Consider the following 115,343-nt stretch of genomic DNA (forward strand, 5'->3'; position numbering starts at 1 on the left):
AACTTATCCAGGTTTTCGGCAGCACTTTGCCCGGTTGCTCAAAGTTTAGGATGCCGGACCGGAACTGCACGGTGTACTTTGTTCCCGCGGAGGCCTTCTCGATTTCCGGAATGCGGAAATGACCCTCCTCATCGGCTCTGGCCCGGTACACATCGCCGCCTATCCTCAGATTCACAGAAGCGCCGGCGCCCGTAAGCCCTACTGCGGTATTTGTTCCCTCCCGCAGCTCCGCCACCGACGCCGCCTTAAACAAGGCCAGCTCTCCGGAGGACCGCCGATGGTCGAGATGCGACCGCAGCCCCAGCAGACCTGTGAAGAGCGCCAGACATAAAACCACTATAATAACGGCACGTTTTCGGATGCCATTCTGTTTCATTCACTTTCTCCATTCATTTCTGTTTTCTGCAATACGTTAGATTATATCACAAAGAGCAGTTCACCGAAAGACACCCGTGCGCACAAAATTATGTAAAATCGGCCGCGAAGCCTGCGCAGAAGCGGAGTTTCAGTCTGCGCAAAAGGCGCTGCAAAATGTTCCGCGAAATCATGCATAAATTGTAAAAAAACCTTGAAATGTGTGCGCTGCTAATGTATACTAGTTGTTGCGAATTTACGTAAACGATTGCTGAATTAGATAGTGGGGTGAAAATTATGGCAAATATCAAATCCGCAAAAAAAAGAATCAAGGTTATTGACAAGAAGACAGCTCAGAACAGACGAATCAAAGAGAACCTGAAGAAAATTCTCAAGGATTACAACCAGACGCTGGCTTCAGGCGACTTAGAGGCAGCAGCAGAGAAAAGGACGCTTGCAGAAAAGGCTCTGAAAAAGGCCGCTTCCAGGCATACCATTTCCAAGCAGTCCGCCAACAGAAAGGTCTCCCAGATAACCCGGAAACTGAACGCAGCGAAGGCTGCAGAATAAGTCTCACCCGTCCCCACCAGTGTATAAGCTAAATACACATGAATGAGCAAAACCAAGGAAGTGTCTCCCTTGGTTTTTTTATTTCATTCATGGCCTCTGCTTTTCTCACGCTTTCCTCTCCGGCTCCGGTCTTCCGGCGGTGTTTTTGGAAATTAACGACAAAATAGGTTTTGTAGGTTAATCATTAACCCACAAAACCTACAAACTCGCCGCGTCACAAAAAAGGTTCCGGAAAAGGGAGGGGCGCCCGGGCGGACCGTCTGCGCGCCCCGTCTGAGCGGACCGTCTGAGCGGACCGTCTGCGCGCCCCGTCTGAGCACCCCGTCTGCGCTACTTCCTAAGCGCTTCGGCGATTCCGATGTCCGCAACGATTACATCGCCGAGAAAATTGGACAGGCGTCTGTGATCATGAACAGGTTTTTTCGCATGGAAGGTAATCGTATAATCCGCCATAACGCTTTTCTCCGGTTCCTTCCAGTCGTCATAATCTCCCGGCAGTCCGCTGGGAATGTCCAGAGAGAACACATCCGCCTTCTGATAGCCGAACTTGTTGATCAGCTCCACGGCGTTCAGCCCCTCATCTTTCAGATTTCCGTGGAATCCAGTTCCGTAGATTGCGTCCACAACGACATCATATCCCCCTGTGGCGGCCGCTGCCCGGCGGTTCATGACCTCAATTCTGTCGCGAATCAGCAGGTAGTTCTTCTTCGCGTCCTCTGTCGCCGGTTCCCCCTCTACCAAAACAGCGACAACGCTCCAGCCTGCCTCGCTCAGCCTGCGGGCGACCACAAAACCGTCTCCGCCGTTATTGCCTTTGCCGCAGAAAACCGCAGCCCTCGGCTTTTCGATGGATTTCGGAATGTTTTCTCTTATAATTTCGGCGGCACGGGTCCCCGCATTCTCCATCATCCGGCTGTACGACAATCCGGCTGCATCCGCCGCCCTCTCCAGTTTCTTCATTTCTTCGCAGGTCACGGTTTCCTTTTCATATAATTCCATAAGTATCCCTCCAAATCATCGAAAATTCTGTGATTAATACCTACATCATACACCTTTTTGCGGATTCCGTAAACAGCGTCTGCTCGTTAAGTCCCCGTCGGACTTAACGGGCGCTGGCAGCAGCCTGTCAACAGCGCCGCGGCGCACCATCTAATGTCAGTGTGCGCCGGCAGACACTGTTTGATGCTTATGCTAAGGGATTCGGCCGTTTCCGAATCCCGCTGCCGCAGGATTTTCGGATGATACGCCTTAAAATCCTTGCGGCAGGCCACCGAATATGCTCTTTGTATTATTGATCTTTCAAGCATATTCGATGGCTGAGCATGCATTAAACAGCGTCTGCTCATTAAGCCCCCGTCGGCATCATCAGAACACATTTGAACAGGTCGCCGTCGATTGACACGCGGAACCGGCCTCCCATTACGGCCGCCAGATCTCTGGCGATAGCAAGTCCGAGTCCGCTGCCCTCCGTATTCCGCGCATCGTCGCCTCTGGTAAACCGGTTCATCAGCTCATCCGTATCGATATTGAGCGGCGCATCCGAAATATTTTTGACCGTCATGATACGCATGTCCGGTTCCCCCGCTTTGTGCTCCTCATCAATGTTGATGTAGACGCGGCTGCCTTCCAGCGCATATTTCCCGACATTTGTCAGCATATTTTCCATAATCCGGTAGAGCAGCCTTCCGTCTCCGAGGATCATTGCCGGCTCCTCCGGAGGAGTAAACACCACGGAGAGCTTCCTTTCCTTCAGCTGGTCCGAAAATTCTCCCAGCGCCTGTTCCGTCAGCGCTCTCAGATCAAGCGTTTCCAGAGAAACCGGGATGTCCCCGCTGGATGCTTTTGCCGCCTCGAACAGATCCTCCGTCAGCTTGTACAGACTTTTTGTCTTCTCATCGATCACCTGCAGATACTCCTCCGCATTGGGGCTGTCCAGCCCCTCATTTTCAAGAAGATCCACATAGGTAATCATCGAGGTCAGCGGCGTCCGCAGGTCGTGGGACACATTTGTGATCAGTTCCGTTTTCATCCGCTCATTCTTCAGCTCGTTTGACACCGCAATCTGCTGCGCGCCCGCAATCGAGTTGACCTTTTCCGCCAGGCGCTCGAACTCTCCGTCCCCGGGCAGATTTATTTTGTACTCCAGATTCCCCGAGGCCACCTCGGTGATCCCCTGCTTCACCGCGTCATATCTGGCAAAATATTTCGGGACGACAACAAAGATAAGTATCAGGACCGCGATCGCGCCCACCATGGTTGCCGACACCAGCGTCAGCAGAACCAGCACGATCATCAGGTTACGATAGGTTTTCTCACTCTGAGCCAGTCCGTGATAAATTCCGACTGCCAGCCAGCCGATGAAGGTACCCTTCCAGAAGCCGCGGTTTTTCAGTTTCTTTGCAAAGGCGTGAATGATCAGCAGCTCAAACAGAGCGATCAGCGCCAGGAGAATCACCGCAAGCGCAATCTCCATTGACGCGGAAAACAGCAGCTCCTCATCAGAAATCTCGGCATGGGTCTTAATCAGCTCCGAGTAACTGACGTTGCCGGCGCCGGTCAGAAGGCCGAGCCATCTGATGTGACGGTATGCATTCTGCAAAAGCCATCCGGCGGGGGCGCAGATACAGGCAGCGCATATTCCAAGCAGCAGATGCGCCTCCGCGAAGATCCGATCAAACCAGGTCATGCACACACCTCCCCCTTCTTTCAGGCGCCCGCATTTCATTACGGATACTACGAGGCTGACAAAGAATACCGCAATCCCGGCAAACAGAACCGCCCAGAACGGAGTCATCGCGTGATTCACCCGGCTCGTCGTCACTCCGAAGTCGTAAAACTGATTCTCGTTCCGAAATCTGATCATAATATCCAGGAAGACCCCGTCCGCGAAAACCGCCACAAAGGACAGAATCGCCAGCACTGATGCGACGCCGCAGACCCTCTTTCTCTCATATCCTTCCAAATTGTTTTCCATTCGTCATTTCCCCTTTCGTCAATTTTCTCTTCATTCTTTTCCCCCTTCAAACCTCCCGTTTCCTCCTTCAGCCTGACGTTTACCCCCTTTCAGCCTCAGGTTTCCCCCTTCAAACCTCACGCTGATATTTCTCCACCTTGTAGCCGGTTCCCCAGACCACCTTCAGATACTGCGGGTTTCCCGGGTCGATCTCAATCTTCTCCCGGATATGACGGATATGCACCGCCACAGTATTTTCCGGGTTGTACGCCGGCTCGTCCCAGACCTTCTCGTAAATCTGTTCGATGGAGAAAACGCGCCCCGCGTTTTTCACCAGAAACAGGAGGATCCGGTATTCCGTAGGCGTCAGTGAAACCGGTCTGCCGTCCACTTCCACGCTTTTCTTCGCATCGTCCAGAGTCAGACCGCCGCTGCGCCAGACATCGCCGGACTCTTCTTTGTGCAGGCTCCCCAGATCCGTGTACCGCCTCAGCTGCGACTTCACCCTGGCCACCAGCTCCATGGGATTGAACGGCTTTGTCACATAGTCGTCCGCACCGACATTCAGCCCGTTGATTTTGTCATAATCCTCCGCCTTCGCCGACAGCATGATAATCGGAATGTTCTTCTCCTGCCGGATCTGCATAGTCGCCTGAATCCCATCCATGTGCGGCATCATGACATCCATCAGGATCAGGTGGATATCGTTTTTCTTTACCGCATCCAGCGCCTCAAGTCCGTCCCGGGCCTGTATCACATGATAGCCCTCATTCCTCAGATAAATCTCAATCGCCCGGGAAATCTCCCGGTCGTCGTCACAGATCAGAATGTTCATTTCCGCTTCCTTTCCTGTTTCTGACAACAGTATAATAAAGAGACTTTAAGAAATTGCTGTGAAAATTCTTAGGAATTTCTTAACGTCCCATCGTGTACCTTCTGCGTCTAGCGTCCGCAGCCTCCGCCGTGCCCGTGATCGTGATGGCTGCAGACGGTTTCCGGATTGTAGTCCAGAGTTCCCGCTGCCAGCGCCCGTGCAGCTTCATCCGCCGGTCCGCTTACTCCGGGGTACAAAGCGATACCCGCCTCGGCCAGGGCCGTTCTGGCTCCGCCTCCGATTCCTCCGCAGATCAGCGCGTCCACCTCCGCTTCCTTCAGGAATCCGGCCAGCGCCCCGTGTCCCGCTCCGCGGACAGGCACCACCGTCTCTCTCCGGACAGCTCCATCCTCAATATCATAAATTTTAAACTGCTCTGTATGTCCGAAATGCTGAAATATCATTCCGTCCTCATATGCTGCCGCAAGTCTCATCGTATTACTTCCTTTCTCCGAAAAATCTGCAGGGAGATCCGGACGGCTTCCAGAAAGCCGGTAGTCGCCGCCCGAGATCCGGAGAGTTTTTCCATTCACCAGCGTATCCGCCAGCTTTCCGCGGGCGCTGTCGTAAATCGCGGTAACCGTCGTCCTCGCAACCTCCATCTGCTCCGCGCACTGCTGCTGCGTCAGCTTCTCATGGTCGATCAGACGAACAGCCTCGTATTCCTCCAGTGTCATCACAACGGTTTCCGCGATGTCGCCCGGAATTCTGTTCCCGTCTTCGTCCGTCGCCGGTGAAAACTCCCAGTAGTCCGGGAAACAGCATATTCTTCTGCATCTCTTGGGTCTCGGCATATTTCCTCCCTGTAAACTGCAAAAACTTTTTTCGACATATGTCAATAATTATACTACTCCTATTTACGACATATGTCAATAACAATTCTCCGTCATCCTGTGATATAACCCGACTTTGCCACTTGAAGAGGTAAAAACAAACTAAAAATACATAAAAAAACATTGAAAATCCAGTATTTCTGCTGGATTTTTTCTTGCGTTTGTGATATAATTATATATAGAGTTATAGGTATGTAACGGAGGTGACTATGTTCGTTGAATGCTACAATAATAACGGAATTCCTTATCTCAGACTTGTTCGAAGTGTTCGCAGACCTTCAAAAAAAGATCCTTCCAAAATCACTTCCTACAAGCATACCGAACTATCGATCGGTCCTTTATCTCGTTTTGATGATGGTAAGCCGGACTATGTCAGACGACTGAAGCAGTCTTTTAAAGACGGGAAACCTTTAATTGATTCGCTGCTTCCTTACTGCAATGAGCCTTTGGTGCCTTCTAAACATGGGCTGTCAGATTCAACTGAACTCTTTCTACGAGAGTATGCACATCCGCGTATGTGTGCGCAGATCCTTCTGGATCCGATTTTTCATGACCTCGGACTGGCTTCCCTCATGGCAACGATCAAGCATAACTCCAGAATCACCTACGATCTTGCAAATTACATGCGGCTTCTGGTCTACGGAAGAATCTGCCGTCCGGCTTCGAAATTTGCTACTGCCCGCGAGAATGATGACTACTATGTACCATTGGTCAAGGATGACTCTTATGTCTATCATGTCTATGACACATTAGATGTCGTCTATGAAAATCGCTTTAAAATCATGCAGAGAATTAATTCGTCCATCATGAAAGGTATGGGCAGAGATACTTCTCTTCTGTTCTACGATGTAACGAATTTTTACTTTGAGATTGGTGATCCTGATCCTGAGGAAGAAGATGAAGCCGGCAACATCATTGGCAAAGGCATACGGCAGAACGGTGTTTGCAAGGAGCAGAGGAAGCAACCGATTGTCCAGATGGCGATGTTCCTTGATCGCAACGGCATTCCCATTTCCATCAATCTGTTTCCCGGAAATACCCTGGACCATCAGACGGCTGTTCCGACATATGATGAAACCGTTACGAAACTGGGGTTTTCCGGAAGATCCATATTTATCGCAGACAAAGGGATCTGCACAGGACCGATTATGTGCCGCCTTCTGGATGACGGCAACGGTTACATCATCAGCAAGAGCCTGAAAAAATCAACGAAAAATGACGTAGAATGGACACTGGATCAGGATGGATATACCGTTGTGGATGACAATTTCAAATTCAAATCCCGTATCATTACAAGGAAAGTCCGGGATGCGGAGGGGAATATCCGGACAATTCAGCAGAAATCCGTCGTTTACTGGAGCAGAAAATTCTATGCCCGCGATGTTGCCGAACACAGGAAGTTCCTTGACTTTATCAGGAAACTGAAGGACAGTCCGTCATCTTTTCGTGTCACCCATGCACAGGCCAGAAGTCTGAGGAGATTCCTGTCAAAAGACGTCGTGAACAAGGATACCGGAGAGATTCTGGATTCCGATAAACTGCTTGCAATGATCGATGAAACAAAACTGGAACAGTACACCTCACTCATGGGATATTACCAGCTTAGAACAAGTGAACTGGGCATGGACCCGCAGGAAGTCATTGATAAATATCACGGTCTTTCCAGAATTGAGGATCAGTTCCATGAAATGAAAGGCACTCTGGAAACACGTCCGATGTTTGTAAAAACCAAAGAACACATTCATGCGCATCTTCTGATCTGCATGATCGCATTGATCATGGTTCGACTGATTCAGAGGAAATATTTACTGAAAAATCCCAGATCCAAGAATGATGGCCGCAACTGGACCTATGGAATTTCCGGAAGACGTGTGCAGGAGGCTCTTCAGAAGTGGGGCGTGGTTCCTATGGGAGATGACAGTTATTGGTTTGCGAATGCAGATACAGAAGATGTATTGAAGATCCTGGATGCTTTTGACCTGAAGATTCCAAAGAAACTGTACTCCGATGGGGAGATCCGGAAATTGAAGAAGCAGATTAAAACGTTCTAGGATGAAATATTAAGTACGTCACATAATTCTAGAGAAGAAACTCCCAAAAGCGTGCAACTACACGCCTGTGGGAGTTTTTACTTCAAACAAGTGGCAAAGTCGGGACGACATATGTCAATAACAATTCTCCGTCATCCTGTGATATAATTCTGGGTGTACATAAAAAAAGACAAATGCTGCGAACAGAACAGCAAGGAGGTAAGCATCATGTCATTACATATCGCCGTTGACCATCGGGCGCCGGTGGCAGAATCGGTGCTGATGCCTGGAGATCCTCTCCGGGCTCAGTTTATCGCGGAGAATTTTCTGGACAATCCGGTCCGGTACTCTGAAATCCGCAATATGTACGGTTACACCGGAACATACAAAGGCGTTCCCGTTTCCGTACAGGGAAGCGGAATGGGAATGCCCTCCATGGGGATCTATTCCTGGGAACTGTACAACGAGCACGGGGTGGAGAACATCATCCGGATCGGCACAGCGGGCTCCTTCCGGGAGGACATCAATGTCGGAGAGATTGTGGTCGGGCTGGCCGCGTCCACCGATTCCAACTTTCAGCACGCGTTCGACGTGCCGGGACAATACTCGCCCTGCTGCAGCTACTCGCTTCTGACCAGGCTGCAGGAAGCCGGCAGGGAAACCGGAATTCCCTTCACTGCGGGCAACATCGTTTCCTGTGATGTATTCTATGAAACCACCGACGACTGGTGGAAGCGCTGGGCCCGCATGGGCGTCATGGCTGTGGAGATGGAAGCCGCGGCCCTCTATATGAACGCCGCGTACTGCAGAAAAAACGCGCTGGCCATCATGACCATCAGCGACAGCTTTGTGACCGGAGAAAAAGCCACCGCAGAGGAGCGGCAGACCACCTTCACCGATATGATGAAGCTCGCTCTGGAGGCCGCCGTGAAATAGCCGGTTCCTCCTGTCAGACCGGGGAGCCGGCACCCGGCTCATGCGGCCGGCCGTGAAACCTCCACTCATCTGATAAGGTCATACGGGGAGCCGTCATCCGGCTCCCTGTTTTCATGTCAGCGGGGCGTCTGTTCCGTTCATCCGTTTCTGCTGTCTGATGTGAGCAGACTCCAGCACATCCATGCCGTGAGCGATACTGAAGTCCTGATTCTGTCGATGGGTCTCAAAATATTCCCGAACCTTGTCCGTAAAGTCCAGTGCGGTTTCCTCGGAAACATCGATCAGAAGTACCGCGTACTGTGTCGGTCCCGAGCGGGTGAACACCGTCTTATAGTGAAGCATGAAGGCGAGAGCGTTTTCCAGGATCCTCAGGTGGGCCTGCTTTTCTTCCTCCGCCGCCTTCGCGCCTTCCCGAAGTTTCAGGGAATACACAGAAAGACGGGCGACCCCGATCGCCTGACCCAGCTGACGCGCCACCATACGGTAAATCTGCCGGAAATCATTGTATTCCACGAAAAATCCGGACACGTAATCGAGTTTTTCCTCCAGATCCGAGGTCAGTTCCCCCGGCGACAGGTCACGTTCCGGCATTCCACTCTGTGAAAGACGCGCCGCCGGCAGGAGCACGTCCTCCGCGGGACTCCTGTCTTCCCCGTGAATCGACTCGCCGCGGGACAGAGCCCTGACCCGGCTGTACATCCCGGAGGCGGCGCTGTAATTCCCCATGGCCACATAGGCGGAAATCAGGTAATAGAAATATGCCTCCTCGTCGGGCTGACGCATCAGCGCATCATTACAGACGCTCACCACCTTCTGGTATTCGCCCCGCCCGGTCAGAATCGTCCGCAGCTTTGTCACCGCATCGCGGTACAGAGTCCCGAACCGGGTTCGCAGCGCAGTCACCCACGGGTGTCCCTCTGCCATCTCAGGCACGTCTCCCTTATACAGAGACAGTGACCTGTACAGGAGCTCCATCCGTTCATCCTCACTCCGTGCTCCGTCCGAAGCCTTCTCAACCAGCTTCTCAAATTCCAGCGCATCGATTTCATGAGGAATCCCGTTATTGAAGAAGTATGTTCCGTGGGCGCTCCGGATAATCTCGCCGCCCGGCCGGAAGCCCAGAGAATCCAGTTCCCGGCGCAGCTTGAACACCAGCACCTTCAGCGAGTTCGTCGGATTCACAACCTCTGTTCCGTACCACAGAACGTCAATCAGCTCCTTCTGTCCCACTGCCCTGTCATAATTCATCAGAAGATATCCGAACAGCAGCCACATCTTCCTGGCGTTGCCTCTGGCCATCCCGGTTCCGATCACCTTGTCACCGCAGCTGACCCGGAATCCGCCCAGGATCTGGATCTTAAGCACGTCATTCAATTTCATCCCCCCTGCCGTTGCTCCGCAGTTTTCTCAGCGCCCCCCGCGCCGCTTCATTGTCCCCGATCCAGGGAACCCTTCCGTCTCCATAGTACATATAGGACTCGTCGCCCTTGCCGAGGATGAGCACCAGATCGCCGGGCTTAGCCATGCGTATCGCCTTCTCTATGGCGGTTTTCCGGTCTTCCACAAAGACCCCGCTGCCGCCGCTTTCCTTCACGCCGGACAAGATGACCTCGCCGATATCTGCGGCCTTCTCGTTTCTGGGGTCCTCTTCTGTAACCACCACCTGCGCGCAGTGCCGTCCGGCGATGGCTCCCAGCACCTTCCGCTTGACTTTGTCCCTCTTTCCGGCGCTGCCGAAGACCGCGATGATGTCCCCGCCGTCCTTTGTAATCGCATCCCCGTACTCAAAGACCTTGTCGAAGCCGTCCGGCGTATGGGCGTAGTCGACGATCACGCCGAAGTCCTGCCCCTCGTCGATAATTTCCATCCGGCCGTCTACCTGCGGGATATCTTCCAGCAGAGGAAGCATTTTATCCAGCGGCATCCCGCATTCGTGCATGGCCGCAATGGCCGCCAGCAGATTGTAAATGTTATAGAGCGCGATTAAATTGGTGCGCACAGGACGGACGCCTTCCTTTGTAACAAGAGTAAAAGCCGTTCCCTCCGTGGTCAGTCTCACGTCCTCCGCCATATAGTCCGCCGATCCCAGAACGCCCGTGCCGTAGGTCACGTAACGGCAGGCACAGCACTCCTTCAGCCCCTCGATGCTCGCCTCGTCGTCTGCGTTCAGAACGGCGACGCCGTCCTTTTTCATGTGACGGAACAAAAGCTTCTTGGCCTCAAAGTAGTTCTCCATCGTCTTGTGATAATCGAGGTGGTCATAGGTAAGATTGGTGAAAATCGCACAGTCGAAGTCCACCGAATCCACCCGCCCCATGGAAAGGCCGTGGGAGCTCACCTCCATGGCGGCCGCCTTCATTCCGTGCTCCGCCATTTCCGCGAGATCGCCGTGGACCTCAATCTGGTCGGGTGTCGTCAGCGTCGGCACCCGGCTGTAATTTCCGTAGCGCACCGCGATGGTTCCCATATATCCGCAGGGAGTCTCCGCAGAGAAAATATCGCTGATAATGCTGGCAGTCGTGGATTTCCCGTTCGTTCCCGTAACGCCGAACATGGTCAGTCTGCGGCTCGGGCTTCCGTAAAACAGGTCGCAGACCCGGTTCAGTTCCCGCATGACGTTCTCTCTGTGAAGATAGCAGACGCCGTCGCGCTTCTCCACAGGCTCGCTGTGAACAATCGCCGCCGCACCCGCATCGGCAGCCTTTCCCGCAAAATCGTGGCCGTCCGCCTCCAGCCCCTTCAGGCAGAAAAAGATGCTGCCCGGCTTAACCTTGCGGGAATCCATGGCAAGTCCGGTAATCTCGATTTCCGGCGCACCCTCAAACAGTAATGACAGTTTCATCAGAACCTCCTACGCCCGGATCGGGCCGTCATGCTCATAGGCCGGCATCAGCTTCAGCTTGAAGAGGTTCTGCGCATGCTTCCGGTCAATCTTTTCCTTTGTTTCCGGATCCTCGCAGACGCCGGTCCGGATGTAGCGGTCCAGAGCGTCATAGGTGAAGCCCAGGTGTTCTTCGTCCGTCAGCGGCGTCAGACCATCGATGGGGACCTTGAACACGAGCTCCTCCGGCAGCCCCAGCTCCATGCCGACCGCGCGAACCTCCTCCACAGTCAGCTGCGACAGCGGAGAAAAATCTCCGGCACCGTCGCCGTATCTGGTGGCGTACCCCACCCAGTCCTCGGACAGGTTGCAGGTATTCGCCACGCGTCCGTTCATTGACTGCGCCACTGCATAGACGGTCGCCATCCGGAGGCGCGCCGGCAGGTTAGTCACGGTCTGAGCTGAAATCTCACAGTCGAGTTGCTCCTTCAGCTCGTTCATCAGCCCGCTGTATCCGTCGCGGATATTGATGACCGCATGGGGAATGCCGAGGTGCGCCACCAGCTTTTTCGACGCATCGATGTCCGCCTGCTCCCCGTTGGGCAGAAGCACGCCGAAGACCCGGTCTTTTCCCAGTGCCCGGACACAGAGTGCTGCGACGACAGAACTGTCCTTCCCGCCGCTGACGGCTACCACTGCCCGGCAGTCCTTTCCGTTCTCCTCAAAAAAATCGCGGATCCACGCCGTAATGCTTTCAGTTACCTTTGCGGCGTCAAAATCAGGATCGTATAATTTCATAACTGACCTCCTCGTATCAATTTCTGCCGCGGCTCCGCACGTCCGCCGCCGCAGGATATCGTAATATTATAGCACACTATTGCAAGGAGGTACAGATTCCGATATAATTAGTGCAAGTCAGTGCAGGTCTTTTATCCCGTCGGACTCAGCGTGCGGGGACAAAGGATTTCCGCGGCGGCGCGGCGCGCAGAACAGCTGTGGCGTACGCAGGCACGCACTGATTAACGTATATTGGGAGAAGCTTAATTTGGAAGCTTAATCGGAGAAACTTAATTCCTGCAGTAGAGGAAGGAGACACAGATGCAGTACAGAATCGAAGGAACGCCGCTTCCGGTGGTCATTTGCAACGTAGAGCCGGGAGAAACACTGATCACAGAAAAGGGCGCCATGAGCTGGATGAGCCCGAACATGAAAATGGAAACCAACGCGGGAGGCTTCGGAAAAGCCCTCGGACGGATGTTTTCCGGAGAAAGCATATTCCTGAACCGGTACAGCGCCCAGGGCGGCCCCGGAGAAATCGCATTCGCTACCTCCTTCCCCGGAAGCATCAAGGCTTACGACATCGCGCCGGGACGGGAAATCGTCGCACAGAAATCCTCATTTCTGGCCAGTGAGGCGGGCGTGGAGCTTTCTGTATTTTTCCAGAAAAAAATCGGATCCGGGCTGTTCGGCGGAGAGGGCTTCATCATGCAGAAGCTCTCGGGACACGGAACAGCTTTCCTGGAAATCGACGGGTCTGTGGTGGAATATGAGCTGGGGCCGGGACAGAGCATCATCGTGGACACCGGATATCTCGCGGCGATGGACGCCACCTGCTCCATGGAGATCGTCACCGTGCCCGGTCTGAAGAACATGGTCTTCGGAGGCGAAGGCGTCTTTAATACGGTAATCCACGGTCCGGGAAAAATTCTTCTTCAGACCATGCCGATTAACTCCGTGGCAGGCGCTCTGATTCCCTATCTCCCCACAGGAAACTGAACCTCTTAAACGATCCGGTCGGAATCCGTCCGAAGCCCGGATGAAGTCCGGCGGAAGTCCCGGATGAAGCCCGGCGAAAATCCCGGCCGGACTCAGGCGGACATGCGATGAACATGTGGCGAACATCCGCGGATATCCGGCGGACATCTGCTGACATCCGACCGGCAAAGGATTGACACAACACAATGAACAGCATTATCAAAAATAGCAGACGTATTGTAATCAAAGTAGGAACCAGCACGCTGACCTACCCCGGCGGGAAAATCAATTTCCGTCATATGGGCGATCTCTGCCGGGTCATCACAGACCTGCAGAACTCAGGGCGCGAGGTGACGCTGGTCACCTCCGGCGCAATCGGCGTGGGAATGGGAAAGCTGGGCGTCGAAAAGCGTCCGCAGGACACCAGCCGGAAACAGGCTCTGGCTGCCGTCGGGCAGTGCGAGCTGATGTTTCTGTACGACAAGCTGTTTGGCGAATACAACCAGACCGTCGCTCAGATCCTGCTGACCGCTGACGTCGTGGACAGCGAGGTCACTCGAAACAACGTCGTCAACACCTTCACCCGGCTGCTGGAGCTGGGCATCATCCCCATCGTCAACGAGAACGACACCGTGGCCACCGCAGAGCTGGAGGGCCGCAGAATCGGAGACAACGACACGCTCTCCGCTATCGTCGCGAAGCTCATCGGCGCGGAAACTCTGGTGCTGATGACCGACATCGACGGACTGTATACCGCCAATCCGGCGGAGGTTCCGGACGCCACTCTGATTCCCGTCGTGCCTGAAATCACGCCGCAGATCGTAAAGCTCGCCGGAAAACCCGGTTCGCGGCTGGGAACCGGCGGGATGGCCACCAAGATCAGCGCCGCCCGGATTGCCACAGCTGCCGGCATTCCCTGCTGCGTAATCCAGGGCGCCGACCCGGAAAATCTGTACCGTCTGTTTGACGGAGAAAGCATCGGCACACTGTTTCTGCCGGTGCGAGAGGATACAAAATGACTGATCTGGAAAAGATGGGAGCCCGGGCGAAGGACGCCGCCAGAATCCTGCGCACCGTTTCCCCGGAAGACAAAGAACTGGCCCTTAAGGATGTCGCCGGCGCACTGATTTGCCGGCAGGCCGAGATTCTGGAGGCGAACCGGCAGGATCTCACTGCCGCAGAAGCCGGCGGAATGCCACGGTCTATGCTGGATCGTCTGGCTCTCTCCAAAGAACGTGTCCACGGCATGGCTGACGGCGTGACTGCCGTCTCGGAATGGCCGGATCCCGTGGGCCGCGTTCTGGAGGAATACGATCTGCCCAACGGACTTCATGTTCGCAGAGTCAGCGTCCCCCTCGGCGTCATCGGAATCATCTTCGAGGCGCGCCCCAATGTGACAAGCGACTGCGCCGCCCTCTGCATCCGGGCCGGCAACGCCTGTATCCTGCGTGGCGGAAAAGAAGCGTTCCGGACGAATCTGGCGGTGACCCGCATCATGCGCGAGGCCCTCTCCGACAGCCCTCTGCCCGCAGACTGCGTTCAGCTCGTAACCGACACCGACCGGCGCTCCGCAACGGAAATGATGAATCTGACAGAATATCTGGACGTACTGATTCCCCGCGGCGGCGCGGGACTGATCCGCAGCGTCGTGGACAACGCCCGCGTTCCGGTCATTGAAACCGGAGCCGGAAACTGCCACATCTATGTGGACAAAGCCGCCAGCGTGGAGATGGCTGCCGCCATCGCGGTCAACGCCAAGACCTCCCGCCCCTCTGTGTGCAACGCGGCGGAAAAGCTTCTGATTCACCGGGAAATCGCGGACAGGGCTCTGCCGGTTATCGGAAAGCGGCTTCGCGAAAAGGAAGTCGAGCTCAGGGGTGACGACGCCTCACGGGAGATTTTCCGCGATATGCGCCCGGCGACGGATGAGGACTGGGGAAAAGAATATGTCGATTTAATCATGGGTGTGCGGATTGTGGATTCCATCGAGGAGGCCATCCGGCACATCGAACGCTGGTCCACACATCACAGTGACTGCATCGTCACGGAGGACCCCGCCGCCGCGGCAAAGTTCCAGGCAGAGGTGGATTCCGCAGCGGTGTATCACAACGCTTCGACCCGATTTACGGACGGCGGCGAACTGGGCCTGGGCGCAGAAATCGGCATCTCCACCCAGAAACTCCACGCCAGAGGCCCCATGGGCGTAAACCAGCTGGTCACCTACAAGTACGTCATCGACGGGAATGGGCAGATTCGATAAAAATTCTTTGATTTTTTTGTTGACAAAACCAAATCCGGGTAGTATGATAGAGAAAAATCAATATTGAAAACCGTTGAAGGAGAAGAGTACATGCGGAAACCGCCTTTGGAGAGAGCAGCCGATGGTGAGATGGCGCAGGCACGGGCCGTATGGAATGGACTCCCGAGGGCAAACCGAACAGGCAACTCAGTAGGGGCGACGGAGAAGCAGCTCCGTGAACAAAGGCAGCATATGATTGTATGCGCAGAGCGGGCGCGCAAGCGTCAAGCCGGGTGGCACCGCAAGAGAGGATTACGGCTCTTGTCCCAGCATTTTCAGGTTGGGACGGGAGTCTTTTTTGTGCGGAGCGCAGACCGGCACTGCCGTCCCCCAGCAGAATACAAGGAGGAGACATTACCATGACTGACAAAGAAAAGAAAATCCCTTACAAAATCTATCTCTCTGAGAACGAAATGCCGACGCAGTACTATAACGTCAGAGCCGATATGAAAAAGAAACCGGCTCCGCTGCTGAACCCCGGCACGCTGAAGCCCATGACCGCCGAAGAGCTGGGGCATGTCTTCTGCGACGAGCTTGTACAGCAGGAGTTGAACGAGACGGATCCCTACATCGATATTCCGGAGGAAATCCGTAACTTCTACAAAATGTACCGTCCCTCTCCGCTGGTCCGGGCTTACTGCCTGGAGGAGAAGCTTCAGACGCCGGCGAAGATCTACTACAAATTTGAAGGGAACAACACCAGCGGCTCCCATAAGCTGAACTCCGCCATCGCTCAGGCCTATTACGCCAAGAAGCAGGGACTGAAAGGCGTCACCACCGAGACCGGCGCCGGCCAGTGGGGGACAGCCCTTTCCATGGCCTGCTCCTACTTCGGACTGGACTGCAAGGTCTTCATGGTCAAGGTCTCCTATGAGCAGAAGCCCTTCCGCCGGGAGGTTATGAGAACTTACGGCGCCTCCGTCACGCCGTCGCCTTCTATGGAGACGGAAGTCGGAAAGAAGATTAACGCGGAATTCCCGGGAACCACCGGTTCTCTGGGCTGCGCCATCTCCGAAGCGGTGGAGGTCGCCACCTCTACTGAGGGATACCGTTATGTTCTGGGCAGCGTACTGAGCCAGGTTCTGCTCCATCAGAGTGTGATCGGTCTGGAAACAAAGATCGCGCTGGACAAATATGATATCCGGCCGGACATCATCATCGGCTGCGCCGGCGGCGGCTCCAACCTGGGCGGCCTGATCTCACCGTTCGCGGGCGAAATGCTCCGGGGCGAAGCGGATTACCGCATCATCGCGGTGGAGCCGAAGTCCTGTCCGTCACTGACCAGAGGCAAGTATGTATACGACTTCTGCGACACCGGCGAGGTCTGCCCGCTGGCCAAGATGTACACCCTCGGAAGCCAGTTCATCCCATCCCCGAATCATGCGGGCGGGCTCCGTTTCCACGGCATGAGCTCCATCGTTTCCGAGCTTTACGATCAGGGATACATTGAAGCGAGAGCCTACGAGCAGACGGAAGTCTTCGCCGCGGCTGAGGAATTCGCGCGCTGCGAGGGTATTCTACCGGCGCCGGAAAGCAGCCACGCGATTAAGGGGGCGATGGATGAGGCGCTGAAATGCAAGGAAACCGGAGAGGAAAAGACAATCGTCTTCGGCCTCACCGGCACAGGCTATTTCGACCTGACGGCCTACCAGCAGTTCAACGACGGAACCATGACCGATTCCATTCCCACCGATGAAGACATCGCCGCCAGCCTTGCCAAGGTACCGCAGTTCCCCGGCAACGAAACGAAATAGAAATAAAGTAAATACCCATAATATAAAATCCGAAGCTGCCCGTATTCTCGCGGCTTCGGATTTTATTCTGCCGATATCACCGGTTTTCGTTATTTTTCCGGTTCGAGTAATATTTTTCCAGTTCCTCCAGATACTCGTCGGTATACCTGACTTTGTGCCTGCTGAATTTTTTTATCTGGTGCGAAATCTCCTTCTCTTCTTTGTCGAGCTTTTTCGTTCCACTGTTTTCATATTCTATTTGAACATTCCAGACATAGGTTCCAATGTTCTTTGTCAGCGCCGCCACCTTACTTTTCCGCAGAGCTTCCTGCTCCTCTTCTTCTGCATAATATGTGGTAAGCTTCTGAAAAAATCCCGCTCCGTATTCTGCTTTCATTATCGCGGTTTCGCTCTGCCTCACTTTCAGACAATTATCCAGCATCACATCCAGGTTCTTCCTGACCCTCTTTTTCATTTCACTGCTGAGTTGTCCCTCTCTCTGAATCGAAACCACAATCAGCTCGGCTTCTTTATATGCTTTTTCCCATTGCTCCATGATTTTCTTCTGCCGAATGCTTTCTTCAGTTTCTGTCCGGGTTTCATTTTCTGCACATCCCGTCAGAATAAGTACGAGCATCAGCAATATCATGGAGAATTCAGCCATTCTCTTCATCGCACCCCTCCTGCAGCATCAGTTTTCCTGAATCCATCAGGAGCACCTCGTCGCACATATTTCTCAAATCATTGTCATGGTGTGTGGCAATCACGATAAGCGCCCCACGTTTCTTTTCCTGTTGAATCACATCATAAATCTGCTGCACGCCTTTATGATCAACAGCATTTGTCGGTTCGTCCAGTAATATTATTTTCTGTTTCTCAAAGAATGCCTGTGCGATATTCAGTCTCTGTTTCATCCCCAGAGAGAATTTCCGGACTTTTAATTCTGATTCCGGGTCAAGCCCTACCCTTTCCAATGCAAGCCTGATGTCATCCTGCGACGCCACGTTTTTAATCTTTGAAAGACGGATAAGATTCTCATATGCCGTATAGTATGGCAGAAGTTCCATATTCTCAATTACAACGCCTACATCCGGCAGCATGGGAATCTCCTCATGCAGTATTTTTCCTTCATAGATAACCTTTCCTTCTGTAGGACGAATCAGGCCGGAAAGCATTCTCAAAAGCATTGTTTTCCCTGATCCGTTAACGCCAAACAGCCCGTATACCACGCCGCTCTCAAATGTATAGGAAATATCATCCAGCACAGTTTTCTTTTTCAATCTCTTTGTCACATGAACTAATTCTAACATTTCCCCCTCCTAAATTATATCTGACCTGATGTAAATCCGACAAAAAACTATTGATACTAAAAAAGCCAATCCAATTACATACAGTATATCACTCATCGGGAAATCAGAGACCGCATAAAAATTGGATTTGCCCGCGTCATTTGAAAATGCATAATACGCCGGAAACAGCAGCCCGATAAATCTGTTTTTTCCGTCGCTGTTCAACAATATCGGCAACACGACGGAAAGGATGAAATACAGATTGGCAATTATAAATGAGACTGTCATATCTGTGAACAACTCAAGAAAATACATGATTATAGTTACAAAAAACAGCCCTGAATAATATCTGAATATCTCCTGTAACCACACTTCTGTTTTCAATTCGCCGGCCGCCTGATGAAATATCAGAAAGAAAATCAATACCTCCGCAGTTACTATCATCGCTAATTGCGCAGCGGCGCCCGAAAACGCATTTCCGATAATATGATATCTGCTCTTATTTCGTACGATTTCAAGCACTGCATAGCCGGAAATCAGATTTCCGGCACCGCCCCAGAAAATCAGCAGAATAAACGGAACCACAAAGTACACCTTCATAAGCGACAGCACGATCCCGGATGCGCCGGAAATGTGCGGTTCGAGTTCACAGAACATCAGCGGACTTTCATAACCGATAAGATATTTTCCGGCTAATGCCTGAAACAACACGGCACAAAGCAAAACGACATATGTTCCCTGTTTGTTCAGATTATTGCATAACATCCCTTTTCTCCTCAACCGCTCCGGCGATAATACACAGCGCTACAGCTTTTGTTACACACAATATCATTGTAAATACAACCTCCGGCAAGCCGCAGGATCCTTTAAAATACGCCCCCGGTGCCGAGAGGCTCCGAGGGAAGAGGAATTCCTGAAAATGGACGAATACGGCAGGATAAAGCTGATATTCCACCACGTTTATTAAAACCACAATAACTACGGAAATCACAATTCTGTGCAATATCTTCCTCAGAATTATAAATATCAAAGACATACACAGGAAATACAGACCTCCTATTCCGAAATCGATGGCGAGGCTCCACGCCAGCTTAATATATGCTTCTTCCGTCAGCCTGAACACATTGCAGATAAACAAGACAGACGCCGTCTGATGTATCGCCATAAATGTAATCGAATATAACAGGATATGTCTGATTTCCCTATTGACATAATCCTGCCTCGATGAACATCTGCATATGATCACACTCTCGCTGCGCGGCAGTGCAATCTGAACAGCAATCAGAAAAAAGCAGCAATAAATTTTCATATATGCATTCGCGCCAAAATATCCATGCTTACTTAACATTTCGCCGACAAGATACTCATCGTCAAAACCGAAATCCCTCAATGTAACCAATGGAGATGTCGATAAAATGCAATCCGCCGCCAGAAACCCGATATATGCCGTTACAATTAAAATCACTCCAACGCGCTCACTCTTATTTTCCAGAAACATAATACCCTTATCAATATCAAATACCCTGCAGTAACAATCAGAAATATCGGCAGCAATGTTTCAAAATCATATTCTGTAAAAGGCTGCATCACCAGTAATAGTGACGAATTGGTTGACGTAGGAACAAACCACAGAAAAAAGGTCACCGTATAAACTATTTTTCTATCTGCCGTCACTAGCGCAAGGGCCGTTCCCACTGTCGATATCAGCCCTGCCAAAAAGGCTGTAACAAAAATAAATCCCAGATTGGCCAGAAACGGATGTGCATTGCTTAAATTATACAACAGGTTTTCAGGGGAATCATCCATCTCTATTGGAATATATTTCCCTCCATGACACAGTATTGACACCAGTCCTAAATTTATCAGCAAGGCAATGCTGACCAGGAAAAAAACAAATACAAATGAACACTTTATGTTCTCTGTGTAATATGCATTTCTTCCCATTCTCCCCATGAGCGCCCGGTGATAACCTCTATGCCGGTCCTCCAGAGGTCCCTCCCCCGTTATAACCAATGTATAAAGCGGAAGAAACCACAGCAGTATAATCTGAACCAGATGATCTGTCGTATTGCTGGCTAAAAATGTCCCATATGCGGGGGCAATTGTGCTGCCCCCGCTTCTAATCAGATTACAGCAATATATTACAATATCCAAAACAGGTAACAGAAGAACGATGAGTGTAACACAACATCTGATTTTGTTTCCATAAATTCTGGCAACAAAGTCTTTCATAAACATAATCTGCCCTCAACCCACATCAGATTTTCATTCCCTGAGTACATTTCCTCTCAATCAGGTCTTGTCGTATTACCGTTGCTGCTATCTCCTCGCAAGGCTTCAAGTATCTTATACAAAAGCTCCTCGATATTGGATTTTTTGCGACAAAGCCTGACGATGGCATAGATTATTGCTCCATAGATCGCTAAATTTACAATCAAAACAATCTCATTTAAAAATGGCATATCTTCCTCCTCCCATAACCACTGTATTAATATTCCCATGCAGATTTAAATAATTATTCACATATTTCTCACTTCTATGCTCTTATATTAACATTTCAACAATTTCCCGTCAACCGAAACTCAAAAACGGGCAGCTGCCGCTGCCCGGAAAACAATTCATTTTAATTTAATGCGCGCTCACACCGAATCTCTCTCCTTTGCGGTTCCGTTCTGGAATCGATCCACCAGAAAGGCAAACAGCAGCGCCTCGATTCCGATGCAGAGCCATTTCAGGAAAACCGAGGGAATCTTTGTCAACGCCTCCATGGCAAACACCTGCGCCACAATCAGAACGACTGTTTTGTCGTCAAGACCGCTCCCCGCCCTGCTCCTACCTTTCTGCTTTTCCTTTTTCACGGACACTCCGATAAACAGCATCATTACCGCAAGCACCGCCGCGATCAGAATCAGATGAAGGATGCCGGCGGTAAACATTTCTATTGCGGCAACAGACATCACACATACAAGAGTAATAATTACAATACGAATATTCATTTTCTGTTTCGTCCTCTCCATACTACAGGCAATATCGGTTTTTTTGTCGACACATCACTCCCTCCGTTCCCCTTCTATTAGTATATATATATATATATACGATAAAGCAACGTAAACGGGGACACAAAAAAGAAATTTTCTTCATTTTCCGGAGGGAAAATCTGATTTAAAAGGATTCTTCGGATTTCTGCGTGGTTTCCAAATACGGATATCACCGCGACCTGACCGCCGCCTTCACCGCTTCCGCTCCAGTGAGAGCACCGTGCCGATGGCACAGAGGACAACGAATACCAGGAAGCACCAGTGCATGGTTTTTACCAGCTGAGAAGGTGCAGCCTCCGTCAGAGCCGCGTTTCCGAGGCCCATTCCGACAACGATGGTCACGATGGCCATGCTGGCGGAATGTCCGAAGGTCCGCATGGTCGCCAGAATGGAGTTGGCCACGCTGTACTCATCTTTGTTCACGCAGCTCATAACAGCGTTGGTGTTCGGCGAAGAAAACAGCGCGAAACCGAAGCCCTCCACGACAAACGCGGCGATAATCCACGCGAAGGGAGTATAGAGACCGAGAAGGGAAAACATCACCAGCCCCGCCACACAGAGCCCCATCCCCAGGCTGGCCAGCTTGTAGGGCGGCACCCGGTCCGACAGCCTCCCCATCAGCGGCGAAAAGAGCGCCTGCACCGCCGGCATGCAGATCAGAATGACGCCGGCCGTCTGGGAGGAATAACCCATAACCACCTGCAGATAGATGCTGACCAGATAACTGATGGCGAATGTCGCGCCGTAATTCAGGAGAGCCGCCAGGTTCGAGAACGCGAACACTCTGTCACGGGTGAACATCGTGAGCCTGATAACCGGATCCTCCGCTCTCTGCTCCACCAGGATAAACGCCGCCGCGAGAGCCAGACCGCAGATCAGAATGAGCCATCCGTAACGGGAAATCGTCAGATTCGTCAGTCCGTAGAGAATCAGAGAAATCATCGCGATGAAAAGCAGGTTCCCCGCCGCGTCAGTCCGGCACTGCGGAGGGTCGGGCTTTGTTTTCGGCGCGCCCGCCCATGCCAGAACAAAGGAAAGTACCGTGCAGAAGAAGGTCACCGCAAAGATGGACTGCCATCCCATACGATGGTTCAGGATTCCGCCGATCACCGGTCCCATGGACAGTCCGACATACGTTGCCGCAGTGGAGATTCCCAGGACTCTTCCCCTTTCCGATCCCGGAAACACGCTGATCAGCAGGGCGTTGTTCGTCGCATAGATCATAGACGCCGCCACTCCCTGCAATCCGCGGAACAGTATCATCATCCAGATATTCACGGAAAAAATACAGAGCACCGACAGCACGCCAAAAGAGGCGATGCCGATCAGCAGCACACGTCGCCTTCCGGTGGCGTCCGCCAGCTTCCCCATAGGTACACTGAATGCGGCGACCGTGAGCGTGAAGGCAGTGACCACCCATCCCACCAGCGCTGCACTGACCTGAAACTGCTCCTCAAGCGCCGGCACCGACAGATTAAGCGCACTTCCCATAAACGTCGTGATAAAGGCGGTGACCACCGTCATCCGCAGGGTGTTCTTCTGTTGTCTGATCGTTATCTCCGTCACGGCTTTCCTGTCCTGTCTTCCTTTCCGTTTTTACTTCTTGATGAACTCTGTGTAAATCGCCTGGACTCCGTTTCTGTAATCACCTTCGTCGATTCCCACCAGCGTACTGATGCCCTCTACGCCGTAGTCGATCATCCGCACGTTGATCCGGCGGGAGGCCAGCGCGGTCAGAACCTTGGCGCCGATCGCCGGCGAGCTGCTCATGAACCGGCTCACCACCGCGATCATGGCGATTCCCGTTGCAGCCGTTACTTTGTCGGCGCTGACCGCAGACCGTATCTGCGCTGTCAGCTCACGGACATGCCCGCGGATGTCTTTTTCGTTCACAAAGATATTCAGGCTGTCCACGCCGGTCAGGATATTCAGAATCGGAATTCTCTGTTCCCCGAAGATACGCATCACCGTCGTCCGCAGAGCTTCATCCTCGTTTAGACGCTCTTTTTCCACTACAATACTCGCATACCCCGTGCCGCCGGAAATTCCGGAAATTTTCAGCACCGACGGATAGTAGTCGGCGTTCTTCACGATCAGTGTGCCGGGATCCTGCGGCCGGTCCGTATTACGGATATTGATGGGAATTCCCATTTTCCGCACAGGGAACACCACATCCTCATGCATGACCTCAGCGCCCATGAACGCCAGCTCCCGCAGTTCTTTGTACGTGATCACCGGTACCGGAAGCGGATTTTTCACCACCTTCGGATCCGCCATCAGAAGGCCGCTGACATCCGTCCAGTTCTCGTAGATATCCGCAGTCACTCCGGCGGCAACCGCCGCCCCCGTGATATCCGAGCCTCCCCGCGGAAAGGTCACGATGCGTCCGTCCGTCCCAGATCCGTAGAAGCCCGGAATCACAGCACGTTCATGGCCGGAAAGGACCTCGGCGATCCGGCGGCGGCTCTCCCTCTCAAGAAAGTTACCCTGTCCGTCGAAGAGAATCAGTTCTGCCGCGTCCACAAAATCCGCCCCGATATATTCCGCCATGATCCGCGCACAGAGATATTCCCCCGACTGATCAGAAAGGCGTCCGAACCGTTCTGTTCATAGTCCCGCCGTATCTTCTCCAGCTCTGCGTCCAGGTCGAAGGAGAGCTTCAGGCCCCGAACAATTTCGCGGAACCGGCTCGTGATGTCGATGAACCGCTGATCCATAAGCTCCGGGTTTCCGGCGCACTCGATGAGCATGTCCGTAATCTTGACATCGTCCTTTCTCCGCTTTCCCGGCGCAGACACAACAATATACCTCCTGGCCGGATCCTCCCGGAGAATGCCGGCGACCTTCTGGAACTGCACCGCCGTCGCCAGAGATGTCCCTCCGAACTTCGCCACCTTCAGATCAGCCCGTTCCTGCAGCGCCGGAGCCAGATCCTCCCTGCTGATGGTGCTGATATCATATGGCGTGGACTGATAAACGAAATAGTTCAGCCAGTTGGAGTACAGCAGATTGGCGCAGGATCGCCAGCGCACCACCGGCGGCTGCGTGTCGTCATCCTCCGGAAAATAGTGGTCGGGGACAGCCGGATCCAGTCCCGCTTTTTTGTCCCTGAGATACTCGTTCAGCAATGTGTCCCAGTCATATTCAGAATGTCCCATCACAAAGATCTGGCGGTCGTTTTCCGACTTCACGGCGAAGACTCCCGCCTCCGGGGAGCTGGCGATCACCTTCAGTTCGCTCACCGCCTCGATGTCCTCCCGGTTCACCGTAGTATTTCTGGAGTGCGGCACATAAAACACGTCGTCGAAGCCCCGGAACAGCATCCCGTTTTTGTAGTCCAGGTGATGCTCATAGACGCCGGACAGTTTCTTCTGCAGGACGTGCTTGGGAATCCCGTAATGGTAATACAGCGCCGCCTGCGCTCCCCAGCAGATATGGAATGTGCTGTGAACGTGACTCTTGCTCCACTCCATGATTTCACAAAGCTCGTCCCAGTATTCTACCTCCTCGAATTCCATGAGTTCAACCGGCGCGCCGGTGATAATCATCCCGTCATAATAATTGTTTCTGATCTCGTGAAAGGTCTTATAAAAGGCCAGCATATGCTCCTGCGAAACATTGCGCGCTTTATGTGTGCCGGTCTGCAGAAGCTCCAGCTCGATCTGCAGCGGCGTGTTTCCCAGAAGCCGCGTCAGCTGTGTTTCCGTCTCTATCTTGGTAGGCATCAGGTTCAGCAGCAGAATATGCAAAGGACGGATATCCTGCGTCATCGCCCTGGCATCCGTCATCACAAATACATTTTCCTTTGTTAAGGTATCCACCGCCGGCAGATTATTTGGTACTTTAATAGGCATACCGACCACCCCCTGATCTGTCATCCGTTACAAAATAATACAAACTGAATTTTATCACAAGACGCCGCATATTGCAAAGGAAACACGCGGTCCGCGTTCCTGTGAAACGCCTGTGAACGGCTCCGCAGAATGCCCGTCTTCCTGCGTTCTGCACAAAGGATGCAGCGGCATTCACGGACGTATTCCTTCAAAAATCATATTGTCGCAATGAAGCTCCGCCCTCGCCTTTGTCTTCTCGTCACTCACCGTCCAGCCCAGCACGACAGTCCGGCCGCCCCGGTGCAGAGGCGTCAGAAACGGCCTCGGCTCTTTCATCTTACGGACATTGTAGGAAATGAAATCCGGTCGGGTCCACAGGTTGAACCGGCAGTTTGTCAGTGCGCTGCGGAGAGCCCACGGGATCTCCTTTTTCCCGGAATAATCATCCGCCAGCTGCCCCACCGGCGTCTCAGGCAGATTCATCCGCATGAACCGCACGGTAAAAGGGTTGAACGACTGCACCGCAAATTCCCCGTCATACTTACGCATTCTGGCACAGAGCCGCCGTTCCAGCCGCCCCGCCGGAGACCTCCGGTTTTTCACCTCAATCAGCAGAGGGACCCGCCCGCGCACCAGATCCAGCACCTCCTCCAGGCGGGGGATCGTATGCTCGGTATCCATCAGCGCGATGCGTTTCAGCTCCCGGCTGTGCAGCGCCGCCGACATCCTCTGTATTCCCGTCATTCTCAGAAGATCCCAGTCATGCAGCACGAACAGTTCTCCGTCCGCGGTCATCTGTATATCCAGTTCGATGGGGTATCCCGCATCCATCGCCGCCTGAAAAGCGCCCATGGAGTTCTCTGGAATCCCTCTTGTTCTGTCATGAAGCCCCCGATGGGCGATCGGCCTCGTCAGAAGCCAGCTGTCCCTTCCGATTCTGTTCAAATGTCTCCTCCTTCAGTCATCGTCTGCCGGCGCACAGCATACTGCTGCTATCGGATCGTGCGCGCGGCACTGCCGGCCGGCCTCCGTCCGGCCGTCGTCAGCGCCCATTAAGTCCGACAGGGACTTAATGAGCAGATGCTACGTATAACTTTATCAAATGCGTCATGCCATGTCAAATCAGACACGCCGGCAGTTGTATCTGTCATTTCCTCTGTTTTCAGGGCCTTTCCGCATCCGGCCGCAGCAGTCCGCCAAATATTTTATATATTTTTCACAAAAAAATAACTTTTATCTATTGACAAAGCACAAGAATAGGTATATATTTCTAACATAAATTAATAAAGATGCATACAGCAATGAAAGGCAATGAACGGGAAAAGTACCATGGAGGTTCCGTCACAGTGAGCCGGAGACAGTGAGAACCCGGCACCAGGAGGCCATGCGAAGAACACCCGGGAGCTTCGAGCAGAACGCGCGTCCCGTCGGAGAAATCCGATTCTGCCGCGCCAGTAAGTAAGACGAGTTGTGATCGTTACATCACACGGGCTTGTTGGAGCCCAGAAGGGATCGCTTCAGCGATAAATTAGGTGGCACCGCGGATAGCAGCTATTCGTCCTAAACGGATTGAGAAGCTGCGACAGAAATATTCGGAGGTGCTTTTTATGTGTTCGATTATCGGTATAACCGGAAGAAAACTTTCCCGAGAGGAGGTTTCTGCTCATTTTCAGGAGACCGCATCCCGCGGACCGGACAAAATGCGGCTGGAAGAGGCCGGTCCCGGATGGCTGGGTTTTCAGCGTCTGTCCATCATGGATCTGTCCTGCGGGGGCATGCAGCCCTTCCACGCAGGCGGCGACAGTCTAGTCTGCAACGGCGAGATCTACGGGTTCCGCGATCTGCGGGAACGGCTTTCCGGGGAATTTCACTTTGTCAGCGAAAGCGACTGTGAGGTGATTCTTCCCCTCTATCACAAATACGGGTTCGCCGCGTTTTCCATGCTGGGCAGTGAATTCGCCCTGCTGATTTACGATTCCGCTCTGGACTCCTTTGTCGCTGCGCGGGATCCCATCGGCATCCGCCCTCTCTATTACGGATATGACGCGGCGGGAGAGATTGCCTTCGCCAGCGAGCCCAAGGTCCTGGTCGGGCTCTGCGACGCCATCCGCCCCTTCCCTCCCGGTCACTACTGGGCGGGAGGCGCGTTCCATCCCTACATTTCCCTTACCGGCGCGGAGCCTGCTGTTTCCGGCGGCCTGGATGAGGTCTGCCGGGGTATCCGCAGCCGCCTGATCCGCTCGGTAGAAGCGAGACTGGACGCGGACGCGCCTCTGGGCTTCCTTTTGTCCGGCGGCCTGGACTCCAGTCTGGTCTGCGCCATCAGCGCAAAGCTTCTGGGAAGAAAGATACGAACCTTCGCCATCGGCATGGACACGGATCCCATCGATCTGAAGTACGCCAGAGAAGCGGCGGATTTCATCGGCTCCGAGCATACGGAATTTCATATGACGCGACAGGAGGTTCTGGATGCGCTTCCTGAGGTTATTCGAATTCTGGGAACCTGGGACATCACTACGATCCGCGCCAGTCTGGGCATGTATCTCTGCTGCAGAAAGATTCACGAAACGACCGATATCCGCGTACTGATGACAGGAGAAATCTCCGACGAGCTTTTCGGCTACAAATACACGGACTTCGCTCCGGACGCCGAGAGTTTTCAGCAGGAATCCGTCAAACGGATCCGTGAGCTCCATATGTACGACGTTCTGCGGGCGGACCGCTGCATTTCCGTAAACTCCATGGAAGGGCGGGTGCCCTTCGGGGACACGGATTTTGTCCGCTATGTGCTGAGCATCGATCCTGCGATGAAGATGAACACCTACGGAATGGGAAAATACCTGCTCCGCCATGCGTTCGAGGATGACAAGCTCCTGCCGGAGGACATCCTGTGGCGTCAGAAGGCGGCCTTCTCCGATGCGGTGGGACACTCGATGGTGGACGACCTGAAGGAATACGCGGAAGCCCGTTACACCGATGAGGACTTCCTCCGGGGCGCCGCGAAATACGATTACGCCCGGCCCTTCAGCAAGGAGAGCCTGCTCTACCGCGATATCTTCGAGACATATTATCCGGGACAGGCGGAAATGATTACCGACTTCTGGATGCCCAACCGTGAGTGGGAGGGCTGCGACGTGGACGATCCCTCCGCGAGAGTACTGACAAATTATGGTGAAAGCGGCAGATAGCCGCGGAAAGGATAGAAATATGGATATGAAAGCATCACCGGCAGAATATTACGGCTCCATGGTATTCGACGAGAAAACGATGAAGGAACGCCTCTCCGGCGCGTCCTTCACGACGTGGAAGACCTGCATCACCACAGGCGAATCCCTGGATATCTCCACCGCGAACGAGATCGCCGAAGCAATGAAGCAATGGGCGGTGGAACGGGGCGCCACCCACTACACCCACTGGTTCCAGCCGATGACCGGCGCTACCGCGGAGAAACACGACAGCTTTATTTCTCCGACGGAGGACGGCCGGGCGCTGATGGACTTCTCCGGCAAGGAACTGGTCAAGGGCGAGCCGGACGCCTCCTCCTTCCCCTCCGGAGGACTGCGGAGCACCTTCGAGGCGCGGGGATATACCGCCTGGGATCCCACATCCTTTGCCTTTGTGAAGGAGCATTCCCTGTATATCCCGACGATCTTCTGCTCCTACTCCGGCCAGGCGCTGGACAAGAAAACCCCTCTGCTGAAATCCATGGACGCGGTAAGCCGGGCGGCAGTGCGGATTCTGCGGTTATTCGGAGACACGGAAACCAGACGGGTCGTGGCGCAGGTAGGTCCGGAGCAGGAATATTTTCTGATCGACAAATCCCTGTACAACAGGCGTGAGGATCTCCGGATGACCGGGCGCACACTGTTCGGCGCGAGGCCTCCCCGCGGGCAGGAGATGGAGGATCACTATTTCGGCATGATCAAGCCGCGGGTGGCCGCCTTCATGCAGGATCTTGACGAGGAGCTGTGGAAGGTGGGCGTTCCTTCTAAAACAAAGCATAACGAGGTCGCGCCGTCGCAGCATGAGATGGCTCCGGTTTTCAGCGACGCCAACACCGCCAGCGATCATAACCAGCTGGCCATGGAAATGCTGAAGAAGGTGGCTGACCGCCACGGCTTCGTCGCCCTGATTCACGAAAAGCCCTTCCGGTATGTGAACGGCTCCGGCAAGCACGATAACTGGTCTCTTTCCACCGACACCGGCAAGAACCTGTTCCGTCCCGGCTCCACGCCGAGTCAGAACGCACAGTTCCTGCTCTTCCTGGCAGCCTTCATCAAGGGCGTCGATGAGTATCAGGAGCTGCTGCGGGCCACGGTCGCGTTTCCCGGGAACGATCACCGTCTGGGCGCGCAGGAGGCACCGCCGGCCGTGATTTCCATTTTCCTGGGTGATGAACTCAGCGCCGTTGTGGATTCCATCATCAGCGGCACCGACTATACAGATACAGGGAAGAAGACTCTTGAGATCGGCGTAGACGTGCTGCCGGAAATTCCGCTGGACAACACAGATCGCAACCGGACCTCCCCCATGGCCTTCACCGGCAACAAATTCGAATTCAGGATGCCGGGCTCTTCCCAGTCCATCGCCGGACCTAATGTGGTTCTGAACGCCGCGATGGCAGAGGAACTGCAGCAGTTCGCGGAAGAGCTGGAAGGCTCCGAGCATTTCATGGAAGATCTTCAGGCCCTTCTGAAACGGGTGTTCACCGAACACAGGCGGATCCTGTTTGACGGAAACGGCTATGACGAGGCATGGATCCGTGAAGCAGAAGCCAGAGGACTTTCCAACCTGAAATCCACCGCGGACGCGCTGACCGCCTACACCGACAAAAAAAATGAAGAACTTCTGATCCGTCACGGTATATATATGGAAGAGGAAATGGAAGCACGCGGTATCATCCACGTGGAAAACTACAAAACAGTCATCAACATCGAAGGTCGCACTATGGCGGACATGATCCGGAAAAGCATCCTGCCTGCGGCGTCAGAGTATTCCGCCGTGCTGTGCAGCCGCGCGGCGCTGAAGAAGAACGCCGGCATCGGCGCCTCTTATGAAACGGAGCTTGCCCGTCAGATCAGCGATGAAACGGACGCGCTGGCAAAGGCATGCAGCCGGCTGGAGCAGAGTCTGAACCAGATGCCCGGCGACAACATTGAAGCGCTGCACTACTGCCACGATGAAATTATCCGGGATATGGACGAAGCCCGGGACATCGCCGACCGGCTGGAGCTCATGGTGGACAAAAAATACTGGCCCTTCCCCACTTACGCGGATCTGCTTTTCAGCGAGCGGTGAAGCTGGCGAGAACTGTATATATGACGGCCGCTGCGTAACACCTGCGGCCGTTATTTTGTCAGCGAATATTCCACTTGCTCCGAACCGCCTTTTCCCGGGCGGTCGAATAATAGTTGGGAAACGCCTCCTTCAGATACCGGGCGTTGCTCACCCAGTTCATCAGCATCAGTTTCAGCACCCGGCTGAAATCCTCGTCGAGATGACGGATATCCTCCTCGCTCAGCCGGGAGTAATCGCCCCTGAGCCGGAATTCGTCAATCAGATGAAACACTCCCCACAGCATCTCCGTGAAATCCTCATGCTCCAGAAGCATGGGATTGGACGAAATGACAAGAAGGGCGACTCTCCGATCCAGAATCAGTTTTCTTGAACTCTCATAGATCTCCTCGTTAATGCTGACCCGGATATCTCTCTCCGAAAGTTCTCTCCTCAGCCGCCGTTCCTCCTCTTCACAGTCTACACTGCGGTCCGCCAGTGACGCCAGCTCCGCACCGTCGTCAGCCGCCCGGAGAATCAGCGCCATCAGCCTTGCTCCCAGCTCCGTATAGAAGGTGCTGGTCAGCATACGGGTCTTCTCCTGTCGCTCTTTTTTCTCCTGCGCCGCGATCAGTTCTCCCACCACCAGGGTGGCGATGGCAATGGTCACCGGCATGAAGGCGAAATCCTGAAGGATATAGAACGCCGTGTTTCTCACATCGTGAAAAATCAGAATCTGAAGTCCGTAAATCAGTGCGGAAACCGCAATCAGCAGGAGGACAATCCTGCGCATCTTACCTCTGTCCATCGTTTTCTTTCCCTTTTACTTTTCTTCTGCTGTACTCCTGCTGTGGCCGCACCGGACGCAGGCGCCATCCGGCAGAATCGTTTTTCTCTTCTGTCAGAACGTCTTTACTTTCTTTGTTACAGCTGCGCCAGCCGGCGGTACAGGCTGCGGATGTCCTCTGCCGAGGGAACTCTCGGGTTCGTCTTCAGGCAGCGATCCTTCAGCGCGTTTTCCGTCATGCGGTCAATGGCCGCCATATACGCATCCCGGTCTATTCCCAGCTCCTCCAGATTTCCCGGAATCCCGATACGGTCCATCAGCGCGCGGATGTGCCGTACCAGCAGATGAATCGTAGCCTTATTTGTTCCGGCCGAAACGCCGACCACACGGGCTATATCGAGATACTGCAGCAGAGAATCGCCTTCTCCCGGCAGCTCAAGCCCTGCATTATATTCGATGCTCAGCGGCAGGAACATGGCGCAGCAGCGGCCGTGAGGAATGTGGAACTGCTCTCCGAGCTGATGAGCCATACTGTGACATATCCCGAGAGACGCCACGTTGAAGGCCGCTCCCGCCATACAGGACGCGTTATGCATATGCGCCCGGGCGTTCAGATCCGAGCCGTCGGTCACACACCGCTCCAGGAAGTCGAATACAGTCCGGATGGACTTCTCCGCAAAGGCGTCTGTAAAATCATTGGCGTTCGTGGAAACAAAGGCTTCAATAGCGTGTGTCAGAACGTCCATTCCGGTATCCGCCGTGATTTTCGGCGGAACTGTCTCCGTCAGCAGCGGATCCAGGAACACCACATCCGGCGTCAGATCATCGTCTACCAGCGGATATTTGACGCCCGCCGCCTTGTCCGTTATGACCGCGAACGCGGTAACCTCACTGCCTGTTCCGCTGGTCGTGGGCAATGCCACGAGCCGGGGCAGGTCCACGCCGCGATACTGGGCATAAAGCTTGACCACTGCCTTCGCCGTGTCGATGGCGGAGCCTCCTCCCATCGCAAAAACCGTGTCCGGATGGAAGTTCACGATGGCGTTCAGGCAATCCTTCACCACCTCCATATCCGGATCCGGAACCACCCGGGCGAAGATATCGTAGGGAACATTCATTTCGCGCAGTGTTCCGGTGACCAGATCCGTCTTTCCGGACTCCTGCATAAACGGGTCGCAGATGACATACGCCCGCCGCATCTCGAAATTCCGGATCTCCTCACAGCACCTGTGCCCCATGAAGATTCTGGTATTCATTATGAATTTTTCCATAAAGTCAATTTCCTTTCTGTTCATGCCTGCCGGCGTCCGTTTTTCAGCCGAATATCACGTCTTCAATGTCTTCGCAGGAAGATGCGATGCAGTCTGCACGGTTCAGCATCAGAAACGCCCTGCTGCGAAATCCCCAGTCCACCGAAATGCAGTCCAGTCCGGAATTCGCCGCCGTCTGGATGTCCACCTCGGAATCTCCGATGTAGACCGCTTCCCGGCGGTCAGTCTTCAGCTGCCCCAGCGCCTTCTCCACCATATCCGGATACGGCTTGCGGCGGATTCCCCGAACCTCGCCTGCCGCGTAATCGAACAGCCCCTCAAAGTGTTCCCGGTTCAGGCTCTGAACTGCCTCATCCGGCTTGTTTGAGACCACCGCGATTCCGATGCCCCGCCGTTTCAGATTTCTGAGCATCGGCAGGATCCCGGGATAAGGACCGGTTTTTATATTACAGTGCTCCGCATAATACGGCGTGTATGCCGCCCGGATTTCCTCCGCCAGCTTCTCATCGACGGAAAGGGGCGGCTCGTCCTTTGTTCCGATCTGCTCCAGCCTCTCCAGAGGAAATCCGTTCTCCACCGCCAGTGCTCTTCGGATCGCCACAGCGGCGCCGCTTCCGAAGAAAAGCTTCACCTCGTCCTCACTGAAGTCGCTCCGACGTCCGAATTCCCTGAACGTATGATTCAGCGCATCCCTCAGATCCGCAATCGTATCCAGAATCGTTCCGTCCATATCAAAAATTGCAGCCTTATATCCCATATATTTTCCGTCCTATGCTTTCGTAAACTTGTCCTTCGCCTGCCCGCATCTCGGACAGTTCCAGTTCTCCGGCAGTTCTTCAAACTTTGTTCCTGCCGGAATTCCGTGATCGGGATCACCGATTTCCGGATCATATACATATCCGCAGACCGTGCAGACATATTTCCCGGTGGATTCCTTCACAATGGCCTCTTTCGGAGGAATGCTCTCCGGTGGATTATCCAGATCGCATACCCTCTTTGCCTCCAGGTTCTCATAACCCAGCGGCGTATGCGTGGAAACATAGACAGTAGGATTGTTTCTGATGAATTCTCTAACCATGTCCAGCGATGTTCTTGCCGCATCCAAATCCTCAAAGATCGTGGACAGTTTGTTTTCATACAAAGCCTCATCAGTATATGTAATATCTCCATGAATCATGTAGAAAAGACCCCCGTCTTCCACAATGACGATGCTGTTTCCCTTTGTATGACCCGGCGCAGGGATGTATCGAATCCCTTCCGCAATCTTCTGCGAACGCGGGAAATTATGATAGGGTCCATCCTCAAAGGTCGCTGCGAGAGTATTTTGGTACGGCTTCATTTCGTCAGAATCCAGATCTTCCCTGCTGCAATATATGGTCGCATTAGGAAAACTTCTCAATTCGCCGGTATGATCCGCATGTTTATGGGTGACCAGGATCTTAGAAATCTGCTCCGGCTGATATCCTGCCTCTGCCAGAGCCGACACATAATCTGTGATCTTGTTCCCCATGAAGAGAATCGTCTTTTCATCCGGAACCTGCTCCGGAAATTCCTTCGGCAGGCCGGTATCTACCAGGATAACCTCGTCACCGGTATCGATTACATAATTCTGCAGACTGGATCTGTACCGGATCGCAGGATCAAACTTCTCCATCCCTTCTTCTCCCCCAAAAGGAAGAGGCTGCAGCATATAGCCGTTCTCAAAAAGCTTTACTGGTTTAATCTGCATAATATCTCTCCTTACCGTAGATTTTCCGGAACAAAGAGTCCTCTGTCCGCGAGGTCTACGCCCTCGTTCTGAAGCAGTTTTATCTTCTTGTCCATGCCGCCGGCATAACCCGTAAGGCTTCCGCTCTTTCCGACAACCCGATGGCAGGGCACGATGATCGTCAGAGGATTGTGACCGACCGCACCGCCGACCGCCTGAGCCGAAACCCGATTTTTTCCGGTCTTCTCCGCGACAGCCTCCGCAATCCGCCCATATGTCGTTGTCTGACCAAAGGGAATTTTCAGCATTTCACAGGAAACCATTCTGCGAAAATCCGAGCCGGTGAGCTCCAGCGGCGGCAGAAATCCCGGATCCTTTCCCTCAAAATACAGATCCAGCCATTCCTTTGTCCTCAGAAAAACCGGCAGCTCTTGCTCTACAGGCTGCTCCGCTTCGTCCATCAGACTTCTGTCGTATTTCTGACGGTCGAACCAGAGGGCATAGAGCTTCTCTCCGTCCTCCGAATACATCGTCATGATCCCCAGCGGCGAATCGTATTTCATGCAGTAACTCATTTCCGTCCCCCTTACAGATATTCCTCAGTGAACTGAATCCTTACAGTTCCGTACGCCGCCTATCCGAAAAAGCGCCGGATCTCCGCTTCCGCAGACTCCGGGGAATCGGAGCCGTGAATCAGGTTGTATCTTGTCGACGCGGCGAAATCACCGCGAATCGTTCCGGCCTCCGCGTCTTCAAAACGGGTGGCCCCCATCAGGATGCGCATTCCCCGGATCGCGTTTTCTCCTTCTACGATCATTGCCAGAACCGGCCCCGACGTCATGTATTCCACGATGTCCGGGAAGAAGGGCTCATCCTTCAGATGCGCGTAATGCTCCCGCAGGATCGGCTCGTCCAGTGTCATCATTTTCGCGTCGGCGAGGCGATAGCCCTTTCTCTCGATGCGGGCGATCACTTCCCCCGCAAGTCCGCGCCGGATGCAGTCCGGCTTCAGCATTATATATGTACGTTCTGATGCCATTATTGTTGTCCTTTCTCCGCGGCTGCCGCCATGCATGCGTTTGCCGTTCTTCGCGGTTTCCGCAGAGGCAGCGTCGCTGCGTCCGCGGCTGCCGCCGTTCCTGCTACCTCTCTCCAAACAGATCCGCCAGCACCTTGTCGGCGCTCATGCTGCGGTATTTCTCCGGATCCGCAAGCTTCTTCCCGCTCCAGCGGAAGCGGCCGTAGTCCCTGTTATATGAGGAGCCGTAGGTCAGGGTCGTCGACGGGAAACGGCTGTACCAGGAAGGATAATATTTCTTCATGTACTTTCTGGCAAGCTTCGCCGCCTGACTGTTTTTCACGCCTGCCCTGCTGTAGGTTCCACTGAGTTTAACGCCTGCCGGAGAACAGTGCAGCACGACGGTGCTTCCGTCCCTGCATTCACCCAGAGAAATCCAGATATGCTCCGGTCCGCTCATGATGTCCCCGGCCTGATGCTTCTTCACCTTACTCGCTTTGGTCCAGTTCCCGTAGCCGAGGTCGGCGAACCATTTCCCCTGCTTGTCGGCGCCTTTCACAAAGCCCTTGCTTCCGTTCACGGTATGCAGAGTATTGTACATGAGCCACCCCACATATCCCGAACAGTCCAGTCCGCTGTTAATCTGATACCGGTAATTATTATAATTGTAGTACTTTGTTTTCGTGGCCGCAAAGGCTCTCCACCTGGGAGAGGTTCCGACGGTGCGCGCAGGCGTGCCTGCTCCGTTGTCGGCTTTGTTCCATCCGCCGCCCCAGACGTACATCGTACTCCCCATCGGCGCCAGCGCGGTACGCAGGAAATTCTTCACTGTGGAAACTCCTGCGGAAGCCACCGTTGTGTATCGCACAGCGCTTTTCTTTGTCTTAAGGTAGGAATTTCCCTTCTTCGTCCACGCTCTGACCGTGTAGCCATAGGTCACGCCCCGGGTCATATTCTTCCGGATCACTTTACAGGAGGTCACCTTTGCAACCCGGGTCAGTTTGCCGTTTCCGGCCTTCTCATAGACGATATATCCCTTCGCGCCGGACACCTTCTCCCAGGACACGGCGATACGGGTGTTCACCGCCGTCGCCATCACGCCCTCAGGCGCACTTTTTGTGAAGGTTGCGGCACTGCACTGCCGCGGTACAAGCAGAACCAGGAGCATCAGGCACAAAGCCGCCGCCACCGGCGTCATTCTTTTCATCATCGTTTTCATATACTCTCCTTCTCCTCTTCCTTATCCCGGGGAAGCCCGATTTCAAACTGCTGGTAGTCCCAGGCGTCCAGCCACCGGCGCAGACGCTCCTCGTCATAGGGAACATTGTTTCCGAGCTCCTTTGTCAGCCCCGGATCCTTCGCATAGAAAACGCCCCGGTCATATTTCCAGAAGCACAGCACATGCCCGTTACGGACCTTTCTTTTGTTCCCCCGGATATCATAAAAATCGGTCTGCCGTGAGGACGCCCAGATTACCGTATTCTCCCCGGACAGCGCCTTCTGAAAAGCCTCCGCGCTCCGTTCAAGGGGTCTGGACTCTATACCGAACAGCCGCCGGTTCATCCCGTTAAATCTGAGCTGAGCGTCGCCGCCGCAGATACTTGTGGCCTCCCTGTCGCAGACTCGCCGCTGATCGATTCCCGCAGAATCCCGCATACGATACACGTCCTCCGGCGTCAGCTCCCGGCCGGTGAGAATATCGATGCACATGGTCAGCGCCACCAGTCCGCAGCCGTTGTAGTCAACCGCTCCCTCCCAGTAAGGAAGCGATTCCCAGGGCGCACCGTGCCGCTGCGAAAAAAACAGGTTCTCTCCCCGCCTCTCCATTTCCTTCCGGCTCATCCGCATCCCTCACGCCTTCCACAGATCGGAAACAAAATACATCATGGCGCACCATGTCACCATCGGATAACGATGCCCATGGGGATCCTTCCCGTCCCGCAGCAGGCGAAGGACCTCTTCCCGGGTGGCCAGAAGGAATCCCGCGAATTTCTCGCTTCCCACGGCGCCCTTCTGATTCAGTTCAGAAAGGTCATCCAGATGAGCCGTCATGGCGATCAGCGCCGTACACTCGTCGGTAAATCCGGGGCTGTTGAACACCAGCGGATTGACCATGCGGATATCGTCCGTGACCTTCAGCATAATCCCGGTTTCCTCATAGATTTCCCGTTTCATCGCCGTGAACAAAGGCTGATCCGATTCTTTGTCGCTCTCGTCCACCAGGCCTGCGGGAATGCTCAGCATATACTGTCCCGTAGGATAACGATATTCGTAATCCAGCAGCAGCCGGGGCTCGCTGTCCGGCGTCTCGATTACAAGAAATCCGCTGACCGCATCCGGCAGCATGGAATTAAAATCATTTTCTGATTTTATCGCCGCAATATTCTCCAGTTCCCTGCGCGAGGCGTCATAATAATGCGCGCCTTCCTCGTACTGAAGGTCGAAAACCCTGACAAATCTGGTGTCTGCTACGGTCTTAACGTTATCCTTCCGGATTGCCATACTGTGTCACTCCTCTCAAAGAAATCCTGCTTTCATTATATCGGTAAAACAGAGATTGTCAATCTTTCCATCGTTCCGGAGCGGATTCCGCAGGGGCTGTAACGGTCGCAGGTGAAACGAGCAGAGAGAATAGACAAACTCCACCGATTGTCTGAGAGATGAGGTCCCGAGTTTCGGTGGAGTTCTATTCTCTGTGAGTGAGCCGCCGCGATCGTCAGCGGCGAGGACAAAGCGACGGCGCTGCCCCGCCTGTCGCTGCATAGAAAGAGCCGTTACACCTGATTCGACAGCCCTTTATTCTGCGGTTACACCGCTACGCCTGCCGGCTCCACCAGCTGACGCGGGCCCGCATCAGCGATCGCCGGATCGATGTCAGGGTATTTCTCCGCAAAATTCTTCTCAAACAGCGCTGCCAGCCGGTTCGCCTGAAAATCGTAGGCCTCGCTGTCCTTCCATGTCGCCCGCGGATCCAGGATTTCCGCCGGTACGCCGGGGCAGCTGACGGGAACGTCAAGATTGAACTGACGGTTATGAACGAATTTTACATTATCCAGTTCTCCGTTCAGCGCTGCCGAGATCATGGCTCTCGTATATTTCAGACGGATGCGGGATCCTTCTCCGTAGGGGCCTCCGCTCCACCCTGTGTTGACCAGATAGACGCGGGTACCGTATTTTTCGAGCCGTTCTCCCAGCATCCGCGCATACACCTCCGCGCGCAGCGGCATGAACGGTTCGCCAAAAAGGGTGGAGAAGGTTGGCTGAGGCTCTTTGACCCCGCGCTCCGTCCCCGCCAGTTTCGCGGTAAATCCGGTAATGAACTGATACATCGCCGCGCTGCCGGACAGCCGCGAAATGGGAGGCAACACTCCGAACGCATCCGCTGTCAGGAAAACTACCGCCTTCGGCACGCCCCCGCGTCCCGGCTTCTGCGAATTGGAGATGAAGTCCACAGGATATCCGACACGGGTGTTTTCCGTCAGCGACCGGTCTTCAAAATCCATCTCCCCGGTTTTCGGATCCATCACCACGTTTTCCGCAACTGCGCCGAATTTCACCGCGTGATAAATCTCCGGCTGCTCATCCTCCTTCAGGTCGATGCACTTGGCGTAACAGCCTCCCTCAATATTGAACACTCCGGTATCCGACCAGCCGTGCTCGTCGTCGCCGATCAGCTTTCTTGCCGGATCCGCCGACAGAGTGGTTTTACCCGTGCCCGACAGGCCGAAGAACACCGCCGTCTCCCCGGTCTCCGGATCCATATTGGCGGAGCAGTGCATCGGGAGCACATGATCCTCCGTCGGGAGCACGAAATTCATTACTGAGAACACGGATTTTTTTATTTCGCCGGCGTACTGCGTTCCCGCGATGATTACAAAATGAGCTTCATAATCGATGATGATCGCCGCCTCCGAATGTATCCCGAAACGCTCCGGGTCACATTTGTACCCCGGTACCGCGAGAATCGTAAAGTCCGGCTCGCCGAACCGGTCCAGTTCCCCGTCCTCCGGGCGGATGAGCAGATTCCGGATAAACAGATTCTGCCACGCTTTCTCATTGATGATTCTGAATTTCCTGCGATGCTCCGGATCCGCTCCTGCGAATCCGTCGAACAGAAATACCTCCCGTCCGTCCATGTACCGGATCATTTCGTTTTTTATGGCAAGGAAGGTTTCCCTGTCGATGGGTCGGTTGACCTCTCCCCAGTGAATAAGGTCATGCACGCCCTCTGAATCGACAATATATTTGTCGTGAGGCGATCTTCCTGTATATTTCCCGGTCTTCACCACCAGCGCTCCCGTGTCCGCAAGATGTCCCTCTCCGCGGCTCAGCGCCTTCTCCACCAGCGCTGCCGGATACAGGTTGCGATACACCCGGCCGGGCTTCATTCCAATACGTTCAAGACTGCACATCTCCATTTCTCTCCATCCTTTCGTATATCATCGGGTTTCGGATTTCTTCTTGATTTCATTATAGGAGCATAGTAAACTATAATCAAATACTTATGTATTTATATTTTGTATAACTCTATAACTATGCCAAGGAGGCATCAGCATGTTCAGAGGAATGCATTACGTATACAGCGTGTACAAAGAACGGAGTTTTTCCAGGGCCGCCGCTGCGCTTCACATCTCGCAGCCATCTCTGAGCGCCAATATCCGGCGCATTGAGGAGAAGGTGGGCTGTCCTTTGTTCGATCGAAGCACAAAGCCTCTGGAGGTGACGGAATGCGGCGCGCGGTACATCCGCTGTGCAGAGGAAATCATGGCCATTGAGAACGGATTTGAATCGTATATAAACGATCTGGAGGGACTGAAGACAGGAACGCTGAATTTCGGAGGAAGCAACTTTTTTTCCTCCTGGGTGCTTCCACCGCTGATTTCTGATTTTTCAAGGGAATACCCGGATCTGGACATCACACTGACGGAAGCGCGGTCCGTAGAGCTCACGCGGATGCTGCAGGACGCAGCCATCGATTTCGTGATGGACAACAAAGAACTGGACCTGGAGGTCTTCGACCGCAGGCAGGTGGGAAACGAGCAGCTTCTTCTGGTTGTGCCCGAAGGCTTTTCCGCAAACCGGACACTGGAGGAATTTCAGATTCCTCTCCCCGAAATCCGCAGCGGCGCTTTTCGGGAAAGCCGGACGCCGGCAGTACCGCTGCATCATTTCGAGGACTGCCCGTTCATCCTGCTCCATCCGGAAAACGACACAGGGAAACGCAGCTACCAGATCTGTCAGGAACAGAGCTTCCGCCCCCATGTCGTTCTTGAGCTGGATCAGCAGCTGACCGCCTACAACATCGCCAGTTCCGGACTGGGAATCACCTTCTCCGGAGAGCGTCTGCTGTCCAGCGTTCCACCGAACCCGAAACTGGTGTATTACAGGCTCTCCAGCCGCTTTGTGACCCGCAACATCTATCTGTACTGGAAGCGGGGCCGTTATGTGAGCAAGGCAATGCAGGTCTTTATGGAATTTATCGCTGCGCCGGGGAATCCGGCAGAAACAAAAAAAGCCGCGTTCGGGCAGGCGGCGCGTTGAAGAGCCGGCCGGCGCCGCGGGCGTCATTCACGCTCCGCGGGCTGCCCGTTCTTTTTGCGGCCGCAGTTCTCCAGTTCTGCTAAAGCACAGTGACTGCAGTCGCCGCCGCAGCTGATGCTCTTCCCGGCTTTCTTTTGTTTATAAATGCTGTACAGCGCCGCCGCGGCAGCCGCCGCAACGATGGCGATTACAATTCCGGTTGCCATACTGTCACCCCCCTTATCCGTCCGATCCGGTTCATTCATCCGAGTCCGAGCGTCGTGCCGGCAAGATGCACCAGGAATGCCAGAATCCACGCCACGACGCATTGGAATACAACAGTTCCCATCGCGTACTTCCACCCCTGCTCCCTCTTAATGGAGGCGATCGCCGCGATGCACGGCGTATAGAGAAGGCAGAACACCAGGAAAGTCACCGCTGACAGCGTGGAAATCGATGCGGTCAGCTTCGCGACGCTGCCGAACAGAATGGAAATCATGGACACGATACTCTCCTTGGCCATGAATCCGGAAATCACGGAGGTCACGATTCTCCAGTCCCCCAGCCCGAGCGGGCGGAACGCCGGAGCGATCAGTCCGGCGATCGCCGCCAGCATGCTGTCCTGAGAGTCGGCGACCATGTTAAGCCCGAAATCGAAGGTCTGCAGGAACCAGACCACAATCGTTCCCACAAAGATCACCGTGAACGCCCTCTGCAGGAAGTCCCTCGCCTTGTCCCACATCAGCCGCAGTACATTTTTCAGACCCGGCAGACGGTAATTCGGGAGTTCCATAACGAACGGCACCGCTTCTCCGCGGAACATCATGTTCTTGGAGAAGAAGGCCACCAGTATCGCCATCGCAATTCCCAGTGCGTACAGACAGACCATAACCAGCCCTGCCTGACGGGGGAAGAACGCCGCGCTGAAAAACGCATAGATCGGAACCTTCGCGGAGCAGCTCATGAACGGAATCATCACCGTGGTCATACGGCGGTCCCTGGTGGAAGGCAGCGTCCGGGTTGACATGACCGCCGGAACCGTGCAGCCGAAGCCGATGAGCAGCGGAACGATGCTTCGTCCGGAGAGACCGATCTTCCGCAGCAGCTTATCCATCACAAAGGCAACACGGGCCATATACCCGCTGTCCTCCAGCATCGACAGGAAGAAGAACAGCACCACGATAATCGGCACGAAGCTCAGTACAGTTCCCACGCCGTTGAAAATCGCGTCGATAATCAGCGAATGCACCGGAGCGGACACGCCGGCGACTGTCAGTCCGTGATCCACCGCCTGTGTCAGCGCACTGATTCCGGCCGCCAGGAGATTCTGCAGAAACAGTCCGACAACACTGAAGGTCAGATAAAACACGCCGGCCATAATCAGCACAAACAGCGGAATAGCCGTCCATTTTCCGGTAAGAACCCTGTCGATTTTCCGGCTGCGTGCATGCTCACGGCTTTCCTTCGGCTTAATCACCGTCTCTGCGCAGAGCCTGCGTATAAAGAGGAATCTCATGTCCGCCATGGCCGCGGCGCGGTCCAGTCCGCGCTCCTCCTCCAGCTGCCGGACGATATGTCCCATCGTATCCTTCTCGTTCTGTGTCAGTTTCAGTGCCTCCTCGACCAGATGATCTCCTTCGATGAGCTTGCTCGCTGCGAACCGGACCGGAATTTCCGCCCGTTCCGCGTGATCCTCGATCAGCCTCATCGTCGCGTGGATCGTTCTGTGCACAGCGCCGTTGTGATCGTTTTTGTCACAGAAATCCGCCCGCCCCGGCACTTCATGGTAACGGGCGATATGAATCGCATGAGTAATCAGTTCCTGAATTCCCTCACCCTTAATCGCAGAGATCGGAACTACCGGTATCTGCAGAATCTCTTCCATTTCATTGATCCTGATCGAACCGCCGTTCCCCCGCATCTCATCCATCATATTCAGCGCCAGCACGACCGGGATTCCCAGTTCCAGCACCTGCATGGTCAGATACAGATTCCGCTCTATGTTCGTCGCGTCGATGATGTTGATGATCGCCGACGGCTTTTCCTCGAGAATGTACTGACGGGAAACGATTTCCTCGCTCGTGTAGGGAGACAGCGAATATATCCCCGGAAGATCCACAACCTCTGTTTCCGGATGCCCCTTGATGCTGCCGCTCTTGCGGTCCACCGTAACGCCCGGGAAATTTCCCACATGCTGGTTCGACCCGGTGAGCTGGTTGAAGAGCGTCGTCTTGCCGCAGTTCTGATTCCCGATCAACGCAAAGGTCAGTTTTCCCTCATCGGGACTGCTGTCATCCGGTCTTCCGCTGTTCACAGGCCCTTCTCCGATTCCGGGATGAAAGCTTTCCATCAGATGCGCCCCGGCCTTTTCCGCCTCATCATCCTGATAATCCCGATCCAAAGTCGCCCGGACATCCGTCACCCCTATGTTTTCCGCGTCCGCGAGTCTGAGCGTCAGCTCATATCCGTGAACCATCAGTTCCATCGGATCCCCCATCGGCGCAAATTTCACGAGGGAAACCTGCTCTCCCGGAATCAGCCCCATATCCAGAAAATGCTGCCGCAGCGCACCGTCGCCTCCCACAGAAACGATGGTCGCCGTCTTTCCTATTTCTAAATCACGTAATGTCGCCATATGCTGTCCGTCTCCCTTTTACCGTTGTTTCCGCTGGTATCATACCACAGAGTTTGGTATATCTAACATCATATTACAAAGGAATCCTCGAAATGTATCCGATCCGCAAAGGGTGCAAGCCGGGGATCCTCCAGATACGCCTCTGCCTCCGCCTTTCTGTCCCAGTAATGCATCGGAAAAATCTCCCATGCTCCCGCACACTCCATGAACAGAGCGATTCCTCGCGGAGCATGCTCCCGCAGGCGGGGATCCAGAGGAAGAAAAGCGACATCGACCGGCTGTCCCGCCAGCTTTTCGTACTCTCTGCGGCAGTCCTCCTCCGAGGCGAGATTCTCCTCCTCCGGCTCATCATACCAGTACCAGACATTCAGATCCCCCGCATGGAATATTTTGTGCCCCTCTGCCTCAACCAGAAAAGCGGAGCCCTGATCGGTAGAGCGCAGCGTCTGAACGGTGAGATCAGCAATGTTATACGTTCCGCCCGGCTCCACCGTTTTCACATCCCGGATCCCCGGCGGCACGGCTGCCGTACTGTCAATCACATAAGTCAGTTTCCGGAACCGCTTCCGGAGCGACCAGATGCAGTCACCGAAATGGTCCTCGTGCCCGTGGGAGACAAAGACAATCGCCTGCTTCTCCTCAGGCAGCTCCGGCAGAGTCCCCGTATACCAGTCAAAGATCAGAACTGTCTGCTCCAGTTCGATGCAGAAACCACTGTGATAAATATGTGTTATTTTCATGATGCTTCTGTTCCTTTCAGTTTTATTCTGTTTCAGAGAGCTTCGCTCCGGGTATTGAATCAGATGAAAAAACATATTGAAATGGGAGGTTTTAAATGAAGTTTAATGTTCCGGTCAACACGACCGATATCGTTGTACTCATCATTATCGCCCTCGTGTTCGTCGCGGGCGTCCGCGCCCTGATCAGCTTCTTCCGGGACCCGAAGAAAAAGCCCGCATCTGCGGTGAAACCCGCGAGCCGGCTGATCCGGTCCGGCAGCCGCGTCGCTCTCTATATCGACGGAATGCAGTGCGGTATGTGTGAAAGTCATATCAAGGACGCCATCCGGCAGGCAGTTCCCGGCGCCGCAAGGATTACGGCGTCCCATGTAAAGGGGGAAGCGAGCTTCATCATCCCCGACGAAATTTCCGGCGACGATCTGGAGACGGCGCTTCACAGAAGCATCGACCCCCTCGGTTACAGACTCAACTACATGACGACAAAATAGACGGCGGGAGGCGCGGACGAGCACCGGCTAACACTGCGGATACACAGCGAGAGACGCGGCGGTTATTTCCGGTTTCGCAAAACCTCCTGACCCCGGCGCGACAGCCGGTTCCCGAAGCTGATCAGCATCAGGACAATCAGGACGATGATAACGATCCCCACATATCCGCTTATGCTCTTGAATTTATTGGTGATTTCCATTTTACTGAAGGCCTGGGACGGCTTGCTCTTATCGAAGTAGACCGTTTCCCGGTCTCCTTTTTTGTATTCCCTGATTCCGCTGGTGCCGGTCGCCAGCAGGGATTTGTGGGTATAGGTTTTCCCTTTTACTTTGTACTGAAAGACCGGATAGACCTTCTTGCTGGACAGGAGCCCGCCGTCAGCCATTTCCGAAACCACTGCCGGGGTTTTCGTCAGCCGGTCTGTGGTCGCGGCCAGCAGGGGGCCGGTCGCCGCTGTCGCCCGCACAGTCACGAACAGAATAATCATGATGGCCAGGAACGTACTGAGGCTGAGTCCGGGTCCGCCGTCCTTTGCTCTGGCTCTTTTCCTTCTTGCCTTCGCCGGATCCTCTCCGCGTTTTTTCGCCATATTGTCCCTGGCAATCCTCTGGGAATCCCGACGGCGCTGCTGTTTCTTATTCGTGTTCGACATGATTGCATTCTCCTCTGTTCATTCTTTCGTGCTCCGGGAGCACCAGACAGTCATAACGGATGAGTTTCCCGGTAATGGAATATCCCGGCCTGCGACCCGCCAGAAAATCTCCTCTGACCGGCCGTTTGATGACGATCTTGCGAGGTCCGGCGTCCAGCGCCGCCCGGAGCAGACCCGATTCATCCTCACAGGGCTGTTCCAGCCGCTGCAGGAGCTGAAGCTTCTTTTTTGACAAAGCATTTTTCCTGCGTTCCGGGAACATCGGATCAAGCAGAACCAGATCCGGCGGCTCCTCCAACCCCCGCAAAAGGACACGGCTGTCTCCCTCGGTAAGCCGCATTCTCCCGGTAATTTCCTCTAGCTCCGGAATCTCCGCCGCCCTGCGGAGAGCGTCCCGGAGCAACGCCGCGATCACAGGATTATATTCACAAAGCTGCACATGGAAGCCCGCCGCCGCCAGCAGAAGAGAATCCTCTCCCAGTCCCGCTGTCGCATCCACCGCTGTCAATTGCGGGAACATGCTGCGTCTGCAGTCTCCCTCTGCCGGTTTCCCGGGCGCAGACGCAGCGAGGTCTCCCGTCTCACTGCATGTCTCCGAGCGTCCGCCTGTTCGTCGAAACCGGGCGGCCCGCACCAGAGTCTCCCTTCCCAGGGCGGACGGCCTCAGCCGCGGCAGGAGCTTTGTAAAATCACCGCGAAGAGACTGCCCTCCCGCTTCCAGGCACAGACCCTGCCGCCCGAAGCGGAGTACCGCGCCGCCGCTTTCAGCCGGCCGATGTCGCCCCGGCGGCCCGCATTCCTCCGAGCGATCATGTCCCGCCGTCCGGCAGTTCTCCGCGGTCCGGTCGTGCCCCGGCGGCCCGTATTCCAGCGGAACGCCCAGATGCTCCGCAAGCGCCTTTGCTTCCTTTATATAGCTTTCCTCTTCGCAGATTATTTTGTCGCAGGTTTTGCAGTTATCACGGTTATCGCCGTTTACTTTCATCATTACCACCATCGCCTCCGGCGCCTCCGCAGAATTCCACAACTCGTTCCAGAACCCGCGTTCCGGTCTCTCTTCCGATCTGATAAACTCTTTCCAGCTCCTCCGGGTCCTTTTCCATTTTTCCGATGTTGAGTTCATCGGACGGCCGGATCAGCAGGAGCCCGGGATCTCCGGCTTTTTCTCTCTGCTCCAGATTGTCGAGAACCGCATTATAGACTTCCGCACGCTCTGTCAGATCACGTCCCAGAGCAGGATACCGGTGAAGCATCAGTCTTACCGCAGGGAGAAGCGGACTTTTCTTTTTCCTGTAGCCAGGCGGCTGAGTCAGCAGCACCACGTTTTTCTGATAGCCGATGGATTCAAAGAACTTTACGGGAATGGAGTCTGAGCATCCGCCGTCCAGATACCCCCGTCCCTCTATCATGACGGGTCTTGACAGAACCGGCATACTCGCAGATGCGCGGAACCAGTCCATATCTGTTCCGTCGCCCCGTTCCAGTTCACGGTAAACCGGCTTCCCCGTCTCCGCATCCGTAGCCACTACATAAAAACGCATCGGATTTTCCCGGTATGTCCGGACATCAAAGGGATCCAGCCTGTACGGAAGCTGGTTGTAGCAGAAATCCGCCCCGTAAAGATCACCCGTCTTTCTCCAGGACTTCAGGCTGCAGTACCGCCAGTTTCCACAGAATCTTTTGTTATAACGGATTACCCGCCCCAGCTGCAGCGATTTCAGATTGCAGCCGAAAACGGCGCCTGCGGAAACTCCGATGGCGCCGTCGAACTGTACTTTGTTCTCTATGAAAATGTCCAGTACGCCAGCCGTAAACATTCCGCGCATGGCGCCTCCTTCAAGAACGATTCCTGTCTTCAAAGCTTACCTCCGAACCTGCCTCTGCTGTAAATCATCGTACTGTCATCAGTATAACACAGATCGCAGAGTTCTGCATGGATAAGTCTTTCGGGCGGCCGTCCGAGTGTCTGGGCATGTCTTCCGGACGGTTACATATCTGTCGGGCAGGAAAGTTTTCTCCTTATCAGCACTGCCGCACCCGCACCGGCTCCCGCCAGCACAGCGATCCAGAGAACCAGACCGGAGGCGTCTCCGGTGTCGGGATTGGACGAACCCGACTTCTGCGAAGTCTTTTTCGCTGTCTTGCCGCCATTATCCGAGCCGCTCTCATTCTTGCCCGGATCATCCTTTCCCTCTGCCTTGCCCGGATCGGTCCCCGCACTGTTCACAACGCTGACCTCCGCGTCTTTGCTCAGCGTGCCCGAAGCCGCTTCTTTACTGCCGTTGTATCTGGGCGTATAGCCCTCGCTTTCCTTTTCCTCCACGGTGTACAGGCTTCCTGTGGGCAGATCCTTCAGCCGAATCGCCTGTCCGTGGGAAAGAGTGATCTCCGCGCTGCCGTCCCGGAACTCCAGAGTACCGTTCTTCGGCGCAGTCACGCCCTCATCCTGTCCGGAAACAGTTTCACCTTCATAATTGAAGGTTTCCGTCACCGGATTTCCGTCCGAGTTCTTCAGTGTGATCACAAAGGTAAATTCGCGATCCTTCTGGTCTCCCGGCTCTGACAAAACCTTACTGACTGTGAGGTCATGGTATTTCCTGGTATTGGTGAACTCCACATCTGATTTCTGTCCGGCCGTGATGGTTCCTTCTGCGTTTTTCGCGCTGCTCGTATACTTTTCATTCTCCGCCTCAGTAACCTTATACTTTGTTCCTGCAGGAAGATGCAGCGCTGTCTTGCTCTCTCCGCTCTTAAGCGTGAAGCTGGCGGTGGAGTTTCCTGAATTGTCGTCGATCTTGAATGTCAGATCTCCGTATTTGCCGGAAATCTTCTGATTCAGAAGCTCCACAGTAAACCGGAACTCTCCGCTCGGGTTGTCCTCGCCCTCCACCTTCTTACTGACGGAAAGGCTTCCCTCCTCCCCGGTTTTCACTGTGAACGCGGTGGTGACAGACGCCCTCCGGATATCCGCACCCACCATATGCTGGAATCGTTTCCCGTCTGAAGCGACCACATCCCGGGCGGGTGAGTACTGATACAGTTCGTCGATCCACACGAGGCTGTCTGATTTCAGCGAAATTTCCTTTGTTCCTGTAATCTCCTTATCCGACACAAGCGCGAAACTCGTACCGGCCGTTACCGTATTTCCGGAGCTGCTGTTCTCAACGGTGACGCCGTCCGGCAAGTCGAGGGTGTACGTTCCCCGGTAGGTCGCCGGTTCATTAACCGTCAGAGTTCCGGTATGCCATTTCCCGTCCTGCGGATTGTAGGAAAATACCGCATCCCCCGTCACACTGACCTTGTCGGAGGAGGGCTTTTCCTGCAGCAGGCGCGCCGAGGATGCTTCTTTCACAAGAGTTTCTGCCAGTTCACCACTCGTTATATCGCTGAGGTCGTTATCAGCTATTTTATATTTGTACAAAAGATTCCATACGGCATCTTTTGTAGCAGTATAGGCCTGCTTTTCCGTGACAAAGTACCCCTTCGAGTATATATTGTCATACCACTGCAGCGGAGATGCGGTGCCTACGGACATGGATATGCAATTCATCGCCTTATAGAAAGGAAGCGCCGTAATCTGACCGTGCGTCAGACCAGAGGCTGTCGTACCTCCTTTGGCAAGTGCCAGAACCTCTCCCATAAATTTCTGAATCCGATCCATGTTCTCTTCGTAGTTCGCATAGGTGAACTGCGTGTTGCCGATGCTGTCCGGGAAATCCGAACGGATCACATCCGGCGCCCTCAGAAGCTCATTGAATTCGGCCTCCGTAATCTGGTGCCCTTTACTGACGATCTCATACAGATGCAGTCCGTTATAGGGATAGCCGGCATACAGAATGGCTTCCAGCTGCTGTATGCATTCCCGATATTCATCCGCAGAATCAAAATCCTTCTCGGTCAGATAGCCCTCCACATACTCCGGGACATCCGGAAGAGTGGATGTCGAATGAGGCCAATGCAGTGTATTGTTCATACAGTAGAGGATGATGCGCTCACTGGAATCATTCGGATTAGGCAGCCAATGAATCGTCGTATCCTCATCATAATTGATTTTCTGACCGGTCGCAGTATCAGCCGCAAAAGACGGCGCTGCAAGCGCGAGAACGATCAAGGCCACACAAAACAGCAGCCACAGTGATTTTCCGGCTTTCGTCATTGTTGATATTCTCCCTTTTCTTACACACTTTACACACTGACTGACACATGCTTCGCCGCGGGATTCGCCTGCATTCTGTCTTACATCCAAGTGCATTCCGTCATCCGAAGCACGAATTTCCGGCTGTGTCTGCCGCCGCTCCGCGAGGTCTACCGAGACTCGCGAAAGCCACGAAGCGCACCGAAATTCAGCGGGCAGGCACTAACCATAAATTAATTGCACACTTTAGAACAAATCTAATTGAGTCATTTTACCATAAATTTCCCATCATTACAATAGTTTTTTCTCCAGATAAGCCGGGGTTTTGTCCAGATTAAGCCGGTGTTTTTGTTCTGATTGACGCGGTATTTTTATCTCGACTGGGGGGGGTGTTTGTCTCGATTGACTCGATGCGATAACTTTCGTTCCTTTTTTGTCTTAATGCGATCGGAGCACTTTGTCAACGCTCAGTACGTTCAGTGCATATTGACGAAGAGTTAGACGGTGGTCAGAGTTGCCACATTTTTGGATTTTGACGAGAAATGTGGCAGATTTCATGACATCATGTGGAATATTTTTACATTTTTGTTGAGAAAAGTGCAGTTCACCCTATTTAACTCTACGTTTATCGTCTTTTACGTCGTGTAATTGTCATGTAAATTATATCTATAATTCATATTTATGCGTATTTGATTGATTTTTCAATTATTTCCGAACATAATTTTGCCACATTTTTGGATTTTATCGTGTTTTGTGGCAGATTTTCAAATCAATGGGTTTTTTAGGGGATTTGTAATCGTCAATTTACGATATGATGCTTGCTCATTAACCGCAATCCGCATCCTCCGGCCATCCTGCCGCCGGCCCGTCGCATCGCATCGAAGTCTCGTTGCCGGGCCGTCCCATCGCGGTTCCGTCACCGGCCCGCCGGCTCGTGCTTATGTCTCCGGTTCGTCTCTGTAACGGGCAACCAGCATCTTCACGTAATCAGTCTTCGGAGAGTGAAGAACTTCATCAGGCGTACCGTATTGCTGGATCTCGCCGCGATCCATAACCAGAATCCGGGTGCCAAGCCGGAGCGCCTCGTCGATGTCGTGTGTGACAAAGAAAACTGTGATTCCTGTCTTCTCATAGATCTGTTTCAGTTCCTTCTGAAGCTGTCCTCGCGTAATCGCATCCACCGCACCGAAGGGTTCGTCCATCAGAAGGATTTCCGGAGACGCCGCCAGCGCTCTGGCAATGCCGACCCGCTGCTGCTGACCGCCGGACAGCTCCGCCGGGTAGCGTTCCTTCAGACCGGCGTCCAGCCCGACAAGGCCCATCCATTTATCCACCGCCCGCCTGGTCTTTTCCCGATCTCTGCGATTCCAGAGATTCGGCACATACGCGATATTCTGTTCCACCGTCATATGAGGAAAAAGTACGCTTCCCTGTATAGAGTAACCGATACTTCTCCGGAGCGCGATCAGATCCAGATCACGGATGTTTTTTCCGTTCACAAAGACATCTCCGCCGCTTGGCTCATACAATCCGTTAATCATTTTCAGAACCGTTGTCTTGCCGCATCCGGAGGATCCGATGATGGTTACAAATTCGCCTTTTTCAATGCTCAGGCTGAAATCCGGAATCACCACCGTATCTCCGTAAACCTTGCGGAGATGCCTGAATTCTACTGCTGTACTCATATCGCACCTCTTTCATCTATCGCCGCGATCGCGTGTCACGCTGCTTTGTCATTCCGCCGTCGGCTTCGTCGTCTTTACCGGAGCAGGCCCTTCTTTTTCAGAAAAGCTTTTGCCACCGCCGCGGGCTCTTTTTTCTGAGTCTCTACCTGATAGTTCATTTCCTGCATATCTTCATTTGTGATAATGCCGTTAAATTTACGCAGCACCGCGCGGAGCTCCGGATGCTTCTCCAGCGTCTCCATCCGCACCACGTTGCCGCACCGGTAGGAAGGATACATATGCAGATCGTCCCTGAGCACGGTCACGTCCGCCTTCGCCAGCTGTCCGTCTGTGGTGTTAATCGGCATGATATCCACTTTGCCGTTGCTGATGGCCTGGTACTTGAGTCCCATATCCATGTCCCGGGTTTTCCTGAACTTCAGGCCGTAGGTTTTACAAAGCATATCGTACCCGTCTTTTCGCTGGAAAAAGTCGTACTCTGCGCCGAGAACCAGCTGAGACGCGACCCGCTTCAGATCGGAGCAGGATTTCAGCCCGTATTTTTCCGCAATCTCTCTGCGGACCGCGATTCCGAAAGTATCGTTGAAGCCGTACATGCCGACCCATGTCAGATTCAGATTTTTCTCGTAGTCGCTCCGCAGCGTGTCAAACTGCTTTTCCGAATACAGCCCGTCCCTCTTCAGCACCATATTCCAGCCGGTCCCGGTATATTCCGGATAAAGATCGAACTCGCCCTTCTCCATGGCGGGCTCGATGTTCGACGTTCCGCCGCCGACTCCCTGCGTCAGCTCCACCTTCAGATCCGTGTCCTGCTGAATCATTGCCTTCAGCATTTCCCCAAGAATATACTGCTCCGTCATAGGCTTTGTCGCAACATGGATGACCCTGTCTTTGTGCCCCGGCGCCACAACTGCGCAGATTACGCATACGGTCAGGATTCCCGCTGCGACCGCCATGAAACGGTTCTGCCGCCTTGCTCTTCTGCCCCGGAGACCCGCCCGTTTTTCCACAAAGCCGAGTACAAAGTCTACGACCAGCGCCAGCACCGCGATCAGAAGGCTCCCGCTTATCGTCATCGCCGCGTTGTTGGTGGTGATACCGCGGTAGATCGCAACGCCCAGGCCGCCCGCACCGATGAATGACGCGATACCGGCAAGCGCGATAGTCATGGTCACCATATTCCGGATACCCGCCATGATCACCGGCATCGCCAGCGGCAGCTGAATCCGGATTATCCTCTGCAGCTCCGTGCTTCCCATTCCTTTTGCGGCCTCCAGAATCGCGGGATCTACATTGGTCATGCCTGTGTATGTGTTCCGCACCATCGGAAGCAGCGCATAAATCGTAAGAGCGATTACGGCGGTGACATTTCCGATGCCGGAAAAGGGGATTAGAAACCCCAGCATAGAAATCGACGGAATCGTATACAGGAAATTGACGATGGACAGCGTCGGCTTTGCGGTACGGCGGTATTCGCTGATGAGAATTCCGGCCAGTCCGCCGAACACAATAGCGATCAGAATCGCCGCCGCGGAAATTTCAATGTGTTCCAGAAACAGTGAGCCGAAAAAATCCCATTTTTCGGTCAGCAGGCTCCATTTATCCTTGAGCATTTCCCTCACCGCCTCAGAATCGCCTGCACCGGGCATTCCTCAAAGCACCGCCCGCAGTGAAGACAGTGCTCCTGCATGATCCGGAACGGCGTGCCTTCTTCAATACACTGCTGAGGACATCCGCGGAGACATTTGCCACAGCCGATACAGGCGTCGGAGATCACAAAGCCTTTTTCCGAAACCTCACCGCCTCCTACCGGAAAGCTCTCCCGGCTGATGGGAGTAACGCCCAGATCGAAAAATTCCACCTCTCCGCAGTCAATCGCAAAAGGCTCCAGGACATAACGGCTCTCACCGGGATAGACATCGTTCATCGACGGATTTTCCTCAAAGATACGGTCGATCCACTCTTTCTGATTTTCCAGTCTGCGCGCCCGCCCGTTCAGTCTCACCATCTGAAATTCAGGAGTAAGTGCAGTTACCGCCACGTTCCCGTCCCGCTCCAGCTGCTGATAAAAATCCTTTCCGCGACTGGTGCAGAAATACAGGCATTCTCCTTCCACCAGCATCACATCAATGATCCGCACCTGTGGTTTTCCGGCTTCGTCAACGGTGGCAAACGCCACATCCTTTATTTTCCGTAAGACTTCAAGGCAATTCCGTGCATTCATTCCGCTCATGTCACTATGCTCCCTTCTGCTCGACGATTCGGTTTATACCTGTAATATACATCATTTCGCAAATGTTGTCAACAATTTTATTACAAGTTTTGTTGCCAATCTCCAGCGCACCCGATTGCAACACCCAAGACCGGGCGCAAACAAAAGGCGGATCCGCTCTGCAACAGCGAACCCGCCCGGCTGCCGCGGCGAGAATTTCGCTCCGCGCTTCGTATTGCCGCTTATTACAATTAAAGAGAGCTGTTGCATTGAGTGGAAATTTTCCATCTGCCTCTCAGCACAGCCCTCTTTTACAGAATCATTCACCGACAGTTTTCCGCACTCGGCAACCCCCTATGATGAACGTTAATTGATGCGTGCTCAGCTATCGAATATGCTTGAAATATCAATAATACAAAGAGCATATTCGATAGCCTGCCGCAAGGTTTTCAAGCGTTTCATCCGAAAACCTTGCGGCAGTGGGATTCGGAAACGGCCGAATCCCTGAGCACAAGCATCAATCAGTGTCTGCCGGCGCACCCTTCCATTGGATAGTGCGCCGCAGCGCTGCTGGCAAACTGCCGTCAGCGCCCATTAAGTCCGACGGGGACTTAATGAGCAGACACTAATTAAACATCGCATTAGGAATCGCCAGAGACAAACTCGGTACGAAGATATATATGATTTCAATTATGATCATCACGATCAGGTACGGAAACGCTCCCTTGAAAATACCCATTACATCGACGTCATCCGGCGCTACAGATTTCGCAGAATAGACGCAAAGACCTACCGGCGGCGTCAGTCCTCCCATGTGAAGCGCAATGATTGCAACGATATCAAAATGGATCGGGTCAATGCCCAATGCGACTGCTGCCGGATAGAAAATAGGAATCGTCAATGCGATGCTGGAATACGCATCCATAAAGCATCCCAGAATGAACAACACCACAACCGTGCCGAACAGGAACAGAACACTGCTCAGGTTAGATGTCGTAACCAAAGTAGTCACCGCTTCCGCAAGCCCTGAAACTGTCATAAATTTCGCGAACATGCTGGAGCACGCCAGGATCAGAAACAGCATCGCCGCATTTTCAACCGTATCGATCACAGCTGTTTTCAGTTTCTCCAGCGGAACCCTGACAAGGAATCCGTAGACGAAGAATACCAGACAACCGATTGCGCCCGCTTCTGCAGAACTGAATACACCCGTAAAGATCCCGCCGATAATAATAATCGCTACCACGACAATAGGAATCAGATCCTTCAGAGACCGTACTTTCTCTCTCATGCTGTATTTCGCGGTCACTTTTGGAAACAGATGCGGTCTGACGATAGCAGTAATGACCGTAAATGCAGAAAATCCGATAGTCAGAGCAATTCCCGGAGAAATTCCTGCCATGAGCAGTCTCCCGATAGAATCACCTGACAACGCTCCATAGATAACAATCAGAATACTCGGCGGAATTAATTGTCCGATATTTCCTGATGCGGAAATCATTCCGTAAGTCAGATATTTATCATATCCGTATTTTGTCATCTCCGGTCCGGCAATTTTCCCGAATACAGATGCTGTAACCAGAGGTGAACCATTCATTGTTCCAAAAGCCGCACAACCTAAAGTCGTAGCCACGCCAAGTCCTCCCGGAACTTTGCCGAGCCATTTTGCCAGACAGTCATAGCTTTGTGTGCTGATTCCTACTGCGGTCGCAAGCATGCCCATCATGATAAACAAAGGAATTACCGCATAATCAAACGTCGCAATATTGTTATAGCCTACAAGGCCAACCATCGCAATTGCCTGTCTTGGACCGAGGCACGCTGCAAGGCCAAAGAACCCGACTGCCCCCAGTGCGACGCCGATGTGAACTCCCATGACGACAAGTATAATCAGTGCAGCAACACCAATAATCGCAAAAGTGATTCCGGCTGTCATCGTTTTTCACCTTCTTTCTCGAATGCACTAAGTTCATCTTCATCCGGAATTTCCGAAACTATACCGATCGGTTCGACATTCTCCGGATCCCGGATACCCTGAATCGAGTACACCATCATAAAAGCAGACTGAATAGCCAGCAGCGTCCATCCGACGAAAGTCCCGAATTTTCCAATAAACACATAGACCGTAACCGCTGCCACGGCTTTTTCACGTATCTCCCAGGATACCCAGAAAATTTTCCAGGAGGCAACGACAAAAATACAAAACATAAACGTCGCAATCGCATAGATAATAAAGCTCATAATATGCTTTTTCCTTCCATGCAGTTTATCGTATACAGCTCCCAGCTGCATATGTCGATTTTGCGACATGGTATAGGCCAGTCCGGCATACGCAACCCATGCCATAAGCATTGTAACAATCTCTGTGGCACCCTGAATCGGTGACTTGAAAACAAATCGCATGAACACATCACATGTGATCAGTACAAAATTAAACAGCATCACCAACGCACATACTATTGAAAAGAATTTCATCAGCGGCATTGGTTTCTCATAAAGACGAGTTTTCTTCTCCAACATTTCTACCTCCTGAAATTATTTGTCAATAATATACTTGCTCGTATCGAAGGACCACTTATATCCCAGTTTTTCTCCACCTTTCAGGTAATCGGACATAATCTGCTTTCCGTTATATCCGGCGGCATTCGCATCTTTAATCCAGGACTCCAAAGTGTCATTGTAATCTAACGCTTTCTTTGCGAATTTCCTTTTGTCCGACGTCGTAATATCCGTGAATTTCACGCCGTTTGTCTTCATTTCTTTTTCCCAGCCGACCATTTCTTTGTCCTGCCAGTCCTGAAACTCATTCATCGCTTCTGTGGCACAATCACGCATCAGCTTCTGGGTATTTTTGTCAAAAGAGTCCCAGCGGTCTTTGTTGAAGCAGATCGTATCGCAGTTTCTCGCCCCGAGGGAAATACGGTAATCATACTTCATGACCTCGTACAGTTTGAAATCGCAAAATATACTGTCATAAACAAAGGAGCCCTTGGCCACACCTGTTTTGACCGTCTGGTAAAGCTCCGATGCGGCCGCCGTCACCGGAACAGTTCCGATACTCTGGAACCATGGAATGTAGTAAACGCCGCCCATGGTAATCTTTGTTCCCTTCAGCTGATCAATCGATGTAATCGGTTTTTTTGAATACAGCTTGTACGGTTCATTTCCTTTCCACGCTACATTTACGACGTTGTTCTTCTCGTATTCTCTGTAAAACTCCGGATGCTTTTTTGCAACCTCATACATGAGCTGCGCAGCCAATGTAGGGTCATCCGGTGCAAAGGGAACGCAATAGGTTATCTGTGACAGCGGAAGCTGACTCGGAGTGTACAAAGTACATACTGTACCGACATCCGCGATACCGTTACGAATAATGTCCAGATTTGTCGGCGCTTTACCCAGCGAAGCATTCCAGTACTTTTTGAACGTAATCTGTCCGCCGGATTTCTTTGTGACAAGGTTCATAAAAATTTCCAGATCATGTGCCTTTGCGGTGTCCGCCCGATCTAACCCTGCACAAACAATCGTCATTTTCGGATAATTGCTGCCAGAAACATTCCCGGCGTTTTCCCCAGAGCCGCTGCCGCATGCTGTCAGCATGGTTACGGTCAATGCAACACAGCATACAACAGATAGCAACTTCTTCATCAAAATTCTCACCTCGCATTTCTTCCTGAAACTTTGGATAACTCGTATATTGTTTTCATACTATTCTAATAAGTGCCGGCGCGCAATTTATCTTTTTCCGTCCCGACAAGGAAACGTTATTTTCATTCGATAGCCAGTAAAATACACTTTATCATCTGTTTTCAACTGTCTTTTTTGTAAAAAAGAATTTCCTTTTGATATATGCTTCTATGTGCTTCAGCAGAAATGTGCGGTCGCGCGCGTGATGTATTTTGTTATTTTTTCCTTGACAATTAGGAAAAAAATTAAAAACGCTGGAGTTCTTCAAGTCTATTGCTCACGAAAATAAATATTTATATAATAAAACCAGTTAACTTCACCTTATCATATTTCCTTTTGCGAGGTATTTATTATGAGCGATAGAGAACTGTCAATACGACAAAAAAAGATTTTGAATTTCCTTATAAACAGTAACGTCCCGCTGACCGGTGCACAACTGGCAAAGTATATGAATATATCCGACCGTACTGTCCGCAGCGATATTCGTAGAATTAACGAGAGAATCAGCGAAATAAACGCGAAAATAACGACTCCCGAATACCACGGATATGTTTTAAATCTTGATTCGTCCACATCGCCCGATGCCTCATGAAATTCACTGCGCTTCCGGGTACGTTCGAATTTCCGGAATACCGTCAGTTATACCTTACTGTAAAAATGTGCTCATCCGATCAGCCCCTCACCTTTATCGATATCGAAGAAGAAATGCACATCAGCCATTCAAGCCTCGAACTCGCATTGGATAAAATCTCTGACTTATACTCCAAACGGGAGCCCTATATAAAAATCATACACACTCGAGGCTCCTTCGCTTTCGAAGAAGACGAACTCAAACGCAGAAAAGTTCTGAATCTGCATATGCTCAGTCTGTGGAATTATCACGGAATCGGAAGCGCACTCTATTCCGATGAGATCTTTGATTCAGAAACAAGCGAACTCGCCATTAACGCAGTACGCGCTGCGCTGAAAAAATACGGTTTGCGGATGCAGGACGCCGGCGTAATTTCACTGATTCTTTCTGTTGTGATTGCATACCATCGCGTAATGCACGGGCATTTTCTGCCTCAGGCCTCCGCTGTCGTTAAGGCAGATATTGCGGTATACCGTGCAGTACGTGAAATTTTGGGGGCTCTGGAAAGCCATTATTCTTTTCTGTTTAACGCAGAAGAATATGATGCACTCTATCAGCAGATCCGCAGCAATTTGTTTTATCTGGATCCCCATTACCGTTCCACCGGAACAACCACATACGACACAGCCAGTATAAATGCCGCAAGTAATTATCTGCGTCAGATTCGAGAATATTTCAAGCTTGATTTTTCTACAGACCGCGAATTTTACATGATTCTGATTCAGTATTTCTCTGACATAAAGTCAGGAGCTGCCTCTAACACACAGCTCACGCCTGAAGAATTGCGCCGGGAATACATTATTTCCGTTCCATTTGCACGGCTCTTTCAAAATATCGCAAAGAAATATCTGCATCGTTTTCTTGTTGAAACAGAAATCATTCAGCTCGCAAGTCTGATCTCCGGGGTATTCCTTCGTCACATCAGAGATTCAATGGATAAAAGATTAAGAACCGTGATAGCCTGCCATATGGATTATCCTACCTCCTGGCTTCTTAAACAAAAGATAGAATCTGCTTTCGGGTCTCGTTTATACGTTACAGATGTAATTACAATCAACGAAAAATTATCTTATGATTTCAGCAATGTCGATCTGCTGCTTATTACAGCCATGCTGGATCCGGTAAAAATTCCCGATATGGATACCCTGCAGATTACTTTCCGGCTCAACGCTCAGGACAGACGCGAAATTTCACACTATCTGAGTCATCATATATTGTACAAGAAAGCCAATCAGGACAACGAAGCAATTCGTAAATTGATTTCTCAGGCAGACTGGCTTCAGGAAACCCAGTTCAGCTCAACAGATGATATGCTTCATCTGCTGGCCTGCCGTCTTTCCGGTACAAAAGAGGAGCAGCAGATCCTTTTCAATGAATTTACGATGCAGGAACGGTATACGACATATTCCGTTCTGAAGGGAATCGTCTTTGTTTACTCACTTATTCCTTCACAAGAGACACGCCTCTCTGTCATTCGTCTGGACAACGCCTGCCTCTGGGGAAAGAATAAAGTAAGTTTGATAATAGGCGGATGTTTTTCACGGAATGAAATGGAGTTCATTCCTAAAATGTGCCAGCTTTTTTATCAGCAGATGCGAAGCTGCACGGAATATAGTGAAACAAAAAATAAAGCAGAATTTATCAGGCTTATTGAAACATACCAGAACAGCGATACAGCAGTCTGAAGCTGATAATCGCTGAAGGCCATCGTGATCATCCGCAACGAGAACAAAGCGGCGGCACGGTTCCGTCAATCGCTGCACAGAACGGGGCTGCCGCAATGCGGCAGCCCCGTTTTTCGAGCAATTCTTCAGTTCATATCGCTCATATTGCCTAAATCAGTTTCTCCTGCTGCAGGTATTCTCTGGCGACATCCTTCGGCTCCCGGCCCTTGACGTCCACCTGATAATTCAGCTTCATCATCACCTCGTCTGTCAGCTTCGGCGCGAGTTTATCCACAACCTCTCTCAGTTCCGGATATTTCTTCAGCGTATCGGAGCTGAAGCACGGAACGGCGTAGTACGGCGGGAACACATGATCTTCATCCTTCAGGACTTTCAGATTGTATTTCAGCAGCATTCCGTCCGTCGCAAAGGCGTCGATCACATCGACCTCTTTGTTATCCAGCGCGACAAACCTCGGAGAGCCGTCCATCGCCGAAATCTTCCTGAACTTCAGACCCGGATAAGCCTTTTTCAGCGCGTCCATGCAGTCATGGCGGTTCTGGAATTCCAGAGAGCAGCCGAGATGCAGCTGTGACGATTTCTCCGCCAGATCCTCAATTGTCTCCAGATTATACTTTTTCGCGATCTGCTGACTCACTGCCAGGGTATACGTGTTATTGAAGCCGCACTGTCTGGTCAGCGTAATGTTCTGTTTCTTCATTTCCCTGACACAGGTATTGTACACGCCCTCCATGTCGTCAGTGCCGTCATGCTTCAAAACACTTCCGTACAGCGTCCCGGTATAGTCGACGTACATGTCGATCTCTCCTTTTTTCAAGGCCTCGTAGCAGACCTGACTTCCGCCCAGATTCTCCTTCCGGACGCAGTTGATATCCGTATGCGCCTCGATGTAGTCGGAATAGAGGTTCACCAGAATAAACTGTTCAGTGAAATCCTTTCCTCCGATCGTAATTTCTTTGTCCCGCTCCGAAACCATATTATTAATGGCTCCGCCGGCGATTATGGCACAGATAATAATCAGTGCGGTCGCAAGCGTAAACTTCTCTCTCCTGCGTTTCCGCTTCATCTGTTTCCTGGAAAGTCCTCCGGTTTTCTGCAGGCTTATAGGCGTCACGAGTTTTTCCACCAGCCCCATCAGGAAATCCACCAGCAGCGCCAGGATACAGGCCGGAATCGCACCCGCGAGAATCTGGTAGTTGTTGGTTGTCCGGATTCCCGCGAAGACCAGATATCCGAGACCTCCGGCTCCGATAAACGCCGCCATGGTCATCAGGCCCACTGCGGTGACGGCCGAAATCCGCACACCGGCCATGATTACAGGCAGCGCCATAGGAATCTTGACCCTGGTGAGAACCTGCTTCGGCGTCAGTCCGATTCCGTTCGCCGCCTCCACCATCTGCGGATCAATTCCGGAAATTCCCGTATAGGTATTCTTGACAATCGGAAGCAGCGAGTAAATAATCACCATCACGACAGCCGGCAGAACGCCGATTCCCAGCAGCGGAATACCGAGGCCCAGCAGCGCCATGCTCGGAATCGCCTGCACCACATTGGCGGCGCCGATCACCGGCTTGTCCAGCTTACGCACATAACTGATCAGAATTCCCAGCGGAACACCGATCAGAATCGCAATGCACACCGCAATCGCAGTCATTTCAATATGCTCCAGCGTCAGCTTCCAGATCTGTGACGAATGCTCCCCGAAATACACAAACATCTTAATCATTTTTCAGCACCTCCTCCGCCGGTTCCTCCAGATACTGACGGCTCAGTGTGGAAACAAGATTGCTGTTGGTCAGCAATCCCACAAGCCTTCCCAGATCGTCCACGACCGGGACGTTGCTGACATCCGTCTGATCGATCATCTTCAGCACGTCCAGAATGCTGTCCTCCGGATGCGCCGTGTATTTCACCGGCAGCATAATCTCCCTGGCGGGTTTCTCCGGCTGGCGATTGGAATACAGGGATTTCCGGTTGATGATTCCCAGCAGCCGGTCTTCCGCCCCGGTGACCAGCAGAGTATCCACATGACGCATTGTCAGCTTGGTGATGCACCGTTTGGCGGTAAGCTCCGCGTCGCAGGTGACCGGCTCGCGGATCATGAAATCCTCCACTCTGATGTATTCCGGGGAATCCCAGATCCGGTTAAAGCCCACGAAGTTTGCGACAAAGTCATTCGCCGGACGGCGCAGTATTTCCTCCGGCGTATCATACTGCAGGATATGACCGTCCTTCATGATGCATATCCGGTCCGCAATCTTAATCGCCTCGTCCATGTCGTGTGTGACAAAGATCATCGTCTTTCCCATCTTCCGGTGCAGTTCCGTCAGCTCATCCTGCAGAGAGCTTCTCGTCAGCGGATCCAGCGCGGAAAAAGGTTCGTCCAGAAGCACGTACTCCGGATCGTTGGCAAGCGCGCGGATTACACCGATCCGCTGCTGCTGTCCGCCGGACAGTTCGGTGGGGTACCGGTCCAGAAACTCTCCCGGATCCATATCCACCATCTCCATAAGCTTCTCCGTGTTTTTCAGGATCTGATATTCATCCTTTCCTTCCAGCTTCTCGATGATTTCAATGTTCTGACGTATTGTCATATGCGGAAAAAGGCCGCCCTGCTGTATTACATATCCCATGTTCCGGCGCAGCTTCACCTTGTCGATGGATTCGATATTCTGACCATCGATGATGATTTTGCCGCTGCTGGCGGGAAGCAGCCGGTTGATCATTTTCAATGTCGTTGTTTTTCCGCAGCCGCTGGGTCCGATCAGCACTGTCAGCTCACCGTCGTGAAAATCCATGGAAATTCTGTCCAGGACCACGTTGTTTTTGAAGGCCTTTGTGACCTCAATCAGTTGAATCATGCTCTCATCTCCTTATCAGGTTGTGACTCATCAGCTAAAGTAATGGCTTAATTTATACACACTTATCAAATAAAATTATAGCACAGAAATTTGTGCTTTACGTGAACCCGTGTTGTTTCTGTGAAATCCCGGGGTCCCCGGATCCCGCGGATTACTTCTCTGAAGCAGGCCTGTGCTCCTCTTTCCAGAGTTTTCCGGCCACAGGCTCCCACGCCTCGGCATAGGCGTCGCATTTTCCGCACAGGTGCTCCGCGCTCTCCGGACTCATCAGATCCGTGCTCCGGGCGCCCGTTTCCGCTATCATTTTACGCAGATAATCCGGATTTTCCAGCATCGGGCAGGGTCTGAGCAGATTTTCACTGAAGGGCTGCTCCCTCCTGTAGACCCGGAACAACGGCTGCTGAAGGCATTCCAGCAGCGTTTTGCTGTGAATATTCGCATCCGAGTAATGAATAAACACGCAGGGTTCCACATCTCCGTTGGAATTGATATGACAGTAGCATCTGCCGCCGGCGATGCACCCGTGCACCTTGTCCCCGTCATTCTGAAAATCCATGAGCCAGATGGGTTTACCGCCCTCATAGCCTCTGATCTCGCGAATTCGGCGGAAGATATATTCTCTCTGCTCCGGCGTCGGCATCAGACTGACATCAGCATCTTGCCCCACCGGCATATAATGGAAATACCAGGAGAACTGGACGCCCTTGCTGATCAGGAAATCCAGAAATTCATCGCTGGTCACAGCCTCGATATTTTCCTTTGTATAACAAATAGAGGTCCCGTAGACCAGGCCGCTCCGGTTCATCAGATCCATGGCGTCTGTGACCTTGCGGAAGGCTCCTGCGCCGCGGCGCGCGTCGGTGGTCTCTTCGAAGCCTTCAATGCTCATGATCAGGATGATGTTCCTGCACCTGCGGATATCCTCACAGAACTGTTCGTCAACCAGGGTTCCGTTGGTGAAAATCATGAAACCGCAGTCGGAATGCTTTTCTGCCAGACGAATGATATCGTCCCGCCGAATCAGCGGTTCCCCACCGGTCATGGCGTATTCATGAATCCCGAGTTCCTTTCCCTGCGTAATAATGCTGTCCATATCCTCATAGCTGAGGTTCAGCGTATGCTCGTATTCCGCCGCCCAGCAGCCGGTGCAGTGCATATTGCACGCACTGGTCGGATCGAAGAGAATGACCCACGGAATCGGAACGCCCAGCTTTTCTCCGGTCTTCTGGCTCTGCCGATAGCCGGACAGCGCTCCTTCGTATCCGAAGGACAGAAAAATCCCCTTCAGAAATTCCGTATCGCGCGTGTCCAGCAGCCGGCAGAAAAAGTCTGTCCATTTCCCATCCTTGCCGAGCGCCGTTCTGAGTCGGTCAAACGCTTCCGGCGGCCACGTGTTCCCGAGAAGCTTCTCCATCGCATTCACAACGCCGACAAAACCCTCTTCACGGGCGTTCTTTGATTTTTTCATTACACGATTTAATGCGACCTCAAAGGCCTTTTTCTCCGCCGCATGAGCAATTGATGCCATGTTTTCCTCCTCTCCCTGATGCGTACTCAGCAATCGAATGTTTTTGAAATGTCAGCTATCAAAACATAAATGTATCAGCATATTAAAAAAACGGTTACTATGCTTTTATTATACGGTATATCGTGATTTTTTCAAACGACACTATTTTCAATCTGTTCAGGCTGCTGTCCTTTTATATCCAGAAAACGTTGCAATTTCAATGTCAAAAAGAAATTAACCAAGGCGTGCTCCGGGAGCATCGGGCCTCCGCTGTATTCGGTTCAGCCATGGACGCATGCTTTGTCATTCTCCACGAGTATCGATCCTCCGACTGTATTCGGCGCTCGGGAACCCCATGTGCACAAAAAGCAGCAAACAAAAAGCATTCCACGCCGTATGAACGTGGAATGCGATGGCGTAATATATGACGCGTGCTCAGCCAGAGCTGCTGTTCTTCAAGCGCAGCCCTCAGCTCAGTCAGGTCTGTGTATCCCGGCGCTACAGACTTTCCCTGAAAACGCGGATAATTTCATCACGGCTGAGTTCTTTGTAGCCGCCCTTCAGCGGAATCGTCCGATCCGCCAGTTCCTCCAGCATATCCTCACTGACGCCAAGCTCAGAAAGCTTCATCACGACGCCGATTTCCTTCATCCAGTCTTCCATCGCCGCAAGGCCCTCCGCAGCAATTTGTTCCTGCGTCTTCCCTGCCGGCGCGATATCCCAGACGTTCTCCGCGAATCTCGCGAATTTAGCCAATCCATAAGGCATGATATACCGGTAATACGGAAGAGAAACCGCCGCCAGAGTCATCCCGTGAGTCGCTCCGGTGTAGCCGCCTGCCGCCTGACCCAGCATATGCACCATCCAGTCCGTCGTTTTCCCTTTTGCAATCAGTGTGTTCAGCGCCCATGTCGCGGTCCACATGAGATTACTTCTGGCTTCATAATTCTGCGGATCCTTCACCGCAGCGCGGCTCGAATGAATCACAGAGCGCATCAGACCTTCGCTGATATAGTCGCTGGTATTGTCATCCTCTCCGGAAAAGTACTGTTCACAGATGTGATTGAAGATATCATAAATCCCTGCGACCATCTGATACTCAGGCAACGTCATCGTATATCTCGGATTCAGCACAGTGAACCTCGGCATCACATTCTCGCTCGCGAAAACATGCCCGATTTTCTGTTTTGTCTCCTCGTTTGTAATCACGGAGCCGGCGTTCATTTCAGATCCGGTCCCGACCATGGTCAGTACGCACCCTACCGGGACGAGACGGCATTCAGGCTCCTCAAAGCGTACAAAATACTTTTCCCACGGATCCTCCTCACAGTTCACTGAAACGGAAACCGCCTTGGAGTAATCGCAGACGGACCCGCCGCCGACAGCGAGCAGAAGATCGGCCTGATGCTCCCGCGCGATTTCAATCCCCGCGCGCAATTTGGACAGCGTGGGATTCGGCATGACGCCGCTGATCTCTGCGACATTTTTTCCGCTCTCTGTCAGAATGCGGAGCACGTCGTCATAAATCCCGTTCTTCCTGATCGATCCTCCGCCGTACACAAGAACCACGTTGTTTCCATACTTCTGCAGTTCAGTTTTCAGATTGTTCAGTGAATCCTCTCCGAAATAGAGTTTCGTCGGATTGCAGTATGTGAAATTGCCAAACATTTTTATCCCTCCAGTTCGTCATATTCCCGGTCTGTCACCGGTTCCAACCATTCTGTTTCTGTTTCTTCTCCCGGGACCTCCACTGCGATATGGGAGAACCAGCTGTCCTCCTTCGCACCGTGCCAGTGCTTCACCTCCGCCGGGATTGTAATGACGGTTCCGGCCTTCAGCGGGATCGCCGGACGTCCTTCCTCCCGGTACCAGCCCTCTCCCGCTGTGCAGATCAGGATCTGTCCGCCTCCGCTCTTTGCATGATGAACGTGCCAGTTGTTGCGGCAGCCCGGTTCAAAGGTCACATTCGCCAGGAAAACAGGCGTCTCCCCGGGTTTTGTCAGGGGATTAAGAAAGCTGTGACCTGTAAAATATTCCGCAAACGCATCGTTCGGCTCTCCTCTGCCAAACATGTTCACTTTGTCAAACGCCTCTTTTTCCGTATACTTCATTCTGCCTCTCCTTCATAAACTTCCTTTGCCAGACGGAACGCCGCCCACGCCTTCGGCCATCCCGCATAAAACGCCACATGGGTGATGACTGCGGCCATCTCCTTTCGGCTCACTCCATAATTTTTCGCGTTCAGGATATGGAACTTCAGACTGCTGTCGGTCATTCCCTGTGCGATCAGTGCAGTCACTGTAATCAGGCTTCTGGTCTTCAGGTCGATATCCTCATTGTTCCAGTTTTCTCCGAACAGGATGTCATCATTGAAATGAGCAAACTCCGGAGCGAATTCCCCCAAAGCATCCCGTCCTGCCGTCTGCTTCACTGCCATAATTTTGTCCTCCCTCCTTCAAATCCATTCGCGGAATACATCTTCCGCATTCTTCGCATCGCCGCCCCGGATCGCCAGGCCGTCCTCTACTTCCGCAGTCGGGCAGAGCTTCTTTATATCGCGGAGACTTCTTCCCATTCCGCTGCCTTCATGGGTGCAGAACGGCTTTATCGTCTTTCCGCCGAAATCGAAATGCTCCAGAAAGGTGAACACTGCCATCGGCATGGTGCTCCAGTAATTCGGATATCCCAGATAAATCACGTCATAACCGCTGATGCTCTCCGGCCACTCCGACAGCTCCGGCCGGGCGTCCTCCTCCTGATCCCGCCGCGCCTGCTCAATACACTCGTTGTAATCTTCCGGGTAAGGCTGCTTCTGTTCAATCCTGAACAAGTCCGCTCCCGTGAGCTTCTGCAGAATTCCGGCTGCCACCTCGGTGTTCCCGGTTTTCAGCTTCTGAATCCTTCCGTTTAAATAATTTTCGTCTGCTCTTGAATAAAACGCAATCAGTGCTTTTCCCATATGCTTTGCTCCTTTCTTTGCACCCTCACTGTATCACGATTCTGATTGACAGGGAATCTCCGAAATGTTACCATAGTATAAACTATACGTTTATACTCATATAGGTTAGCAGGTCTAAAACGCCCTTTTTCATCACGCAGGAGGTTCATTATGTATAATCCGCTTTTAGATACATTCCTCGCTGTCGCGGATTCCGGCAGCTTCACCAGAGCCGCGGACCGGCTGTATATTTCCCCGACCGCCGTCATGAAACAGATGAACGCACTGGAAAAGCATCTGGACCTGAAACTGATCGAGCGGAGTCCTGCCGGCGCGCACCTGACCGAAGCCGGCCGTATCATATACCGAAACGCGAAATTTCTGATCGATTATTCCCGCAAATCCGTCGAGGAGGCGATGGCGGCGACACGCGCCCGGGACACCACATTCTGCGTCGGAACCTCCCTGCTGAATCCGGCAAAGCCTTTCATGGATCTCTGGTATCGCGTCAACAAAGATTTTCCCGATTACAAGCTGCACCTGGTTCCCTTTGAGGACGACCACAACGGAATCCTCTCGGAAATCGACCGGCTGGGCGGAAAATTTGATTTTCTGATCGGCGTCTGCGACTCGAGGACATGGATGTCCCTCTGCAGCTTTCAGCCTCTCGGACGCTACAAAAAAATGGTCGCCGTGTCCCGGGAGCACCGGCTCGCCTCCCGGACACAGATCACTGTTGAGGATCTGTACGGGGAAACGCTGATGATGGTACCCCGTGGAGATTCGGGCACCAATGACTTTATCCGCAACGACCTCGAAACCAACCATCCAGAAATCCACATCGAGGATACGTCTCCGTTTTATGACCTCTCCGTATTTAACCGCTGTGCGGAAACCGGAAATGTGCTGCTCACCATAGAATGCTGGCAGAATGTACATCCCGGACTGAAATCCATCCCCGTCGCCTGGGAATACAGCATCCCCTACGGTCTGCTGTACAGTCTGAACGCTCCCGACGATGTGCTCCGGTTCGTGGACGCCGCCGCGGCGCTTTATCCGGAAGACTGAATTTACGGTTCATACGCGCCGCCGCGACGCTGCAGTTTGTCGTTCATTCGCGGCCGTGTCCGTAAGGCCGGCACGCCGCCGCAGTCTCCCGCTATATACTTTTCCTTTTACCTTCAATCAGATTTAAATATTAGATATCCTTCCCTCCGTCTGATATAATCAGAGCATCAAATAATCTACTAAGTTAATAGGTTTATTCCAGTTTTGAAACCGGAGGTTACGGAATGGCAAAAGAGCTCTTTCATACACATCGCGCACTGATCGGCTTCGACGAACACGGCATCCCCACGGTTATCGCGCCGGCTCACAATCATAAGACAGACGGTGACGGCCGTCCTGCTCCGACTGAAGCGGAATTCACATCCGATTACCGGCAGGCTGTCGCCGCATACCGGAAGACTTTCCCCTCACGTCAGGAGGTTCAGGAAAAAACGCCCGATCCCGCAGTCCGGGATCTTTTGTCCTATGCCGGTGAAAAAGGCATCGAGACTCCCTTCGACCGGTTCGATCTGCAGAAGCCGCACTGTACGTTCGGGCTAGCGGGAACCTGCTGCAAGGTCTGCAACATGGGCCCCTGCCGAATCACAGAGAAAAGTCCGCGCGGCGTCTGCGGTGCGGACGCCGATCTCATTGTCGCCCGAAATCTCCTGCGGTCTGCGGCCGCCGGCGTGGCGCAGCACGGCATCCACGCGCGGGAAGTAATCCTAAGCCTGAAATGGGCGGCGCAGGGGAAACTGGATTTCCCGTTAATCGGAAAACAGAAAATCCGGGATACCGCGGCCGCCTTCGGAATAAAGACATACCGCCGCCCGACCCGAAAGATTGCAGAGGATCTGGCTGACATTCTGCTGCAGGACCTTTCCCGCACAGAACCGGAGGCGTATCAGACCATCTCCGCCTGCGCCCCGCCCGAACGACAAAGGATCTGGAAAGGCCTGGACATCCTTCCGGTCAGCGCCTACCACGAAATCGCAGAGGCTTATCACCGCACCGGCTGCGGTGTAGACGGCGACTGGAGAAACGTCATGCAGCAGTTTCTGCGCTGCGGTCTCGCCTTCACCTTCAGCACTGTTCTCGCCTCCGGCATCGCCACAGACTGCCTGTTCGGCGTCGGCGACCGCGTCACCTCCATGACCAATGTGGGCGCACTGAAGGAAGGCTTTGTAAATATCGCGGTTCACGGCCATCTGCCTACGCTGGTCAGCGCCATCGTCGCTGCGGGACAAAGTGAAGAATATCAGGCGAAAGCCCGGGAAGCCGGAGCCAGGGGCATCCGGTTCTACGGAATCTGCTGCAGCGGTCTGGCCGCCATGTATCGTTACGGCGGCGTGATTCCGCTGTCCAACGCGGTAACGGCAGAGCTTGTACTGGCCACAGGAGCTCTGGATCTGTGGGTCGCGGACGTGCAGGACGTGTTTCCCGCCATCATGGACGTGGCAGACTGCTTCCGCACCCGGGTCGTTACAACCAGCGATTCCGCACGTCTTCCCGGGGCAGAGCACATCGCCTACGATCACCATCATTCCAACATAGGAGAGACCGAAGCAATTGCCGGTGAAATTGTGGACCGTGCCATAGAAAGCTTTCGGAACAGAAAAAACGTTCCGCGCCATATTCCGGAGCAGGAAATCGAAGCTGAGGTCGGCTTTTCCGTGGAATATATCCACCGCCGTTTCGGCTCTATGCGTCCTCTGGCACAGGCTCTGAAGGACGGACGGATCCTGGGAATCGTCAACATGGTGGGATGCAGCAACACTAAGGTTCCTTATGAGAGAGACATCGTCGAAGTCGCAGAAACTCTGCTGAAGCACAATGTTCTGATTCTCACCAACGGCTGCGCCTCATATCCGCTGATGAAACTGGGATACTGCCGGAAAGACGCCCGAAAACTTGCCGGCAGCACACTCAGCGAATTCCTGAAGCCGGATCTACCTCCCGTGTGGCACGTCGGAGAATGTATCGACAACGCCCGCTCTTCCGGGATATTCGCGGGGATTGCAGGAGAACTCGAGACTCCTCTGCGCGACCTGCCCTTCGCCTTCTCGTCGCCGGAATGGGGCAATGAGAAAGGAATTGACGCCGCGCTGGGATTCCGTCTGATGGGGATCAGCTCCTATCACTGCGTGGAGGCGCAGATCCACGGCTCCGCCAACGTAATTCATTTTCTCAAGGAGGAGACAAAGACAACACTGGGCTCTTCCATGATCGTCAATGTGGATCCTGCCGCTCTCGGCGAACAAATCGTATCCGACATGCTGGAAAAGCGAAAACTCCTCGGCTGGTCCACACCGGAAACTCTCGAATAAATCGCATCATGAACAAAAGAAAGTGAGAATGAACAAAATGAAAAAGAAAAGCAGACATAACGGTATCAGCCATCATTTCAGGCTTCGCCTGACGCAGAGGAAAATACTGGCTTCACTTCTGATACTCGCCATGATCACCGGTCTCTCCGCCTGCGGAAAGTCCTCCGGAGGCACGAACACAAAATCCGGAACCGACGCATCCGAATCAGGGAAAACCACAGTTACACTGGGCTACCTTCCCATCACTCACGCCCTGGCCGTTTTCGAGGAAAAGGAGCTCCTGGAGAAAGAAAACAGCGACGTCCGGATCAAACTGCAGAAATTCAGTTCCTGGTCCGACCTGACCGACGCTCTGAATTCCGGTAAAATCGACGGAGCGTCCGTGCTGATCGAGCTTGCCATGAAGGCGAAAAGTCAGGGAATTGGTCTTAAGGCTGTCGCACTGGGTCACCGGGACGGTAACGTTCTGGTCGTCGCAAAAGACATCCGCTCCGCTGCCGATCTGAAAGGAAAGAAGATTGCAATTCCTCATACTCAATCCTCACACAACATCCTGCTTCAGGAGGCTCTTGCGAAGAAAGGTCTCACCGGCAGGGATGTGAGCATCGTCCAGATGTCGCCCGCCGAAATGCCCTCTGCACTCAGCAGCGGCTCTATCGCCGGCTACTGCGTGGCAGAGCCCTTCGGTGCGCAGGCTGTGGATAAAAAAATCGGAAAAGTCCTGTACTATTCTGAGGAACTGTGGCCTGATTCCTTCTGCTGCGGCCTCGTTCTGACCGACCGTTTCATCAGTGATCATCCGGAGCAGACCGAAACACTGATCCGGGTATACAAGGAGGCCGGAAACAAGCTGGAGAGCGGCGATACCGCCTTGAAAACCGCAGAAAAATATCTGGGGCAGAACAAATCCGTACTGAAAACCTCTCTGAAATGGATTCACTTTGATAAGCTTTCGATTACAGAAAGCGCCTACAGGCAGCTGAGCGACCGGGTAAAAAAATACGGCATCAACGAGAACCCTCCCAACTATAAAGACTTTGTCTATCAGGCGAATGGAGACGACGAATGAAAAAGAAACTGAACACTCTCCGGCACATCATCATCGCATACGCCGTCCTTCTCGCGATATGGCAGCTTGCGGCCTCCTTCAGCGGCGTGAGCTCCGCGCTGTTTCCGTCTCCCGGCAGAGTTCTGCTGGCCTTTCGGGAGCTGACCGTGTCCGGACTTTCCGGAAGCTCGTCGGATGCGACTTTGTCAGTGCATATCCGCGACAGTCTCCTCCGGTTCGCCGCAGGCTATCTCCTGTCCGCAGCCGCCGGGATCACCGCAGGGCTTCTGCTGGGCTGGTTTCCGAAAGCATTCGCTTACGTCAATCCGGTCATTCAGCTGATTCGGCCCATCGCTCCGGTCGCATGGCTCCCGTTCCTGGTTCTGCTCGTCGGAATCGGGGATCTGCCGGCCGTCACGATTATTTTCATCGCCGGATTCTTCCCGATTTTACTGTCCACAGCGTCTGCAGTACAGAATATTGATCTGGTATATCTTCGGGTCGCGGGGAACTTTGGGCTTTCCCAGAGGCGCACCCTGACCCGCATCGTATTCCCCGCGGCGTTCCCGCAGATTGCCGGAAGTCTGCATCTGGCACTGGGGACCTGCTGGATCTTTCTGGTTTCCGGCGAAATGGTGGGGTCACAGACCGGACTGGGATTTCTTATCATGGACGCGAAAAACTGTCTTCGGGCCGACGCTCTGCTGGCCGCCATCATCACTATAGGCGTCATCGGATTCCTTCTCGACCAGCTGATCGGACTTCTGGAGCGCAGCTTCATCTCCGCGCGCGGACTGGGACCACAAAACAACAAAAGGAGGTCATGAACTCACTGTGTATATTGAAATCAACGACGTATCGGTAAATTACGATAAACCCGGGGCAGACTTTCCGGCTCTCGACCACATCAGCCTTTCCATCGACAAAGGTGAATTCGTCTGTCTTCTCGGACCGTCCGGCTGCGGCAAAACAACGCTGCTGAACGCCGTCGCCGGCTTTCAGCCGATCTCCGGCGGTTCCATCACCATTGACGGAAAGCCGGTGACACGGCCCGACATCCGCTATATCACTATTTTTCAGAATTACGGACTTCTGCCTTGGAGAACCGTTGAAAAGAACGTAGAACTGGGACTGGAATCGAAATCTGTCCCAAAGGATGAACGGCGCCGGATCGCGAACCACTATCTGAAGCTGGTCGGACTGGAGAATTTCAGCCGTCACCGCCCCCATGAACTGTCGGGCGGAATGCAGCAGCGTGTCGCCATCGCAAGGGCGCTGGCGGTCGATCCCTCTGTCATCTATATGGACGAACCCTTCGGGGCCTTGGACGCCATCACGAGAATGCAATTACAGGATGATACCCGACGGCTGTCCGTCGAGGAGCATAAAACGATTCTCTTTGTCACCCACGACATCGACGAAGCCGTGTACCTGGCCGACCGCATTGTAATCCTGTCTCCCAATCCGGGCAGAATCAAAAGCATCGTCCGTATCTCCATGCCGCACCGGCGCGATCGCACCTCCGGCGATTTCATTCTCGCCCGCGACAAAATCTTCCGGCTGCTTAACATGAAGTCCGAAGAAACCATCGAATACTACATCTGACGATGAAATGCCGCTCAGCACCGTGACAGGAATCGGCATCAAAGCCTGCCTCCCGGTTCTCACCCCCCTGCGGGGGTGTGCCGCGGTGCTGAGAACAACTTACGCTCGACACTTATTTCTGTTCCATCCACATGACCTCCCCTATTACAGGTTGAAGATGTCAATTTGCAATGAAAAACTGATAGCATACAAGTATGCCAATAACGATCCATAGAATCATAGCTATGGCATGAAGCTTTGGCCGCTTAGCGTTATTATTTCTTATTATCACGACTTCAAATATCCCATAAATAATCCAAACGATAAGGAAAATAAAGTTAAACATTACTGACCTCCTGCTTTTTAACAAGTTTACATTTCATTTTCCCATTTCGATACTGATATCCCTGAACCCGCTGCCCGCCTTGCTTTTTATAATACGTCCAGATTTCATATGAACCTGTTATTTTTGTATAGCCCCACGCTATCATGAACGTGAGGCTCTGTAGGATTCGTTATTTCTTCTCACTTAGAATAACGTTCTGAGAATTATTTCTTAGAAGTTTAATTGCAGATATTAAAGATGACAGTGCTAGAACAAAGATTAAAAGAGCCAATCGTTCTGTCTCAATTTCTAAAAAAAGTATCCCTAATATCGCTACAACAATGATTATTTGCGAGAAAAAGATAATGCAAACCAATTCTTTTTCGGATGGCTTTTGGATCAAGCCCGAATTTGTTCTATTTTTCATAGCTGGCCTCCCATTCTCTGCTGGTGCATATGTTTTATAAGCGTTACCATTGAATGCAACGATACCAGGTTTCCTTTTTAGTATCACCCTTGTAATTAACCTTTGTATACCACGTATATTTTATTTTTGTTACAGTAAGACGTTTCGGTTTAATATATCCGCTAGTGTAATTTTTATGCGTATAGCTTTTGGTTTTACCGCTGAACCCTTTCGCTGTCGGCTCAGTATCTAAAAGGTCATATCCTGCTCCAGATGCCAAAGCTGCATATCCGTTTAGCGCCCGCAAGCCCCAACTGACAACAGGAAATCCGCGTTTGCATGAACCAGGCATCTCCAATTCTTTTTACCGGGAAACCCCGTTCTATCAACCGAGAACGACTATCCCTATCCACAAAAACGGAATCCAGAGAGAGCAGATCATCCATGCTTTTTCTGTTCGGGTAAGTTGCTTCCAATCGATCTTTAAGTCAATGGCAATCACGATAACGCAGATACAAATAATCAATATTATTCCGGATTTTATCCAGATACTCAGATTCTTCATCAATCCGTACCACTCCAATAGTGAAGTTATCAGGTAGTATATTGCGAGTAAATACTCAATATTCTTGTCTCTCGTCCTCATTTGTGCTGATTCCTCTTGTATTCGAAAGTCTTCATCCATATGAACTGATTAATGCGTGCTCAGCTATCGAATATGCTTGAAATATCAATAATACAAAGAGCATATTCGGTAGCCTGCCGCAAGGTTTTCAAGCGTTTCATCCGAAAACTCTGCGGCAGTGGGATTCGGAAACGGTCGAATCCCTGAGCACAAGCATCAATTAGTGTCTGCCGGCGCACCCTTCCATTGGATGGTGCGCCGCGGCGCTGCTGACAAACTGCCGTCAGCGCCCATTAAGTTCCCGTCGGACTTAATGAACAGACACTAATTACGATATTTTACTGACAACTGTTACGTTCTCATTCTTAGGAATATATCCACTATTTTTTCCTCCGTTTCTCCATCTGAAAACAACTGCCACTTTTGCGTACTTTTTGCCAACTTTCGCATATACTGAATTCCACGATGCATACTTGTACCCGGAATAAGTTTCATTAATAAACACGAAAGTTTTACAAACTCCGACTACAGGTTGTTTGTAGGAGGCCGCGGTTTCGACTAACCCTGTGCAAAGTTTAAGGGCGCCCTGTTCTGTATACTTATCTCTCAAATCCTTGACTCCCGCTTTCTTGAGGTAGTAAACACTCGTCTTATTTGGATGAGATGCTGAACCGGTAACAACAGGATACGCTGTATTTTCGTCAGTGTTAACAATTTGCGTTAATGTGGTTCCATTAATCTCATACATAGTTTCAACAACTTCTCCATTTGCATCTTTCGCCCATGCAGGATCAATTGTGCAAACAGTTTCATCCTGGTCATTTACTACAAAAATCTGACCACAATCATATTCATCGAATTCATCATTGTAGTCATAGTCCTTGACCAATCGGTATCCCTCAGGCAAATCAAATGTGAAATCATATTCCTTAGGCGCATTTGCGTTATTCATGGCAACCAGAGTCTTTACGGACTCACACAGTGTCCCACTATTTTCTTCTTTCAGTGCCTGTACGCCGACCGACACATTCGCTCCGGTAGAATTATAGACAACCGTTTCATTATCCGTAAGAACGCCCCCCTACCCTAGAAACGAATTCCGGCAAGTACATCACGATGTTTTCTCCTTCATATACCTCCGCAATTACCGGAGCACTTCCACTTACAGGAATCTCAATGTTAATTCCATCACCCTTTGCGAGGTACAAATCTTCCTTTTTTTCAATATCTGTATTGATTTCACTAACCCCAGCTACTTTTTCAATAGAATCTGCGATTGCTTCCGCGGCAATCTCTACACGAGTTGCGGAATCTGTTGCAAATGCGACTGTGGTTATACTAAATCATAACGCAAATGTTAATATAAAAACAATACTCTTTTTCATTTTTTCATCTACAATTTTCTCTTTCGCTCTCTTTCGCATTACTTCTAAGACGCGCGCTCAGAGTATCCCGATCAGATTTTGTAAAATGCGTAAATTACAGAATTCCCAAAGTTACTTCCCATCGGAAAACCGGCTCATCTGCTCTGTCTCTCATGTTATTATTTCTCTACCCATACATAACTTGTCACCTCCCTTAAATTTTCTACCTTCACTTATATAAACGCAAAAATATTTAAAAAGGGGCAGTCCTCCGAATCTTTTTTGCATGTATCTTGTATACTTTTCCCTGCAAATCCCCGTTTTCTCGTGTCATTTCCTCTGAACTCCACTACCTCTTGACACCATCATAATTCAGGATAATAATTGACAGTAGAATTGTATAGATTTATAACACTGAAACCTCAAATTTAACGTATATATGAATCCTGCTAAATTACGTACATAATAAGGCTTCCAGATCAATGCATAGCCCTATAGTGCCTGAAATACTGGCTTTGCGCAATATTTTGTATTCGAAACCCTTGATTTAGCACTACATATCTGGTACACTTATTACGTAATTAACGTATATATTCGAGGTACCAAAATGAGCATTCCGCAATCGATCAAGGAGAAAAAGCCTGCACAATTCGGAGCGGTGGAGATCCGCCGATTCGGTGACGACAAATATTATGTCTACCAGATCTCATCCAAATGGGATCCCGAAAAGAACCGTCCGAAGAAGGTAACTGGCAAAAGCATTGGCAAGATCACCGAGGCTGACGGGTTCATCCCTAATGCCAACGGACTGAGGCTGATGGCAAAGATGCACATCGCCCCTGATGTGGCACCAGTAGTAAAGAACTATGGCGCATATGAGTTGATGCAGCAGCTCTCTCCTGATCTCAGTGATCAGATCAAGACATTCTTCCCGAACATGTTCCGGGAGATAAGAACGATCTCACTGATCAGACTCGTGGACAGGGTCTCGTCTGCAAAGATGATCCAGCCGGTTTTCCTTGACTCATATATGAGTGACATTTGCGGGGACATCGCAGCATCTGAGACATCCGTGCGCAGATTCGTTTCTAAGCTTGGCACCATGCAGGATACCATCGATGCATTCATGAGGTCCCGTGTCATGCCGAGCACGACTCTGCTGTTTGACGGCACTTCGATCTTCTCAAGGTCGCAGGACTCGCTGGCGGTCAAAGGATACAATCCTGATCACAGCCGGAACACTCAGGCTCGCATGCTGTATGTTTTTGAGAAGGATACTCACATGCCGGTCTTCTACCGCATTCTTCAGGGATCGATAGTTGACAAGACGGCATTCATCGATACGGTAAAGGCGTCCGGGTGCAGGGACTGCATCATCATTGCAGATAAGGGTTTCTACTCAAAGAGGAACCTTTCTGTGCTGATGGAGGCTGGGATGAAATATATCCTGCCTCTGCAGGACAACACCGTGAATGTTGAAAATTCCTTCTATGAAGACAAAGACGACAACAAATTCGATGATGTGTTTTCCTACAACCACAGGCCTGTCTGGTACCGAAAGAAATCCAGCGGTAACAAGGGCAACTTCATATACACGTTCCGTGACGACATACGCAAGGCAGAGCTTGTCGAACGCTATGTGGTCAAGGCTGAGAATGACTACGGCGAAGAAGACCGTAAGCCAAAAGATGTCCTCAAGCAGATCCGTATGGGATACTTCTCATTCTGCAGCAATCTCGACGTGGAGCCGCAGGAGATATATCTTGCGTACAAGCAGCGCTGGGATATTGAGCAGTGCTTCGATTACCTGAAGAACAGCGTCATCTGTTCTGCATCTCATGCACGCACAGATGATTACTTCCGTGGCTGGGCGTTCCTGAACCATATAAGCCTGTTGTATTATTATGGCTTGCTCAATGCACTCAGAAGCACCGGGCTTGACGAACGCTATTCAGCCGAGGATGTCCTGAAGCTGGTAAAGAACATCTACAAAGTCGATGCCGGCGATGCCGAAGGGTACCGCGTTTCAGCTATCCAGAAGAAGACTCATCGTGTGCTGAACACACTCGGAGTCGACCTATTACGTGAAAACTAATGTTTCAGTGTTATAATTCAAATAGCATATTTAATTTGTGTAGTAGTATAAGGATGGGAGGTCGCAGATACTATGATGATAAAGATGACAAGGATGAGGTTGCTGTCTGCATTTATTGTGCTGGCAATGTTGATGACATTATTGCCTGCAAACTATACTTATGCTTCAGATACAATCATTGTTCCAAATAGCGATATTTCGATGAGGGTAATTGATGCAAACAAACTTGAAGTGATTGATGGAGATACTATCAGCAAAATATCAGTTGAAGAGGTTGACAGTAATGTTACAAGAATATTTGTTTCGGAGCCTGGTGTGCCAGATAAGGTGCTGATTGCGAATTCTGAAACAGGAACTGTAACGACAGAAGAGGGGCGGACTATTATCGCCGCTGATGTTGGTATTGACAAGCAAATAAACATAAAACAATCGGCAGCATCATATAAAAGTAAGACGAAAACCAAGAAGTATTCTTATGCAAAAATCAAGAATGCGCTTGGTGGAACGGCAACGGTAGCGGGCGTTGCGGGGATGATTATTGCATTGCTCGTTGCTGCAGGATTCTCGGTTCCAGGCATGCTTTCGGTTCTTTGCACATTTTTAGGTGGAATTCCAGGGCTCATTTCTTATGTGATGAAAGGTTCGTCGAAGCATGGAGTATCAGTTAAGTTAAAAAGTTATATGAGAACCCTGCATCGTGGGGGAAGACATATAAGGTCGAAGCTTGGAAAATTGTTGGAGTGAGCAAGTACTAATGTGGGGGGCACGTATGAATATCAAAGAATCTATAATTAATGGGATGATAGTATTCAGTTCTATATACATATTTGTATGTGCATTCATTAATCTGCTCGGTGACATAGACCATTTAAATCTTGTTATTGTAATTGGGATGATAGTGGTGTCTTCGTTTGATGTATTGCTACTAATTGTCAATCTCTCAAAGAACTATAAAAAAATGGTCTCGTCAAAAAAAGCTGTTATTTTTATGTGTGCCTCACTAACGATCATGTGGAATGTTATACTGCTACGGTCGATAGTATTACTATGATTCAGTGGTAATGGACTCATAGATCTCTATGTGGACAAAAAAAGCGGCCGGCACTATACCGTTTCCGAAAGCACAACGAAAGATCTTACGCTTCACATCGACACGGAAGACGGTGATTTGGAGAAAGTAAATTACAGGATCTACGAGGTCTACGTTCATGAATACAAGAAAACCGGTCGCTGTACCGTCTATCTGAAAAAAAATAAGACCACGATCATTATCAACGGCGACATCAGCCGGGAGGATGCCTTCGCAGTCATTGACAGTTTCAGAGATTGAGTTCGGAGACTATGACAGTCGTGATTATAAATGCCGCATCTGTTGTCAGCTGCGATTCCCGTATCTTTTTTTCTAATCTCCGGTTAGAAATGTGCGCCGCCGGGCACACCACGATAAAAGGACTGCGACAAACTAATTCCTCACAGTCCTTTTCTCTGTTCTGCATAAATGCCGTCAGCAACGCCCGTTCACTGATTCTTCTGTTTCCTGAGAATCGCTTCCCATTCCTTCACGATGGACCGATCCTCGAAATAATCAATCCGCATCGCCTTCCGCACGCGGCCCAGGGTCTCGTTGGTGGTTTCCACCGCTTTCTCTGTTCCGGCCTTCAGAATATCATAGACAGTATCGATGTCAGCCTCCCACCTCGCGCGTTCCGCGCGGATCGGACCCAGAGTTTCCTCGAGAACACTGATCAGGAATTTTTTGCAGGTTCCGTCGCCGAGTCCGCCCCGGCGATAGTGCTCCTTCATCTCATCCAGATCCGAGTATTCCGGGAGATACTCTGCGAAATGGTCCTTTGTACAAAAAGCATCCAGATAGGTAAACACAACATTCCCTTCGATATGCCCCGGATCCTCGACCCTGAGATGCTGCGGATCTGTGAACATGTGACCGTTAACCTGTTTCTTCACGGCTTTCGGCGTATCCGACAGATAGATGCAGTTCCCCAGGGATTTGCTCATCTTCGCCTTGCCGTCCACGCCCGGAAGTCTGCGCTGCGTCTCGTTCTCCGGAATCATGGCCTTCGGCAGGACAAGCGTCTCTCCGTAAACACGGTTGAATTTCTCTACGATCTCGCGGGTCTGCTCCAGCATCGGCAGCTGATCCTCGCCCACCGGAACCACATTGGCGTTAAATGCGGTGATATCCGCGGCCTGGGATACCGGATAAGTGAAAAATCCCACGGGCAGGCCCTCGTCTGCGAAACCCCGCATCTGGATCTCTGCCTTGACGGTCGGGTTGCGGGAAAGGCGCGCTGTCGTCACCAGGTTCATATAGTAGAAGGTCAGCGCATGCAGCGCCGGCAGCGCCGACTGAACGCAGATCGTTGTCTTCTCGGGATCCAGTCCCGCCGACAGATAGTCCAGAACCACATTGATGATATTGTCCCGGATTATTCCCGGATCGTCAGCGTTATCCGTCAGCGCCTGATCGTCGGCGATCAGAATGTTGATTTCATCATATTCGCCGGAGTTCTGCAGCTCCACCCGCCGCTTCAGCGATCCGACATAATGACCGAGGTGCAGCCGTCCCGTGGGGCGGTCGCCGGTCAGGATAATATTTTTCCCCATTGCGAAAGTTCTCCTCCAGATTTTCATAAAGTCAGGGCTTCCGGCCCCGTCCTTCTGATTTTATCACAAAGCGCCGCTTTCTGAAAGGGGTGCTCCCGGACAAATTCTATTTCCTGCGCTGCGGAACAAATTAATGCGTGCCCTGCCGCCGAACTGCGCCCCGCGCGTCACTCATGCACAATCAGCTCCAGCACGTCCGGACGGGAGTAATGCCCCACCGGATCGTGTTCCATCCGGCACGCCGCCGGCAGATCCATATCCAGATCCGCGTAAATAACCGCTTCCTCATCCCATACCGGCTCCGTCACATATTGCCCGAAGGGATCGATAATACAGCTGCCGCCCCGGCACACAATCTCAGGCTGCCGGTCAATCGCCTCCTGCTCGTTGAGGTCAGAGGGATAGGATTCACGTCGGACGAGCATATCCGCGTTTACAAAATAACATTTTCCTTCGATGGCAATATGCTGAATGGTGGCCTGCCACTCCGGATTATCATTTGTGTTCGGCGAAATATAAATCGTGATGCCTTTCTGATACAGCGCCACCCGCGCCAAAGGCATATAGCTTTCCCAGCAGATCAGGCTTCCCATGGGTCCCCAGGGCGTCTCGGTGACAGGGAAAAAGCCTCTGTCCGCATCTCCGTAGACGACCCGTTCCGTCCCTGTGGGCTTCAGTTTACGGTGCACCTTATATGCTCCGTCCGGCTCGAAAATCACATTGCTGTTGTACAGCGTTCCGTTCACCGCGTCCCGTTCGGAAAATCCGATGCTGATGTACGCGCCGGTCTTCACTGCCGCCTGCGAAAGCCTCTCGAACTCCGGTCCTCCGGCAACCACGGAAGCGTCGTAATATTTCTTCCAGTCCTGCCGTCCCTCCTCCGTCCGCTTTCCCATACTGAATCCGAAATTCATTCCGATGGGATAACCCGGGATGAACAGCTCCGGAAACACGATCAGTTCAGCTCCGTGCTCCGCCGCTTCTTCGATAAGCTCCAGCGCCTTCTGCACACAGGCCTCTTTCCTGAACAAAACCGGTTCCGCCTGGATCAGCGCAATTCTGCAGTCTTTCCTGACATCCTTCATTTCCTGTCCTCCGTTTCTTTCCTCTGTCCCTTTCAGCAGTTATCAGCGTCGCAATTCTCCCGCAAGCTCCCTCAATCCGTCGGGATCCGTTATCACGATTTTGCCCCGTCCGGTCTGAAGCAGACCGTCCTCCGCCATTCTGCGGACGACGCGGGCCACCACCTCCCGTGCGGTGTTGATCTCACGCGCGATCTGTTCGTGGGTAATCCGGATCTCCGGAAAGGTTTCTCCTCCCTGTCCGTCCGCGCCGGAAGTTTTCACCGGACAGGTCTGCTTCGGCACATCGCTCCGGACGCCCGTCCCGCTCTGCTCCGCCGCGTCTGTGAGAAACGCCGCGATCCTCTGATCGATTCCGTAAAAGAGAATCTGCTGGATCGTCCACATGACGTCGGAGAACCGGTCCGTCAGAAGCTCATAGATAAAGCTCCGGACGTAGATGTTTTCTTCCTTCAGTCTGCTCAGCACGGAAGTGGGAATGATCAGAATGCGGCTGTCCTCCTCGACACTCACCTGCGTCTCAAAGGTAATCTGATACATGATGCAGGACGCCGTCAGCACATCGCATTCTCCCGTACGAATATGGTACAGCGTAATTTCTCTTCCCTCTTCGGACATCATGTGCGCCCGCAGATCGCCGGCAATCACCGCGATAAATCCCAGGCACTCGCCCTCCATCGCACGCAGCACACTGCCTTTTTCACAGACGCGTATCGCAGAAGCCCTGCGGACCCTGTTTTGTTCCTCCTCTGAAAGCCTGTCCCAGAAGGGAAGACGTCTCAGCTCTGTCTGCACCTCGTTCACTGTACTTCACCTCTTTTACAAAATCCTGTCTTCTTGTATTCTACAGGATTTCGGGTGCGGGCACAAGAGACGGATCCCGCAGTTCCTGTAAAGGCGGATCCCGCAGTTCCTGTAAACGAACGCGGGATGACGCTCTGCCCGGACGGATGCGCAGGCTGTGCAGGCAGACCGCGCCGATCAGATAAACAGGTTGACGTTCGAATCCTCTGCCTCTCCCAGATAGGTGCCGACGCCGCCGATTTCCACTCCGTCGATGAGTTCCTCCTTCCGGATTCCCATGACGTCCATGCTCATCGAACAGGCGATGATGCGGACGCCCATATCCATGGCCTTTTTCATCAGCGCCTCCAGCGAATCGATGTTCTTGTCCTTCATGACGCGCTTCATCATGGCGGTGCCCATTCCGCCCATGTTCATCCTGCCCAGCTTCAGCTTTCCGGCTCCCCGGGGGAGCATTCCGCCGAACATTCCTTCGACAAAGGATTTTTTCACCGGTTTTTTCTCCGGTCTGCGGAGAGCCGTCAGTCCCCAGAATGTGAAAAACATCGTAACCGGTCTGCCCATTGCCAGCGCGCCGTTCGCGATGATGAACGACGCCAGAACCTTATCCATGTCTCCGTCGAAAACGATGATTGTTTTTCCCTGCGGCCCGCTGCCCGGAATACCGGCGGCGTTTTCTCCGCTTTCACGGCACTCACACAGATGAGAGTCCGGCTCACAGGACGACCGTCCGCCCTCTGTCGTACCCTTCCGCACACACGCGATGTATTCTTCTCCTTCTTTCCCGCCGGAAATCAGCGTATTTCCGGTCTTCCTGCACCAGGCGGCAATATCCTTTGTAAAACCGGGATCCGAAGCAGTCACCTCCAGCACATCCCCGTCTTCCAGCTCTTTCATGCTGTTGAACACTTCCATAATCGGACCCGGGCACTGCATCCCGCAGCAGTCCAGAGAAACGCGGCGAGTCGGCTGCGTCTGTGTTCCATCCGCGGCTCCGTCAGTTCTGCTTCCGGCCGTGCCCGCAGACTCCGATGAAGCTCCCGGGTCTGCAGCATCTTTGTCCGCAGACTTCCTGTGTGTCGAAGCATAAAATCTTACGCCGCCGGGATAAACAAAGACACGGTCAAACCCGTGCTGCGCCAGGATCCTCGCGCCTGTATAGGCCCGGACTCCCACCGCGCAAAATGTGATATATGTCTTCTCCGGATCCAGTTCTCCCAGCCGTCTCCGCAGCTGCCCCAGCGGAATGTTCACTGATCCCGGAATTTCATAGGCCATCACCTCGGCTTCCTCCCGGACGTCAAGAAGCACCGCTTCTGAGTCGGTATCCGGCGTATTCCAGTCACAGAACCGCGCTACGCGGCGGATCACATTCTCCGCCGCGAACGCCGCCATATTGACCGGATCCTTCGCGGAGGAGTAGGGCGGCGCATAGGCCAGCTCCAGAGCTTTCAGATCTGCCACCGAAGCTCCCAGCCGTATCGCGGTTCCGATCGTATCAATCCGCTTGTCCACGCCCCGGCTTCCCACGATCTGTGCTCCGAGCACTCTGCCTCCGTCCTTTGTGAAAATCAGTTTCAGCATCATAGGCACAGCTCCGGGATAATATCCGGCATGGGAATTCTGAGCGACGAGAACCGTTTCATACTCTCTGCCTTTTCTCCAGCCGCGGCGCTGAAGAGCCTTCTCGCCGTTTCCGGTGACAGCCGCCGTCAGGTCGAATACCTTCGCGACGGAAGAACCCTGAGATCCGCGGTAGACCTCCTCTCCGCCGGCAATATTATCCGCGACGGTTCTCCCCATTTTATTGGCGGGACCTGCCAGCGGCACCATCGCAGGTTCTCCGCTGACGATGTCCGTCACCTCAACCACATCTCCTGCGGCGTAAATGTCCGGATCCTTCGTTCGGAGAAATTCGTCAGTGATAATCCCGCCCCGCTCATTCAGGGCAAGGCCGGCGTCCCCGGCGATTCTGCCGTTGGGCCGGACGCCTATGGACAGAATCACCATATCTGCCTCAACACGCTTTCCGCTCTTCAGATGCACCGCAACCCGTGACGCCTCCTCACGAAAATAATCAACTCCGTCCGACAGTCTCAGTTCTACTCCGTTCTCCTCGAGATGCTCATGAAGCAGCTCCGCCATCTCCCTGTCCAGCGGCGCCATAACCTGATCCATCGCTTCAATCAGCGTGACCTCAAGCCCCGCGTGGCACAGATTCTCCGCCGTTTCCAGACCGATGAATCCTCCTCCGACGACGGCTGCCGTTTTGGCTCCCTTTTCCTTCACCATGGCGTGGATCCGATCAGTATCCGGCACCGTCCAGAGCGTCATAATCCGCTCAGAATCAACACCCGGAATCGGCGGTCTCAGCGGAGAAGATCCCGTCGCGATGACCAGCTTGTCATAGTTCTCGCGATACTCCCGGTTTTCCCGGAGATTACGGACCGTCACCTGCTTCGCCTCCCGGTCGATGGACAGAACCTCCGATTCCGTCCGGACATCCACATTGAACCTGGACTCCATGGTCTCTTTCTTTGTTACAAACAAAGCCTCTCTCGAGCGGATCACTCCTCCGATATAATACGGAAGTCCGCAGTTCGCGTAGGAAATATATTTCCCGCGCTCCAGCAGCACGATTTCCGCGCTCTCATCCAGCCGGCGCAGTCTTGCCGCGCAGCCTGCTCCCGCCGCAACTCCTCCGATAATAACGGTTTTCATAATAAATCCTCCTTTGCGCTGTCAGAAGTCAGTTACCGGTTTTCATCGTAATGCGTGCTCAGCCGTCGAATACGCCTGAGCAGACACTATTATACCGCCGTCGTCTTACGACTTCTGTAATCAGGTCACAAAGGAGGATTTGATTTTTCTGTTATTCGACTATTCTCGCTGTCCGCGCCGCCGGGTCAGCATCCGTCGTACGCCGCGTATAATCAGAGCGGCAATCAGCACCGCAAGCGTCAGAAGCCCCACGAGGATCCAGAAGAAAGCGCTGTGGTCTTTGTTCATGGGCGCCGGGCTCCAGCTGTTCTCGCAGATCTTCCGGCCTTCCGCTGCGGCATACCGCGCCGGTACTTTGTTCCCGGAGAAGGAATCAATGTAGGAAGCCAGCGCGTACCATTCCTTCAGCTCGCTCCCGTCTTTTCCGCGGATGATCCGATCCTCAAAATCCGTGATGACCTTCCCGTTTTCATCCTTGGGTTCCAGGGACAGAAGACCCCTGGACATGGAATTCACCGTCGAAAGCATCTGCGCGGAATACAGATCCGCAACCACCCGGTAAAGTTTCCCCTTTTCCGGCTTCCGGGTCTGCCCGTTTCCCATGGAGTCCTTCAGCATCACATCATAGGACCGGTCCAGAATAAACCGATGCGGATTGTATTTGTAGTTCAGACCGCTGAAATACAGACGGGCAGGCTGCATCAGGGGAGATATGGAAATATCGACCTCCGCCGCGAGACGAAGTTCTCTGGCCGTAAGATATACGCTGACAAGCGGATATCCCGGCTTTCCGTCCTTTCCTGTCCCGAGCGACAGAGCATTGAACGCATCGGCCACGGTAATATCGCCCCTGCGGAACGAGCCGCGGACAACCCCGGCCGGCACCACGGCAGCGTCCACGTGTTCATAGCCGCTTCCCTCAGCCTGCCGCACACCGTAAATATATCCGTCGGAGATGAGATTTCCCAGCGTATCCTCGCCCTGCTTCTGCCCGAAGGAATCGATGGGGGTGAAACGGATATCGCTGCGGGCCAGGACCTGATCCCAGCTGTAACCGAAGTCTGCGAAATACTCCCGGTTCACGAGTTTTTTGAACGCCGCGGTTTTTCTCTGCGTCGCCTTATCATTCTTTACTTTTTTGTCGAGAGGCTTCTCAAGATAGCTTTTGTACACAAAGCCCTTCCCAGCGGTTTCCCGGAAGCGCACCACGCCCGCGTTATCGTTATACTGTCCGCAGGACGCAATAACAACGCCGTTCCGTCGGATCGGCGTCTTCATATATGTGTGGCTGTGTCCGCTGACAATCAGATCGATTCCCTCTGTTTCTTCCGCCAGTCGTATATCCTCGGACTTTTCCGGGTTCTCCGGATTGATTCCGCTGTGGGAGAGGCAGACAATCAGGTCTGCGTCCGGTACCTCCCTGTTAATTTCGGCCACCGTCCGCTTCGCGCTTTTCACCGGATCCAGAAACTTCGTACCGCTCTCCGGCGCGTAGCTGGCAGACTCCTCTCCAAATATCCCCAACACCGCGATTTTCGCACCTCCGCGTTCCAGAACGGTATAATCCTTCACGCCGAAAGCCTTCATCGACTCGCGAAGCTTCTCACCGTCTGCCTTCAGCTTTTTATCTTTCAGCGTACCCTCCCAGTCGATATTCGCGATGACGAGCTGCGGCAGGGGGTCCCCCGACCGCTTCGCATTCTTCAGCATCGTCCTCAATCCCTCGGAGCGGTAATCGAATTCGTGGTTTCCCAGCGTTGCCGCGTCAAATCCCGCGAAGCCCATCATCCGAAGCTCTGACGCCCTCCGTTTCCAGATGGTCTGATAAGGCGTGCCCATGGAGAAGTCGCCCCCATCTACCACGAAGGTTGCCTCGTTCTTCCGTTTTTCTTCTCTGATCACGGTTGCAAGCTTCGGGAATTTCTCCAGATGAGAATGCATATCGTGGGTAAATACCACCGTGATCTCCTTCGCTTTCTTCTGCGTGTCTCCGAAAGCCGCGGCCGGAATGCCGGCGCACAGCAGCAGTACCGGTATCATAATCAAAAACAGTGTTCTCTTCATACCTTCCTTCCGTCTCTTCCGTTTATTTCCGGTCGATTTCCGTCTTTTTATATTCTGTAATCGTCTTTCCTGTCCAGATGGAGAAAGCACGGAGAAAGGAGTTCAGCTCCGCATATCCGAGGAGATACGCGATGTCGTTCGTCGTCATATCCGTGTTTTTGATATAGTGCAGAGCCAGAACCTCTCTCGTGCTGTTCAGCTGTTTCTGAAAGGTCGTTCCCTCCTCCGAAAGCTTTCTCTGGAGTGTTCTACGGCTCATGCCGAGCTTTTCCGCAACGCTTTCCACGCCGGACACGCCGGCCGGAAGCAGTTCCGTCAACGCGCTTCGCACTCTTGCGCTGACCGAGTCGTCCACCTCCAGATCAGCCAGCCGCTTATTGAGTTCCGGTTCAAAATATGACCACATCGCTTCGCTGTGACTGACAAAGGGTTCTTCCAGCGCCGCGTTCGTAAAGGCAATCGTGTCCCGGCCGCCTTTCTCCGGTGCGATCCCTGCGAATTCCTCAAACTCACTTCCCTTCGGAAGATCCCGCATCGTAATCCGCTCCGGCTTCATCTCTGTACCGGTCGCTCTGCGGATCATGCCGATCAGAAACGCGAACTCCGACCGCACCATAAAAGAGGGCATTTTCAGCGCCGGATCTCCTGTGGCAAGTTCGACGGTTTCCGTTTCCTCATCCTTTGATACCACAAAGGACATCGGGCCGATCAGCTTCTTATATCGGCTCAGACGCTCAATACAGGCCGCGCCGTTTCTGCTGCAATAGGAGGCGAATATCGGCGGCGAAAACGTCTCGATTTTGTCGGTTGTCGCCATGGCGACAGGCATTCCGGGATCGTCCGCAACCTCGTCAATCGCCTCGAGGAAGCGATAATATTCCACCTCTTTCATCGTCGGAGTTTTATGATTCAGAGCGTCCTCCGGAAGCCCCGCCTTCTTCAGAACCACACTGACATCGATTCCCTGATACTCCAGGAGATCTTTATAGCGCCCGTCTACGATAAAATGATTCATATCCTGATCCTCCAGTCATCATTTTCCTGTCATCTTTCCTCCGCGGGTCCGGATTCCGGGTTCCGATTTATATTTCCCCGTTTCATTATATACGAAAATACCTTCCGCCGGAACATCATATTGCGCCAGTCTTCCCTACTTTTTCGCGCTTCCCGCGACCTGCTGATTATACACAAAGTTCAGCATTGTTTTTTTCGGGAACATCGGAGCCAGCGCCATCATCGGTTTCTGCCAGCCGGGCAGTCCCGCGGTCACATTCAGTTCTCCCTTCAGCATGCCCTCATATCCGGCCTTCGCGACATCGTCGGGCTTCACCGCGTTAGCGAAAAGCTTTGTATCAGAAAGTCCTCCCGCGTTAGCGAATCCGGTCTGCATCGCCCCCGGCATCAGCGCGGTAACCGTGACGCCCGTCCCCTGCAGCTCACGCCACAGAGCATTCGACCAGCTTGTAACATATGACTTTGTCGCATAATAAACCGCCTGCAGCGGCCCCGGCATCGTCGCCGCGGTGGATGAAACGTTCAGAACGCGGCCGCTTCCTCTCTGAATCATATCCTTCAGGAACAGCTTCAGAATACGCGTCGGCGTCTCGATGTTGACCGCAATCATGGACAAATCCTGCTCCATGGTTCTTTCCCGCGCAAAGTCTCCCTGGCCTCCGAAGCCCGCATTGTTGATGATCACATCCGGGAGCCATCCGTTCTCTTTGCAAGTGTCATAGATCGTCTGCGCCGCCTCCGGTCCGGAAAGATCCACCGCAATAGTGTGAACCGTCACGCCGTATTTATCCGCGGTTTCCATCGCCTGCGCCTCCAGCCGTTCCCTGCTTCTTCCGACCAGAATCAGGTCGCCGCCTCTGCCTGCGTGAAGTTTTACAAAACATGTTCCGAGCCCGCCGTAGGAGCCTGTGATAAGTGCTGTTTCTGCCATTTTCTTTTCCTCTTTTCTTCTGGTTCGTGTGCTTTACCGAATCTGTATCTGTTTATAGCTGAATAATATCAGAAAATACGCGGTCAGGGAACATCATAGGATTCCATAATTTCATCAAATCGTGCCATTCTCATATTTTGTACGCCGCGTCCCGTCACCGTACAAAATGAAAAACGGCCGCCTCCGCAGGGAGGAAGTCGCCTTCCGCAAAATACGTCTCAGCTTTGTTCAGGAAGAATATAAGCCCGGTTCTCCATTCCGGTTACGCCAGCGGCATCAACTCTCACCCGCGGAAAAAATCGATCGCAAGATCCGCGACTTTGTCCGGGCAGTCAGGATTATCATTCAGAGAATGTCCCTGCCCTTCAAACACCGTAATCGGAATCCCGTTTTCCTCCGCAAATTCTCTGGCAAACCGCACCGGAATCACCGGATCCTTTCCCCCGTGAACCATCGCGACTTCAGTGCCTCCGTGGTCATAACCGCCGAACCGGTGCAGCAGATCGTTTTCCGGTCTACTCATATCCTCAAACATTCCTTTCGGAACTCTGATCTGCGGCGCGTCCGGCAGTCCCAGCATCAGGAAGCCTTTCTCATTCAGTTCCGCCAGCGACGCCGGATCCGGCTCAGAGCCCGGCGCTCCCAGAAACAGCCAGGGCATGATGACCGCCCCGCTCCGCATCATCAGCCTGCTCCCGGCGTGAGGTCTCCGGCAGATGTACAGGCCTGTAAGATACGCCCCATAGCTCGATGCAAAATAGAAGATTTCCTTCCCCGGATAATTCCGGACGACGTAATCTTCAACCGCGGCGAGACTGTCCATGCAGTTCCGGATACGAAACGGTTCCTCCGCCGCCTCCTCCGTTCCATGCCCCGGCTGATCATACAGCATCACGCCGATTCCTTCCGCAGGCATCCGTCTGAGAAGCAGTTCACCGGTCGCGCATTCCTTGCAGCTTGTAAAGCCGTGCACCATAATGACCACTGCATCCGCCTCTTGCGGGATTTCTCTGAGGACGGGAATGCGGCGGCCGTTGTCTTTTGTTATCGTAAACTTTTCCATTTTGATTCTCCTTTTCAGCACCAAAAGCATACCATTGAATCTCCGGTTTTGCAAGACATGGCTTGGAATGGTTTGTATCTGTTTCGCCGCATCCCCCTTCTTATGTATGGAATTCTGTCCAGGGAGTGACAAGCATGATAACTGTATTTTCATATACTGCTATACTGCACGATGGATCTGCACGCTTTTCGCGGCATATTGATCAGGAAAGCTGATTACAAAACTAAAAATGCCCGCCATTCTGGGCTGGCTGATCGCCGGCGCCGGACTGTATACCTTCGTTTATGTTGCGGCACGCGCCGCCGGGAAATACTTCGGCGCCCGAGGCGGAGCAAAGGCGACGCATATGCCGGTCACCGTACAGAAATATCTCGGTCTCACGCTTCTTCCCCATTCCGGAGTATCACTGGTGTTCACTTCAATCATCTGCTCCGTGCTCGCCCCATCTGCGCCGGATCTCGCGTCCATTATAAAAGGGACTGTCGCCGCAGCCGCGGTTATCAATGAGATTATCGCTGTAATTGCCGCCAAGAAAGGCTTTGAACTCGCCGGTGAAATCAATTCTGCGTCAGTGCGGCAGGGCGCTTCCTGATCCTCTACTCGTCATTTCCGACAGCAGTCGCCGCATCATAAATTGCCGTAACCTCCGCCGACGGCTCCTTTGTCAGCTTCGCCGCGATGACCGCCGCCGCGAAGCCTGCCGCAAAGCCCGGCAGAATCTCATACACTCCGGTTCCTGACAGGAACACGAACCACAGAATATCCACCACCGCTCCGGCGATCACGCCGGCACAGGCACCGGCGTAGTTAAATCTCCGCCAGAACAGAGACAGCACGATGGTCGGTCCGAACGCCGCGCCGAATACGCCCCATGCGTTCCCGACCAGTTCCATAATCGCCTGCGCACCCGCTCCCTTTGAAGAAGCAATCACATACGCGACGACCGCGATCACCACCACCGCGGCTCTGCCGACCCAGAGAATTTCTTTGTCGCCGGCGTTCCTTCGAAAGATCGGCTGATAGATGTCCGCCGTAAAAGAGCTGGACGCCACGAGCAGCTGCGAATCCGCTGTCGATACCGACGCCGCCATGATCGCCGCCAGAAGCAGTCCGGAAATCGCCGGCGGGAAGAATCTCCTTGCCATCACGATGAACACCGTCTTCTGCGCGCCGGTCGTAAGCAGCTCCTCCCCGACGATCATTCTGGCCTGGTACGCCATCAGACACGCCGCGCCCAGCGAAAGAATGACCCAGACGATGGCGATTGCCGCTGATTTTTTCACCATCGAAGGCTTTTCAATCGACATGAAGCGCACAATGATGTGGGGCATCCCGAAATATCCCAGCCCCCAGGCCAGCCCGGACAGAACATCCTGCCACCGGGCATTGAACAGTCCGGTTCCGAAGCTGCAGGTTACAACTTCTCCGGACGCTGCATCCGTATACCGGTACACATTGCTCAGCAGCGAGGTGTCCAGATCCTGTGTGGCCGCAACGATAATCGGAACCGCAAGCAGTGCCGCGAGCATCAGAATCCCCTGGAAAAAGTCAGTCCAGCACACCGCCTTGAATCCGCCCATGAAGGTGTAGCCGATGATGATCAGCGCGAAGGCAAGCATCGCTGTGCCGGTCGATACCTCAGGGAACAGCATGGTGAAAACCGAGCTTCCTGCAACAAAGGCCGATGCGACGTAGATGGTGAACGCCGCGAGGAAAATCACCGCGCAGACGATCTGAAGCGTCTTGCTCCTGCTTGCAAACCGGTTCGTAAGATACTGCGGAATCGTGATGGAATCCGACGCGGCTTTAGAGAACAGCCTCAGACGCTTCGCACAGAGAATCCAGTTGGCGGCCGTCCCCAGCATCAGTCCGATACCGATCCAGATCTGCCCGAAGCCGAAAGCCAGAATCGATCCCGGCAGTCCCATCAGAAGCCATGCGGACATATCAGACGCCTGAGCCGACATGGCGGCGACCCACGGCCCCATCGACCGTCCGCCGAGGAAATAATCCTCTCCGTTCCGGTTAGCTCCTTTCACAAAAAAAGCTGTGGCGAACACGAACAGCGCCACAAAATACAGGATAAATACAATAATTTCCACATTCTGCATATATAACAAGTCCTTTCTGTTTCTTCGCTATCTATCATAACGCGAAATCACCCAAAACAAAATACAGACTAAAATCTGTACTATTATACGGTCATTTCCATATATTATCGATATCTATGTTGAAATTCCAAAGCTCATATAGTAGACTGTATTTTGTAACAAAAATATAACCCGAATAAAACGTCTGACTCAGAAAGGAATTCTCATGAACCAGTCCGCAAAACGACAGACCAAAGCGAAGATCGTTTCCGCCGCCTGGAAACTGTTCTATCAGAACGGATACGACGACACCACCATTGATGATATCGTCGAGGCGTCCGGCACATCCAAGGGCTCATTCTACCATTATTTCCGGACAAAGGACGATCTGCTGGCTTCGCTCTCTTACCTCTTCGACGACAAATACACCGAGCTGGACAGCACCATGGATCCGGCTCTGACGCCTCTGGAAAAGCTGATTTTCATGAACCGTGAGCTTTTTCTGATGATCGAGAACACCGTCCCCGTCACACTTCTGTGCCAGCTGTTTTCTACGCAGCTGATTACAAAGGGCGAACGGCATATGCTGGATCCGGACCGGGTGTATTACCGCAGGCTCCGCCAGATTGTGATGGAGGGGCAGAAGGACTTGCTTTTCCGTGCGGACCTCAGCGTAAACGACATCATGAAGGCCTACGCCATGTTTGAGCGCGGCATGATGTACGACTGGTGCCTTTCCAGCGGCAGCTACTCGCTCTGTCAGTACTCCCAGCAGATTCTTCCTTTGTTCCTGAAAAGCCTGTGTCGGCAGGCGTGAACAAAGGACGGTCCCCCTCGCTCTCATCCCCTTCCGGATATCGGCGCCCTCTTGTCATGAAATGGCGCTGCCAGTCATTTAAAATTTCTTCATATTTTTAAATACATACCGGTTATATGCCGTACGATTTAAAATTTTGCTTGTTTTTTTAGTATAATGCTCTATTATGTTAGTATCCGGAAAAAGAGGGGGCGTTATCTTGAAAAGCAGAGATTACGTATTACTGAAAAGTCTATATTACGACCACAAAGAAGAATACGAAGCATTGTATGACAGCCGGTTTAATTCTGATGAATGCGTTCATCTGAACTTCACAGTCGCGGGTAACCCCGCTTTCTTTATGGAAACACCTGCATTGATAAAAAAGGTTGTAGAGATTTCCAGGCTTGATAAAGATATTTTCCGGCTGTCGCGCGATCTTCCCGGAATTGCTTTGAAGCAGTATATAAACAAATGTCTGATTGATGAAATCGTTATTACCAATAACATCGAAGGCGTCCACAGTACGAGGAAGGAAATCAGCGAAATACTTGATGATCTTGAAGGTAAAAGTGACAAAAGATTTTTCGGCCTGGTTAACAAATACAACGCATTGATATCTGGAAATCATTTGTCAATAAAAGACAGTCATGATATCCGGGCTTTGTATGACGAGATGTTCCTTCCTGAGATCATTGAGGAAAATCCAAAAGACGAGCCTGATGGGAAGATCTTCAGAAAAGAGCATATCGACATCGTGGATCCGACACAAAAAGTAATTCATCACGGATTATACCCGGAGAATAAAATTATCGAAAGCATGAATGATGCCGTCGACATTTTAAACGATACAGGTATCGACCCCTTATTCAGGATATCAATATTCCACTATCTGTTCGGGTATATTCATCCGTTCTATAACGGCAACGGACGTCTGAACAGATTCATCAGCAGCTATTATCTTGCAAATACGCTTGAATCAATTATGGGGTATCGCCTCTCATATACAATCAAAGAAAACATCAGCAGGTATTACAGGAGTTTTAAGCTCGTGAACGAAGAAATTAACAGGGGCGACATAACGCCGTTCATCTTCACGTATCTGGAGTTTATTAAAGAGTCTGCCGTAAATCTGCGGGACAGTCTGACCGACAAGAACCGGCACTTAAAAGTATTTACCGGACAGCTTGTGAACCTGCCGCACGGTGATGAGGAAAAGTACGGTTATCTATACTTCCTTTTATTGCAGGCTTCACTGTTTTCCGAAATCGGCATCACAACAAAAGAACTGCTGCAATGCCTGCAAATCAGCCGACCAACTCTGCAGAAACGTTTAAGCGAGATTGATAAGAGCTGCAATCTGCTTATTACCGAAAAACGCGACTCAAATAAGTTCTACCGGCTTAATCTCGAGGTTTTTGCAGAGATGACGAAAAAATAAACGGCGTCTGCCCACTTTGTCCCCGTTGGACTTGACAGGCGCCGTCGGCAGTCTGTCGGCAGCGCCGCTCTGCCGCGCTACCGTGCGACCTCGTCCAGAATCCCGGCCAGGCGGCGGATATCCTCGCGCGTCGTCGCCCAGCTGGTGCAGAACCGCAGGATGGAATGCGTCTCGTCATACTTGCCGGAAACCTCAAAGCCGACATGCTCATGAAGTTTTCTGACAAGCTCATTCTCTACAACAAAGAACTGCATATTGGTGGGAGACTCCACGTAAAACCTGAATCCCCGTTCCAGGAAAACCTGTTTCAGTTCCTCCGCCATATCCAGAGCCTGCTCTCCAAGCCGGAAATACAGACCGTCCGTGAACAGCGCAAGGAACTGAACTGCCACAACACGGCCTTTAGCGAAGACATTGCCCCGCTGTTTCATAATTGTGAAGAAGTGTTCGGGCGCATTTCCCCGCGGAAATACGACCGCCTCGCCGCAGAGGGCGCCGACCTTGGTTCCGCCGATATAGAACACATCCACGATTTTCGCGATATCCTTCAGCGTCAGATCGCTTGCGTCACTGGCCAGTCCGTACCCCATACGCGCTCCGTCCAGATAAAGAGGAATTCTGCACTCGCGGCAGATCTCCGCAATTGCGGTAAGCTCCGACCGGGTGTAAAGCGTCCCGAGCTCAGTCGGATGTGATACGTAAACACCGCCGGGAAACACCATATGTTCCCAGGCTTCATCGTCATAGAAATCCACCAGAAGTTTTCTCAGCCGTTCCGGAGCTATCTTTCCGTCCTCGGACGGAATCGTCAGAACCTTGTGTCCGGTGTATTCCACGCCGCCCGCTTCATGACAGTTCACATGACCGGTTTCCGCGGAGATGATACCGTCATACGGGCGCAGAATCGAGTCGATGACCGTAACATTGGTCTGTGTTCCTCCCGCAAAGAAGTAAACCTGCCCGTCGGGACATCCGCACGCCTCCCGGATCAGGTCCGCGGCTTCCCGGGTATAATGGTCCTCGCCGTAGCCCGGAAGCTGCTCCATATTGGTTTCAATGAGTTTCAGCAGCACCGACTGATGCGCTCCCTCATGATAATCACATTCAAATGAAAACATAACGCGCCTCCTCAGGGATTTCGGTTATCCTGCTATTCGCAGAATTTCACCCGATTTGAAATATCTTCTTTTTCCTTCGGTTCCGGCTCTGCGGCGATGCCGCCGAACGGCATCTGCGCGATCAGTTTCCAGCTCTCCGGAATGTCGAACATCCTTCTGACCGTGTCGTCAATGACCGGATTGTAGTGCTGCAGGTTTGCGCCGACGCCGATTTCGCGAAGCGCTGTCCAGACGTTAATCTGGAGCATACCGTTCGCCTGATTTGCCCAGACCGGGAAATTAGCGGCATACAGCGGGAACTGCTCCTGCTTCTCCTTCACAACAGCCTCGTCATAGAAATAGAGAATCGTTCCGGCGGCTGCTTTGAACCCGTCGATCTTCTCTCTGGCCACCTTCCCCTCAAAAGCGTTATAAACGCCGTCCCAAAGTTCATCCTGCCTGCTTCCCAGCGCAGTGACGACCCGTGCGCTCTTCATGTTGAAGGCGTCCGGAACAAGTTCAGTGACCTCTTCAATCAGTTTTTTCACCTCGCCGACTGAAACCGGCAGTTCTCTGTTCAGCTGATAATAACTTCTTCTCATCCCGAGAGCATCTGTAATCGCCATAAGGCACCTCCTGTTCATCCTCCGGCCTGTCCGCCGTCGATACGGAAAACTCTGCGCAGCGGGATTCGGAATCGGCCGAATCCCTGAGCACAGGCATCAAGTAGGGTCTGCCGGCGCACTCTTCCATTGGATTGTGCGCCGCGGCGCTGCTGACAGACTGCCGTCAGCGCCCATTAAGTCCGACGGGGACTTAATGCGCAGATACTACTTAATGATACCACATTTCCCTGCTCTCACACACGAAAAGAATTCTTTGTCTTGTTGGCACAGAGGCATCAGAGACTACCCATACAGCTCTTTTCGTCTCAGCATCGTATACGGCCTTCTGCTCCGTTCCCGTTTCGACGCTTTCATATCGATGTCCGCATATACGATCTGTTCGCTGTCATCTGCTTTCACAACGCAGTTTCCACGGGCATCCGCCACCATGGATTCTCCGGCGAAATCCATCTCTCCTTCTTTCCCGACGCGGTTGCACATTGCAATTGCCACACTGCTCTGGAACGCCTGAATTCTGATTTCCCATTCAAAGATTTCCAGAGGCTCGCTCTTTGTATTCACCGTCGGAACCAGGATAAGATCCGCTCCCATGAGACTTTCGGTCCGGATGCTTTCAGGGTAGTGCCGGTCAAAGCACACCACAATCCCAATACGGCCATGCTCTGTATCAAACACCTGAAACCCCGTATCGGACGGTGTATAATAATCCTTCTCATAAAACTGTTCTGCCTGTGCCACATGAACCATTTTCTGAACGCCGACAATCTCTCCGTTTCTGTCGATCAGAATACTTGCATCGTAATACTTTTCATTCTCCATCAGATAGATATTGGGCACTGCGGCGATCCCGCCTTCCCGGCAGGCAGTGCGAATACTGTTCACGGTCTCTGAGTCAAGCTCAAGCCCATACGAGGTCGCGTCTCCGCCCGGATATTGCGGGAAAAATTCCGTAAGCTGCACCTCCGGGAACAAAATCAAATCCGCTCCTTCCCGTGCCGCCGTTCTGATTGCGTCAATACTTTTCTTCAGATTTCTCTCTACAGTTCCCGCATTGCTCATCTGTACCATTGCAAGTTTCATGGATTTTTCCTCCCTGCTGTCTGTGTTTAAAGACATTATCCAAGTTATCAATAGGCCAGTTGACTTTTAAATTCCATCGGATTTCGTCAGCAGAAGCCGGATTTTCTGCTGGACGAAACGCTCATCTGACAAGGAGAGACAGAGTCCTCCTGATGTCGCCGTCAATGCAAATGGACTTTTCCCGTATTTCTTCCGGAGCATAAGCCTCGCCGCGGTTCAGGCAGGCATAGATCGCATACGGCCATTGCGCGGTCATCCTCCAGAAGGGGAATTTGATTATGCCGGGTGTGTTCATGCCGACTGCGCATTCCAGGAAGAGCACCTTCCCGTTCTCATGTTCTCTCAGGAATTCCGAATAGCGCTCCGCCGCCCTGTACCACCCTTTGTCCTCCACAAAGTTGTCATCCGCGCGCAGGTTAGTCGTCATCGGCTCTCCGTCATCCGGGCAGTATGGAATCAGCTCTGTCGGAATCCTCATGGCAAGCTCTGCGGTTTCGGGAACGAGCAGCTCGTTATCCTCCGCAATCTCATACCCCTGGGCAAGCACCATCTTCCGGATGATTTCTTTGTTCTCGTAGGTCTTATGCGCCGAAGCGCCGTGCGGATCGGAACTCTGCAGCAAACCATAGTCCCCCTGTGTATAGAAGAGCCGTTCCCTGTCAAAGCCGGTTCTCTGAAAGCAATGATCCACATTGGTGGTCAGAACAAAGTAATCCTTGTCCTTCACCAACTCCAGCAGCATATCATAGGTGTCGCTGGGAATCGGTGCATAACGGTTGATCCAGATATATCTGCTCCAGAACGACCAGAAGGTCTCCTTATCAGGATACGGATAAAAACCGCCGGAATACATGTCGCTGAAGTGGTACTTTGCGGCGAAGTCACCAAAGTATTTGTCGAAACGCTCTCCGGTATAAACATATCCGGCAGATACGGAAAGGCCTGCACCCGCACCGATAATCACCGCATCCGCGCTGTCAGTTTCTCTTCTCAGCGCCCTGATTTGGTCCGAGTAATTTTCTGTATATTTCATAATCCTCATCCTTAAAAACATTGAACACGACTTTAATCGCGCCGCCTTTTTCTTCCCTGTATTTCCGGACTGTTCTCACCGCGATTTCCGCCGCCCGACGCTGCGGAAATCCGAAGACGCCTGTGGAAATACAGCAGAAGGCAATGCTCCTGAATCCGTTTTCCTCTGCCGCGCGCAGACACGACTCATAACAGGACGCCAGAAGCCGCTCGTCTTCTTTTGTCAGCGCTCCCCGAACGATGGGCCCCACCGTATGGATCACAGCCCTGCACGGCAGGTTATAACCGGGCGTGACTTTCGCCTGCCCTGTCGGCTCTGCATGTCCCTGCTCGTCCATTATCTTGCCGCAGATGTACCGGAGCTGCACGCCTGCGAAGGTGTGAATACAGTTATCGATACAATTATGGAGCGGCTGATAGCATCCAGTCATTCCGCTGTTGGCAGCGTTTACGATGGCGTCCACACGAAGTCTGGTGATGTCTCCCTGCCAGAGGAAAATATTTTCGCCGCAATCCTCCCACTCGTCCCCGGAAACCACGCCGCGAAGGCGAAGCTCCTCACCGAGATAGTCATCCTGAATCCTCAGAAACTCCGGGGATGCCGGTCCCGGCATGCGCACATTCATCAAGGCGCGAAGCAGATCCCTCTGCTCCCCGTCGGTTCCGGGGATCTCCAGTCCCCGACAGTTTTTGTTTTCCTTAAGCAAATACTTAATCAGATATTCTCTCTCCTGCTGATGATTCATCCTTATTCTCCCTGTCGATCACTTCCCGGATCTCCGACACCACGTCCGCCATCGTCATTTTTTTCAGTTCGTTTTCCATAGTCTGCTGCACAGCCGCCAGTCTCGCATCCATCACCTTATGAATATTCCTTCCGACCGGGCACGCGGCGTTCGGCTGCTCATGAAAATGAAACAGTCCCTCCTCTTCATCGACGCTCCCAACCGCCCGGTAGAGGTCATACAGAGTAATCTCCTCCAGCGGTCTCGCCAGCGTGGCGCCGCTGCTCCCCCGCCTTGTATTCACAATTCCCGCCCGACGCAGCTGCGACAGAACATTCCGGACGATCACCGGATTGACGCCTATGCTGCCTGCCAGAAACTCGCTGTTGACCCGGTCCATATCCCTGAAATAATCCAGCGCCGTAATGGTGTGCACCGCGATTGTAAACTTGCTTGTAATCTGCATCTGCATCCTCCCTGTTGTCATTCTTGTGATAGTTGCAATATATCACTTTACACAAAAACAGTCAAACCGGTTCTGCGCCGCCGTCCGGTTTTCCGATCTTACAACCGCGGTCACATCAAATCCTTTTTTTACCGCTTCTTCAGTGATGAGTCTTCCTTCTTTTCCGTTTGCTGCCACTACTGCGATCTTCTTCATTGTTTTTTCCTCCATGCTTTTTCATTACTGTTTTTTCTGTTTCTTTTGCCTGTCCGCTTTAAGTTCATCACCTGTCGACAATTTCACGTTTCAGGCCTGTTCGAGTTGAAATAATATTGTTTACATCTTCAATATAGCACGGCTCAGTTGTAATGTCAATAGTTACAATTATTTTTTTACAAAAAAAATCCGGCGCCGGTTTTGGCGTCGGTTTTTCAAATCTCAAGCGCTTTCATAAACCCCTTTACATTACCGGTCTGCATGAACCCGCTCATCAGACATGCGCCGGAAGCTCCTGCGGCCCTGACCTCCGCAATATTTTCCGGACCGATACCTCCGATTGCATATACCGGTATACCGGACACATCACATACACTCCTGAGAAAATCGATTCCACGGGGTTCAAGTCCCTTCTTACAATCAGTCTCGAACACGTGACCTGCCGTAATGTAAGTGCAGCCGAGCATCTCCGCTTCAAGCGCATCTTCGACTGAATGACAGGACGCTCCCAGAATGCCAAACGCAAGTCTGTCACTCTCAGCCATCTCACGAAGCCCCGGGAGCGGCATATGCAGAGCGTCTGCTCCGAGTCGCCTTGCGACTTCAGGGTAACTGTGCAGAACAGGCTTTGTTCCATGAGCTTCACACACCTTTATAAACTCGCGTGCGAGATCCTCATATTCAATTTTCTCAAGCTCCTTCTCGCGAAGAATGATCGCCTTTGGACGGGCATCCCCTATCTGTCCTATTTTCTCCAGGAAGTCACCTCTGCAGAGGGAGCGGTTCGTCACACACAATATATCAGACATAAATGTAATCATTCAGGACCGGCTGCAGTCCTTCATCAGACAAATCAGCATACATGCTGTCAAAGCTTCTCGCATCTGCGATCTCGAACTGCTCATCGCCTTCACTCTCTTCACTGCAGGTTCCCGTGTACTTGCTCTCGTGATCACCTATCCCCGTAGAAACACCCGCAGAGACCTTTGTACATGCTATCTTCGTTATACCATTCCTGAATCCTGCATTCTCACGGGATGATACTACGATTTGTGCAAACGGCAGAAATATCCTGTATGCACATATGATCTGACAGAGCTGCTTTTCATGCACATCGAGAGGACTGATCTTCTCGTTATTCACTATCGGCCTCAGCCTCGGACATGATATCGACATTTCCGCATAAGGATATTTTCTCTGGATATGGTATACGTGCATCCCGGTCGCAAACGCATCCTTTCTGAAATCGGCAAGCCCGAGAAGAGCTGAAAAGCCAACGCCTCTCATGCCTCCCATAAGAGCCCTCTCCTGGGCCTCGAATCTGTAAGGCCATACGCGCTTATGGCCGAGCAGATGGAGCTTTTCGTACTTATCCGTATCGTAGGTTTCCTGAAATACCGTTATATAATCCGCTCCGCACTCATGCAGATATTTATACTCTTTCACATTGACCGGATATATTTCCAATCCGACGTTCCTGAAATATTTTCTCGCAAGTCTGCAGGCATCGCCTATATATTCGACAGGACTCTCGGAGCTGCTCTCTCCTGTCAGTATCAGTATCTCTTCGATCCCCGAATCGGCGATCACTTTCATTTCGTGTTCAATCTGACTGTGATCCAGTTTAAGTCTCCTGATATTGTTATAGCAGTTAAACCCGCAGTAGATGCAGTAATTACTGCAATAATTCGCGATGTACAGCGGTGTGAAAATGTATACAGTGTTGCCGAAGTGTCTGCCCGTCTCTATCTGCGCTTTATGCGCCATCTGCTCAAGGAATGGTTCTGCCGCCGGTGACAGGAGCGCTTTGAAATCCTCAATTCCGCACTTATCCCGTCGGAGTGCCGTCATGACATCTCTTGCCGTGTATTTATCATAATCGTAATTTTTCATCTCAAACAGAACCGCTTCTCTTATACCGGGATCTATCCGGTCCATATCCTCCATGTATTCCATGTGGTCAGTTCTGGAGGAAGGATCGTTTTCCAGCCGGTGTTTCCTGGCAAGCGCCTGCTCAGACAAATTTCCGGTATCCATAAGGAATTCATTTTCCATTATATCTTTCGCCTCCTAATCACGCAGAAATCCCGTGAGCGGATCTGATGCCTGCGCCCCTCTCGTAAGCACCCTTCCGAGACCGGCAATATATGCTTTGCGGCCCGCTTCTATCGCAAGCTTGAACGCGCCGGCCATCGCCGGGAGATCTCCCGCCGTAGCCAGAGCAGTATTTGCCATTATTGCGTCAGCGCCCATTTCCATCGCCTCGCATGCCTGCGACGGTCTGCCTATCCCGGCGTCTACAATGACAGGAACATCGATCTCATCGATCAGTATCTGAATAAACTCTTTTGTCGCCAGGCCCTTGTTTGAACCTATAGGACTTGCAAGAGGCATCACTGTCGCCGCACCGGCATTCACCATATCCCGCGCATCGTTAAGATCGGGAAACATATACGGCATTACTACAAAACCTTCATTCGCAAGGACTTCGGTTGCCTTTACAGTTTCTTTATTATCCGGCAGCAGATACTTGCTGTCTCTCATTATTTCGATCTTGACAAAATCACCGCACCCGAGCTCGCGCGCAAGCCTCGCAATACGCACCGCCTCATCGGCATCCCTCGCTCCGGACGTATTCGGAAGAAGCGTCACCCCTTCAGGGATGTGATCAAGGATGTTTTCCTCTTTTTTTGTATTGGCTCGCCTTACCGCGACAGTTATTATCTGTGCACCGGCATCCCTGACCGCCGCATTTATAAGATCCATGGAATATTTCCCGGATCCCAGAATGAAACGTGAATCGAATTCATGTCCCTGTATCACTAATTTGTCTTTGTTCATAATATGTCTCCCTCTTCAGCCGGATCCTATGCTTCATACTCTCCCGCAATAATACGGAGTGCTACGGTCGCCTCATGTGCCGCACATGTCATGACACGCGCAGAAAACAGGCTTCCAAGTTCTGCGACATCGCTGACGCCATCGCCGCAAAGATAAAACCTCTTTCCGATCCTCTGCGTCCTGATGTCATTCGCAGATCCGAGCCCGGCCATGCCCGCTGCCGCTATAAAGTATTTATCCGGATACCTCGTCAAAACTTCTTCGGTCAGCATTGCCTTCTGCTCCGGAGCATCGAACGCTTCGATAATAATATCCTCATCATCAAACAGGCCATCTATATTCTCAGGGCTTATCATCATCCGATCCGCCTTTATGTCACAGTAAGGCGCCGCCGCTTTCAGGTTCTTTGTCATCGCTTCTGCCTTGGACATTCCGATCTGATCCGCAGCATACTGCTGCCTGTTCAGATTCGAGATGTCCACACTGTCGAAGTCTATGATATGCAGATGTCCAATCCCGGCTCTTGCAAGGCACAGACACACATTGCTCCCCAATCCGCCAAGACCGCAGACTGCTACCGATGCCGCACAGAATTTTTTCTGGAGCTCTGTTCCATGTCTGGCCGCAAGCGCCGTTTCCATTTCCTCTCTTGAAGGCACCATATCAACCGCCTCCTACAAATCCCACAATTTCGATAACGTCACCGTCTTTGATGCGCGTGCACTCATACTCCGCTTTGGGGAGTACAGCCTGGTTAAGCTCAACTACTATACGGGATTTCTGATAACCTGCTGACTCTATATATTCCTCTACAGTCTTTCCTGCAGCGTCTGCATTTTTACCGTTTATCTTCACCATCTGTAATCACACCTCCTCCCTTCAACTGCAATAAAACAGGAGGCCGTTTCCGAACGCCTCCTGTAAAGATCCTCTCTTTAAGACTCCCTACGGCGGCATTATCCGCATCAGGTAAAAGGGCCGAAGCCTGTGCTTCCTCTCAGCCCTCCACGCGGGCTTCCCTGTCCTATTCTATATCAGTGTACACCCGCATGACATATTTATCAAGTTCGATATTTTCAAAAAAATCGACGCCGTTTCAGGCGTCACTTCCTCCGCCTGCGTCTCGTCGTTTAAAATCCGCAAGGAAACCTCATTTCCGCAGGTATACAGGGGCTCCATCCCCTGCTCCGGATACTTTCCGGCCGCGCTCTTCAGACACTGCGCTATCGCCGGTCTCGCAAACCCGTTCAGCCCGTTCCTGACGATCAGATACTTTGTTCCCCGGGACTCCTTGATATCCACAACCGGCGTATAATACCTTCCCGCGTTTCCGACGATAAATCTGCCCGTCTCGATATACAGCTCCGCGTTCAGGGTTTCCGCATTCCGTTTCCGGATTCCGTCAAACGCCGCAGAGAGCCTGGACAGATCCACCTCCGCCTGGGAAGTCCGGTCATAAACCATCCCGATCCCGCTGCCGAAGTTCACGAAACGGATATCGATTCCGCGCAGCCCGCCGGCGCGAACCGCCAGTTCAAAGCATTGCCCGTAATATTGTTCCAGCTGTCCTGTGCTCAGCACCTGAGAGCGGACATGGACATGAACCCCCACAATTCTCAGATGTGTGAGCCTCTCCATTCCGGCGCTTACTGTCCCGAGCAGTTCCTCATCGACTCCGAACCCTGACGGCCGCAGTTCTTCCTCGAAGGCGGACATCGGATTTACTCTGATACCGACAGAAAGCACTTCATGGTGCTCCGCCGCCACAGTATTCAGAAGCTCCAGTTCATGCAGGCTGTCCGCGATAAAAACGCATTTCCCATATGCGTTCCGGATATCGCTCGCAGTCTTCCCGGGCGCAGAATAGAACACCGCATTTCTGCTCATTCCGGCCTCCTCCGCTCGAAGCACCTCACCGGAAGACGCCGCATCCGCGCCGAAGCCCTGCTTCCGCACCAGCCCTAGCAGAGGCCTGAAAGGATTCGTCTTGACCGAATACAGGAATTTCACCTGTGGAATCGCCGTCGTCAGTCTGCTGCAGTTCCGGATTACCGGCGCTCTGTCATAGACATAACACGGCGCGTGCTTTTTCAGAAATTCAATGTTGTTCATCAGTGCTCCTTTCCGCCTTTCTGCTCATTTAACGTGTGCTCAGTATAAGACATTTGCGCTTTCGGCCTTGTCCTTCCGCCCTCATGAGCAGTGCCCGGGTTCGGGGAATCCTGCAGTCTTCCTGCCAACATTATATATCAGATTTGAATTCTGAGTAGTCCCTAAACAGCACTCTTCTGATAACCGGGTAATAAATTACCCACTGTGCTCGCTGCTGTTTCCCTCGGTGCGCGATTCTCTCTGATCGGACTGACAGGGTTATGCTGCATTATTCTGACAGTCTTTCTCTCGGTCAGAGGTACTCCATGCCGAACCGCATCGGGTTAAGAATCGGTCTCCGGAAAAGGCTGCGGACATATTGATTTTCCCGCAGGGAATATTCAAAAAGTACCCCAAGGGTACTGGTGGTCTATTTTCATTTCATAGTACAATGCAGATAAGAGCATCATGCTGCAACTCGCTTTGTCAGGCTGAAGCGCACGATGACGAAGGAAGAATGTACGGTGATATAAAGAGTTCAGGATTCATGGAAAACCAAAAAACCGAAAACGCCGGTGTAAGCATGAACTCCGTCGGGTTTTCCAGCTATGAATAGTTTCTGTAGTATTTACAAAATGAGGAGGATCGTATGGGTCTGTTTTCAAGGAAAAATAAGACAGCCTCTCCAGAGGAAATCGCAGCAAAACAAGAAAATCGTAAGCTGCTGGAGCAGTTTCAGGTGACAAAAGCCTGGGGCGTAAAGAAATATCGAACGGCGATGCAGTTTATTTACGATGAAGCCCGCAGATGCTTCGTAGTTGCGGAAGGCCCGGAAGAGACTTTCAGAGAACGCGAGCCATATGTGATCCGCTTTGACCAGGTGAACAGCATGGCATTGGAGGTCGACGAATACTGGTCCGAGGAAGGCGGCCAGTACAGCCCGAGAGGGTTTGGACAACTTACGCAGGAAAAGTATAAAGACGTTTTCTGGCGTTATGATTTTTACCTCATTATCCGCACCGATCATCCGTATGCGGGAACGATACGCTACAAGATGAATTTCAAAACCACCGTTATGAAGGTTCCGGAGCGCGGATTCATGTACAGGCGGGGACTGGAAATCGGCGGAGCTTACGAAGGTGAAGATATCCGGCGGCTCATTTCTAAGATAGAGAAGGAATTAAACAGAGATGAGAAAGGCATACGGCGCGAGGCGGCCGTCGGTATTCTGACGAACACGGATCCGGAAGGCGTGACCGGAAAACTCGTGAAGGGTTACTACGATGAGAAGACGTTAAACAAAATAGAAAATCTTCTTAACCATGCAAAGCGGGGAGAGAGAATCCGCATGCTCTTCGTTCCACCTACATGCGGCGAGAATTGATTCAAGGGAGCATCTTCATAAACATACTATGGTGCACGGACCTAAAGCCCAAGCTTAGTTAGTGTCCGCTCATTATGTCCCCGTCGGACTTAATGGGCGCTGACGGCAGTTTGTCAGCAGCGCCGCGACGCACCATCCAATGGAAGGGTGCGCCGGCAGACACTATATGGAGTCCCCATTATCACTCCAGCACAAATCATAGATAAAAGAGGAGGAACTCTATTATGATTAGAATAAAAGGAATAGGGAAACACACCTTTATGACAGTGTTCAGTATCGCCATGGTATTTACCATGATGCCGCTGATACCGGAGGCAGCGGAGTACGTCAATGCGGCCTCCGGTGATCCCGCCATCAATCTGGTGAGAAATGGTGAGGCACCACAGATTTCCGGAGGCGGCGGAACTAAAGATGGTACAGTTTGGTATGGAAATTACCCGCAATCGGCGTACTCCCCAAAGACGGTGCCCAGCAGTCCTGAACGGGGAGAAATATGTGTAGACAGCGACGGAACAATTTTTAAGTGTTCCAATGGTGACACGATAGATTACTGCAAGGTGGAGCCTGTGAAATGGCGTGTCCTTTCCAACTCCGGCAAAAAACTGTTCCTGCTTTCCGATACAAACCTCGATGTGAATAGTCATCTCCGACCGTACGGTCCTTACGCCTGGGAAGACAGCATGATAAGAGCCTGGCTGAACTGCAGAAAGCATACGGATTTTTTCGACTACACATATTCCGGATTCTATAAAAACGCCTTTTCCTATGAAGAGCGACGAGCCATTGCGACCACCACTGTAGTGAACGAGAGTGTCGGTAATGCAGAGGGAGGCAATGATACGGAGGACAAGCTGTTTCTCCTTTCCTTCGCAGATGCATGTAATGAGGATTACGGGTTTTCTTCAGATTGTGATAAAGAGACGCCTGAGAGGCTGGCTATGAACACAGCCTACGTCAAAGAAGGAGGAGAATCTGGCTGCGATGATCTTATCACAGGGAAGAAAGGTGATTGGTGGCTTCGCACCACTGGCTGCGGGCTTACGGAGCCGGGCAGAAACATGTTTGTGACCTTCGTCTATTTCAGGGGGTCTGTCAACCCGTTCGGCGACCGTTCGGATGCCCGCATGCCGATTCGCCCGGCAATGAACCTTGATCTGAATTCAGTAATCTTTACCTCTGCTGCAATGGGAGGCAAGACCTCGGCAGGAGTCGGTCCCAATTCTCTGAAGAAAGTGGGAAAAAGCAGCACGGATCAGTGGAAATTCACCGTCAGGGACACTTACAGAAATGAATTCTCGATCAGTGATGTTACTGTGACCGGCTATGCGATGCTGCAAATGAACTATAGTGGTGCTGCTGTTGATTCCAGAGAATGCCCGGAGCGCATTTCAGCTATTGTAGTTGGTTCAAAAGGCAATATCAAATATTACGGAAACATTGCAACACCTGTGTCCCCCGGCGGAACGGCAACCATAAATCTGGATGGCAAATTCGATCAGAAAGCCGGGGATAAGCTCTATGTATTTAATGAGCAGCTGGGTGGCGATAAGAAAACAGACTATTCATCCGAACTGAAGGAAATTAATGTTCCGCCTCTGGAAAGTCGTCCTGCCAGGGTATCGATTCTGGCACTAAAAGCGGGCAGGAAGAAAGTCACGGTCAGATGGAAGAAAGCATCCGGCGGAGTTTACTATCAGGTCGGCTACAGGCTGAAGGGATCGAAGACCTGGAGATATACGACCAGCAAGACCACATATAAAACAATCAAAAAGTTAAAAAGCAGGAAATACTGCTACGTTAAAGTCCGTGCTTACAAAAAAGTCGGTAAAACTGCCTGCTACGGCGCATGGTCTGCGACCAGAAAAGCAAAAATTAAATAAAAAACATATACTGGTCAAGGTTGTTCAACGACCTTGGCCAGTACATTTCCCGGCATTTTTTGATTTTTTATGTTTGGCGGACTAACCCCGTCTATGCAGTTGCCAGCGCTACAGGTTTTGGTTGCGCCGGCATCCCATGTGCGACCTGTCCGGTTATTCCTGCCAGGCAGATGGGGGAGTTTCTGTCAGAACGAATTGAGATGAAATTCCTGATATGATATAATGAAATCATGAAAGGACAAATCAGAAATTCACATATTATTTATATTGCTCTTTGGGTTCTCATATCCGCTGCTATATTTGCCCCTGTTTGTATACTCCTGACCGGATGCTCTGATGAGGACGAAGAGGATCACGGCAAGGTCGTCAAAGTGGAAGCACATTGGTGGGGAGACCATTATGCGGGGCAGGTCATCAAAAGCGGCAACGTCTATGTTGAGTGCAATGTCACCTATGAAGACGGAAATACAGAGAGCGTCGACGATTGGACGATGAAGAAACCGGTTACGGTGCCCACCGAGAAATCCGTCAGTTTCTATGTGTATTACGGCGGCATGAAGGACAAGGTGACCGTTCCAAAAGACAAATTTTACACTTCCGGAAAACCACCAATCACGGACAGGAAGCTGACCAAAGAGGAGGAAAATGCCATGATGGCTGACATGCTCAAGGAGGAGTATCCCGGGCACGGTCACCAGTACTATCTGGATCTGCTGATGAACGAGGGACTGACGCTTGAGGAAGCCGAAGAGGCGCTGAGCGGCTCCAGCTGATTATCACGGAAAATCCTGATTTACAGAGATTTCTTCACACACGGGGGTGCGGATTCTAAAACACCCCCGTTACAATCCTCTAATTATACTGAGGTAATCTTGCCTCTGATCAACAACTGCATAAACCGTAATAATTTTTTTCTTATCATCAACCTTATAAAAGACAAGAGTTTTTTCTAATATCAGTACCAAATATCCTTGGCGCTTTAATACGTTATATCTTGGTTCTGCACCGATGTATGGATTATCTCCCAGATTCATAATTGACTTTTCCAGATAATCCAGTCTATCAAGGGCTATATCATTCCCAAAATTCTCCGCTATAAATAAAACGATCTTATGAATCAGGGAATCGGCCGTATCTGTTCTTTCAACTTTATACTTCAATCCTAGCCCTCCTTAAGGATTCTTCGCAAATCATCGAAGGTATCCTTCATCGGAGCTACCCTTCCGCATTTAACATCCTCATCCGCTTCGGCCAGAATCTCTAAGAGCTCTATTCTGGCTTTCATTCTCTTGTATTCCTCATAACCAAGAGAAACTGTATCGCCTCTTCCATTTACAGTGATGATTACAGCCTCATTATTCTCACGGCACTGTTTTGATACTTCGTTATAATGATTTCTAAGATCCGCTGACGGACGAATTGTTTCTTGTAATGAATACATCAGAATCACCTCCATTCTACTACAATATATTTGTGGTTAATAATCCTTACCGCCAGTAAGGAATTATCCATCTTGTTGCTTAAACTGTATAATGATGGAGCAATCGGTACATCGTCTACCTTTCTTGGACCTCGCGTCCGTTAAAAAGACTGATAACCAGCTCCTCATTCGCAGCGTTCGTTTTATGCAGGTTGAATCGCCACAGGTGCATTCGTGTCACACCACAGTAGATTGAATAGGCAATGAGTAAAACTGGTACTTATCCATTGCAATAATCTTAAGGAGTGACAAAATTATGAGCGCAGTAGGTATCGATGTTTCTAAAGGTAAAAGCATGGTTGCAATCATGAGACCATTTGGTGAAATTGTTTCTACACCTTTTGAAATCAAGCACACAACCAGTGATATCAACTCACTTATTGATCTGATCAATTCTATTGAAGGTGAATCTCGGATTGTAATGGAGCATACAGGGCGTTACTATGAAGTCCTTGCACATCAGTTCTCCAAGGCCAATCTCTTCGTCAGCGCCGTCAATCCCAAACTGATCAAGGATTTTGATAACGACTCCCTGCGTAAAGTAAAATCCGATAAGGCGGATGCCGTTAAGATTGCACGCTATGCGCTTGACAAGTGGCAAAATCTGAAACAGTATAGTGTTATGGATGAATTACGCAATCAGCTTAAAATCATGAATCGTCAGTTTGGCTTCTACATGAAGCACAGGACGGCTATGAAGAATAATCTCATCGGCATCCTTGATCAGACCTATCCTGGCGTTAATACTTACTTTGACAGCCCCGCGCGTAGTGACGGCAGCCAGAAATGGGTTGATTTTGCATCCACTTACTGGCATGTTGACTGTGTTCGTAAGATGTCTCTTAATGCCTTTATTGACCACTACCAGAAGTGGTGCAAAAGAAAGAAGTACAACTTCAGTCAGGCAAAAACTGAGGAAATCTACGGAAAAGCGAAGGAGCTTGTTCCTGTACTTCCAAAGGATGAAATAACAAAACTTATCATCAGGCAGGCGATTGACCAACTCAACAACGCCTCTGCAACCGTCGAGAAACTTCGCACGCTCATGAATGATACTGCATCTAAGCTCCCGGAATACCCTGTCGTCATGGATATGAAAGGTGTTGGGCCAGCGCCCGGTCCACAACTCATGGCTGAAATCGGTGATGTCACACGTTTCACTCACAAGGGAGCTATCACTGCATTTGCCGGCGTAAATCCCGGCGTAAATGAATCAGGTTCCTATGCACAAAAGAGCGTTCCTGCCTCAAAGCGTGGATCTGCAGCTCTACGAAGAACCCTGTTTCAAATAATGGATGCTCTTATCAAGAATATGCCGCAAGATGATCCGGTATATCAGTTCCTGGATAAGAAACGAGCTCAGGGTAAACCCTACTATGTCTACATGACAGCAGGTGCCAACAAGTTTCTACGAATCTACTATGGACGAGTGAAAGAATATCTTTTATCTCTTCCGGACTCAGAATAGCTTCATAAACATCCTTTCAGACCAACACGAGTATGGTGGTGGTCTTGTTTTGATACCTAATTTTCAACCTGTATAAAATTATCAATGTTCTTCATTTTCGCCTTGACTTTTTATTTGCAGGCTTTATAGACATATTGTATCACGATACGTCTATATTCACAACCTTCTCTTATAATAATTTTAAACAACATCTCAATGAACTGATTACCCATTCTGTATGGGTATAGCGGGCACTTCTCAACAGTACATAACTTGATCTCTTTAGTCATGCCGCCACTGCACTCGATGCAGTATGCCCGAATTGCCTTAATAGGCGTTAGCACTTTCATTGTCATCACCTCCGTTTCTGAGCATAAGAAAAATCGGATCATACTCAGTGTGTATTAAATAATACTTTCCCAAAATGCCGGACTATAGGTTAAGCCTGTAATCCAGCCAAATATACCGTGTTACGCCTCAAAGCAAGGCACCAGTTGACAAGCAACCCTGGAAAACAGCTCCTTTTGGCGGCGCAGCACCCCAGAATCTGCGAAAGATTCTTGTAAAAAAGTGCATAAAGCACTACCATATATAGTCCAGATATGATATAATAGGACTATATAAAGGAGTTGATTTTTATGCCAGTACCAGCTGAAATCAGAGCGGTCCCCCGGCCAGTCAATACCGTTGTAGATGACAACGGTGGGGATGGCCCCAAACGCTATGCTGTCCGGCAGCGAGGATCCTCGAAATACGTTCCCGGCGGCAACCCGCAGCCAAAAAACGGCAAGGTTATCGGTCACATTATTGACTACAAGTTTGTTCCTCTCCCCGAAAAGGATCCGGGTGCAGACTTGCCGGACATGTTGTCCTACGGAGCATCTGCTCTGGTCAAGTCTGTGACTGCAGACCTTAAGGAGGATCTGCTTGCGGTATACGACGCATCCGATGTCTATGCAATGATGTCTCTGGCTACCCTCCGGGTTATCAAGCCAGCCATTACAGCGGATCGAGCGCGGACGCATTACCTCAGGACGTTCGTATGCAAAGATTATCCCGGTGCAGCCATGTCCAGGAATTCCATCGGCAGTCTGCTTCAGCGGATCGGGATGAACGGATCCAGACGAAGACAGTTCTACCAGTTGCGAATGAAGGCAACGGCTGCCGACCATCACATTGCCATCGACGGGATGCTGAAGCAGGACAACAGCAAGGTCAATGACCTGTCTGCGTACTCCCGCAAGGCAAAAGTGCGCGGCATCTGCGAGGTATCCGTCCTGTATGCCTACGACATTGAACGGATGGAGCCGGTGTGCGCTGAGGTCTTCCCCGGCAACAGCATCGATGCTAGCAGTTATCCGGCGTTCATCCGTGACAATGACATCCGCAAAGGGATCATTGTCGCTGACAAGGGATTCCCACCAAGCAAGATCAAGGAGGAACTACAGGAACGTCCGGATCTGCACTTCCTCACACCGATCAAGCGCAATGACACACGTATATCGAGCAATGACATGCTCGCTTTCGAAGGCGTGCTGTCCGGCATCGATGCCCATGTGGTCTACAAGAAGAAGCAGATCAAGGGTGGCCGATACCTGTATGCCTTCAAGGATGCCAGGAAGGCATCCGCCGAAGAAGCCTCGTATCTGGCGAATGCTCAGAAGAAAGGAACCTTCTCTCCTGAGAAATATGCTAGGAAGCAGGCAACTTTCGGAGTGATCGTTCTTGAATCCGATCAGGATCTGGAACCAAAAGCCGCATACCTCTGTTACGAAGACCGCTGGCTTTTGGAGATGGTCTTCAATCGGTACAAGAGCGATGAATGCCTGGACCACACCGATGTTCAGGGAGACTTCTCCGTCATCGGCAGCGAATTCATCAATTTCATATCAACGGTTGCCACCTGTCGGATTATCCGCAAGGCCCAGAACGCAGGATTACTCGAGAAGATATCCTACGGCGAGCTGATGGATGACCTGGCATCTGCCTGGCGAAAGGCAGATGCTCCGGAGGAGCCGGCGACTGATGATGGCTATTGGGTTCACACGTTGCAACTCGTATTCGATGAGCTTGAAGCACTCGGTCTGGCAAGGCCTGTGCCGAAACCGGCACCGAAGAAGCGTGGGCGTAAACCCAAGCCCAAGGATGAAACCGAGCCGAAGCCTAAGCGCAAGCGCGGTCGTCCCCGGAAGGATTCAACCCCGTCTGCCGGTACTGTATAGTCCGGCAGATTGGGAATGTATTATTTTAACTAAAGCTGTATTTATTTGCATAATATTTACTTCGACTGCTTTCTCAATGCCTCTATTGCACTTTCAATATCTACTGTAGTTGATTCTTTTGACCATTCATCCCAAAACTCAATAGTTGCGCTCCGAGGTTTCATATTAGGTGGAGCAATGCGTATTCTGCTCGGAAGCAGGCTTGCATCACCAACAACTAGGGCTTCTCCTATATCTAAAATAGGCAACATTTCCGCATAGTCACCTAAACTATCTGGTAAGAGACGTTTTACAACGGACTGATCATCTACATTTGTCAGTCTCATAGCAATAAAATTATTACTTTGACTAAGCACAGTTCTATTCACTTCGGAAGGTCGCTGAGATATTACAACCAAGCCAATCCCATATTTTCTTCCTTCTTTCGATATACGTTCAAATGTTACCAAACTTGCATCGTCAATACTCTTTTCAGTATTTGCGGGAATATACAGATGTGCTTCATCGCAAAAAATCGCAATTGGATGTCTACGATCAGCAGTCGTCCATTGTTGCACAGAGAATATTACGCGAGCTATAAGAGATACAATCAGTGGAAGAATATCAGAGGGAACTTCTGAAAAATCAATAATTTTTACCCCCTTCTTCCCAGAATCAGAAGGTAACATTAACTCACTACATAGTTCACTCATATAATCATAGCTAAGTAAAGAATCCTCGGATGAAAACATAAAATTTAATCGCTTATCTCTCTGTTTGCTTTCCAAACGTTGAATAAATCGAGTTAATTTACCAAAGTATGGACCTTGCTTTTCACCTCTGGAACCAGAAACCATTTCAGTGTCTTTGGATTTCAAAAAAGCAAGTAAGTTGTCAAGGCTATATGGAATAGGGCTATCCAATGTAATATTGGCTTCCATTTCGGTTTTCCCTGCATTTCTTAGGAATTCTTTTTTACCATCAATTACAGCACTGCTAAACATCATTGCCTGATTTGGAGCATTATTATCACTTCGATCAAGCATAAGAGACAGCATTTCCTCATAGGTCAGAAGCCAATACGGAAGAAATAGCATTCCTTCCTGAATATCGTCATTAGGACCTGCTACTTTAAAGTGTGTAAAATTATCACCCTGTAATGGCGAATATTCCCCATGAATATCGAACAGTATCGCGTCCGCAGATTTGAGAGCCGCAACTTGCTCAAGAATTTTGGCAACACACCATGATTTTCCAGAACCTGTGCTACCAACAATTACGGCATGCCTTTGAAATAATTTATTTCCATTTAGCCATGCCGTAGCATCTTCGTCAATCGAATAGTTGCCAATTTGCAGGCTAACAACATCTTCTCCAGCTGGAATAGAGGATATTGCTTGCATAAATTGTTTTAGCCTATCTCCATGGATAAGATGGCATTCTGCATTTATCGTTGGAATAGTTGCCAAAGAACGGCGAAATACGTTTTCTTTTCCAGCAGATCTATCAAAGTGTGTTCCTATAAGAATAACTTTAATGATATTATACCCAAGTTCAGGAACAATGTCTGCTGTTGGATCACTATATGCTGATTTGCGGATAATTTTCGATACTAACCCAATCAAATGCTGACCTATTTTGGAACTTTGGATAGAGATCAAATGGTTGACTTGCAGACCGCGCAATTTATCATCGTTTTCCACCTTAACAACAACTGTAGATGTATCTACACTTTCGACAGTACCCAACAATTCTTCAGGCGCATATTCAAATATACTCATTCTATCCCTCCTTACCAAATTTTCAAGAAATTATCTAAAAGCCAATATTGACCGTCATACATTTCTTCCCATCCGTTACCATATACTTTAGTATGCGTATCATCTGCATACTCAAATACCAGAAATTTCTTGATACCTGCATCGACAATATGTTTCCTACAAGCTGAAGTCATAGTTCTTGTAAGAACAACTATTGGCTTTCCCTTAGAAATTTGTGCTAAAAGTTTCGGCTGAATATGTTCATCATTAAATCCATATCCAATACACAAGTACGCACCTGATTGAACGAATGCATTATCTGCTTCTGCAATAACTGTCCTATACGGTTCGTCGTGCGTCGCACTATACTTTTCCTTTCCAGGAGGAATAATAAGTGGTTGTAAAGCACTTGGTATGTTACGTGTCAAAGGAAACGATGCAACGGTTCCATCGGAAGCTATAAACCAATCCAATGAGCCATGTACTTTCCAAATATCAACAACGCGTTCACGGGCACGAGTTCGACGTGTTTTCAACTGCAAATTAGGCAGTTCTAATTTTTTAATCAAGCATCCCTCAAAACCTGTTACCGTGGTTGCCCCGACTTGATCTGCAGAATATTCAGCTAAACGGTCATAATTGGTTGTAACAATTACCGCTTTATTCGGAGTTGGCGCAAGTATCTTGTGGAGAAGTTCCGCCAATGCTTCAGGAGGAGTTGTTGGATTACTATCAAAATATGCTAAATCTCTTTCGTTTACTGTCTTCCAAACAATACGACGTATTTCGTTTAATGTTTGGGGCAATAACTCAACCGAATCTATCGCTTCCTC

At 51.7% G+C, this 115,343-nt stretch carries 106 protein-coding genes, 1 riboswitch and 1 other annotated feature (2 of these 108 only partly in view); of the genes, 29 read left to right on the plus strand and 77 right to left on the minus strand.

Translation table 11 applies throughout. The annotated features are described in order from the left end of the window. A protein-coding gene (locus BHK98_RS05185) for a hypothetical protein (RefSeq protein WP_075712505.1) crosses the window boundary here: on the minus strand, positions 1-376 show its 5' portion. Its footprint begins 239 nt before the window's first position; 376 of the gene's 615 nt are visible here — the first part of the coding sequence; it begins with the start codon at positions 374-376; its stop codon lies off the left edge, out of view. Between the two features lie 275 nt (positions 377-651). On the opposite strand from BHK98_RS05185, the gene rpsT reads away from it, so the two are divergent. Further along, positions 652-924 carry a 30S ribosomal protein S20 gene (gene rpsT / locus BHK98_RS05190; protein WP_075712506.1) on the plus strand — a complete coding sequence of 91 codons (273 nt, stop codon included), beginning with the start codon at positions 652-654 and terminating at the stop codon, positions 922-924. A 330-nt stretch (positions 925-1,254) separates the two neighbouring features. Here rpsT and BHK98_RS05195 read toward each other — a convergent pair whose 3' ends face one another. From BHK98_RS05195 to BHK98_RS05210, 4 genes are all read right to left on the minus strand, one after another. Then, entirely contained in the window at positions 1,255-1,923 is a 669-nt protein-coding gene (locus BHK98_RS05195; protein ID WP_075712507.1) for an NAD(P)H-hydrate epimerase, read from the minus strand. Positions 1,924-2,269: 346 nt separating this feature from the next. Continuing rightward, the gene (locus BHK98_RS05200; RefSeq protein ID WP_075712508.1) at positions 2,270-3,898 is read right to left on the minus strand and encodes a HAMP domain-containing sensor histidine kinase; all 1,629 of its coding nucleotides are present in this window, start codon (positions 3,896-3,898) and stop codon (positions 2,270-2,272) included. Between the two features lie 109 nt (positions 3,899-4,007). Next, entirely contained in the window at positions 4,008-4,712 is a 705-nt protein-coding gene (locus BHK98_RS05205; protein WP_075712509.1) for a response regulator transcription factor, read from the minus strand. 107 nt (positions 4,713-4,819) lie between these two features. After that, on the minus strand, positions 4,820-5,545 hold the full coding sequence (locus tag BHK98_RS05210; RefSeq protein WP_075712510.1) for a DUF134 domain-containing protein: 726 nt from the start codon (positions 5,543-5,545) through the stop codon (positions 4,820-4,822). 554 nt (positions 5,546-6,099) lie between these two features. Here BHK98_RS05210 and BHK98_RS05215 point away from each other — a divergent pair. Next, positions 6,100-7,635: an IS1634 family transposase gene (locus BHK98_RS05215; protein ID WP_075712359.1), complete on the plus strand. Its 1,536-nt coding sequence runs from the start codon at positions 6,100-6,102 to the stop codon at positions 7,633-7,635. Positions 7,636-7,842: 207 nt separating this feature from the next. Beyond that, positions 7,843-8,550: a purine-nucleoside phosphorylase gene (gene deoD / locus BHK98_RS05220; protein WP_075712511.1), complete on the plus strand. Its 708-nt coding sequence runs from the start codon at positions 7,843-7,845 to the stop codon at positions 8,548-8,550. Positions 8,551-8,661: 111 nt separating this feature from the next. Here deoD and BHK98_RS05225 read toward each other — a convergent pair whose 3' ends face one another. Genes BHK98_RS05225 through nadE form a run of 3 tightly spaced genes read right to left on the minus strand, consistent with a single transcriptional unit; the run spans position 8,662 to position 12,169 of the window. After that, positions 8,662-9,930, minus strand: a complete 1,269-nt coding sequence (locus tag BHK98_RS05225) for an AfsR/SARP family transcriptional regulator (RefSeq protein WP_075712512.1) — start codon at positions 9,928-9,930, stop codon at positions 8,662-8,664. Continuing rightward, positions 9,917-11,392 (minus strand): UDP-N-acetylmuramoyl-L-alanyl-D-glutamate--2,6-diaminopimelate ligase, encoded by a 1,476-nt coding sequence (locus BHK98_RS05230; protein WP_075712513.1) that lies wholly within the window; start codon positions 11,390-11,392, stop codon positions 9,917-9,919. The genes BHK98_RS05225 and BHK98_RS05230 overlap by 14 nt, the downstream gene beginning before the upstream one ends. Positions 11,393-11,401: 9 nt before the next feature. Then, positions 11,402-12,169 (minus strand): NAD(+) synthase, encoded by a 768-nt coding sequence (gene nadE / locus BHK98_RS05235; protein WP_075712514.1) that lies wholly within the window; start codon positions 12,167-12,169, stop codon positions 11,402-11,404. Between the two features lie 300 nt (positions 12,170-12,469). Here nadE and BHK98_RS05240 point away from each other — a divergent pair, with 300 nt between their 5' ends. From BHK98_RS05240 to BHK98_RS05260, 4 genes are all read left to right on the plus strand, one after another. Further along, positions 12,470-13,147, plus strand: a complete 678-nt coding sequence (locus BHK98_RS05240; protein ID WP_075712515.1) for a TIGR00266 family protein — start codon at positions 12,470-12,472, stop codon at positions 13,145-13,147. 185 nt (positions 13,148-13,332) lie between these two features. Further along, positions 13,333-14,145: a glutamate 5-kinase gene (gene proB / locus BHK98_RS05245; RefSeq protein ID WP_075712516.1), complete on the plus strand. Its 813-nt coding sequence runs from the start codon at positions 13,333-13,335 to the stop codon at positions 14,143-14,145. Beyond that, positions 14,142-15,386 (plus strand): glutamate-5-semialdehyde dehydrogenase, encoded by a 1,245-nt coding sequence (locus BHK98_RS05250; RefSeq protein ID WP_075712517.1) that lies wholly within the window; start codon positions 14,142-14,144, stop codon positions 15,384-15,386. Before proB ends, BHK98_RS05250 begins: the two co-directional genes overlap by 4 nt. 398 nt (positions 15,387-15,784) lie before the next feature. Next, positions 15,785-17,179, plus strand: coding sequence for a TrpB-like pyridoxal phosphate-dependent enzyme (locus tag BHK98_RS05260; protein WP_075712519.1), 1,395 nt, complete (start codon positions 15,785-15,787; stop codon positions 17,177-17,179). Positions 17,180-17,255: 76 nt separating this feature from the next. On the opposite strand, the gene BHK98_RS05265 is transcribed toward BHK98_RS05260, so the two are convergent. The 11 genes from BHK98_RS05265 to BHK98_RS05310 all read right to left on the minus strand — a co-directional run bounded on the left by BHK98_RS05265 (position 17,256) and on the right by BHK98_RS05310 (position 26,263). Continuing rightward, a complete protein-coding gene (locus BHK98_RS05265; RefSeq protein WP_075712520.1) occupies positions 17,256-17,831 on the minus strand; it encodes a hypothetical protein in 576 nt (191 codons plus the stop codon). Further along, positions 17,815-18,468 (minus strand): ABC transporter ATP-binding protein, encoded by a 654-nt coding sequence (locus BHK98_RS05270; RefSeq protein WP_075712521.1) that lies wholly within the window; start codon positions 18,466-18,468, stop codon positions 17,815-17,817. Before BHK98_RS05270 ends, BHK98_RS05265 begins: the two co-directional genes overlap by 17 nt. Positions 18,469-18,477: 9 nt before the next feature. Next, complete coding sequence (locus BHK98_RS05275) at positions 18,478-19,212, minus strand: DUF2705 family protein (protein ID WP_075712522.1); 735 nt, start codon at positions 19,210-19,212, stop codon at positions 18,478-18,480. Continuing rightward, the gene (locus BHK98_RS05280; RefSeq protein ID WP_075712523.1) at positions 19,199-19,945 is read right to left on the minus strand and encodes a hypothetical protein; all 747 of its coding nucleotides are present in this window, start codon (positions 19,943-19,945) and stop codon (positions 19,199-19,201) included. The genes BHK98_RS05275 and BHK98_RS05280 overlap by 14 nt, the downstream gene beginning before the upstream one ends. After that, on the minus strand, positions 19,909-20,685 hold the full coding sequence (locus tag BHK98_RS05285) for a DUF2705 family protein (protein WP_075712524.1): 777 nt from the start codon (positions 20,683-20,685) through the stop codon (positions 19,909-19,911). The genes BHK98_RS05280 and BHK98_RS05285 overlap by 37 nt, the downstream gene beginning before the upstream one ends. A gap of 50 nt (positions 20,686-20,735) precedes the next feature. Next, complete coding sequence (locus BHK98_RS13500; RefSeq protein WP_158024465.1) at positions 20,736-20,909, minus strand: hypothetical protein; 174 nt, start codon at positions 20,907-20,909, stop codon at positions 20,736-20,738. 177 nt (positions 20,910-21,086) lie between these two features. Further along, complete coding sequence (locus BHK98_RS05290) at positions 21,087-21,443, minus strand: hypothetical protein (RefSeq protein WP_075712525.1); 357 nt, start codon at positions 21,441-21,443, stop codon at positions 21,087-21,089. A 234-nt stretch (positions 21,444-21,677) separates the two neighbouring features. Beyond that, positions 21,678-23,051: an MFS transporter gene (locus BHK98_RS05295; protein WP_075712526.1), complete on the minus strand. Its 1,374-nt coding sequence runs from the start codon at positions 23,049-23,051 to the stop codon at positions 21,678-21,680. 30 nt (positions 23,052-23,081) lie between these two features. Continuing rightward, a complete protein-coding gene (locus BHK98_RS05300; protein ID WP_083628058.1) occupies positions 23,082-24,035 on the minus strand; it encodes an amino acid kinase family protein in 954 nt (317 codons plus the stop codon). Continuing rightward, on the minus strand, positions 23,990-25,339 hold the full coding sequence (gene metA, locus BHK98_RS05305; RefSeq protein ID WP_083628059.1) for a homoserine O-acetyltransferase MetA: 1,350 nt from the start codon (positions 25,337-25,339) through the stop codon (positions 23,990-23,992). The genes BHK98_RS05300 and metA overlap by 46 nt, the downstream gene beginning before the upstream one ends. 171 nt (positions 25,340-25,510) lie before the next feature. Continuing rightward, the gene (locus tag BHK98_RS05310) at positions 25,511-26,263 is read right to left on the minus strand and encodes a glycerophosphodiester phosphodiesterase family protein (protein WP_075712527.1); all 753 of its coding nucleotides are present in this window, start codon (positions 26,261-26,263) and stop codon (positions 25,511-25,513) included. Positions 26,264-26,620: 357 nt separating this feature from the next. Further along, positions 26,621-26,884: a binding site (T-box leader), on the plus strand. Between the two features lie 41 nt (positions 26,885-26,925). Here BHK98_RS05310 and asnB point away from each other — a divergent pair. After that, positions 26,926-28,506, plus strand: a complete 1,581-nt coding sequence (asnB, locus tag BHK98_RS05315; protein ID WP_075712528.1) for an asparagine synthase B — start codon at positions 26,926-26,928, stop codon at positions 28,504-28,506. A gap of 19 nt (positions 28,507-28,525) precedes the next feature. Further along, entirely contained in the window at positions 28,526-30,616 is a 2,091-nt protein-coding gene (locus BHK98_RS05320) for a glutamine synthetase III family protein (RefSeq protein ID WP_417448545.1), read from the plus strand. A 58-nt stretch (positions 30,617-30,674) separates the two neighbouring features. Here the strand turns inward: BHK98_RS05320 and BHK98_RS05325 are convergent, their stop codons facing one another. The 10 genes from BHK98_RS05325 to pckA all read right to left on the minus strand — a co-directional run bounded on the left by BHK98_RS05325 (position 30,675) and on the right by pckA (position 39,794). Then, the gene (locus tag BHK98_RS05325; protein WP_075712529.1) at positions 30,675-31,400 is read right to left on the minus strand and encodes a hypothetical protein; all 726 of its coding nucleotides are present in this window, start codon (positions 31,398-31,400) and stop codon (positions 30,675-30,677) included. Between the two features lie 116 nt (positions 31,401-31,516). Further along, complete coding sequence (locus BHK98_RS05330; RefSeq protein ID WP_075714986.1) at positions 31,517-32,650, minus strand: 1-propanol dehydrogenase PduQ; 1,134 nt, start codon at positions 32,648-32,650, stop codon at positions 31,517-31,519. 43 nt (positions 32,651-32,693) lie between these two features. Further along, positions 32,694-33,407 (minus strand): HAD family hydrolase, encoded by a 714-nt coding sequence (locus BHK98_RS05335; protein ID WP_075712530.1) that lies wholly within the window; start codon positions 33,405-33,407, stop codon positions 32,694-32,696. Between the two features lie 12 nt (positions 33,408-33,419). Further along, the gene (locus tag BHK98_RS05340; RefSeq protein ID WP_075712531.1) at positions 33,420-34,379 is read right to left on the minus strand and encodes a rubredoxin; all 960 of its coding nucleotides are present in this window, start codon (positions 34,377-34,379) and stop codon (positions 33,420-33,422) included. An 11-nt stretch (positions 34,380-34,390) separates the two neighbouring features. Beyond that, complete coding sequence (locus BHK98_RS05345; RefSeq protein ID WP_075712532.1) at positions 34,391-34,933, minus strand: methylated-DNA--[protein]-cysteine S-methyltransferase; 543 nt, start codon at positions 34,931-34,933, stop codon at positions 34,391-34,393. Between the two features lie 59 nt (positions 34,934-34,992). Continuing rightward, entirely contained in the window at positions 34,993-35,397 is a 405-nt protein-coding gene (ndk, locus tag BHK98_RS05350; RefSeq protein WP_075714988.1) for a nucleoside-diphosphate kinase, read from the minus strand. Positions 35,398-35,500: 103 nt separating this feature from the next. Beyond that, positions 35,501-36,595 carry a fibronectin type III domain-containing protein gene (locus tag BHK98_RS05355; RefSeq protein WP_083628060.1) on the minus strand — a complete coding sequence of 365 codons (1,095 nt, stop codon included), beginning with the start codon at positions 36,593-36,595 and terminating at the stop codon, positions 35,501-35,503. Beyond that, the gene (locus BHK98_RS05360) at positions 36,592-37,218 is read right to left on the minus strand and encodes a hypothetical protein (protein ID WP_143404538.1); all 627 of its coding nucleotides are present in this window, start codon (positions 37,216-37,218) and stop codon (positions 36,592-36,594) included. The genes BHK98_RS05355 and BHK98_RS05360 overlap by 4 nt, the downstream gene beginning before the upstream one ends. A gap of 9 nt (positions 37,219-37,227) precedes the next feature. Beyond that, positions 37,228-37,878 carry an NUDIX hydrolase gene (locus BHK98_RS05365; RefSeq protein ID WP_075712534.1) on the minus strand — a complete coding sequence of 217 codons (651 nt, stop codon included), beginning with the start codon at positions 37,876-37,878 and terminating at the stop codon, positions 37,228-37,230. Between the two features lie 305 nt (positions 37,879-38,183). Then, positions 38,184-39,794: a phosphoenolpyruvate carboxykinase (ATP) gene (gene pckA, locus BHK98_RS05370; protein WP_075712535.1), complete on the minus strand. Its 1,611-nt coding sequence runs from the start codon at positions 39,792-39,794 to the stop codon at positions 38,184-38,186. Positions 39,795-39,930: 136 nt separating this feature from the next. Between pckA and BHK98_RS05375 the strand changes: the two genes are divergently transcribed. Beyond that, a complete protein-coding gene (locus BHK98_RS05375) occupies positions 39,931-40,917 on the plus strand; it encodes a LysR family transcriptional regulator (RefSeq protein ID WP_075712536.1) in 987 nt (328 codons plus the stop codon). A 23-nt stretch (positions 40,918-40,940) separates the two neighbouring features. Here BHK98_RS05375 and BHK98_RS05380 read toward each other — a convergent pair whose 3' ends face one another. The 3 genes from BHK98_RS05380 to BHK98_RS05390 form a co-directional block, all read right to left on the minus strand. Then, a complete protein-coding gene (locus tag BHK98_RS05380) occupies positions 40,941-41,123 on the minus strand; it encodes a FeoB-associated Cys-rich membrane protein (protein ID WP_143404539.1) in 183 nt (60 codons plus the stop codon). 35 nt (positions 41,124-41,158) lie between these two features. Beyond that, positions 41,159-43,531, minus strand: a complete 2,373-nt coding sequence (gene feoB / locus BHK98_RS05385; protein ID WP_075712538.1) for a ferrous iron transport protein B — start codon at positions 43,529-43,531, stop codon at positions 41,159-41,161. 68 nt (positions 43,532-43,599) lie between these two features. Further along, complete coding sequence (locus BHK98_RS05390; protein ID WP_075714992.1) at positions 43,600-44,271, minus strand: MBL fold metallo-hydrolase; 672 nt, start codon at positions 44,269-44,271, stop codon at positions 43,600-43,602. Positions 44,272-44,366: 95 nt separating this feature from the next. Between BHK98_RS05390 and BHK98_RS13160 the strand changes: the two genes are divergently transcribed. Continuing rightward, complete coding sequence (locus BHK98_RS13160) at positions 44,367-44,759, plus strand: heavy-metal-associated domain-containing protein (RefSeq protein WP_083628062.1); 393 nt, start codon at positions 44,367-44,369, stop codon at positions 44,757-44,759. 62 nt (positions 44,760-44,821) lie between these two features. Here the strand turns inward: BHK98_RS13160 and BHK98_RS05400 are convergent, their stop codons facing one another. From BHK98_RS05400 to BHK98_RS05445, 10 genes are all read right to left on the minus strand, one after another. After that, positions 44,822-45,412, minus strand: coding sequence for a DUF3592 domain-containing protein (locus BHK98_RS05400; RefSeq protein ID WP_075712539.1), 591 nt, complete (start codon positions 45,410-45,412; stop codon positions 44,822-44,824). Then, the gene (locus BHK98_RS05405; protein WP_245796831.1) at positions 45,396-46,400 is read right to left on the minus strand and encodes a class I SAM-dependent methyltransferase; all 1,005 of its coding nucleotides are present in this window, start codon (positions 46,398-46,400) and stop codon (positions 45,396-45,398) included. Before BHK98_RS05405 ends, BHK98_RS05400 begins: the two co-directional genes overlap by 17 nt. Further along, on the minus strand, positions 46,378-47,271 hold the full coding sequence (locus BHK98_RS05410; protein ID WP_075712540.1) for a patatin-like phospholipase family protein: 894 nt from the start codon (positions 47,269-47,271) through the stop codon (positions 46,378-46,380). The genes BHK98_RS05405 and BHK98_RS05410 overlap by 23 nt, the downstream gene beginning before the upstream one ends. Positions 47,272-47,399: 128 nt before the next feature. Next, entirely contained in the window at positions 47,400-49,568 is a 2,169-nt protein-coding gene (locus BHK98_RS05415) for a DUF7601 domain-containing protein (protein WP_075712541.1), read from the minus strand. A 917-nt stretch (positions 49,569-50,485) separates the two neighbouring features. Next, a complete protein-coding gene (locus BHK98_RS05420) occupies positions 50,486-51,232 on the minus strand; it encodes an ATP-binding cassette domain-containing protein (RefSeq protein ID WP_075712542.1) in 747 nt (248 codons plus the stop codon). A 74-nt stretch (positions 51,233-51,306) separates the two neighbouring features. Continuing rightward, the gene (locus BHK98_RS05425; protein WP_075715000.1) at positions 51,307-52,845 is read right to left on the minus strand and encodes an ABC transporter permease/substrate-binding protein; all 1,539 of its coding nucleotides are present in this window, start codon (positions 52,843-52,845) and stop codon (positions 51,307-51,309) included. 5 nt (positions 52,846-52,850) lie between these two features. Beyond that, positions 52,851-53,465 carry a 4Fe-4S binding protein gene (locus BHK98_RS05430; protein ID WP_342718753.1) on the minus strand — a complete coding sequence of 205 codons (615 nt, stop codon included), beginning with the start codon at positions 53,463-53,465 and terminating at the stop codon, positions 52,851-52,853. Between the two features lie 604 nt (positions 53,466-54,069). Continuing rightward, entirely contained in the window at positions 54,070-55,380 is a 1,311-nt protein-coding gene (locus tag BHK98_RS05435; protein WP_075712543.1) for a TRAP transporter large permease, read from the minus strand. Then, the gene (locus BHK98_RS05440; RefSeq protein WP_075712544.1) at positions 55,377-55,964 is read right to left on the minus strand and encodes a TRAP transporter small permease subunit; all 588 of its coding nucleotides are present in this window, start codon (positions 55,962-55,964) and stop codon (positions 55,377-55,379) included. The genes BHK98_RS05435 and BHK98_RS05440 overlap by 4 nt, the downstream gene beginning before the upstream one ends. Before the next feature lie 15 nt (positions 55,965-55,979). Next, complete coding sequence (locus tag BHK98_RS05445; protein WP_075712545.1) at positions 55,980-57,092, minus strand: C4-dicarboxylate TRAP transporter substrate-binding protein; 1,113 nt, start codon at positions 57,090-57,092, stop codon at positions 55,980-55,982. A 391-nt stretch (positions 57,093-57,483) separates the two neighbouring features. Here BHK98_RS05445 and BHK98_RS14060 point away from each other — a divergent pair, with 391 nt between their 5' ends. Beyond that, complete coding sequence (locus BHK98_RS14060) at positions 57,484-57,723, plus strand: HTH domain-containing protein (RefSeq protein ID WP_075712546.1); 240 nt, start codon at positions 57,484-57,486, stop codon at positions 57,721-57,723. Beyond that, positions 57,720-59,447, plus strand: a complete 1,728-nt coding sequence (locus BHK98_RS05455) for a BglG family transcription antiterminator (RefSeq protein WP_075712547.1) — start codon at positions 57,720-57,722, stop codon at positions 59,445-59,447. The genes BHK98_RS14060 and BHK98_RS05455 overlap by 4 nt, the downstream gene beginning before the upstream one ends. Positions 59,448-59,595: 148 nt before the next feature. Here the strand turns inward: BHK98_RS05455 and BHK98_RS05460 are convergent, their stop codons facing one another. The 7 genes from BHK98_RS05460 to BHK98_RS13345 all read right to left on the minus strand — a co-directional run bounded on the left by BHK98_RS05460 (position 59,596) and on the right by BHK98_RS13345 (position 66,774). Then, positions 59,596-61,173: an ABC transporter permease/substrate-binding protein gene (locus tag BHK98_RS05460; protein WP_075712548.1), complete on the minus strand. Its 1,578-nt coding sequence runs from the start codon at positions 61,171-61,173 to the stop codon at positions 59,596-59,598. Beyond that, positions 61,166-62,308 carry a betaine/proline/choline family ABC transporter ATP-binding protein gene (locus tag BHK98_RS05465; RefSeq protein ID WP_075712549.1) on the minus strand — a complete coding sequence of 381 codons (1,143 nt, stop codon included), beginning with the start codon at positions 62,306-62,308 and terminating at the stop codon, positions 61,166-61,168. Before BHK98_RS05465 ends, BHK98_RS05460 begins: the two co-directional genes overlap by 8 nt. Before the next feature lie 151 nt (positions 62,309-62,459). Then, positions 62,460-63,836 carry a radical SAM/SPASM domain-containing protein gene (locus BHK98_RS05470; RefSeq protein ID WP_075712550.1) on the minus strand — a complete coding sequence of 459 codons (1,377 nt, stop codon included), beginning with the start codon at positions 63,834-63,836 and terminating at the stop codon, positions 62,460-62,462. Between the two features lie 477 nt (positions 63,837-64,313). Beyond that, positions 64,314-65,483, minus strand: a complete 1,170-nt coding sequence (locus BHK98_RS05475) for an iron-containing alcohol dehydrogenase (protein WP_075712551.1) — start codon at positions 65,481-65,483, stop codon at positions 64,314-64,316. A gap of 2 nt (positions 65,484-65,485) precedes the next feature. Beyond that, entirely contained in the window at positions 65,486-65,926 is a 441-nt protein-coding gene (locus BHK98_RS13335) for a cupin domain-containing protein (protein ID WP_075712552.1), read from the minus strand. Beyond that, entirely contained in the window at positions 65,923-66,252 is a 330-nt protein-coding gene (locus tag BHK98_RS13340) for a carboxymuconolactone decarboxylase family protein (protein WP_075712553.1), read from the minus strand. Before BHK98_RS13340 ends, BHK98_RS13335 begins: the two co-directional genes overlap by 4 nt. Before the next feature lie 18 nt (positions 66,253-66,270). Beyond that, positions 66,271-66,774: a flavodoxin gene (locus BHK98_RS13345; RefSeq protein WP_075712554.1), complete on the minus strand. Its 504-nt coding sequence runs from the start codon at positions 66,772-66,774 to the stop codon at positions 66,271-66,273. 150 nt (positions 66,775-66,924) lie between these two features. On the opposite strand from BHK98_RS13345, the gene BHK98_RS05495 reads away from it, so the two are divergent. From BHK98_RS05495 to BHK98_RS05515, 5 genes are all read left to right on the plus strand, one after another. Next, positions 66,925-67,821 carry a LysR family transcriptional regulator gene (locus BHK98_RS05495; protein WP_075712555.1) on the plus strand — a complete coding sequence of 299 codons (897 nt, stop codon included), beginning with the start codon at positions 66,925-66,927 and terminating at the stop codon, positions 67,819-67,821. A 224-nt stretch (positions 67,822-68,045) separates the two neighbouring features. Then, positions 68,046-70,127, plus strand: coding sequence for an anaerobic carbon-monoxide dehydrogenase catalytic subunit (gene cooS / locus BHK98_RS05500; RefSeq protein ID WP_075712556.1), 2,082 nt, complete (start codon positions 68,046-68,048; stop codon positions 70,125-70,127). Positions 70,128-70,155: 28 nt separating this feature from the next. Next, positions 70,156-71,196 carry an ABC transporter substrate-binding protein gene (locus BHK98_RS05505; protein ID WP_342718754.1) on the plus strand — a complete coding sequence of 347 codons (1,041 nt, stop codon included), beginning with the start codon at positions 70,156-70,158 and terminating at the stop codon, positions 71,194-71,196. Further along, positions 71,193-72,002: an ABC transporter permease gene (locus tag BHK98_RS05510; protein ID WP_075712557.1), complete on the plus strand. Its 810-nt coding sequence runs from the start codon at positions 71,193-71,195 to the stop codon at positions 72,000-72,002. The genes BHK98_RS05505 and BHK98_RS05510 overlap by 4 nt, the downstream gene beginning before the upstream one ends. Before the next feature lie 7 nt (positions 72,003-72,009). Then, the gene (locus BHK98_RS05515; protein ID WP_075712558.1) at positions 72,010-72,780 is read left to right on the plus strand and encodes an ABC transporter ATP-binding protein; all 771 of its coding nucleotides are present in this window, start codon (positions 72,010-72,012) and stop codon (positions 72,778-72,780) included. Positions 72,781-73,274: 494 nt separating this feature from the next. Here the strand turns inward: BHK98_RS05515 and BHK98_RS05520 are convergent, their stop codons facing one another. Together BHK98_RS05520 and BHK98_RS05530 are read right to left on the minus strand one after the other, a co-directional pair. After that, positions 73,275-73,511 (minus strand): hypothetical protein, encoded by a 237-nt coding sequence (locus BHK98_RS05520; protein WP_075712559.1) that lies wholly within the window; start codon positions 73,509-73,511, stop codon positions 73,275-73,277. A 932-nt stretch (positions 73,512-74,443) separates the two neighbouring features. Beyond that, positions 74,444-75,067, minus strand: coding sequence for a hypothetical protein (locus BHK98_RS05530; protein WP_143404541.1), 624 nt, complete (start codon positions 75,065-75,067; stop codon positions 74,444-74,446). Positions 75,068-76,086: 1,019 nt separating this feature from the next. Between BHK98_RS05530 and BHK98_RS05535 the strand changes: the two genes are divergently transcribed. The 3 genes from BHK98_RS05535 (at position 76,087) to BHK98_RS05550 (ending at position 78,904) form a co-directional block, all read left to right on the plus strand. Further along, a complete protein-coding gene (locus BHK98_RS05535; protein ID WP_075712257.1) occupies positions 76,087-77,574 on the plus strand; it encodes a transposase in 1,488 nt (495 codons plus the stop codon). Positions 77,575-77,646: 72 nt separating this feature from the next. Continuing rightward, on the plus strand, positions 77,647-78,318 hold the full coding sequence (locus BHK98_RS05540) for a hypothetical protein (protein WP_075712562.1): 672 nt from the start codon (positions 77,647-77,649) through the stop codon (positions 78,316-78,318). A gap of 337 nt (positions 78,319-78,655) precedes the next feature. Then, positions 78,656-78,904 (plus strand): DUF4367 domain-containing protein, encoded by a 249-nt coding sequence (locus tag BHK98_RS05550; protein WP_075712564.1) that lies wholly within the window; start codon positions 78,656-78,658, stop codon positions 78,902-78,904. A gap of 188 nt (positions 78,905-79,092) precedes the next feature. Here the strand turns inward: BHK98_RS05550 and trpS are convergent, their stop codons facing one another. From trpS to BHK98_RS05590, 8 genes are all read right to left on the minus strand, one after another. After that, positions 79,093-80,199 carry a tryptophan--tRNA ligase gene (gene trpS, locus BHK98_RS05555; RefSeq protein ID WP_075712565.1) on the minus strand — a complete coding sequence of 369 codons (1,107 nt, stop codon included), beginning with the start codon at positions 80,197-80,199 and terminating at the stop codon, positions 79,093-79,095. A gap of 167 nt (positions 80,200-80,366) precedes the next feature. After that, positions 80,367-81,284, minus strand: a complete 918-nt coding sequence (locus BHK98_RS05560; RefSeq protein ID WP_075712566.1) for a carbon-nitrogen hydrolase family protein — start codon at positions 81,282-81,284, stop codon at positions 80,367-80,369. 42 nt (positions 81,285-81,326) lie between these two features. Then, the gene (locus tag BHK98_RS05565) at positions 81,327-82,085 is read right to left on the minus strand and encodes a Crp/Fnr family transcriptional regulator (RefSeq protein ID WP_143404542.1); all 759 of its coding nucleotides are present in this window, start codon (positions 82,083-82,085) and stop codon (positions 81,327-81,329) included. Between the two features lie 177 nt (positions 82,086-82,262). Beyond that, positions 82,263-84,806 carry an FAD-dependent oxidoreductase gene (locus BHK98_RS05570; RefSeq protein WP_202816871.1) on the minus strand — a complete coding sequence of 848 codons (2,544 nt, stop codon included), beginning with the start codon at positions 84,804-84,806 and terminating at the stop codon, positions 82,263-82,265. A 159-nt stretch (positions 84,807-84,965) separates the two neighbouring features. Then, entirely contained in the window at positions 84,966-86,870 is a 1,905-nt protein-coding gene (locus BHK98_RS05575) for a bifunctional metallophosphatase/5'-nucleotidase (protein WP_075712568.1), read from the minus strand. 22 nt (positions 86,871-86,892) lie between these two features. Then, the gene (locus BHK98_RS05580) at positions 86,893-87,885 is read right to left on the minus strand and encodes an AraC family transcriptional regulator (protein WP_075712569.1); all 993 of its coding nucleotides are present in this window, start codon (positions 87,883-87,885) and stop codon (positions 86,893-86,895) included. A 135-nt stretch (positions 87,886-88,020) separates the two neighbouring features. After that, positions 88,021-88,815, minus strand: a complete 795-nt coding sequence (locus BHK98_RS05585; RefSeq protein WP_075712570.1) for an SDR family NAD(P)-dependent oxidoreductase — start codon at positions 88,813-88,815, stop codon at positions 88,021-88,023. Positions 88,816-89,098: 283 nt separating this feature from the next. Continuing rightward, positions 89,099-89,878, minus strand: coding sequence for an alpha/beta hydrolase (locus BHK98_RS05590; RefSeq protein WP_158024466.1), 780 nt, complete (start codon positions 89,876-89,878; stop codon positions 89,099-89,101). Between the two features lie 229 nt (positions 89,879-90,107). Here BHK98_RS05590 and BHK98_RS05595 point away from each other — a divergent pair, with 229 nt between their 5' ends. Next, entirely contained in the window at positions 90,108-90,470 is a 363-nt protein-coding gene (locus tag BHK98_RS05595) for a cation:proton antiporter (protein ID WP_192846822.1), read from the plus strand. Positions 90,471-90,474: 4 nt separating this feature from the next. On the opposite strand, the gene BHK98_RS05600 is transcribed toward BHK98_RS05595, so the two are convergent. Continuing rightward, positions 90,475-91,989, minus strand: a complete 1,515-nt coding sequence (locus BHK98_RS05600; protein ID WP_075712572.1) for a sodium/proline symporter — start codon at positions 91,987-91,989, stop codon at positions 90,475-90,477. Between the two features lie 205 nt (positions 91,990-92,194). Here BHK98_RS05600 and BHK98_RS05605 point away from each other — a divergent pair, with 205 nt between their 5' ends. Both BHK98_RS05605 and BHK98_RS05610 read left to right on the plus strand, forming a co-directional pair. Next, the gene (locus BHK98_RS05605) at positions 92,195-92,785 is read left to right on the plus strand and encodes a TetR/AcrR family transcriptional regulator (RefSeq protein WP_075712573.1); all 591 of its coding nucleotides are present in this window, start codon (positions 92,195-92,197) and stop codon (positions 92,783-92,785) included. Between the two features lie 199 nt (positions 92,786-92,984). Continuing rightward, a complete protein-coding gene (locus BHK98_RS05610; RefSeq protein WP_158024467.1) occupies positions 92,985-94,205 on the plus strand; it encodes a Fic family protein in 1,221 nt (406 codons plus the stop codon). 77 nt (positions 94,206-94,282) lie between these two features. On the opposite strand, the gene BHK98_RS05615 is transcribed toward BHK98_RS05610, so the two are convergent. The 13 genes from BHK98_RS05615 to BHK98_RS05675 all read right to left on the minus strand — a co-directional run bounded on the left by BHK98_RS05615 (position 94,283) and on the right by BHK98_RS05675 (position 104,379). After that, a complete protein-coding gene (locus BHK98_RS05615) occupies positions 94,283-95,323 on the minus strand; it encodes a threonine aldolase family protein (protein WP_075712575.1) in 1,041 nt (346 codons plus the stop codon). A gap of 32 nt (positions 95,324-95,355) precedes the next feature. Further along, the gene (locus BHK98_RS05620) at positions 95,356-95,928 is read right to left on the minus strand and encodes a nitroreductase family protein (protein ID WP_075712576.1); all 573 of its coding nucleotides are present in this window, start codon (positions 95,926-95,928) and stop codon (positions 95,356-95,358) included. A 282-nt stretch (positions 95,929-96,210) separates the two neighbouring features. Continuing rightward, positions 96,211-97,008, minus strand: a complete 798-nt coding sequence (locus tag BHK98_RS05625; RefSeq protein ID WP_075712577.1) for a carbon-nitrogen hydrolase family protein — start codon at positions 97,006-97,008, stop codon at positions 96,211-96,213. A 121-nt stretch (positions 97,009-97,129) separates the two neighbouring features. Further along, positions 97,130-98,041, minus strand: a complete 912-nt coding sequence (locus BHK98_RS05630) for an SIR2 family NAD-dependent protein deacylase (protein WP_075712578.1) — start codon at positions 98,039-98,041, stop codon at positions 97,130-97,132. Beyond that, the gene (locus BHK98_RS05635) at positions 97,986-98,786 is read right to left on the minus strand and encodes a protein-ADP-ribose hydrolase (RefSeq protein WP_075712579.1); all 801 of its coding nucleotides are present in this window, start codon (positions 98,784-98,786) and stop codon (positions 97,986-97,988) included. The genes BHK98_RS05630 and BHK98_RS05635 overlap by 56 nt, the downstream gene beginning before the upstream one ends. Continuing rightward, the gene (locus BHK98_RS05640; protein WP_075712580.1) at positions 98,752-99,231 is read right to left on the minus strand and encodes an Rrf2 family transcriptional regulator; all 480 of its coding nucleotides are present in this window, start codon (positions 99,229-99,231) and stop codon (positions 98,752-98,754) included. The genes BHK98_RS05635 and BHK98_RS05640 overlap by 35 nt, the downstream gene beginning before the upstream one ends. A 42-nt stretch (positions 99,232-99,273) precedes the next feature. Further along, a complete protein-coding gene (locus tag BHK98_RS05645) occupies positions 99,274-99,426 on the minus strand; it encodes a Rossmann-fold NAD(P)-binding domain-containing protein (protein WP_202816872.1) in 153 nt (50 codons plus the stop codon). 215 nt (positions 99,427-99,641) lie between these two features. Further along, positions 99,642-100,235 (minus strand): thiamine phosphate synthase, encoded by a 594-nt coding sequence (locus tag BHK98_RS05650; RefSeq protein WP_075712581.1) that lies wholly within the window; start codon positions 100,233-100,235, stop codon positions 99,642-99,644. Then, positions 100,228-101,481: a 2-iminoacetate synthase ThiH gene (gene thiH / locus BHK98_RS05655; RefSeq protein WP_075712582.1), complete on the minus strand. Its 1,254-nt coding sequence runs from the start codon at positions 101,479-101,481 to the stop codon at positions 100,228-100,230. Before thiH ends, BHK98_RS05650 begins: the two co-directional genes overlap by 8 nt. Positions 101,482-101,496: 15 nt before the next feature. After that, on the minus strand, positions 101,497-102,267 hold the full coding sequence (locus tag BHK98_RS05660; protein ID WP_075712583.1) for a thiazole synthase: 771 nt from the start codon (positions 102,265-102,267) through the stop codon (positions 101,497-101,499). 26 nt (positions 102,268-102,293) lie between these two features. Further along, entirely contained in the window at positions 102,294-102,929 is a 636-nt protein-coding gene (gene thiF / locus BHK98_RS05665) for a sulfur carrier protein ThiS adenylyltransferase ThiF (protein ID WP_075712584.1), read from the minus strand. A 1-nt stretch (position 102,930) separates the two neighbouring features. Beyond that, positions 102,931-103,125 carry a sulfur carrier protein ThiS gene (gene thiS, locus BHK98_RS05670; RefSeq protein ID WP_075712585.1) on the minus strand — a complete coding sequence of 65 codons (195 nt, stop codon included), beginning with the start codon at positions 103,123-103,125 and terminating at the stop codon, positions 102,931-102,933. A gap of 67 nt (positions 103,126-103,192) precedes the next feature. Next, a riboswitch (TPP riboswitch) is annotated at positions 103,193-103,298 on the minus strand. Further along, positions 103,297-104,379: a diaminopimelate decarboxylase family protein gene (locus tag BHK98_RS05675; protein ID WP_075712586.1), complete on the minus strand. Its 1,083-nt coding sequence runs from the start codon at positions 104,377-104,379 to the stop codon at positions 103,297-103,299. Its footprint overlaps the riboswitch before it by 2 nt. Positions 104,380-105,007: 628 nt before the next feature. Between BHK98_RS05675 and BHK98_RS05680 the strand changes: the two genes are divergently transcribed. The 3 genes from BHK98_RS05680 (at position 105,008) to BHK98_RS05690 (ending at position 108,395) form a co-directional block, all read left to right on the plus strand. Next, positions 105,008-105,742: a hypothetical protein gene (locus tag BHK98_RS05680; RefSeq protein ID WP_075712587.1), complete on the plus strand. Its 735-nt coding sequence runs from the start codon at positions 105,008-105,010 to the stop codon at positions 105,740-105,742. A 224-nt stretch (positions 105,743-105,966) separates the two neighbouring features. Further along, positions 105,967-107,622: a DUF6273 domain-containing protein gene (locus BHK98_RS05685; RefSeq protein ID WP_075712588.1), complete on the plus strand. Its 1,656-nt coding sequence runs from the start codon at positions 105,967-105,969 to the stop codon at positions 107,620-107,622. Positions 107,623-107,993: 371 nt separating this feature from the next. Beyond that, positions 107,994-108,395, plus strand: coding sequence for a hypothetical protein (locus BHK98_RS05690; RefSeq protein ID WP_143404543.1), 402 nt, complete (start codon positions 107,994-107,996; stop codon positions 108,393-108,395). Positions 108,396-108,464: 69 nt separating this feature from the next. Here the strand turns inward: BHK98_RS05690 and BHK98_RS05695 are convergent, their stop codons facing one another. Continuing rightward, on the minus strand, positions 108,465-108,782 hold the full coding sequence (locus BHK98_RS05695) for a type II toxin-antitoxin system RelE/ParE family toxin (RefSeq protein WP_075712590.1): 318 nt from the start codon (positions 108,780-108,782) through the stop codon (positions 108,465-108,467). 2 nt (positions 108,783-108,784) lie between these two features. After that, complete coding sequence (locus tag BHK98_RS05700; RefSeq protein ID WP_075712591.1) at positions 108,785-109,063, minus strand: type II toxin-antitoxin system Phd/YefM family antitoxin; 279 nt, start codon at positions 109,061-109,063, stop codon at positions 108,785-108,787. Between the two features lie 295 nt (positions 109,064-109,358). Between BHK98_RS05700 and BHK98_RS05705 the strand changes: the two genes are divergently transcribed. Next, positions 109,359-110,570, plus strand: a complete 1,212-nt coding sequence (locus tag BHK98_RS05705) for an IS110 family RNA-guided transposase (RefSeq protein ID WP_075712592.1) — start codon at positions 109,359-109,361, stop codon at positions 110,568-110,570. 617 nt (positions 110,571-111,187) lie between these two features. Further along, a complete protein-coding gene (locus BHK98_RS05715; RefSeq protein ID WP_075712385.1) occupies positions 111,188-112,771 on the plus strand; it encodes a transposase in 1,584 nt (527 codons plus the stop codon). A gap of 56 nt (positions 112,772-112,827) precedes the next feature. Here BHK98_RS05715 and BHK98_RS05720 read toward each other — a convergent pair whose 3' ends face one another. Both BHK98_RS05720 and BHK98_RS05725 read right to left on the minus strand, forming a co-directional pair. Continuing rightward, complete coding sequence (locus BHK98_RS05720; protein WP_075712594.1) at positions 112,828-114,531, minus strand: ATP-binding protein; 1,704 nt, start codon at positions 114,529-114,531, stop codon at positions 112,828-112,830. A gap of 11 nt (positions 114,532-114,542) precedes the next feature. Continuing rightward, positions 114,543-115,343 carry the 3' portion of an SIR2 family protein gene (locus BHK98_RS05725; RefSeq protein ID WP_075712595.1) on the minus strand. The gene runs 198 nt beyond the window's last position, so only the last 801 of its 999 coding nucleotides appear in the window; its start codon lies beyond the right edge, outside the window — the gene reads right to left on this strand; the stop codon is at positions 114,543-114,545.

Source organism: Hornefia porci, from assembly GCF_001940235.1.
In the GTDB taxonomy this organism is placed as follows: Bacteria; Bacillota; Clostridia; order Peptostreptococcales; family Anaerovoracaceae; genus Aminicella; species Aminicella porci.

What these genes read in the sequence shown, in the direction of transcription:
- rpsT (WP_075712506.1), top strand. Translation starts at nt 652, where the DNA reads ATGGCAAATATCAAATCCGCAAAAAAAAGAATCAAGGTTATTGACAAG.
- BHK98_RS05195 (WP_075712507.1), bottom strand. Translation starts at nt 1,923, where the DNA reads ATGGAATTATATGAAAAGGAAACCGTGACCTGCGAAGAAATGAAGAAA.
- BHK98_RS05200 (WP_075712508.1), bottom strand. Translation starts at nt 3,898, where the DNA reads ATGGAAAACAATTTGGAAGGATATGAGAGAAAGAGGGTCTGCGGCGTC.
- BHK98_RS05205 (WP_075712509.1), bottom strand. Translation starts at nt 4,712, where the DNA reads ATGAACATTCTGATCTGTGACGACGACCGGGAGATTTCCCGGGCGATT.
- BHK98_RS05210 (WP_075712510.1), bottom strand. Translation starts at nt 5,545, where the DNA reads ATGCCGAGACCCAAGAGATGCAGAAGAATATGCTGTTTCCCGGACTAC.
- BHK98_RS05215 (WP_075712359.1), top strand. Translation starts at nt 6,100, where the DNA reads ATGTGTGCGCAGATCCTTCTGGATCCGATTTTTCATGACCTCGGACTG.
- deoD (WP_075712511.1), top strand. Translation starts at nt 7,843, where the DNA reads ATGTCATTACATATCGCCGTTGACCATCGGGCGCCGGTGGCAGAATCG.
- BHK98_RS05225 (WP_075712512.1), bottom strand. Translation starts at nt 9,930, where the DNA reads ATGAAATTGAATGACGTGCTTAAGATCCAGATCCTGGGCGGATTCCGG.
- BHK98_RS05230 (WP_075712513.1), bottom strand. Translation starts at nt 11,392, where the DNA reads ATGAAACTGTCATTACTGTTTGAGGGTGCGCCGGAAATCGAGATTACC.
- nadE (WP_075712514.1), bottom strand. Translation starts at nt 12,169, where the DNA reads ATGAAATTATACGATCCTGATTTTGACGCCGCAAAGGTAACTGAAAGC.
- BHK98_RS05240 (WP_075712515.1), top strand. Translation starts at nt 12,470, where the DNA reads ATGCAGTACAGAATCGAAGGAACGCCGCTTCCGGTGGTCATTTGCAAC.
- proB (WP_075712516.1), top strand. Translation starts at nt 13,333, where the DNA reads ATGAACAGCATTATCAAAAATAGCAGACGTATTGTAATCAAAGTAGGA.
- BHK98_RS05250 (WP_075712517.1), top strand. Translation starts at nt 14,142, where the DNA reads ATGACTGATCTGGAAAAGATGGGAGCCCGGGCGAAGGACGCCGCCAGA.
- BHK98_RS05260 (WP_075712519.1), top strand. Translation starts at nt 15,785, where the DNA reads ATGACTGACAAAGAAAAGAAAATCCCTTACAAAATCTATCTCTCTGAG.
- BHK98_RS05265 (WP_075712520.1), bottom strand. Translation starts at nt 17,831, where the DNA reads ATGAAGAGAATGGCTGAATTCTCCATGATATTGCTGATGCTCGTACTT.
- BHK98_RS05270 (WP_075712521.1), bottom strand. Translation starts at nt 18,468, where the DNA reads ATGTTAGAATTAGTTCATGTGACAAAGAGATTGAAAAAGAAAACTGTG.
- BHK98_RS05275 (WP_075712522.1), bottom strand. Translation starts at nt 19,212, where the DNA reads ATGTTATGCAATAATCTGAACAAACAGGGAACATATGTCGTTTTGCTT.
- BHK98_RS05280 (WP_075712523.1), bottom strand. Translation starts at nt 19,945, where the DNA reads ATGTTTCTGGAAAATAAGAGTGAGCGCGTTGGAGTGATTTTAATTGTA.
- BHK98_RS05285 (WP_075712524.1), bottom strand. Translation starts at nt 20,685, where the DNA reads ATGTTTATGAAAGACTTTGTTGCCAGAATTTATGGAAACAAAATCAGA.
- BHK98_RS13500 (WP_158024465.1), bottom strand. Translation starts at nt 20,909, where the DNA reads ATGCCATTTTTAAATGAGATTGTTTTGATTGTAAATTTAGCGATCTAT.
- BHK98_RS05290 (WP_075712525.1), bottom strand. Translation starts at nt 21,443, where the DNA reads ATGAATATTCGTATTGTAATTATTACTCTTGTATGTGTGATGTCTGTT.
- BHK98_RS05300 (WP_083628058.1), bottom strand. Translation starts at nt 24,035, where the DNA reads ATGGCGGAATATATCGGGGCGGATTTTGTGGACGCGGCAGAACTGATT.
- metA (WP_083628059.1), bottom strand. Translation starts at nt 25,339, where the DNA reads ATGCCTATTAAAGTACCAAATAATCTGCCGGCGGTGGATACCTTAACA.
- asnB (WP_075712528.1), top strand. Translation starts at nt 26,926, where the DNA reads ATGTGTTCGATTATCGGTATAACCGGAAGAAAACTTTCCCGAGAGGAG.
- BHK98_RS05320 (WP_417448545.1), top strand. Translation starts at nt 28,526, where the DNA reads ATGGATATGAAAGCATCACCGGCAGAATATTACGGCTCCATGGTATTC.
- BHK98_RS05325 (WP_075712529.1), bottom strand. Translation starts at nt 31,400, where the DNA reads ATGGACAGAGGTAAGATGCGCAGGATTGTCCTCCTGCTGATTGCGGTT.
- BHK98_RS05330 (WP_075714986.1), bottom strand. Translation starts at nt 32,650, where the DNA reads ATGGAAAAATTCATAATGAATACCAGAATCTTCATGGGGCACAGGTGC.
- BHK98_RS05335 (WP_075712530.1), bottom strand. Translation starts at nt 33,407, where the DNA reads ATGGGATATAAGGCTGCAATTTTTGATATGGACGGAACGATTCTGGAT.
- BHK98_RS05340 (WP_075712531.1), bottom strand. Translation starts at nt 34,379, where the DNA reads ATGCAGATTAAACCAGTAAAGCTTTTTGAGAACGGCTATATGCTGCAG.
- BHK98_RS05345 (WP_075712532.1), bottom strand. Translation starts at nt 34,933, where the DNA reads ATGAGTTACTGCATGAAATACGATTCGCCGCTGGGGATCATGACGATG.
- ndk (WP_075714988.1), bottom strand. Translation starts at nt 35,397, where the DNA reads ATGGCATCAGAACGTACATATATAATGCTGAAGCCGGACTGCATCCGG.
- BHK98_RS05355 (WP_083628060.1), bottom strand. Translation starts at nt 36,595, where the DNA reads ATGAAAACGATGATGAAAAGAATGACGCCGGTGGCGGCGGCTTTGTGC.
- BHK98_RS05360 (WP_143404538.1), bottom strand. Translation starts at nt 37,218, where the DNA reads ATGAGCCGGAAGGAAATGGAGAGGCGGGGAGAGAACCTGTTTTTTTCG.
- BHK98_RS05365 (WP_075712534.1), bottom strand. Translation starts at nt 37,878, where the DNA reads ATGGCAATCCGGAAGGATAACGTTAAGACCGTAGCAGACACCAGATTT.
- pckA (WP_075712535.1), bottom strand. Translation starts at nt 39,794, where the DNA reads ATGGAGATGTGCAGTCTTGAACGTATTGGAATGAAGCCCGGCCGGGTG.
- BHK98_RS05375 (WP_075712536.1), top strand. Translation starts at nt 39,931, where the DNA reads ATGTTCAGAGGAATGCATTACGTATACAGCGTGTACAAAGAACGGAGT.
- BHK98_RS05380 (WP_143404539.1), bottom strand. Translation starts at nt 41,123, where the DNA reads ATGGCAACCGGAATTGTAATCGCCATCGTTGCGGCGGCTGCCGCGGCG.
- feoB (WP_075712538.1), bottom strand. Translation starts at nt 43,531, where the DNA reads ATGGCGACATTACGTGATTTAGAAATAGGAAAGACGGCGACCATCGTT.
- BHK98_RS05390 (WP_075714992.1), bottom strand. Translation starts at nt 44,271, where the DNA reads ATGAAAATAACACATATTTATCACAGTGGTTTCTGCATCGAACTGGAG.
- BHK98_RS13160 (WP_083628062.1), top strand. Translation starts at nt 44,367, where the DNA reads ATGAAGTTTAATGTTCCGGTCAACACGACCGATATCGTTGTACTCATC.
- BHK98_RS05400 (WP_075712539.1), bottom strand. Translation starts at nt 45,412, where the DNA reads ATGTCGAACACGAATAAGAAACAGCAGCGCCGTCGGGATTCCCAGAGG.
- BHK98_RS05405 (WP_245796831.1), bottom strand. Translation starts at nt 46,400, where the DNA reads ATGATGAAAGTAAACGGCGATAACCGTGATAACTGCAAAACCTGCGAC.
- BHK98_RS05415 (WP_075712541.1), bottom strand. Translation starts at nt 49,568, where the DNA reads ATGACGAAAGCCGGAAAATCACTGTGGCTGCTGTTTTGTGTGGCCTTG.
- BHK98_RS05420 (WP_075712542.1), bottom strand. Translation starts at nt 51,232, where the DNA reads ATGAGTACAGCAGTAGAATTCAGGCATCTCCGCAAGGTTTACGGAGAT.
- BHK98_RS05425 (WP_075715000.1), bottom strand. Translation starts at nt 52,845, where the DNA reads ATGCTCAAGGATAAATGGAGCCTGCTGACCGAAAAATGGGATTTTTTC.
- BHK98_RS05430 (WP_342718753.1), bottom strand. Translation starts at nt 53,465, where the DNA reads ATGAGCGGAATGAATGCACGGAATTGCCTTGAAGTCTTACGGAAAATA.
- BHK98_RS05435 (WP_075712543.1), bottom strand. Translation starts at nt 55,380, where the DNA reads ATGACAGCCGGAATCACTTTTGCGATTATTGGTGTTGCTGCACTGATT.
- BHK98_RS05440 (WP_075712544.1), bottom strand. Translation starts at nt 55,964, where the DNA reads ATGTTGGAGAAGAAAACTCGTCTTTATGAGAAACCAATGCCGCTGATG.
- BHK98_RS05445 (WP_075712545.1), bottom strand. Translation starts at nt 57,092, where the DNA reads ATGAAGAAGTTGCTATCTGTTGTATGCTGTGTTGCATTGACCGTAACC.
- BHK98_RS14060 (WP_075712546.1), top strand. Translation starts at nt 57,484, where the DNA reads ATGAGCGATAGAGAACTGTCAATACGACAAAAAAAGATTTTGAATTTC.
- BHK98_RS05455 (WP_075712547.1), top strand. Translation starts at nt 57,720, where the DNA reads ATGAAATTCACTGCGCTTCCGGGTACGTTCGAATTTCCGGAATACCGT.
- BHK98_RS05460 (WP_075712548.1), bottom strand. Translation starts at nt 61,173, where the DNA reads ATGATTAAGATGTTTGTGTATTTCGGGGAGCATTCGTCACAGATCTGG.
- BHK98_RS05465 (WP_075712549.1), bottom strand. Translation starts at nt 62,308, where the DNA reads ATGATTCAACTGATTGAGGTCACAAAGGCCTTCAAAAACAACGTGGTC.
- BHK98_RS05470 (WP_075712550.1), bottom strand. Translation starts at nt 63,836, where the DNA reads ATGGCATCAATTGCTCATGCGGCGGAGAAAAAGGCCTTTGAGGTCGCA.
- BHK98_RS05475 (WP_075712551.1), bottom strand. Translation starts at nt 65,483, where the DNA reads ATGTTTGGCAATTTCACATACTGCAATCCGACGAAACTCTATTTCGGA.
- BHK98_RS13335 (WP_075712552.1), bottom strand. Translation starts at nt 65,926, where the DNA reads ATGAAGTATACGGAAAAAGAGGCGTTTGACAAAGTGAACATGTTTGGC.
- BHK98_RS13340 (WP_075712553.1), bottom strand. Translation starts at nt 66,252, where the DNA reads ATGGCAGTGAAGCAGACGGCAGGACGGGATGCTTTGGGGGAATTCGCT.
- BHK98_RS13345 (WP_075712554.1), bottom strand. Translation starts at nt 66,774, where the DNA reads ATGGGAAAAGCACTGATTGCGTTTTATTCAAGAGCAGACGAAAATTAT.
- BHK98_RS05495 (WP_075712555.1), top strand. Translation starts at nt 66,925, where the DNA reads ATGTATAATCCGCTTTTAGATACATTCCTCGCTGTCGCGGATTCCGGC.
- cooS (WP_075712556.1), top strand. Translation starts at nt 68,046, where the DNA reads ATGGCAAAAGAGCTCTTTCATACACATCGCGCACTGATCGGCTTCGAC.
- BHK98_RS05505 (WP_342718754.1), top strand. Translation starts at nt 70,156, where the DNA reads ATGAACAAAATGAAAAAGAAAAGCAGACATAACGGTATCAGCCATCAT.
- BHK98_RS05510 (WP_075712557.1), top strand. Translation starts at nt 71,193, where the DNA reads ATGAAAAAGAAACTGAACACTCTCCGGCACATCATCATCGCATACGCC.
- BHK98_RS05520 (WP_075712559.1), bottom strand. Translation starts at nt 73,511, where the DNA reads ATGAAAAATAGAACAAATTCGGGCTTGATCCAAAAGCCATCCGAAAAA.
- BHK98_RS05530 (WP_143404541.1), bottom strand. Translation starts at nt 75,067, where the DNA reads ATGAATAACGCAAATGCGCCTAAGGAATATGATTTCACATTTGATTTG.
- BHK98_RS05535 (WP_075712257.1), top strand. Translation starts at nt 76,087, where the DNA reads ATGAGCATTCCGCAATCGATCAAGGAGAAAAAGCCTGCACAATTCGGA.
- BHK98_RS05540 (WP_075712562.1), top strand. Translation starts at nt 77,647, where the DNA reads ATGATGATAAAGATGACAAGGATGAGGTTGCTGTCTGCATTTATTGTG.
- trpS (WP_075712565.1), bottom strand. Translation starts at nt 80,199, where the DNA reads ATGGGGAAAAATATTATCCTGACCGGCGACCGCCCCACGGGACGGCTG.
- BHK98_RS05560 (WP_075712566.1), bottom strand. Translation starts at nt 81,284, where the DNA reads ATGAAGGATGTCAGGAAAGACTGCAGAATTGCGCTGATCCAGGCGGAA.
- BHK98_RS05570 (WP_202816871.1), bottom strand. Translation starts at nt 84,806, where the DNA reads ATGAAAACCGTTATTATCGGAGGAGTTGCGGCGGGAGCAGGCTGCGCG.
- BHK98_RS05575 (WP_075712568.1), bottom strand. Translation starts at nt 86,870, where the DNA reads ATGAAGAGAACACTGTTTTTGATTATGATACCGGTACTGCTGCTGTGC.
- BHK98_RS05580 (WP_075712569.1), bottom strand. Translation starts at nt 87,885, where the DNA reads ATGAATCATTTTATCGTAGACGGGCGCTATAAAGATCTCCTGGAGTAT.
- BHK98_RS05585 (WP_075712570.1), bottom strand. Translation starts at nt 88,815, where the DNA reads ATGGCAGAAACAGCACTTATCACAGGCTCCTACGGCGGGCTCGGAACA.
- BHK98_RS05590 (WP_158024466.1), bottom strand. Translation starts at nt 89,878, where the DNA reads ATGGAAAAGTTTACGATAACAAAAGACAACGGCCGCCGCATTCCCGTC.
- BHK98_RS05595 (WP_192846822.1), top strand. Translation starts at nt 90,108, where the DNA reads ATGCCCGCCATTCTGGGCTGGCTGATCGCCGGCGCCGGACTGTATACC.
- BHK98_RS05600 (WP_075712572.1), bottom strand. Translation starts at nt 91,989, where the DNA reads ATGCAGAATGTGGAAATTATTGTATTTATCCTGTATTTTGTGGCGCTG.
- BHK98_RS05605 (WP_075712573.1), top strand. Translation starts at nt 92,195, where the DNA reads ATGAACCAGTCCGCAAAACGACAGACCAAAGCGAAGATCGTTTCCGCC.
- BHK98_RS05615 (WP_075712575.1), bottom strand. Translation starts at nt 95,323, where the DNA reads ATGTTTTCATTTGAATGTGATTATCATGAGGGAGCGCATCAGTCGGTG.
- BHK98_RS05620 (WP_075712576.1), bottom strand. Translation starts at nt 95,928, where the DNA reads ATGGCGATTACAGATGCTCTCGGGATGAGAAGAAGTTATTATCAGCTG.
- BHK98_RS05625 (WP_075712577.1), bottom strand. Translation starts at nt 97,008, where the DNA reads ATGAAACTTGCAATGGTACAGATGAGCAATGCGGGAACTGTAGAGAGA.
- BHK98_RS05630 (WP_075712578.1), bottom strand. Translation starts at nt 98,041, where the DNA reads ATGAAATATACAGAAAATTACTCGGACCAAATCAGGGCGCTGAGAAGA.
- BHK98_RS05635 (WP_075712579.1), bottom strand. Translation starts at nt 98,786, where the DNA reads ATGAATCATCAGCAGGAGAGAGAATATCTGATTAAGTATTTGCTTAAG.
- BHK98_RS05640 (WP_075712580.1), bottom strand. Translation starts at nt 99,231, where the DNA reads ATGCAGATTACAAGCAAGTTTACAATCGCGGTGCACACCATTACGGCG.
- BHK98_RS05645 (WP_202816872.1), bottom strand. Translation starts at nt 99,426, where the DNA reads ATGAAGAAGATCGCAGTAGTGGCAGCAAACGGAAAAGAAGGAAGACTC.
- BHK98_RS05650 (WP_075712581.1), bottom strand. Translation starts at nt 100,235, where the DNA reads ATGTCTGATATATTGTGTGTGACGAACCGCTCCCTCTGCAGAGGTGAC.
- thiH (WP_075712582.1), bottom strand. Translation starts at nt 101,481, where the DNA reads ATGGAAAATGAATTCCTTATGGATACCGGAAATTTGTCTGAGCAGGCG.
- BHK98_RS05660 (WP_075712583.1), bottom strand. Translation starts at nt 102,267, where the DNA reads ATGAACAAAGACAAATTAGTGATACAGGGACATGAATTCGATTCACGT.
- thiF (WP_075712584.1), bottom strand. Translation starts at nt 102,929, where the DNA reads ATGGTGCCTTCAAGAGAGGAAATGGAAACGGCGCTTGCGGCCAGACAT.
- thiS (WP_075712585.1), bottom strand. Translation starts at nt 103,125, where the DNA reads ATGGTGAAGATAAACGGTAAAAATGCAGACGCTGCAGGAAAGACTGTA.
- BHK98_RS05675 (WP_075712586.1), bottom strand. Translation starts at nt 104,379, where the DNA reads ATGAACAACATTGAATTTCTGAAAAAGCACGCGCCGTGTTATGTCTAT.
- BHK98_RS05680 (WP_075712587.1), top strand. Translation starts at nt 105,008, where the DNA reads ATGGGTCTGTTTTCAAGGAAAAATAAGACAGCCTCTCCAGAGGAAATC.
- BHK98_RS05685 (WP_075712588.1), top strand. Translation starts at nt 105,967, where the DNA reads ATGATTAGAATAAAAGGAATAGGGAAACACACCTTTATGACAGTGTTC.
- BHK98_RS05700 (WP_075712591.1), bottom strand. Translation starts at nt 109,063, where the DNA reads ATGTATTCATTACAAGAAACAATTCGTCCGTCAGCGGATCTTAGAAAT.
- BHK98_RS05705 (WP_075712592.1), top strand. Translation starts at nt 109,359, where the DNA reads ATGAGCGCAGTAGGTATCGATGTTTCTAAAGGTAAAAGCATGGTTGCA.
- BHK98_RS05715 (WP_075712385.1), top strand. Translation starts at nt 111,188, where the DNA reads ATGCCAGTACCAGCTGAAATCAGAGCGGTCCCCCGGCCAGTCAATACC.
- BHK98_RS05720 (WP_075712594.1), bottom strand. Translation starts at nt 114,531, where the DNA reads ATGAGTATATTTGAATATGCGCCTGAAGAATTGTTGGGTACTGTCGAA.